Below are 101591 nucleotides of genomic sequence, written 5' to 3' on the forward strand. Positions count from 1 at the left end.
AGCGGGCGTTATGCGTCACTTTAAATCGCTGTCTTTAAAACGGTTTTTACTTAAAGTCTTTCCTTAAAGGTCAGTTTTTAGGTACGGTGACGTAATCAAAATTTAAGTTGGTCTTGGCTTTTCGTTTTTCAATTTAAGCTGTGACCAGAAAGGTCATTCACCAGTAGAGCGCTTCTTTGCAATTTTTGGTTCGGTGAGTGTTTTTATAAATAAAAGTTTAGCTCGTTGGTGCAGGCGCAAGCGCTTTGAAAGTGGTGTGTCAACGCATAACAAGCAATTAAACAGGGATAAAAAACTTGCGGGCTATTCGCTTCGCTCAATTTTAGCCCACAATTTTTTACCCGTTAATCGGGCTACATGGACACCCCTTTGTCAAGCAATAGGTGTCTTCGACAACAAGAAGATCTGACAGCAGCTCTACATTCGGCGTTTATTAGCTTTGCTACGCTATCGCCCTGATGATTTGCGCTTGAGCAATGACCTCATTCGTTAGACAGTATTTGCTACTTCCCGGCTAAACAGGTTTTATCGCTCTCGGTCTGACCGTGTTATCGTCAATTTCTATTGCTGAGACTCGGTGGGGTTAACCGTTTTGGTGAACCGCGCTTAGCTAATTAAATCACACATAATCAACCTGATATTCTTTGCCTGATTGTAATAGCGCCCAGATTAAACGGGCATTTTTTGCAGCCAACGCTACAACAGCACGTTTAAAACCCCGACGTTCAATCAAGCCTTGCACCCATAAACTGGTTTTGTCTGTTTTCGTTTTGCAGTTGGCAATCACAGCGCGAGCCCCATGGATGAGTGATGTTCGTATGTGCTTTTCACCGCGTTTACTAATGAGACCTAAATGAACGTTGCCACCCGTTGTGTATTGTCGTGGTACTAAGCCAACCCATGCTGCGAACTGGCGGCTAGAACTAAAGTGTTTCGCACCATTAACTGTCGCAACAACAGCGGTTGCAGTGACTTCACCAATGCCAGGTATGCTCACTAGTAATCGTGCAGCAGGCATTTGTTTAGAAAGCGCATAGAGTTGTCGGTCATATTTTAATATTTCTTGATTAAGCCCTTGTATGCTGAGCCACACATCGGTTAAGAGTTCACGAGCAAGCAGGGGTAAACCATTTTCAGCGTCTTCTAAAATACTGGAAATGGTATTTTGTGCTGGATAACGACCTTGGGGCATCACGATACCAAACTCAGCAAGTAAACCGCGTAAGCGATTTATACTGGCGGTGCGGTCTTTTATTAAGCCTTGGCGAATACGATGTAGACACAGCACCGCTTGTTGCTCTTCACTTTTTATGGAGACAAACCGTGTTTTAGGACGAGCAACCGCTTCACAAATAGCTTCAGCATCATTGGCGTCATTCTTTTCTTTTTGGCGATAAGGAATGACAAACTTAGATGCCATAATACGAACAGTATGACCGAGTTTAGTAAACGCTCTTGCCCGATAATGCGCACTTGAGCATGCTTCCATGCCAATTAAGCAAGGTGGCAATTTAGTAATTTCAGCTAAGAGATTGTTTCGTTTAATAGTTTTACGCAATTTGCACTTGCCATGCTCATCCACCCCATGGATACTAAAAACATATTTGGCTAAATCGATGCCAACAACTTTAATTAAAGACATATGGACTCTCCTCGTTTTGGTTCAATTACCACTATGGCACATTGTGGTTAAGTGGTTGGGGAGTCCATATCATTCGTTATACGCAAAGGGTAAATTTGTGCACTATTTAAAAAATCTCATACTGATTTCCATTAGTATTTTTTCAATTTTTTCTTTTGCAGACGAAAAAGTTAATGTTGGTATAAAAGCTAAAAAAATTGTTGATAAGCACAGGGTTGCTTGGGATGGCATACGAAAACGTCCTATCTTGACCCATATCTTTTATCCTACATTAGATAAACAGGTTGAGGCACTGAAACTGGGTGGAGGTGATATTGGCTTGTTTAACGCGGGGAATGTGGTCTGGAATGCAAAGCCTGTCATTTCGAAACCTAAACCATTAATTATTATGTCTCATGGAACTGGAGGCTCATCTCTTCAAATGTTATGGATTGCCAGTAAATTGGTTAAAAATGGTTACATAGTTGCCGGTGTTAACCATCACGGTAACACTGCTGTTGAATCGAAAAAATATGCGGAGGGCTTCAAATTATGGTGGGAGCGAACTCAGGATCTAAAAGTAGTATTAACTAAATTAGAAAACGATATGTACTGGCGTCGACATATAGCGTTTGATCAAGTTGGTGTGGTGGGGTTTTCTCTAGGTGGTTATACAGCTTTATCAGCTTTAGGTGGGATTACAGATAAAGCTCTATTTTCTAAATTTTGCAAAAGTAAAGAGCGTGATTTTACTTGTGAGCCGCAAATTGAGTTTGCAGAAATTAATAAAGAATACGAAAAAGTGAAAAACTCCCCAATTGTAAAAAAATCAATATCGAAACAACATGACTCATTTAAGATTAGCCAAATAAAGGCTGGCCTTCTTATAGCGCCTGCAGTAGTGCGTTCTATTAGAGAAGATAGCATTAAAACCATTAATGTTCCGGTTAAAGTGGTAGTTGGAACAGAAGATAAAATTGCGCCTTCAAAAAACAATGCTAAAAGAGTCGCTTCGTTAGTGGCAGACAGCAAATATATGGAAATCAACAATGCAGGACACTACACATTTTTGTCTAAATGCACCAAATATGGAAAAAACGTATTGCCTATTCTTTGTAATGATAATGGTGAGATAAATAGAAGCCAAGTACATGAAGATGTCAGCAATTCGGCTGTCAAGTTTTTCGACCAGGCGTTTGCGTATAACAAGCCTAGTCAGTCGGATTCTTAACATTGCCGGATTTTTTGCTTAACCGCTCTGCGGGCAAAAAAACGCCTATGTTACTCACCGCTGCTTGGGGCGTTAGGAGTGGAACTTGATCCGATAATGCACACATCTCCAAACGAGAAATGGGTGACAGATATCACGTATATTTAGTTAACTTTTAAGTGTCGTGAAAGCTGATGAGATCAGTTGTTTTTTTTGACTAATTGCACATCATAAATGAATAAGCTCTAGCACAGAAGAAAGAGCAACAGACGTGTTGCTCTTTTCAAGTCAGTATGACCTCATTATTCTTGATTCATTTGCGTTAATTTATCGCCAATGGGGCCTGAAAAATTATAGCCGTCATACTTATCCCAGTTAATTGACCACGTCATTACACCGCCAAAGTTTTTATATTGTTGATTGGGTACAATTGTTCCGCATCTAGTACCTTTTGTAATGCAGTCTAACGCATCGTAAATGTTTTGCGTAGGTGCTTGCCCTGAATTGGCTGAGCGAGGGCCAGAGGGTAAACCAATCGCGACTTGGTCGTCTCTTAAAGGTTGAAAGCGCGTTCCATTAGCTAGATCAAACCCTTCGATCAGCATTTTCGCATGAGCAACCATCATATTCACAGTTCCCTCATTGGCTGAGCCTGGCTCATATGGATTGGGTAAGCCACCATTGTTGTACAATTGAACATGCAATAAATCTAAGGTATCACGCAATTCGTCTATTAGTGGTATATATGCTCCCCAAATACCCGAATAAGCAATCATGCCACCATGCACATATGGATGTTCTGGCGCCATAGTTAAATACATATCACCACCAATATTTTGCTCTATTTGCTTTAATGCTCGCGGTAATCGAGTTTGTATTTGTGAGCCGTGAACAAGGTTAGAGCCACTTTCATAATCAACGTCTAGTCCATCGAAGCCCCATTCTTGAATTATGGCTGTTAAACTAGAAATAAAGTTCGCTTCATCCGCATCGGTGTTGAGGGTAATGGTCCCTTCTGCGCCCCCTAAACTCAGCACAATGATTTTCCCTTGCGCTTGAAGGTCTCTCATGTCTCGTTTAAATTGCACGGGATCAATCGGTGGGCAATCTGAACGAATGTCTTCTTGAAAGAGGTTAAACTCAACGGTGCCATCAGAATCTCGTTTATTATCAGCAAAAGCAATGTCTATAACATCCCAAGCGTTAGATATTTCATTGAGTGGGATAGGGCAACCTGCAGGGTTAACAAAGTTATGCCAATAACCAATTAACTTATGTTTTTTGCCAACTGGTGCATCGACTACCGAGACGCTTACTGCGTTACTGGTTGCTGTGTTGTTATTACTGTCAGTTGCAATGGCTGCAATGCTGTATGAGCCACTCGCTCCCGGCGTGTAAGTAGCTTTATATGGTGCGCTTGTATCTGTTGCAACAATTTGTCCATTAACACTAAAACTCACTGATGATACTGAACCATCTAAAGCTGTGGCGTTTGCAGAAAGCGTGAGTGCTGAGCCGAGCGTAATTCTATCACCAGAAACTGGACTGGTTAATGAGGTAACTAAAGATTGATCTGTTACATTAATCAACACACTTACTTCGGATGTATTGCCTTCATTATCGACTGCAATGGCCTGTAATTGTTTCTCACCTATTGTGTCAGGTGTCCATTGTGTTGCATAAGGGGGAGTCGATATCACAGCAACTTGTTGTTGGTCTACCAACAATGTAACCGAGGTAACACGGCCATCTTGATCATTTGCTGAAACACTAATATCGAGAGGATTTGCAAGCAGAACGGTTGCATTGTCACTGGGAGAAGTAAAGACGACTTCAGGTGCAATGGCACAAACACTATTATCAACCCATGCATCTTCCCAATAGAGGCCAACTCCTGGTTCGTATGCCCAAGTTGAATTAGACGAACACCAGCCAGCAATTTTACAAGTGAACTTATGGTTTACGTTTTCAACAACATCACCCGCTTGGTATGTTGCACCAGGGTTAAATGATGGCACACCTGCACAGCCACCAGAGCTATTATTTTCAACATTTAGCTCAACACTCTGAGAAAATGAGGTTGCTTGCTCATTGTCTATGGCTTTAGCTTGAAAACGATGTACGCCTTCAGTTGCTTGCCAAGTCACGTTATAAGGCGCTTCTGTAACATTGCCTATTTCTACATTATCAACATAAAAACTAACCGATGAAATACTTCCGTCTATATCTGAAGCATCAGCACTCACGGTAACAAGGTCATCAACTTTCAACTGTGAATTTGATGAAGGGCTAGTGAGCGTGACAATCGGTGAGGCATTTTGATCCGGGTCAATGACATTAATAACATGAGCCATCGACACTGTTTCACTGCCTTCATTGTCAATTGCTTTTGCTGTAACCGTATATTCACCTAATCCAGCTGTCCAATTGACTTGATATGGTGCAATGTTATCTATTGCCAAGCTTTGGCCATTCAAAAAGAATTCAACTTGAACGATCGTGCCATCAGTATCGTTCGCTTCTGCGCTGATGATAGCGCTGTCATTTTTGCTCAAGGTTGCCCCATTTAATGGTGAGATTAATGAGACTAACGGTGATTGATTGCCATTAGAGCAAATACCTAAAGATGACCACTCTTGCCATGGTCCTGAATTATCGGCTGGGTTTTGATTTTGTGTCCACCAATTGGCTTTGTAAGCATTCTGTTGATAGACAACTTGTTGTCCTGATGTATAGGCAACACTTGGTTGCCAAGACGATAAGGAAGAACAATCAAATGCAAAACTTGTGATTGGGAGCAAAACCGAGCTTATAATCGCTGCGGTTAGTACTTTTCCTTTGTTAATTAACATGTAAAAACCCCTTTGTTGTTTTTTTGTGCAAAATCTAACTTAGCAGTTAATACTTGTTAATCAATTGTTATTTTGTTTTTGTTTATATCAGGGTGGTATAAAGAGTAAGACTCTGTGTTAAGCCCTATCAAAGAGTTTGATGTGTTTGACGACTAGCTTAGTGCATTAATTGTTATATTTATTAGAGTGTTACAGTAATGTTGATAGAGGAGAGTTAGATAATAAGATTACATAAAATCAATTGAAATAACATAAGTGAAATTTATTCACTTTTATATTTTTTGGTTAAATAACGGCGCTTTCCAAATCTAACAATGCGATTTTTGCTTTGTTACAGAAGGTAAAGAGAGTGGCTGTATTAATCAATGCCCACGTCTTAATGCCATTAAAGCTAAATCAGATATTACAATTTTACCTAAACATATGGCGCTTATATTTAGGTAATAGTTTCAAGTTTTAAGCTTTCCAACACTAAATCATAAAATAATTTTGGAGAAATCCCCAATACTGGATTTCAAATAGAAATTCAATTTTCATTTGATATGTTAAAGATTAAATATTAATAAGCTGACGCTGATATCATAAAAATGTAATAATTAACTTAGTTTTAATTAAATATTATCAACTTCACCCCTCATGATTTTTAATTGAATGCTCATTACTTTATTTTTAAATATTTATTGAATCTATGATTATAAATATTTTATTTTCAATGAAATAATTATAACATGCTCTGGCAGCTCATGATGCTCTAAAAATTAATTTAAAGTATCTGGTTGCGATAAAATATAATTATAACTTAATCATTAAAGGAGATTATAATGATCAAGCATACACTATGGCTTTCAATGTTTGCATGTTCAAGTGCGATTGCGGTTAACGAGTACTCTGAAATTTCTGCAAATGATGCTTGGAATACGGTAAGTCATACAAATGGAAATCAATTATTTACCAGTGTACCCACCGACAAAGAGGCTGATGCTGGTGTAATTTCGTTAAAGCTAATTGATGGTAACTCAGAAATAAAATTCCAAGAATGGCCGTATCTTGATGGTGCTCATGGAAGCGAGGCGTTGGCGATTCTTTCTCTACCCTCTGGTCGACAAACACTATCCGATGGCACAATTATAGAGGTTGGCACTTTTGAACTAGGAAAAGGCGAACAAAGAATTAGTTTCTTGGAGAAGTTTGAACACACACCTCACATTTTTCTATCCGGTCAGTCAAATAATAACCAACAAGCTTATGTCACCAGAGTACAAGGCGTATCTCAACATGGTTTTGTCGCCTTCAAACAAGGTGAAGAAAAATCGTCAAAGTTAAATGAAAAAGAGAAAGTTGCGTATATCGCAATATATGCATCTAATAATACTGGTAATTTCGATGGTCAGAACTTTATTCTTGACCAAGTGAAGATTGATCACTCGAAGCCAACTGAGCAAACATATGGCCTTTTTCTTCAAGAGGAAAAGTCTAAAGATAATGAGTTGTCTCATATTGTTGAGCACGTCAATATCATGAAATTTAACCAGTATATCTTTGCCCAAGATGTAACCTCATATGGAAGGGATACAGTGGCTCCAAGATTAGCTGACGATTTTGCTCAAACTCCAACAGGAAGTTCTTGTTCTGAGATTAAAGAGCAAAACCCTTTAGCCAATAGCGGCTACTACACCATCACTCCTGCTAATTCGGCTGCTATTGATGTTTATTGTAATATGGATAAAGAATCGGGTGGCTGGACTTTATTTGCAAGACATAACATTTCATTAAGCTCTGTTAAGGCTGTAGATGCAGTAAAACATGATGATTGGGGTGTAATGAATGATACGGATTGGCAAGCTGTTAGAGATAACATGCAATATGGCCTTATGTTTGTTGATAGTAGCGGAAAAGTTGGCATTGTTGAGAAAAGTGCTTTATTGAACGCATCATGTATTTCACTACCTGAAACAGATTCATTGGCAAATAACCCTGCACCTTATGGTCGAATTTGGCACACTGAAACATCAGGGTGTAGTGGCACAGGTGGCGATTACAGTGAAGCAATCATAAATGTTGGTTGGTCACATGTTTATAACTTCACAGGTGTATTTACGAAGTGGCAGTTTAGTGGTGGTTACACATCAAGCATTGTTGAATACTATATTAAGTAACTTTTGGTAGAGTAATTAAAGTTCTGCATAATGAAAAGTCAAGTCAAAATGTGTCTTGGCTTTTTTATCTTAATATATAAACAATATATTTTAACCTCCTAATTAATTAAATAAAAATCTAAAAAATTACAAATATGTCAAATTCTAAGGATTTCAATTTTATTATTTTGTCTACAATATCGTTAAATATTAAATGCTGTTTAGTAGCTTTATAAAATTTACCATGACATAAATAACTTTAATTAGACCCACTCAAAGCATCATATTGTAAAACTCAGTAAATAAACTTATCGCGTTCAATGTATTCGTTTATCTATTTATAAACCAAAAGAGAAAATTTTAAACGATCTAAACGATTTTCAGTATTTTTGCACTTATGGTAATTTAATCACTGAGTAAATCAGAACGAGTACTGAGAATGGGGCTTTTAGATTGAGACGATAGGTTTGGAATATGAAAATGCCAAAAATACATCCATAAAACGAAGTGAAGAGTTGCACTGGAGTATTTAGATTTCGAACTGACGAATGAGCTTTTTAATAGCGGTTTTAGCAGAAGATATACGGCCAAAGTGAATGGGTTGTGCCCCTCGATTGTCTTCAATGTAGGCTACTTCCACAAACTCTTTATGAGTAGTTAAGCCAATGAAAAGTATGTTATGTTAAGTCATGCTAGCCTCTGCTATTTAGTTATTTGACAAACTAATTATGGCTCTGGCTCTGGCTCTGGCTTTGAGCTGACCCACGGAAATGCGGAGGATAGCACAGTGTGGGAGTAATTATGTCTATGTTTAAATCAACTATGTTAACAAAGTTCACTATTAGCTACTTTCCAATATTGATATTGATATTGATATTGATATTGATATTGATATTGATAAATATATTTAAGCTGTTTCAATGCTTTACTGATGACGCTTTTGTTTCTACTGGAAATATTATCTTTGGCATATTTTTCATTTCTTTAATAGTTATATTCTCTCTTGCTGGATATTCGATAGCGACCAATAAAACATGGAGGAATAAATATGTGACTTATTGTCTAGCTTTCATTTCGCTTACCTTTTTCCTTGCTGTTTTATCGAATATTTATATACTTCACGGAGTTGGTCTTGTTCCAACATTCACTAACTTCGTTGGGTTATCTTTGTTTAACCTTGAATTTTGGGGTTTAGTATTCGATTTTTCATTTATAGTACAACTAAGCATTTTTCTCATAACGTTAACAATATTATTTAATTGGCGTGAAGTTTAAACATAACAAGCGTATTAAGCATGGGATTGCTAACAGTTTGCTCGGTTCCTCTCCGCTTCACATTTTAGCAAACTATTATCAGCCCCTTATGCGGGCTACATGGACTCCCCCGATTGTCAACGAAATCATCTTTGATAATTAGATATAAGACTGCACCTCTACATTCGGCCTATTGACTGAGTGTTAAACTCGGACCTAGATGAGTATTCGCTAGGAAGAGTGCCTTATTCGTTAGACGAGCTTTTTAAGCTCACCCGCAATAAACAGGCTATGGCTTCCTCGGTCTGACCTAATTGTCATCGATGCCTTCGCAGGACTCGGGTAAAGCAGATAAACCTTCTAAACTAAATAAATCGTGTTACTTCATAATGGTTGCTTTAATAAATGGCGCATAGTCATTTAGACTAATTAATGACCTTGTAATCTTCTTGTTTAACCATCAGCGTCCAAATAAGTCTGGCGTTTCTTGCTGCTAATGCGACAGCGGCTTTTAGATATCCACGACGAGCGATGAGCTCACGTATCCAACAACTGACTTTGTCTTCTTTTTCTCTTAGGTTTGCCATTACAGCTCTTGCCCCATGAACGAGGCACATTCGTAGATATTTATCACCGCGCTTAGTAATTCTTCCGAGTCGTATTTTGCCACTTGTGGTGAACTGGCGAGGTACTAACCCTAACCACGCGCAGAACTGGCGGCTATTTTTGAACAATCGAGGGTCAGGCACATTTGCTGTAACAGCAGTTGCAACTTGCTCACCGACACCAGGAATGGTCATTAAGCGCTTGGCGACAGAGTCTTCTCTAACTTGTTTTGATTGATGCTCAACCTTATATCCAGTTAGACATTCAGCTCACTCAGTACCGTGACTAATTCTTTAGGAATCGGGTATTCATAGAATACAGTCTCTTTTTTAAGCATGTTTCACTATGATGCAACAGTAAGACGGTGACTTCAGAGAAAGCCCATTTGAGATGAGCACTACTAATTTTGTTACCTAGTGGGCCATAGATTTTTTAGGTGGCCAAAAAAGTGTTTTATTCAAATGTTGCTTATGAGGTATTTTGTGACGATTTCCATTTTATTGTCATTATTAAGTGTTTTAATTGTCATAAAGAATATATGAAAAGCTTAAAATGAAGAGATTTCTAGGATTAATTTTAATACTTCTTTCGGGTTGTAGTACAACTCAACATTCCCTATCTAGTCAGGAAGTTCAAGTCGGTGTAAGACCGTATTATTTACTTGAGCAATTACCAGATTCTAAACTAAAAAGTCAGCTAAGTTTATGTCAATCCTCAACTTTCAAAAAGACTGATTTTTCAATAGGTCATCGCGGTGCCCCTATGCAATTTCCTGAGCATACTAAAGAGTCATACATGGCTGCGGCTAAAATGGGGGCTGGCATTTTGGAATGTGATGTGGCGTTTACCAAAGATAAAGCTTTGGTGTGTCGACATTCTCAATGTGATTTGCATACGACAACGAATATATTGGCAGTGCCTGAACTTGCAAAGAAGTGTCGTATTCCCTTTGTTGGTGGCAGTAAAACGGCAAATAAAAAAGCGCAAGTTCAATGCTGTACATCAGATATCACTTTAGCTGAGTTTTTGCTGCTCGAAGGGAAAATGGATGGTGCTAATGAATATGCTGCAACAGCTAAGGAATATATGCTGGGTACTCCTAATTGGAGAACTGATTGGTATGCCTCTTCTGGGACTTTAATGACCCATAAACAAAGTATTGAGTTATTCAAACAGCTTGGTGTTAAAATGACACCGGAGCTTAAAACCCCACAAGTAAAAATGCCATTTGAAGGTTTTACTCAACAAGCCTACGCAGACAAGCTCATCTCAGAGTATAAACAAGCTGGGGTCTCGCCATCAGAACTTTTTCCACAGTCTTTTTTACTCTCAGACATACAATACTGGATAGCAAAACACCCAGAGTATGCTGAACAAGCTGTTTATTTAGACGATAGTTACGAATTGCCCGGGTTTAATCATGAACAGCCAAGTACTTGGCAGCATTCAATGCCTGAACTCAAAGCCATGGGAGTGAATATCATTGCGCCACCACTATGGATGTTGGTGACATTAGATGCACAAAATAATTTGACTCAGTCGGCATATGCCATAGAGGCGAAAAAAGCGGGTCTTAAAATAATAACATGGTCATTGGAACGCTCTGGACCACTCAAAAGTAGCGGTGGATTTTATTATCAGTCAGTTAAAAATATCGTAAATAATGATGGGTTTACTTTGACATTGCTTGATTTTCTCGCACGCGAAGTTGGCGTCATCGGCGTATTTAGCGACTGGCCGGCAACAACCACTTTTTATGATAATTGCCGCGAACAGGTGTTGTAGTAACTAAGATTTAGTAATAAAAAAGCCCCAAGAAATCTTGGGGCTTTGCACAACTAATTTCAGGGATTAGAAGTTATATTTAAACTTAGCATACATTTGACGACCTAAAGCACTGTGTGTTTTATTGTCTATACCAGACCACTCTGAAGGTGCTTGTGGTGCTTCTTCATTCATCAGGTTTGCAGCGCCAGCGGTTAAGACTAAATTATCAAAGCCCATATAGCTGACAGATGCGTCAAGTGTTGTCCAAGCATCAATTTTGAATTTATTACCATTTGCATCAGCCAGATCGTTATACTCGTCAATGTGACTGAAGCTTAGGGTCGTCAGTACGTCCTCTAGTTCCCAATCTATGCTGGCAGTCCATCTGAATTGCGGATGTTGATATTCGCCATTTAGATCTTCAGCAACAATGCTGGTATTACCCTCTTTGTCACTTTCGAAAGATTGTTCTTCAAAGTTCAATGCATAGCTTAACTTGTAATCAAACTTGAATAGACCCATGTCTCTGGTATCAAGTTTATAAGCGAGATTTAAGTCAAAACCATCCGTTTCACGACCACCAATATTAACGAATGTATCGTAAATAGTTTGAATACGGCCTGGTGTACTGCCTTCATTCGGACCACGCACAACTAATTTAGGATCGGTACCACAACAATCAACTAGCTTTTGCGCACCAATTTTCTTGATTAAGTCTTCTTGGTCATAGTTCCAGTAATCAACACCAATTGAGAAGTCTTCAGTCGCTTGCCAAACTACACCTAAGTTATAGTTGGTAGAGGTTTCTGGCTGTAGGTTTTTGTTACCAGCCACAACTGCTGTGTATTCATAAGGTTCACAATCAAGTTCTGACTTAGTGATTTGACAGCGCTCTTTATCGATGACACTTGGCGATTCATCAGTACGGCCTAAGTGTAACTGAACCAAAGAAGGTGCTCTGAACGCCGTGCCCCAAGAACCACGAACAACTAAGTCTTCATTTGGTGACCAACGGAATGCGATTTTAGGATCTGTTGTGTTACCAAAGTCACTGTAGTTTTCATAACGTAAAGCAAGTTGTAACTCTAAATTTTCTAGTACAGGCACGTTGAATTCAGCAAAAACCGCAGTGTTATCACGATCACCATTTGCTTGTGTTGCCTCAGTACCAAAAATTTCACCTCTTAGGTATTGGCTATCTGGATTGTCTTCAATTTTTTCGTAGCGGTGCTCAACACCGAATGCAGCAGCAACGGCACCTTCAGACATTTCAAACAACTCACCTGAGATAGTTGCATCAAATGATTGCATGCTAGAGCTACCATAGCGGGTTGTTGTGGTTTCAATGAAAGCTAACCCTTCAGCGGTATTTGTGCTTGGTTCAAATGGATTCCAGCGACCTGTGTTAATTGCTTCTTGAGCACGCAATTTGTTAGGGAAACCATCAAAGCCTTTTTCTACAGCGCTTGAACGAATGGCAGAGTAAGCTGTTTCCCAGTCCCATTCATTGTAGGTGCCGCGTGCACCAATTACAGCACGGTAGTATTCAGAATCAACGTCTTTTTTACGGTTACCAATATCATAAGTACGACGACGCATTGAAATGTCCATGCCGTGTAAGAAATGATCAGCGTCGTTTGCTAAAGGGTGATTCGGGTTATCACCGCTCATAAACAATTCAGTAAAGCTCGGGCTACCCGCACCTTGAATAAAGGTTGACGCATGTTGAGCTGAAAACTCCATAAAGCCTTCAACGCCGTCAGTGATTTCTTGAACGCCGTTGTAGTTAAAGCTTATGCGCTCAGTTGATGGCACTAGACTCATATGCGGCGCATAATCGTAACGACAAATATCGCCAATGATTAAATCGGGGTCACATTTATCATTGCCCCAAACATCTGCAAAAATGGTTTGTTTTACTGGTGTACCATCATCGGCAATGCTCTTGGTTGGTAAACCATTCCACTGTGCATCAGTCACTGTGTAGGTGTTGCCTAGTGAATCAGTGCGCGTGCCTTTAAAAGCTTCGATACTGCCAGGAATACCAGACGAGCTTAAAGAGTTGTTACCGCCACGAAAACGTTGATCTGCGGTCGATGCATAATCGCGGTCGGCATAAAAAACGTCACCGCGCTTGAAGTAATCTAAAGAGAAATTGTGATAGCCTTTATCACTTGAAGAGCCCCAAAGTAAGGTAAAGTTTTGCTCTTCACCGCCACCATCTGCGGTATCTGAAATTTTGCCAGCGACTTCAAAGCCATCAATGTCGTCACGCATAATGATATTGATTACACCAGCAACCGCGTCAGAACCATAAGTCGCAGATGCACCATCTTTTAGGATGTCGATGCGTTTTACTGCAGAAACTGGAATGGTATTTAAGTCAACGAAAGAGGTTTCGATGTCTTTGGCAAATGGGCTAACGGCGACTCGGCGACCATTAATTAAGACCAAGGTAGATGACGCGCCTAGACCACGAAGTGCCACACTCGAACCGCCATTGGCAGTATCGTCACTTGAGTTACCTTGCGTACTGAATGTGCCAGCACCTGATACAGGTAACTTTTGTAATGCACCGATTAAGTCAGTTGAACCAGTTGCTGCTAAGTCCGCTGCTGAAAGAGATTGAATTGGAGAAGGGCCTTCCATATCTGTACGTTTAATATGTGAGCCGGTGACTTCAATGCGTTCTACTTTATTTTCATCAGTGTTTGCAAGCGCTGAATGTGAGTTAGCAACAATGACAGCCATTGTTACTGCAGATAGTTTATTGATTACTTTCATATTTTCCCTGTTAATCTTTGTTGTCGTTATGTTGGACTACATTTTTTTAACACACTAACAACATGAATGGAATAGAATTTTTAATTGCAAATGCATCATTATGTTTCTATTGAAAAACTTTTCTAACCTAAACTTGTTGAAGTTACTGCAATGTCCTTGAATTTTTATTATTTGCGAATGCGAATTAATTCCTTACAAATTAAAACATTTTTTAGAATGCACATCTGGACGAATCTCGATATGTTTCTGATTGAGGAAAACATTTATAAGGAATCCGATCGTGCGCCCAACTTTAGCGTTATTGACCCTACTTACTTTATCTGCATGTGGTTCTGGTGGTGGTAAAAATGAGCCAACAAACACCCAAACACAAAATCAATCTCCTGTAGTAACGATTTCAGGTGAGGAACAAACTCTTTCATTGAATACGCTTCGATTGACCACCAACATTACTGAGCCAGAAGGTGAATCTGTAATCGTAGAGTGGAGTAGTGACCATGCTGGCGTAAGTTTCAAAGATGCATCAGAGAACGGTGTATTGGTGCAAATGCCAACGGTAAGTGAAGATCAAGAGATTTCAGTCACAGTTAAGGTCACTGATAGCGCGAATAATACCGTGTCTAAATCATTTACAATTTTAGTTAAGGCGCTTCCTGATAGTTCGCAAATAGATTTGCGGTCAAGTTATGAATTTTTGGCAGGTGAACTTGTCACTGTCACTGCAAAATATTCGATTGACGAAAACATTGATGACCTTAATTGGCAGCTTAGCGACCTGACAGTGAATGATATGGATGTGTCGACTTTTAGTCGCAATGGTGTTGCCCAATCTACAGTGCAATTTACGGCACCAGATGTGACTGACGAGCAAGCATACACACTTTCATTAATACTCGACGCTGCTTCAGGGCAAATCTCGCGTTCGACTCAGTTAACTATATTGCCAAAAACGGCTGATGAATTAGTGGTTAATTTAGATGCAGTGTATGAAGGCAATGAAAATGACCAAATGCTGATTAAACCTATCATTCAAACTTCAGATAGAGTTATTTCTTATCAATGGCGATGGTTAGACAAGCCGTTAGGTGAACTGGTCGGTGAAACAAGTAAAGATGTCGTTATTAACACTCAAGCTGTCGAAGAAGATGAGATTGCAAGCTTGGCGTTAGACGTCGAAACCCAGAGTGGCGTAAAGAAATCAATTGAAACACAGATCAAAGTAAAAAATGTGGTGCAGACCGGAGGGCTTTCACTGGCCGTGAACCGTGTTTATGCAGCACCCGGACAAACAGTGACAGTTCAGGTTAGCGCAGATAATACCAATGATATTGAAAGCTATGAGTGGCGTGTTGATGAAGAGGTGTTTACTCAAAAAACAGAGTCGGCAACAGAGCTTTCACTTGTTATGCCTAACCAAGATATTTCGATGCTCAGTACGTTAGTGAATTATAAAGCCACTTTTAAAAATGGGTTTGAAGTTGAAAAACAAGCAATCTTTGCGCTGATGAGTGAATCAGCAATTAAAGCCACATTAGATATAGAGCAATCGACAGATTTACCTCAACTTTATAAAAACGAAACACTGACTTTTAATGCGTTAGCGATTGATAAAGCTGGCGTGTTAGATAGTGTTGCGCTTGACGTATCGAATGTGAATTACGCAGATCTAGATACAGCAACACTGACACAAGATGGTTTAAATTTATCTTTTACCTTGAAAGCTTCAGATATTTTGCTCGATAGAGAGTTGATGCTCAGAGTTGTAATGAATGCCGGTACGGTTTCAACGACAGAGTATGTATCGGTCAATCTTAATAAAAGTAACTTGAAGTTATTTGCAGGTTCAGAAAAAACCTATATTTCAGGTAGTGATTTTTATGTATTTGGTTATGGACAAGAACGTTTAAATAATCCTATCAACGCAATGAGCTGGTCAACGAATTATGATGACCTAGCAATTGAAACTCTAAATTCGACCGATGCGAAAATCACTAATGAGACAACGAGCAGCTTTCCTACAGTGACACTCAGTGCTCGAGATAGTGAAGACCAATTGATACAAGCCGATGTAAGAACCAATATGACGTCTCGTATTTATGATAAAGGTGAACGCTATACTTGTTATTTCAGAACCGATGAAGTGCTTTGTCGAGATAATTCAAATACATTGCTTAATGTAGGGGAGCTTGCTGCACCAGTTAAAGCGGGCGTAACCAAAGGGGAGTTTGTTTGCTTACTCAATAATGATGACCAATTGAGTTGTCATGGTGCGGGGCCATTATCTGTGCTTGAAGTACCAGAAAGAGCGGGGGTGGCTAACATTGTTGCCGCGAGTAATTCAGACATGTGCGCGCAATATAGTTCAGGTAATTGGCACTGTTGGGGCGAACAGGCAGATTATTTCAATAACTTGTTTGTAGGCAAAAGTCATATTGATAATCTAATTGGTACGCAACAGGGCGTGTGTTTAGTTAACTCAGGTTACCTTGAGTGTTATAACGATAAAAGTGAACTGATTTATCAAGATAAACGCAGTTTTGTAAAGTCGCTAGAGTTCGTAAACATATTAAACAAGGTGTGTTACACCACCGAGCGTTCAACATTAAGAACATGCCCTGATGAGATTAACTAACGTTCAATGAATCAAAAAAGAGCCTAAATGGCTCTTTTTTGATTTGATTAAGCACAAACGTCTTGGAAAAGCTGTTTAGCTAACTTTTTCAATGTGTCAGGTTCTGGGTGGGTATTGGCAAATGTGCGCAAGCCATAAATACCCATTACAAAATACCTTCCTCTACACTCTGCTGAGCGTTCATCAGAGATATCACCCTCATCTTGTGCACGAGCAAACTTATTGGTAATTGCTGCTTGCCATGCTTCTAGCTGCTGGCTTATCAAAGTTTGTACTTCGTCATCTTGTTCGGCCAGTTCATTGAGTGCCTTAGTGAGTAAACAGGCTTTACTGGTATCGCAGCTTAAACACTCTTCAACGATATGCTCTAAGTAGGTTTCAAGACCTTGTTTACTTGAGTCGCTATTGATGAAAAAAGCACAAAATTCATCGCTTCTGTCTTGGTTATATTGCGAAATTGCAGCCAGTAGTAAGCCTCGCTTATTCTCAAAAGCACAATAAATAGACCCAGGGTGAAGACCGGTTGCTTGTTTTAGATCTTGCATACTGGTTTTAGTGTAGCCCTTATTTAAAAAGGCCTGCATGGCAGCTCGAAGCACTGCAACTTTGTCAAATTCGGCACTACGCATTGTATTTGTCTTGAAGGGTTAATGAGGCAAGTTTAAAACAATTTGAATGTTTGTTCAAAAAAGTTCTTGAACGATCATTCAAATAGGGCTATCTTGAATAATCGTTCAAGAATGTTACTTAAAGAGAAACTCCATGACTGACAACCTATTTCAACCATTTGCATTAAACAGCACCATAGAACTAAAGAATCGCATCTTAATGGCACCGCTTACGCGTTGTATGGCCGATGATAATTTGGTACCGACTCAAGCGATGGCTGATTATTATGCCCGTCGAGCAGGAGCAGGCCTTATAATCACAGAAGCAACACAAATTCGCGCTGACGGCCAAGGTTACCCAAATACACCGGGTTTATTTACGCCTGAACAAATCAATGGTTGGCGCGTTGTCACAGACGCAGTTCACAAAAATGGTGGAAAAATTTTTGCACAAATTTGGCATACAGGGCGAGTATCACACCCGTATTTTTACGAAGGCGATGAGGTACTTGCGCCAAGTGCGGTGAAGGTTGAAGGCACTGTGCCGAGAATGCGTGACCTTGAATACCAAACGCCAACCCCTATGACGCAAGTGCAGATCCAACAAATGGTAGAAGATTTTGCACAAGCGGCATCGAATGCCATCGACGCAGGTTTTGATGGCGTGGAGATCCACGGCGCTAATGGCTATCTTGTTGACCAGTTTTTGCATTACTCAAGTAATACCCGTGAAGATGAATTTGGTCAGACACCAGAGAATATGTCACGTTTTCCACTACAAGTAGTAGATGCCATCAGTGCAAGAATTGGCGCAGACAGAACCGCGTTACGTGTTTCTCCTGGGGCATATTTTAATATGGAAGCAGACGGCAGAGACAAAACCGTATTTGACTATTTATTAGATCAACTGTCTGAACGTCAATTAGCGTATCTGCATGTAGGTATTTTCGATGATGCCATGGAGTTTGACTATTTAGGCGGTACGGTAAGTCATTATATTCGACAGAATTACCCACATACGCTGGTGGGGGTCGGTGGTTTCTCTGCAGAGATAGGAAGCCATGCAATAGCTGATAATAAATTCGATTTACTGGCGATTGGTCGACCTTTCATTGCCAACCCTGATTATGTTGAGCGTGTTCAATCAGGCGAAGCAGTGGTTGAATACTCCGAAGAAATGCTAACACAATTAGTTTAAACGCTGAGGTTTTAGCAAACTAAACAAAAGTTTCCCGATTAAAATTCACTTAGACCAAAGTGCTTACTCTCTAGTAAGCACTTTTTTGTGTTTTTTTACTTAATTTCTTTATTTTATTTTTTGTAATTCAAACTGACCAGCCACGGTCAATCCCGTCACTTTTTTGCCTTCAAATTTAAAGACAAACTCATTGCCAGAAACTGCACTGATAAACTTGGCGGTGTTTTCTGGTACGAGTCGAGACGGTACTGGATCACCCGGGTTCTGAATTGTCACTTTGCCATCATTCACACTAATTTTAGAGATAAAATCGCCGTTATAACCAATGTCAGTGAGTAGCAGATACTCGCCTTTATAGGCGTCTAATTGCTGGGTGTTAAGTGTGATAGATTGAATGACAGTTTGCTCTAAAAATGCGACATCATAATGCTTAGATAATGTCGTCATAATTTCATTGTTCAGCGTATTAGCGTTGTCACCATTCGACATCACAACAAAAGCATCCCCTTGATTTACCATGGCTTTAAAATCATTTGTGAAGCCAAGATTCTTTCCTCCATGGCCGAATGCCAATTGCCCTTTTATATCCATTAACTCAGGGCCCAGTCCCCAATTATTTTTATGCTTGGTGAACATGGCAGTGACGGTTTCTTTTTGCAAAATGCCGTCTTTTTTGCCTTGCATGATGGCTTGCATATGAGAGGCATACCTTAAGATGTCGGTCGGGGTTGTCCAAAGCCCAGCTGCAGGTTTTTCAGGGTAATCATTGAATACAGCTGAATACATTTTGCCTTCAGCATTAAATGCCGCACTGGCTCGTTGCTTGAGATTATTTGGTAATTTATGCGCAAAGGTGCTGTTCAGCATGCCCATAGGTTTAAGAATGTTTTTATCGGTGAAGTCAGCAAATGTCTGTCCGCTAATTTGCTCAACCAGTAACTGCATAACCGTGTAGCCACCTCCAGAATAACGCCATTCAGAACCAGGCGTTAACACAACTTCAACTTTAGCAGTATTGCCTTGGCCGTTTAGTACATCGATAGTTGAGGGAATTTTATTACCTGTTGCATAGCCAGGAAACCCGTGCACTGATAGCCCTGCGGTATGAGTGAGTAGCTGTCTAAGAGTGACAGGCGTTTCTTTAGATAGCTTAGCACCTGTTAATTGATTATTTGTTTACATCTTCGTCTAAAGACAGCTTACCTTGTTCAACTAATTTTAAAGCAGCTAATGCACCGATGGGCTTACTAATTGATCCCGCCTGAAATAGGGTATGTTCATTTACAGGTAGTTTGGTCTTACTGTTCGCAATGCCAAAACCTTTAGCCCACACAATCTCACCATTTTTTAATACCGCGATGCTCAAGCCCGGTACATTCTCGGCAGCCATTCTCTGAATTAAGGTCGTCTTAGGTTGAGCTTCTCCTGCAATAACAATGCTTTTTTGAATATGTTGTTCGATTGTGTCAGCAGCATGGGTTGGTTGGCTAAGCGTGCCTGCGACCAGTATCAAACTACTCGTAATGGCAATATTAATGGCTTTCCTTATAAACATAGTGATTCCTCAATTATTCGATTTAGGTGGAGTCCATTATTTAAGCTATCAGAGTTGTTGATTGGTGACTACTGAATTGAAATGCTTGTTTACAAATAAAAAAACGGCGAGTGCTAGCTCGCCGTTGAACATCTTATTTATTTAAAACGTAAGCCAAGCAAGTTTTAATCTATCGAAAAAACTATTCGTATGTATGAGTTGCTTTATTCCCTCTAAAAACGATTGATGTATAAAATCGTTAGAAGCTAGGCCTTTTACTTTTTTATAGCTCTTTTTGAGTCGCTTTAAGTCATTTTGAACATCTCCAATATAAGGAGTTCCAGCGAATTGATATAAAGAAGACATGAGCTCTAAGCATTTAAGAATGTGAAGCTCAGATTCTATAAGCTCATTTTTATCAATAAAGTTAAATTCTTCCGGGTAAATTTTCTTTGTATTTATCCATTCCATTGCGTGCTGCCAAACAAGTAGATTGTGAAGTGTATGATCAGGAGTTGTATCTTTGGCTTCTTCTAATATGATCGTGGCATCTGCATGTTTGCCAAGCATTAACAAACAAATAGCATATTGATATAAACAGGACATTGGGACGATACTGCGATCGGATAAGTCATTCATAAGTGCAGCAACATTATAATAGTGTTGGCGCTGCATATATAAATCTATAATACGACCAATTAATGTACCGTCTTGATGTATTCTATGTTTGTGCAGTTCGATAAGTTTGATGTCTGGCACAGTGTTTTTGTCTTGCCAATAATCAACTAAACCACAAAATGCGCCAGACCAAATCTTATCAGAGCTGATTTTTTGCATTTTTTCTAAAAGTGTATCCACTACTTTAGAAGGGTAAGACTCGATAAATTTGTCAGCCCAGAAATAAGCTTGCATTTGAGAGCATTGGGTCAATGATGATTCTAATACATCGATGAGCTGAAGTTTATCAGTATGTTTACTCAAAGCATTAAAGGCGTGTTGGATAGTGCCATACATCTCACAGTCAGTATTGGTTAATTGTTCGAATGTTTTTCTCGCATATTCAATTTGACCTAGTTGACAAAGGACATTTACTTTTCTTGCCAGAGCAAAGCTGACAATTGAGAACTGTTCGTAGTTTTCAAGGCAATGTAATGCGACTTCAAATTCTGATAAATCAATTAATCTATCAATATAAGTAAGCACAATGTATTCATCGCTTGGAGCTAATTTATAAGCTCTTTCTAATAGGGTTGTGGCCTTGCTTGCATCACCAAACTCTAATATTTGCTCGGCAGCAACACATAAATGCTCAGGCGAGTGAGGGTTTAATTCTATTTGTCTATTAGCTGCTTTGATTATTTTGTGCTCATAGCTTTTATCTAAAGTTAAAAAACTACGATACAGTTCATAAATCCTTTGCCAAGTTTTGTTATGATCAGCTTGGTTTTTTATTGCGTTCCAAAGTGTCTGTGCAGCAAGCTCTTGTTTTCCTGTTTGAGCTAAAAAGTCAGCTTTAGATTCAGCTAAAGTGAGAGGTAATTGCTCTCCCCAAGGGGTACTTTCAAGTAACTTGATTGCGTCGTTGAATCGTCCATTGTTTGTTAATAAGTCCGCTAGCTGCTTAAGACTTTCTTCATTCATTGGATCATGTTCTAAACCTTGCTTCAAATAATTTTCTTTTTCAGAGATTTGATTAGTAGCATAAGCTGCAAAACGCCAACTTGCAGCAATATGAGGCTGAGATTGGATCAATTCTGATGCGAGCTCAGCCAAACGATCATGATACCCAAGCTCTACAGATGTTTTCTTGAGCATTCCCCATGCCCAAGTATAGTTAGTATGAAGTCTGATAGCCGTAATTAGGTGACTGTGCGCATCTTCTGTAAAGCCTAGTTTGTAAGCGTAGTCAGCATAGAAACCATGGAGGATCCCATCTTGTCCATTATGCTTAAGACCATTTTTTATTACTTCAAAGGCGAGTTCAATTTTGCCTTGTTTTTCATATAAATCTGCTAAATTTTTTGACACCCTATCCCAAGCTGGGTTGATTGAAAGCGCTTTAATGTTACTCTCGATTGCAGCGTCAATATTTCCTTCAGCTAATTCTAAATCAGCTTGTTCAGTGTAAAGTCGAGGAACAAGAGGTAGCTTTAATTGACCAAGATTTAAAACTTCAAATGCTTTGTCTGCATCATTGAATTTACTATAGAACTGGCTAGCAATACAGTAGGTAGACCAGTCGTTCGAATAGTCATTAAGTAAAGTATTAATAAAGTCTTCTAAATCACATTTGGCTGCGATATTTTGGGCTTCATTCCAATAGTGCCAGATACCCGTTTCCATAGAGTGTTGATTTGAAAGCTCACTTTTAACAAAGTCTAGATGTTCTTCTTTTAATTCGATACTGGTTGCTGTGACATCTAATATCCAAAGTGCTGTTTCATTGTCTACATCTTTCGTAAGCACCTTTTTTGCAAGCTGGATAGCACTAGGAAAGTCTTCATTAAAGAAATAACATCTAGCAAGCTGCGCTTCTTGATAAGAGCCGTTTAACATATCATTTGCTGTTTTTGCTTGCTCAAGGGCTTCTTTATAGTCATTTAACTCAACAAGAGTATTAATTAAAGTCTTTCTTAAATGCCAGTTTTCTGGTCTCTTTAATAAAATTCGTTCCAATTGAAGTTTCAGATAGGATGGACTTGAGTGCCAATCAGTTAAGTAAAAGTAAACATCAGGAACCTCTGAATATTTTGATATGAGTAACTCTAGCTCAGAGTTTAACTTTTCTTGTCTTCCTAGTTTATTTAAGCTTCTGAAATAGTTATTGGCGGCAGAAAACAATAATGGTGTATCAATAAAGATTTCTTTAAAGCAAGAAGATGCTTTTTCTAATAGCCCTTGCATTTCATAAAGTCGTGCTTTTAAATTTAGGTATACGGTTTTTGAAAGAAATTCTTTTTTGTTATTAAGCAATTTTCTTAGAGATTCTAAATCACCTATATCTGCCAAGGCGTTAGCTAAAGTACTTATAAGCTGGGTGTCACTGGGGTGTAGTATCAAAGATGATTTTAGTACTTTAATACCTTCTTGTTCTCTATTTAATGTACACATGGATCTATATAGAGAGATTGATGGCAAAGGGGATTGTGACTGATACTTATTGACTCTTTTTTGCAGCCACTCAATGGCTAGTTGCGATTTTCCTAAAATATTGGCTGTTTTGAAATAGCTTTCAACATATTCAGTATCGGTATCATCCATATTATGGCTAATAAAAAAGCAATCATTGGCTTTTTGGAATGCCTGCTTTTGCCAATAATATTGGCCAAGCGTGTTAAATACTGAAGGGCTTTTATAACCATATCGTTTAAGTATTTTGAGTTGTTCTGCTAACAGGATTGGCTGTTCATTTGTTTTGCTGAGTTCATTAAATAAAACTTCACTTAAAGTCAGATTAAACTGATCTTTTAAATTGCTACTAAGCCAATTAATGGCCTCCTGACGACTTTGTAAGTCACGGATATAGTAATATTTTGAGTTAAGTAGAACTGTCTCATGAGGTGCAATCTCTAATAATTGCTCTGTTGTTTTCTGGATTTCCAAAAGATCGTTATAAAAACAAGCAAGGCTTCTTTTGGCAACTAAAGTGAGTCGATGATCGTTAGATAAAGCACTCATTTCATCAACAGCACTCAGCATCTCATCTGTATTGTTTGCAATTTTGGCTAGTTCATACTTGTCATAGATTGGAAATAAGTGACTACATGTAGTTTGAATGAAGCTAAGAGAATCTTTCTTTTCATTTGGAACAAATGCTATGCACCTTGCGCCATTAAATACTTCTTTTTCTATGGTTTCTTGTATGAGCATCTCTTGCATTGCGGTACTACTAGGATCCATGATAAACATAGTACCGTGTCGTAAGTTATAACCCATTACGACTTGCATGTGAGCATTAAAGCCATCTGTAGTGACGAGTGCAAACGGAATATTACAATCTATTAAGTTTACTAAAATAGATTTTTCTAATTCAAACTCGACAAAATCAAAGCCATTGTTTCTTAACCATTGCCTTTCTTTAGTGCTATGCGTTCCATCAAAACAGATTTCATCTGCTATAGCTTGAGAGTCAATCGGTATACCATAAAAGTGGCATATAGCAGACATTGATGTGGGTGCACAAGTGAGGTGTTTTTGCTTGATAAATGGAACGTCAAGTTTTTTAATTGCTGAGTTTATTTTTGAGGTGATATCATCAAAACTATCAATGTTCTCACATACTTTTTGCCAATAAAAAAGTTTACTCTTTTCAAGAAGTGCCTTCCCCTCAGCTAGTTTTCCTTGATTTAAGAGGCATTGCCCCTTCAATACATTGAACGTTTTTCGCGATTGTTTGTCATCATCAAACTTCAAAGATTCATATTGTGATAAAGCATAGTTACAGTTTTCCCAATCCAACAAATCCGCCAAGGAGCTTGCACACTCAAGCCAAAGACTCGCAGATTCGTACTTAGGTAATTCATTTAATAGAAAAGAGGTAGCTTGCCTTAGCCCTTTCACCTGTTGTTTAGCATTGAAATAAGCACGTAGAGTACTGATCCTAGGAGAGGACTCATATAGCTCCGAAGCTAAGTCAAATGCAGCCTCAAAGTTATCTTGTGAAATAAGATTTCGGATTCTGATGGTCTCAAACCAAATTTTATTGTCTGATTGTGTTTGAGCATTGGAAAGAAGCTCTTCTGCTCGGTCAAAATCATTAAACTGGGCCTTTAAAATTGCTTCAAAAGCAATTACGTCTTCGGTGTATTCTGTATTAATGATTAAAGCTTTAGTTTTATCAAATAACTCTTGGGCTAATATGCTGCCAAAGTTGTTAAGCTTATAATACCAATAGTCGAACAATACTTTAGGTGAAGACTTATGACTACGATAGAGCCTTAGGGTAATAGCATCTGAGTTACGATCTCCGCCTAAATGAGCATATATTGTGCTAGATATTCTTAGTTGCTCTTCTTTTATCCATGAATTAATAGGTCCCCAATTACTTTCGCAAAATAGTTTTGCCTGTTTATAACAACCTTTTTTCAGGAGTGATTTTGCTTGCTCGATAGTATTTTGTTGTTGTTCTTGTAACACTAAATCCACTTATGATCCTTGCGTATGGTATAGCTGGTTTCTGTAAGCTTGAAAATAAAGCTAATACTTTAAATTTAATTTACCTATATATTAAACAGGAATTAGCAAGAAGGCATCAATAATAAAAACGGCGAGTACTAGCTCGCCGTTTTGTTTGGGGGATCTTCTTCAAATAAAAGTTTATTGAAAGTACTGAGTCAATGCTTGTTTTAAGTGTTCAGCCATTGCGTCACGGTGATATTTTCTGACACCATAGCTTTGCTCTAGGTGAATAAAGCGTTTTGCAGAAGCATCTGCGCTTTTATGGCAACTATCAACAGAGCCATTTGAATGGCGACCTTGCACATTCCACGTACCACCCAGGCTTTTAGTATCGTTACCATAAACACAGGCTTTAATTTTGCCACCCGCTTCGACGTTTTTTCTGAGCAGTTGCATAATACTGTGTTCATCGTCATTGGTTGCATAACGCACACCCTCACTTAAATTAAGCATGAGATCGTTATCGGTACCACATTGAGATTGTAATTTGGCACGAGTGGTAGAGCCAAAACCGTGATATTGAATAAATAGGGTCGTGTCATCGTAGTTGCTAGCTTGTTTGTGGGCGACTTGAAAATATGACTCGGTTTGGTGCGCAACGTCGCTTGCAGAGTAATTTGTGCCTGTGCATTCGCTGATATCATGACTGCTGTCACGGCGTGTCCCTGCAAGCATTAGTAACTTGCTCTGTGTGTGTAAGAAAGCGTCAATTGATTGCGTACCTGTGAAAGAGTCGCGCTTTGGGTGAGGTGCTTGAAGTACCGCATTTAAGCCATTTGGGTTAAGCACATAAGTACCACCACCTTTAAAATAGGCACTTGGCAATTGGTTTTTCTCTTGCAATAAGTAGTAAGTATTACCCGTAACTACATCTGAAAATTGAATAACTAGGTAATCAATTTGTTGGGCATATTCTTCTGCAAGCGGCCAGTTTTGTTGATAAAAGGCATCAAACATTTGCTCGAACGTGTGTTGTTCTTGAGCTGATGGCATCACCCAGCGGTCATCGGCTTTGCTGCCATAGTTATATGACTTCAAATGCTTATCTAACTAACCAGACATCAAGGTGATTGCTTTTGAAGGAAAGCTAAAAAAAGTAATGAGAAAAAGAACGCATGTGATGATGACGTAAAATACCAGAGGACGAGCACCATTTGATGTATTGGTTGTATCAGGTTCGAATAAATGCATATTGCACCCCAAAGTTTTGGAAAACTGACCCAGTTACATCCTTGGGAATACTTAAAAAGTATTAGTCTGTTTTTTTAAATTACTAAAGTAGTAGTATTAATATCAGGGTTTGCAAAAAAGTACTAGTATAGTCATTTAAAATGAGCAAATAGTATTAGTTAGAGGCTAGAGGCTAGAGGCAACCGAAGTAACATGTGTGATCAATTCGGTTGCGTTGTTAGAATGGGGAAAAGTTAAAGTTGTGCGTGCGGGCCGAATACCTCGTAGTGAATTCGACTACTGCAAACACCTAGGTTTTCTAATTCGGTTTTAGCAAATTTCATAAATCCAATCGGCCCACAGAGATAAAAGTGACCTGTTTGCTTTGGCAGTTCGATTTGCGAAAAATCAATCAAGCCAGTTGATTGATTTTCCAGTAATTGAGACTGTTTCGTTTCTCTTAACCAAGTATGGTGCGACCATTGGTTTTGCTCACATAAAGTTGCAGTTTGCAGTGCAAACGAATGTTGTTCTTGGTTTTCACAGGCATGTAAGAATGTCACAGGATGCGGGTATTTAATATCGGACTTAAATTCAAGCATAGATTGCATTGGTGTGATGCCAACTCCAGCAGAAATAAGCACAACCGGAGATTGTTTATCTGTAAAATAGAAATCTCCAACGGGGGCATGTAAGTCAACAACATCACCAACATTTAAATGATCGTGCAGGAAGTTTGAAACAATACCATTATGCTCACCCAACTCTCGCTTTACCGAGATGCGATAGCTGCGTCCATTAGGTTTATCTGATAACGAGTATTGACGTATTTCAGTATGTTCAAATTGTTCATTGCTGATTTCAATACCTAAGTATTGGCCGGGTTTAAAGTCTGCAACCGCTTGTTCATCGACAGGAATAAACACAAAACTGGTAACCAATTTTGATTCAGGCGTTTTACTGGCGAGTCTAAATGCACGTTTGCCTTGCCAACCTCCAAGTTTATTGGCGTTTTCAGCATAAATTGAGTTTTCTTTATTGATAAAGATACCAGCGAGTACGCCATAAGCAGTGGTCCAAGCGTCTTCTATTTCTGTTGTAAAGTCTGCGCCTAATAATTCCCTAAATGTCTCAATTAAATGCAGACCAACAATGTCATAGTGATGCGCTTGAATGTGAAAGCTAGTGTGTTTGTTTGCAATGCGCTCTACCGCACTTTTTAATGCACTCAAGTTATCTATGTTTTTTGCATAGGCCAGTATAGCTTCAAATAACGCGACCTTTTGACGACCTGTATGCTGGTTACTCATGTTGAAAATGTGTTTAAGTTCAGGGTTCTCTCTAAACATACGATTATAGAAATGCTCTGTGATGGCACTGCCACCTTGTTCAATAATGACAGACGTACTTTTAACTATATCTATGTGCTGTTTGGTTAACATGACTTTCCTCAAGATTAAAAACTAGTGTGACCTAAGTGATAAGCGCCGATACAGCGAACCACATAAGCTATTTTGAATAACGCGCTAAAAATGATTGTTGCGATATGGCTAGCAACCTGAACTGGTAAAGAGAAGTGTTCAGCGATTGAAAAGCTAATAATGAGCGAGCTGACCGTCAGCAATAACAAAATCACCATGGCACGACTGCCGAATTTTAAGCAGTATTGATAAAGGGGTTGCTCTGATAGGACTTTAGATTGCATAAAGCTTACTCTTAATTAAACGCGACGAGTTATATAAATCAACATTGATGCCAACTTTTATCTTGTTGATATTAATGGTTTTAACTTTTATTTTTATAAGATTGGAGTCATTTTGACTTTGCTTGGTGTGAGTCTATATGACTCATTCGTGTGCGGTTGAATTAGACTGTAGTTGAATTAGACTTTAGTTGGAATCGTTTCGCATTACGCACTAGACTTTCTTCTAGTTGTTAATCAAGTGTTTAATCTAGTGTATGATAATTTTTGTTTTTGTGTTTTTTGCACTTTTTAGTGTGGCAGCTATCGGCTCTGTTAACGTTGAATTTGATGAATTTAAAGTGCAAGCAGAAAGCTTGAAGTCATCTGAAGAGCGACAGGTTTTGCTCAAAAAAGCGGATGATTTGCTTAAAACTAGACAGTTGACACAAATGCAAACCGCATATGTGCTTCATAGAGCAGGGCTTGTGTGCATCCGAGAAGGGTGTTTTGAACAAACAGTCACTTATTTAGCGAGATTAGAAACCTTACTTGAGTCATTTGAAAGCTTAGAGTACTCAGGTAAGTTGAACCTCTCTCGCGGTAATATGGCGATCACCCGGGGTAATCACTTCGAGGCAATACCTTACTTAATTGCTGCTTCGAACTTCTTTGAACAAGCTGAATTACATACTTTATCATCTCATTCTAATCGGTTTTTGGCTCATGCTTATCAACAGTTAAATAAATACTCCGATGCTGTGATCGCGTTAGATGCTTCATTTGAGGCGGCTGTTAAAGCGGAAAATGTGCAACTTGAAATGGCGGTTGCACGGCAGAAAAGTGCTATTTACACCAGTTTAGACTTAATTGAAAAGTCACTAGAGATCCAGTTACAGCAACTGCAGAAAATTCCATATTTGCCGCAAAAGTCTCAAGAGTTTTGGATGAACGACACGTTTTGGGGGCTAGCTGAAAGTTATGCTGCGCTTGGGGAACATGCAAAAAGTTACGATTATTTCAATAAAGTCCAGGACATAGATAAACGACTTAATGGTAAACAAGATCAAGCTGTCACGCTAAGAAGGATGGGCGAGCAGAAAGTCGCGCTAAAACAATTTGGACGAGCTGCTGAACATTTTAAGCTGTCTTTAGCTATTTTGGCTGAGCTAGATATCCCTCTTGCTGTTTTAGATACGCAAACTTATATCAGTGAAATGTATCTACGCGAAGGTAAACTTCAAATAGCCCAAGACACACTTGAAACAATTATTACGCAGTTGGATATAACTAAAAATGTAAATGCTTACGCAAGAGCAAGTTATCTATTGATTGATACCTATTTGCAGAATGCATTGTATGAGCAGGCACACCGACAGCTTTTAATAACTGAGCCACTCAAAAATAAAGACATAGCGAAACATTACAGTTTTCTAGCGCAAGCATTACAAGGGAAAGGTGATTTAGAAGGCGCATTTGAAGCACAAAACCAAATGCACTTGGCCTACAAAAATAAGATGAAAGAGCAGGGAAGTCTGAAAACCCTCGTTTTAGCATCTGAATCAGAATATGTAACTGGCCAGCTCGAGTTAAAGCAAGCAAGAGCAGAGCAGGCCTTATTGAAAGCGGAGCAAACACTTACGCGGTATATTGGCTTCTCTATTGTTGCTGTGTTGTTGTTTATCATTTTGTTTGTTTTGGTTTTTACCCGTCAGCGCCGGGCTAGGCTAGAGCAAGAAGCTAAGCATTTAAATCAAGCCTTAGAGCTTAAAAAGCAACTGCTTGCTGATGTGTCTCACGAATTACGAACGCCGCTTGCAGTTTTAAAGCTTCATTTGGAGGCGCTGGAGCATAACCTAGTATCAGACCCTCAAGCCACTTACAAAATACTAAATCAAAGACTTGATAATTTAAACTTACTTATTTCAGATATTTATGAGCTTGCTCAGGCTGATACAGGTACATTTAACTTAAATTTAGAAACGCATGATGCGAGTGAGTTATTCGATGACTTAGCAGGGCAAATCGAAGATGTGCTTTGCGACCATGATTTACATCTTGAAGTGAAAAAGTCACCTATCGATAAGGTATTACTTGAAATAGACTCGGCAAGGTTACATCAAGTGGTTGCCAATCTGAGTCGAAATTCTATCCACTATACAGATAAGCCTGGCGAGGTTTGTTTTGCACTTTCAGAAACAGAAGAGGCTGTGATCCTATCATTCTCAGATTCAAGCCCGGGTGTATCTGACCAAGATTTACCCCATTTATTTGAACGCTTATTCCGCTGTGACAAGTCCCGAAGTCGTGATTTAGGCGGGTCTGGACTCGGGTTATCTATTTGTGAAAAAGTGGTTGAAGCGCACGGCGGTGAAATTAACGCCTCTCATAGTGAATTAGGTGGTTTAAAAATAGAGATTAAATTACTAAAAGCCTGATAGAGCGCAACTGCACATTCAATTCTGGATAGTTTTTAAGGTGTTTGATATTTATTCAATCTAATTGTCTTCTGTTGCTTTTTGCATCTGAATGTTAACTTAATGTTTCATCTACTATCTAAGGAGAAGAACGATGAAACTTTCACTTAAAAAGAAAAACCTTAAAACACTTCAACAACCTTTAGCAGATAAACAGCTTGGTCTAGCAGCCACTCCTTAAGTAGCTGGTGGCGTCACTACCTCCCGTGGATGGTGTGTGACAACAGGTCTTTGCACTGATTCACAACTTTGCTAAACGAGATTTAAATTTTCAGCAAGCGTTATAAAAGAGGCACAGCCTCTTTTTATCTATGTTTTCCAACTAATTAAAAGCCTATCGAGATAAATTAAAAAACCACATATATTGTAAATATATTGTTCTTATAAGTATAAATTGCATACAATATATTGCATTCTTGTTAATGTGCTGCTTTAATGTTTGGCGTTTGAGCGATTTGTTCAAATAAAAAACAACAAGTAAGGAAGAGAAATGAAAATAAAAAAACTTGCAGTACTGGTAGCTGGCTCATTTTATGGCATAACTGCATTTGCAATGACAGCACCGCAAATGCAGCAAACAAATACCATCAGCACTGAACACCATCATAATCACCACCATCATCACCATGGTGTAGAAAATGAAACACCTGTTGAAAATGCGCCTACGGCAGAATCTCACTATGCTGAACAACCAGTCATGATACAAATGAGTGCATTCTCAATGGCGAATGTACAGGCAGCGGCAGTGTGTAATGTTAATGCATTGGCAACCACTAATAGTACGACTTTAATCAATGAAATTAAGTCTCAAGGTGTGCAATGTGTAAACGAATTATTCTCAGCATCGAGTAATATTCAAGCAGCTGCATTTGACTCGAACAATATGTATGCAGTGGCAAATCACGTAAAAACTCTAAGCCAAAACTATCAAGGTGGTGGTGATGCAAATATTGAAGCCATGTTCTTGTTCTTGCGAGCGGGTTATTTTGCAGAGTTTTATAACGATCAAGTCACATTCGCGACTTGGGTCACGCCAGCAGTAAAAGGCGCGATTGATGCCTTTGCAAATAACAGCCACTTCTACGACGACAATGATGCGCATGGTCAGACCTTATCTGAAGTCATCATTACAATGGACAGCTCAGAACAGCAAGACGTATATTTACCAATCATTACACAGTGGCTTAATCGTTGGAACGAGAGTTATGCAACAAAGTGGAATATGCGAAATGCAGTAAATAATGTATTTACTCTACTTTTCCGTGGTCAATGGAACAACGAATTTAAAGCAAAAATTGGTACTCAAACCGACCTTGTTGCAGCGCTAAGAAAATTTTCAACCAGCAATTATATGATTGATTCAAGCGCTGAGTTTATGTTGGCTAATGCAGCACGAGAATTAGGCCGCCTTAAAAAATATTCAGATACAGCCATTCAGAGTTCAGTTGATGCAGGGCTTAAAGACATTTTCAGTCGTTATGAAATGGTCGGCTTTGGTGATGTAGCTTGGTTAGGTGCAGCTGATACGGCCAGTTATTACGGTAATTGTAATGACTATGGCATTTGTAATTACGGCGAACAGTTAGAAAACCAAGTTCTTTCGCAAACTTATATTTGTAGTAGCACAATTAAAATTCGCTCACAGAATATGACAACGGCTCAGCATCAAGCCGCGTGTAGCAAAATGGGTTATGAAGAAGGCTATTTTCATACCAAGCTAGATACTAATAATATCCCTGTAGCTGATGACAATAATGCTCAATTGCAAGTCAATATTTTTGATTCAAGCACTGACTACGGCAAATATGGGGGACCAATTTTCGGCATCAACACTAATAATGGCGGCATGTATTTAGAGGGCGATCCTTCGAAACCAGGTAATGTGCCAAACTTTATTGCGTACGAAGCCAGTTATGCGAACCCTGATCACTATGTGTGGAACTTAGAGCATGAATATGTACATTACCTTGATGGACGATTCGATTTGTATGGTGACTTTAATGCACCAACAGAGGCCATTGTATGGTGGAGTGAAGGCGTTGCTGAATATATTGCCAATGAAGATAACAACCAAGCAGCAATTGATACCATTAAAGATGGCTCAACTTACACGTTAGGTACAATCTTTAACACCACCTATGATGGCTTTGATCAAGACCGTATTTATCGTTGGGGCTATTTGGCTGTTCGCTTTATGTTTGAGCGTCATTTAGATGAAGTAAAGTTGATGCTTAACTCAACACGCACAGGTGATTGGGCGGCGTATAAAGCACGTTTGAACAATTGGGCAGTTGATTACGATGCTGAATTTACCCAATGGACACAGCAACTAGCCAATGGCGGCGGTACAGTGAATGAGGCGCCAGTCGTGGCGATTAACGGCCCTTATACGGCGAACAAAGCTGAGCTAATTAACTTCTCTAGCCAAGGCTCATTTGATAAAGAAAGCAGCATTGCAAGTTATACATGGAACTTTGGTGATGGCACATCAAGCTCTGAAGCGAACCCTGCACATAGCTATGCGCAGGCAGGTGAATATACAGTGACACTCACTGCTACTGATACAGAAGGTGCGAGCAGAACTGAGTCAACAACAGCAACTATTTTAGGTGATACGACGCCGACCAACCAATTGAAAAATGGTGAATCAAAGGCCATTTCTGGCGCGCAAGACAGCGTATTGAAATTCACGTTTGTGGTACCTGCAGGTGCAAGTAATCTAAACTTTGCTTTAAACGGTGGTACTGGAGATGCCGATCTGTACGTGAAGTTTGGTGCAGAGCCAACCATGTCTGATTATGACTGTCGTCCTTATATTGGTGGCAATGATGAAATATGTGAAATCAGTAATGTTCAAGCTGGGACCTATCATGTGATGGTTTATGGTTACAACAGCTTTAATACGTCGATTATGGCGAGCTTCAACGCGGGTTCAGGCTTCAATGTACCAGATGCGTGTGCGACAAGTGGTCCTGTAACAGGTGGTCGTTTATATGACGGTCAAGTGAGATGTTTGGCTGAGCAAGACACAATCTGGTTAAGCTTAGAAGATGTAAGCGCCCAAAACAGTATCGCAATCACAACCGCCAATGGCTCGGGCGATTTAAGCCTTGAATATAGCAACCAAGGCTGGCCTACCAGCACAAATGTAGATGCTTCTTCTACCAATAGCGGCAATGGTGAGTGTATTTATATCAACAACCAAAGCCAATATTGGGGCTACCTGAAAGTATCGGGTAACGCCAAAGGAGCTTCAATTGTGGTTGATTACAACACACCAGGTTGTCGATAAAAAAACTTTAACTTTGTGAACTAACCCCCCAGAAGCAAGGCCCAGTATGTCATGAACATACTGGGCCTTTTTTATTTCAGACTTAACGTTAGCGTTATCCCCTTACTCACGCTAAGCGCATGGTACTTATTCAGTTTATTAATCCAGATTATTAAATATATCTGGTCTAGTTATAATTTGTTTTTTGGTTGAATACCATAGGGCCAGACTTGGGTAAGCTTGTTAACACGTCAATTTGGAGTCGAGCTATGTACATACCTAAAAATCAACAAATGCCCAGTCATCTTGCTATTGAGTTTATAGAAGCATTTGGTTTTGCTTGTGTAATTTCTCCCTGTCTGAATGCCTCACACTTACCTTTTATTGTGGATCAAAACTCAAAAGGGGAGTTTAAACTATTTACGCATTTAGCCAGAGCCAATAAGCATTGGAAAACCCTTGATGAGCAAGAAGTGATGATTATCTTCTCAGGTCCTCATGCTTATATCTCACCGACCTGGTATAAGCAAGGCCCAGCTGTGCCGACTTGGAATTACGCAGCGGTGCACGTAAAAGGCAGAGTAAAACTTTTAGACGAATATGAGACATTGAATGTTGTGAATAAAACAGTTGAAAAATACGAAGCCGGCTTATTTAACCAAACCGAGATATACAATCATGAATTTAACACACGTTTGTCTCGAGCGATTTTAGGTATAGAAGTCGAGGTATTAAGCATTGAGGGTAAGCTAAAACTCGGGCAGCAAAGAAGTGCAAACGACCAAAAAGGTGTTTTTGATGTTTTATGTACAAAAGGCCCAGAATCAAAAATACTCGCGGATTACATGCAAAAAATAAATGTGGGTACCGGCTGAATATAAAAGATTAAAAAAGGGCGCCTTAGCGCCTTTTTTAGTCTTTTTTGTGCAGTAGCTTAATGATTGCTTTAAAGTTACGTTTAGATTTTTCAGTTTTTAAAGCCATTCTAAGCGTTTGTTTAATGCCTTTTTGATTTTCTTGCTTTGCCAATGCATTGATTGCTGCGTACCTAACATTGTCATCGTCATCATTTACAGCAATGTTTAGCACCGAATCACTGGTTTTAGGCTGCATTTGGTAATTACCGAGTGCTGTGACAAGGGCTTTGGTATTGCGGCCTGAATGTTTGCTAAAATGCTTTTCGAGGTTGCTGTATGCTTCTTCGCTTTGCATCATGCCCAATGCTCTGATAGACGCTTTCTCAATTCGAGGGCTTACATCAGTTAGATGCTCCTCGATAAGCGCAACATGCTGCTCATCTCTGCTATTACCTAAAGCGGTAATCAAATCAGCAGTTTTAGCTTCATTTTCACCTAAAGTGATTTGCTCAGTAATCGCTTGGGCTAATTGCTGGGCAGCCGGCGAGTCAGCACGGTTATTAAGTAAAATACCCAGCGTCATATAAAAGCTTGATTGCACTTCACTATCAAGACTTAAAAAGCCATCGTTGAGCAACAATAACAAAGTATCGGTCGCTTGTTGTGTCAGTGCAGTTTCACCCTGAGTTAGAGCTCGTAGTGCTCTAAATTGCGTTACAGGTAGCTTTTCGGTATCAACCAATAAATTGCTTAACAGTAGTTGGCTCGCTTCGGTATCGAGCTGGCCTAATGCATTAAATAAACGCATTTGCGCATTGTCGCTCAATAATTGCGTAACAAACACATCTCGTAACGTGCCTAAAACTGCGTCGTATTTTTTTAGTAATAACGACAATGTATATGCGTCGATTTGAGTAATATCTTGCTGCGTTAAAAATGCTTTCAGTTCGGCAGCTAAGCGTGCTTTTTCATCTTCAGTCAGCTCAATAGCTTGTGTCTGCCATTGCTCTAAGTCGACATGCATATTAAATAAATCAGTCGCTACAGGCGTTTTTAACTGGGTAATTAAATAACGCTGCTTTGAATGAAACGTTAAATCTTGACCGACTAAATCTAGCTCTTCGCTACCTTCTCGTAGAGTCATAAAGCAGCTTGATGGCTCAACGGTGTGCTCTGAATGTAAGATGTCTACTTGATTGAAAGAATTAAGTGCCACATCTTTATCTAATTCGTATCGCGTTTTAGTAAAACTGATTTTGCTATCAGTTAGCTTATAATCAGCTTTGTAAGTTCCCAGCGTATCTTGCTCTGGTTTTATATCAGCTAATCTAGTCTGATATTGTAAGTAATATGCTAAACCTTTTAGCTTTTGCTGAGTTTGGTCATCTAGCCTATCAGTGAAATGAAAGTCGCTGATCAGACCATGCTCGTTAAGTTTAAAGGCAAAAGCTGTTTGATAACTAGGCGCAGGGACTTGAGTAATACCCTGAACAATTTTTACTTGGTCGGCTTTAACTGCCCACCAATTTTTGTCTTCTCCTTTAACTGCAGGCTTAACAGATAGCACACCTTGCAAGTCTACTTGTGTAGTTTGCGCAGCACTGTTGAGTTTACTGTAGTCAAAAGACGTATAAGTTTTAATGTCGAAATTAAACTGTGTCTGACATTGGGCATAAGCTTGTGCGCTTGCCAGCGCCAAAACTGGCGTGGCAAGCAAAGATTTACGAAACGAACTTATCATAATTCGATTTCGTCCTCTTTTGAGTAAAGTGTCCAAGATTTATTGTAAACACTCTTAGTTTGGTATAACCATAGGTCATATTTGGTTTCTTTCTTACCACACGGGTAAGGAATACCCCATTTCTTACACCATTTAACACCGACAGTTTTAGCGTATAAGCCAAACTTACCAGAGATAACGTCTAAGTCATTTTTAAGCTCAATACCATAATAGATATGTGGGTTCTTATTACCTGAGCTTACTAACGCAAAGCCAGCATTAGACTCTAGAGCGAAAGTATTGTCGATTAGAGTTAGTATTGCTTGAACACCCGCAGAAACCAGAGCTAAGTCAATACCGCCACGACCAAATGCACCAAAGTCAACATGGAATAAGTCACCTTCAGCATATAGTTCAGCGTTATAGCCAACCGTTAATTCGAAGCCAAGGCTACCATTCACACCCGCTTCAACACTCATAGGAACAGGGCCAATAGTAAAGCGTGCTTGTGCTAATACTTTATTCTCTTCCCACTTTTTCTCCCACGACTTTTCATATTTAGCCGTGTACTTCTCATCTTCAAATACAACGTTGTTAAAGATTATCATCTCTGACGCGTAACCTGTGTTAAACCCACTTACATAAGCACTGCCGTCATAAGAGATGCTAAATAGCGTATTTTTCGCGTTAAAGAAGTAAGCTTCAACAGTACCTTCACCTGTTACTCGGCCACCAATATCGCCAGTTGGGACAATGAATAATTGGCCATTTAGGTCAACGCCTACGCTGAACTTAGACTTGTTACCGTAAGATTTATCAAATGACTTTTCTAATTTGATGTTAGCTAAACCAACGGAATATTGTGGACCACCACGTTGTGCAACGCCTTCCTCTTGACTTACATCTTCGTCACCACTGAAGAAATAAAGCGGGATTTCAGCTTCAATTACGTTATTGTCAGTGATTGTTTCGGCATTAGTGCCTGTATCAGTTAAAGTGAAACGCACTTGTAGGTTTTGTTCTTGTGCAGCGTCATAACCATCATGAATGGTCTTTAATAGCTCATCATCTAACGCGATATCAAAGCCAATGTGTTCATCGTGAAGACCCGCTGTGAAAGTATGTAAGATTTGATCTTCATAACCTTGCGTTTCAGCATTCCAAAAATGCGTTGGTACCCAGTTACCGTTTACCATGACTTCAGCAGTGATAACCGAGTCACCTAAATCAACGCCTTCATAGTCAGCTTCAATAAAACCGACTAAATCTGAGTGGTGGTGGCTTGTTCCATCTTGGGTATCAGGTACGTCTAAGATTAATGCTTCTTGACCAAACTCAGCACCAAGTAATTTGTAATCGTGGTTTTCAAGTACACGTACTTGAATATCAGCGAACGGAAAGTCGCCTTCAGAGAATGGTTCGTGATCAACAGAAGGGTGGTTATCATCTTCTAAATCTTCGGCATGATCATCGTGTGGGTCAATTTGCGCAACTACATGGTAGTGACCACCAATTAAGTCGTTAGGTACAGTAATGTCGATATCAAAGGTGTGATCACCTTCACGAACGCTAACCAGTTCTAATGCACCAACTTTGTGTACTTCGTCGATTTCAACTTCAGTTTCACCAGACTCATCTAGTTCAGCGGCATGCACTAAATAAAAGTGCACATCAACGTCAATGTCGTCGAAGCCTTTTACATGCACATCGTAGTAAGTTCTAAATGTACTGTTTGGTTCTAGTACATCTAATGGGCCGGTTGAAATTTCTGTAATGGCAATGTTTGACTGAGGTTCTTCAGTGCCAACATCTCCTTCACTTACTTCTTCTTTAGGTGGGGTAAAATCGATTTCATGGTCATCATTGTCACCAAATCCACAGCCAGACAACGCTGTAAGTAAGGCACCTGCAACCAATGTATGTACGTAACGACGCATTGTTGAATCCTTTATGATTTAAGCCAGACTTCATTGTAAAGTTGAATTATGGACAAAGAATGAATTTACGTAAAATTAACACTAAGGGAATGTAAGTGCTGCCATCAATATCAATGCTAAACTAAAAATATTAGAACAGAGGCCACTAAAAAATAAAGATTAAGTGCACTCATATAGAGTAAATTTAATCATTTTTTGATGTTGACTCCCCGAAATAGAGTTTTACAGTGATATCTTCCTCAATTACGACTTTTACATCTAACCAATACTTATTAAAGTTACTGTATTTTAGTTCTTCGATTAAATTAGGAAGGAGATCCAATTTATCCGGGCAATAACTTTTAATTATTTCACTCACTAATTTAGTGTATTCATCTATCTCTACTAATTTCATTGAAAGGTAAATTCCCAGCTTTTCAAGCAGAAAATTCTCCCTTACTGAAATATCAAAGTGTGCTTTTGAAATAGTTGATACTGCACTTAAATGAGAAATAACCTTTAGGAGTTTTGAATGTTCTCCAGGCCATTCATATTGTTTTAATCTGTCTTCTAAGGAATCAAGCTCTAATAAAACATGGTATTTAAGTGTTGCTTTTCCATCTCGGTGCAAACATGAAATATGTTCAATACTTTCATTTTTTGAACGGTTTTTATAAAAGCTTTCAACAAATTTGCTCGGAGTAGTTGTGTTACTCAACAAAGATTCATATTTTATGGCTGTTCGATATTCGATATTCTTATCAAGTTTGAAAAAAGGTGAGCGAGCGTTCAAGCTTGCGTGCAATCCCAGTTTTTCAAATGAAAACTTGTCGATTTCAACCCAAAGAAAAGCGGGCCTTATTGTTATAGGTAGATTAAGTAAGTCCCTATATCTCGATGTGAGTTGCTCTGGAACTATCGCAATATTTTTTTCTAAATCAACACAATTAAATGCCAGACTTATGTCTGGCATTGTGTGTGCATTTAGATTTACTTCTAAATATCGTATGTCGCACTTAGGGAAGCGATTCTCAAGTGATTGATAATTTTCCCAATTGAAATCATCAGCAACTAAAGATCTTAGCGTATTACTAAAAGCACTAAAATACATAAATTACCAAGTAAAGTTTTTGGTTAGATATTCTACGTAAGCAGCTTCGTTGTCATCGATAAGCTTTTGCCAAGATAGTGCTAACTTTTCTTCTGGTAATTCAGTTCCGCTTTCTTTGCTTTTGTAAATTATATTATAAATCTCTTCTAAATCAGCACGTTGCTCATCGTTTAAACCAGCAAGTTTTAAAAACTGATCAGGGGCTTGGTTAAACTTGTCTTTGAACTCTTCGTCATTAAGTACACGAGATAAAAACCAAAAAAGGTTGTTAGCATCACTAGGAGTATTGGTATTAGACATATTTTTATCCTTATTTAGTTGAAATGATTTTGTTTTTGAATTCCTTGATTGAAAAAATAGAGTCAACGGGCCCTTTACCGTCTGATTCTTCATACGAATTGTGACAAGACATACAACCAATCAGTGTTGTATTTAAGTTATTTGCACATTGATAAAAAACTTTTTGCTTCTCTACTATTTTTTCAATTTGTGTCGTTTTTGCTATTTTGCACGCTGGATCTGTCAACTGGTTAGTAATATAAGCCTCGAGTATTAAATTTCTCAGATCTTTATTTATTAATTTGCTGTAGTTGGGTTTGTTGACATACTTACTAGCGTGTTTTTCTAACTCATAATACTGTGTTCCTACAAGCTGGTAGTTTGCAAAGATAGAGCGTTTTTTAGACAGTTGTTGCTGCATGAAAGTATTGATCTTTTTAGTTGCAGCATTTATTTCGTTTAATCGCGTTAGTTTTGGTGAAATAACATGACTAAAATCGACTTTCTCAATATTATTGGTTGTGATCCCATAACTATTTTCTAGCATTCCAGCTGGGGCGTCTTTAGTCGAATAAAATAGCGAGTCTTCATTATTAGAATCAGATTCGTTGATTAAGCTATTATGCTCAAACGTTGCCCAGCGCCATGTCGTAAAACCATTTTCTTTTGTTGTAATATGCATTGCAACCAACCCAAGATCTACGGGCTGAGTTTTGTTGGGAACTGTAACACCTTTCATTACAAAAAAATCTGATTGAATGTCAGTTGCTTGCATCGTTTTCCATGCGTATTTAATGACAATGGAAGGAAAAACGTTCTTTTGTGGTTCTTCTGTGTTGCAGGAGCCCTGTGGAAAGAAAAACTTAGATTTGAAGCCTGGGGACTCTTCATCTGACATTATTTGGGTGGCATAACTTTGCATAATTATAGGGTTATAGCGAACTTCATAATATATTTCACTATTGTTCTTATCAATAATAAAGCTGCCATCAATCGAGTCATTTAAAAATGAATGCTTTAGATTTAATTTAGAATCAATACAATCTTCACTACACTGCCAGTTGTCATTACTTGAAGGCTTTTGTTGTTTAATTAAATCAGGCCACAGCATTTCAACTTTACTTGTGATACCCGCTACGTACATGCCAATAGAATCATATGAATCATTAAACAAGGCTTTTTCACCATCAGCGGTATACGAAAAACTATCACAAAAATTAGTAGGCAAGTTTATGCCATTATATTCTTTAAATGGTTGTTTACCATTAAAGTTATCTTTGAATTTATTGATTACATCAGTTAATTCAATACCACAATATGGTTTTTTGGCTTGATACATTTTGAGTGCATTTACACTAAAGTCTATATCATCAGCTTGTACTTTATCTTTATTAAAACCCGAGATCCAAGTTCCCCACCTTGGTGTGTAGTTATTATTAGTTTGCAATGCTTTGGGGTTGTTTACATCTGCATTAACACCTAGGAATAGTCTCCATGCATTAAAATTTGATGCACTTTCAAGTTGGTCTTTTTCACTCAACCTGCCAATCAGATCAACAGTTAAGTCAGGTGAATTTAGTTTAACCTTCGGGATAAAAGGATTTTGATTATCACAGACAATATTGGTAGGAATATTGTAAAACTGTTCCGGAAACGTAAGGTCAACCGCTTGATTTGCATAGGTAACTACTGGTAAAGCAAGTATCAAAGACGTTAAATATTTCAAGTTACGCATGAATTTCCTTTATTATTCTTGTAATGTCAGATGAGAAAAACTGTTCATCGTATTGCTCAAAACTTAATAGACATTTTTGAGCAAACTCCTTTGCTTTAATGTGGTTGCCAATTACTTTGTATGCTTCAGCGATAAGGGCTAAAAACCAAGCGTTATGGGAATTTGCTCCTGTAACCTTCCAGTTCTCGAATGCACTCAGTAAATGTTCAAATTTATTTTCATATTTGTTTATGACTATTTCATACCAACTAACCAAGAACTCTGATAGAGCAAGCCAATTCACAATGTTTTTTTCTTTTGCCAGCTCAGATGACTCTAGAGCAATTTGGTGCATAGCATCATAGTCTTTCAAAAAGTAGTAACTCTGGGCAGCCATTGCTTTGTAATGAACTAGGGTATTAAAGTCATTCTTATCATGACATGCGATTAATGCTGTATGCCTATAATGTTCAAATTCCTCGATATCGCCTTCTATAGCAGATATTTGAGATCTGTAACTGTTTATTCCCGAAAGTAGATTGTAAGGAATATATTGTGCGTAATATTCAAGAAAATCATCATTGTAAGCATTTAATGCTCTGTCATATTCAGCTTTTGAAGACTCAAAGTTATGCACACCTTGATAAGCTAATGCGTTTACAAAATGATAAATCGCTTGGAATTGCTCTGGGCAAATTAAATTACTTTTGTTTATTCTGTTTATAGAATTTAAAGCAGCGTCATAATCTGCTAAGACTATATTTACAAGAACTACAGAAAAGTAAGTGCTTTCGTCAATGAAAGTCTTATCAGTTTTCTCATTCAGTTTTTCTAGTAACTTTATGTTTTCTCTTAATTTTGGCGAGGCAAAGCCTGAGATAGCCATAAGATTCATATTTAATCTTAGAATGAGCGCTATTAACTCTTCTTTATTTATTAGTGGCTGATTATCTCTATAAAAATTCGTCGTAAACTCTAATAATGAGAGGGATATAGGAAATCTACCAGCTGACCAATGAATATTTGAGAGTTCTAAAGTAGTTTTTTGAGCTTTATTGTATTGATCAGAACGAAGTAAGTGATTAACGAATTCAATAGGCCTTGAACTGATTAGATCTGCTCTCTCAGTGGTATATAGCCTTGCAATTGTTGAATGATTTAGTTTCTGAGAATTAACCGACATGCTCTCATAAGCAGCATCTCTTACCAATGCGTGCTTAAAGATATAGCTGTCATTATTCACGTGTCGTTGCTGAACAATTAAATCATTGGCAATCAGTTCGTTTAAATCATTCTGAATTTGGTTTTCACTTAAAGACGATGCAGCGACTAATAGCTCATATTCAAATTCTCGACCTATGGTTGCGGCAAGTTGCGCAGTTTCTTTGGCGTGTACTAAACCGTCGAGTTTTTGTTGTAACGACTCTCGTAAACTACTCGGTACTTGCTCGAGTTTGTCTGGGCTGGCAAAGTTAATTTCGCCATCAATTACACCGACTAATGCTTTTTGTTTAAGCATGCCGACGAGTTCTTCGATAAATAGCGGTATACCATCAGTACGGTTTATGAGTACGTCGAGTACATTACGAGATACGGCTTGTTCATCAAATAACTTAACAATAAAGTCTTCAGTGGCTTGCTCAGTAAGCTTCTTAAGATTAACTTCGAGCAGAGTTAGGTCTTGTAGTTGGGTCGGTACTTTTTGGCGCGATGTGCTGATGAGTACGTCACCTGTTCTTATAGCTGCACCAAAGTGTTGAATAAATTCTAAAGTTGTAGAGTCTGCCCAGTGAATGTCTTCAACAATATAAAGTTTATACTCACTTATGCTGAACTTTTGGCTCATTAATAGTGCTGTCAGGCTGCTAAATAACAAGGCTTTTTGTGCATCAGGTGCCAGTGTTGAAGCTGTTAGCTCTTCATTTAACTCGATATTGAGCCAAATTAATAAGATTGGCAGTGCTTGCTCTAAGTCAATGTTTTCGTCATGTTGAGTCAACACTTCAGAAAACAAAGTGATGGCTTTTTCGCTACTTAAATGAGTGGTGTTATATAAATATCTAACTAGATTTAGAATAGGATAAAGCGCATTATTTTGGTGCTCTGGTAAGCACTGAGCGACAAGATGCTGATATTGCGCCGCGTTGGCTCTTATCTCTTGCAGTAAACGTGATTTACCAATACCCGCTTCACCATGTATATGGGTTAAACGGCTGTCAGTATTTTCTTTTTTGATGACAGAAAGGGTGGTTTCAAGCTCTTGATTTCGACCAATCAACTCATGGTTATTTCGCGTACCACGCATAAAGCCAAATGCTTCAACACGGCGTTCGCCGTTAAGATTAAACACTTGCTCTTTATTAAAAGTTGAACCTAACTGTAGCTCGCCAAAATGTTCAAATTCAGAGTATGGTTCTAAAATTGCGCGCGCTTCAGCACTACATAAAACTTGTCGTTCACCAGCTTCGCGGGCGAGCGACATGGCTGCATTGGCGATGTGCCCCTCGGGCATTGAGTTGGCATAAGTGGTAAAGATACCAGTGTGAATACCTGCATGAATATTAATTTGTACACAGTGCGACTCTTGAACAAGCGCATTACGCTTAGCTAAGTCACTGATGGCGTCAAGAATGGTTCGGGCACATAAGCGCGTGTCGTTATCTGAAGTGAGAGGGTAACCAAAATAAAATAAAATAGAGTCAGCAAGGTTACCAACATGGGTTGCGCCATATCGAGTTGCGATATCAATACAGTGGTTGCGTTGTGATTTAAATAGGGTATCAACAACGTCTAAGTCTAGGTCGTTATTATTTATTATTTTACTGGTTAGACGAATGGCCAGTACCGTGATCTGTTTGCGTTCAATATGCGCGGTATAGTTTTGCATTGACGAGCCCGTTGGACCGTCGCCACGCATAACCATAGTATCATCGTCAGCTTGTTGTACTTTGTAATCAGCAAGTACACCAACCAAGTTTGACATATTTACTTGGTTTACTTCTTGGTAAAGGGCGTCACCTGTGATCACGCGCTCGGTGGCATTTTTTACAAGTATCCGGCGTAATAAGTCTGCAATTGGGTGGCCAAGTAGTGAGCTAGGTATTGATACTTGCATATCGCTAAGTTGTTTGTGGTATACAGCAGCAACACTTGAACCTGAAATAGCAGGTAAGCCTGTTAGGCACTCTAAGAAAACTAACCCCCAAACGTATAAATCGGTTTTGGTTGTTGCTGGCTCTCCACGTAGTTGCTCTGGTGCACTGTATGACGGTGTGCCAAGTGTTTCTTGTGTCATGGTGAGCGTGTTGAAGTCTGGCAGGCGGCTGTCTTGTGTTAATGTGCCAATACCAAAGTCGAGGATCTTGGCATGGGTTTTAGCACCTGTTTTGCTCAGCATGATATTAGCTGGCTTGATATCTCTGTGAATAATTCCATTTTGATGAGCATGTATTAGGGCATCTAACACTTGCAACATGACTTCTTTGGCATCAACTGCGTTTAAGGCACCTTCTTGAGTTAAATGTTCTCTCAGTGACAGCCCTTCAACAAATTCAAACACACCATAAAGTAAGTTATCGTTTACTTGACCTTTGTCTAACAGTCTAACAATGTTGGGGTGTTGTAATTGGCTGCTCAGTGAAGTTTCACGCTTGAATCGCTCAATGTAACGTTGTTTTTGTTGTTCTTCGCAATGTGGTTCGATTGCTAAGAATTTAATTGCAACAGTTTGACCTGTATTTATTTGGGTTGCTTTGAATACTTTACCAAAGCCACCTTCACCAATTTTATGTAAAAGTTGATATTGAGTAGAATTAAATTGCTCGTGAATTAGCTGATCTGAGAATTGCGATAAAGACATTTTATAACTCAATTTATAATAATATTTAGTAACGACTTATTATTGCAAAAAGCTGATTAATATATTTAAAACAGTTGCTTATGCACAAAACTAGCATAACAATGATATGTGACAATGCAAGTTATCGGCCTAAATTTGAGTTACTTTAGTAGAGGTTGGTTATGCTTGAAATGGAAATAAATTATAAGATTATATTGGGCAGTTTAAGATATTTTAAAATTTTAATGAGGCACAAAAGAGTGCCTCAAATTTTAGTTTTATTTGAAGTTTGCAATACTATATTTTGTGTCGTTTACAGTTTTCCAACCATAAGACTGACCAACAACGCCATAAGGTACACCACCTAAAGACCAGTTTGGATTTGCAAAATAGTCATACTGAGTTGCAGAACCAAACACATGAGGGTAAGCCATGATACTTGCAAAATTGTTTTGTACACCATGCCCCATGCCGTCAACATAGACTCCACCAGATGTATCGCCTTGTTTACGTGAGTGTGCTAAACCTTGGTTATGGCCTAGTTCATGGACAAAAGTAGTCGCACCACAGTCAATTGCTGTAATACTGAACATACGATCGCTCATAGAGCTATATAAGTTACCGTTGTTGCCTTGACCTACCCATGCTAAACCACAAGAGATTAGACCGTTTCCTGCGCTCTCTCCTGTGCCTAACACTGCAACCATGTCTGCACGCCAAGAGTTACGTAAGTTAGTAACATAATTACTATTTGTTACTGCATTCAACCAAGATGATTCAGGGGTAATGGCATAATTCCCTAAATTTTGACTTCCTGCCAAACGTAATTGAATATCAACGCCATTTTGTTGATAAACTTGATTTGAGAAGGCAATTAATTGATTGATTTTTGTTGTGATGTTTGCTGTTTTTGCAGCTGCTTGGTCGGTGTATAAAACACCTATATCAATAGTCACAGCCGAAGCTAAACTAGAGAATGCAATTGCAGATGTTGCGATCAGTGTTTTAAGTGATGTTTTCATCTGATTTCCTTACTTGTCATTTTTATTTAATTTAGGAGCAAAAATGTCAGTATTTTGTTGCTCCGCGTGTTGTGCATCTGAGTGGTGTGAATGCTCAGAGTGCTCGAACTCAACATGTTTTCTGTATAAGTCACGTTTTGCGGCAATCCATCCATACTGATCTTTTGATTCGAAAACATAGTTACCACTAGGAGCGGTAAATTGACCATATATTGCATTTTTCCCAACAGTAAGAACTGTTGTATGAAAACGACCATCAGCACCTGTGACATTTCCAAAAATACTCTTGTCACCATTGCTTGCGGTATCAACAAAAGTAACTTCTGCAATAAATGTTTCTGAAGTTTGAGGGATCATTAATTCGAAATTATCACCGTATTCTAGTTTTCTTAAAGCTGGTAAATCGAATTCAATATATGCTTCATTATTAAGATCTCCCGGTAATACACCTGCTTCCGTAAGTACTGATTTGGCCTCATCTGATAGTCTGTTTACTGCGTAGAAAGGAGTTGGAAGATCAGTTGTGCTTGGATTATTTTCAGGCTTGGCTTTGATTGTTTCAGTTATGGGCACCAGGTCTTGTTGAAAGTCATTTGGTTGGCTTTTTACTAGAACTGATTGCTTTGGTTGCTTTGAGTTAGAATTGTCATAAAGAAGATAAACTGCAATGACGGCGAGAGAAAGAAATGACAGTGTTAGAATACGTTTCATGTTATTGCCTCTATTAAACAAGCATTAATTTACATAAAACTGCGTACCCAATACAAATATTAATGTAAAAAAAATGTGTTGGTTTCAGTGTTATTAATGTTTTTTATACATTTTATTCATTTTAAACAAATAGTTGTAATGTTTACATTCTTTAACTTTTGTTACTGGGCTCTTTCGGATTTGTAGTGCTGCATTCAAGGTAGAAGTAAAAATAGACGATATAAAATATCAAAAATATTAATTCTTTATTTAGGGAAAAGCAGAATTCTTATATGTAAAGGTGCTAACTTAGGATTTTATGTTCCAATGAAAAATCAACGAATAATTACTGTTTTACCTTATAACCCTGAGTGGCCACATTTATTTCAGAATGAAAAAAACCTTTTGAAAAATGTGCTGGGTGAGCAAGCTATTACTATTGAACACATAGGCAGTACTTCGGTAGTTGGCTTAAGTGCTAAACCGATTATTGATATATTAATTGAAGTAAAAAGTTTGCATGCAGTAGATGCATTAAATGAGGCTTTAGCACTTGTTGGCTACAAAGCGAAGGGTGAAAATGGCATTGAGGGCAGACGTTATTTTCAAAAAGGTGGGTTAGAGCGCACACATCATTTACATATATTTGAGCCTGAACATGAGCATGCATACCATCATCGAATTTTTAGAGATTTGTTACGCAGTGACCCAAACATAGCTGAACAATATAGTGAAATTAAGCTAAATGCGGTAAAACAATGCGATAACAATATGCAAACTTATATGGCATTAAAAAATGACTTCATTGAAACTCAATTAGTTCGAGCTAAACATGAATTGAAAAAAAGTTAATTGCTTTAAGATTCAATATTTTAGTCTATGAATATCTAATGATTAATTACATTTAGGGCAAACGTGCGTTTTTTATTGGCTATTACTTTATGCTTCTGCATTTTCTACCAGACTGGCGCTTGTGCGGAGCAATCAGGTGAAAGTTTGCGCATTCCTGAAAAGTTTTTATTTATATTTATCATTTAAAGCCCTTATATTGAGCAACTCGAACTAGAAACCGGGCTTTACTTTGAGCTAGTTGAATTATTAAATTTACACCAAAGCCAGTTTCAGTTTATTCCGAAATTTGTGCCACGAAAGCGTGTAGATTGTGAAATCGAAAATAACACTTTAGATGGCATGATTTTGGGTGTTCATCCCGTTTGGTTTAAAGATAAGAAGCAAGAAAAGTTTCTGTGGACTCAGCCGATATAATTTGATCAAGATGAGTTTGTATCACCGAAATCAAATCCATTTGAGTACACAAGTAAAGATTCTTTAACTAATAAAAATATCAGTGGTGTGAGAGGATATCACTATTTTAGGGTTGCCCCAGTAATAAAAGAAGGTAAAGCAAAGTTAACGCCGACCAGCTCTGAGTTACAATTACTCGAAATGTTAATTAAGCAGCGACTTGACCTTGCCGTGATAAGCCAAGCGACTTTGAATTATTATTTCAAAATACACCCTGACTGGAAAAGTCAGCTCCATTATTCTAAAACACCGCATGAGCAATATTATCGGGCATTGCTCAGTCCAAAAGAGTAAGAAGCGTCATTTAACATAATTTCGAGCTTACTAGTAGATGAAAGGTTTAATCATGCTCTAGATATTATGAAAGCGAAATACAGCTTCAAGTAGCATATAAAAATATCACAATATGTGAAGCCTCTCAGTACTCATTATTTCAATCTGAATTTATGGCATACTCAAATATCTTACTACTGGTTCGGTCACTCTTTAATACAAAATATTCTTCTTGATTCGCTGTAAAATTAATTTGCAGTGCACCTTTTATTTCATTTTCAGTCAGTAACTCACCGGTATTGCTTTGAATCACTTTTATTACATCGCCTTCTTTTATATAAATTTTATCTTCAATGAGTTGCCAATTTTTCCATGATGTTAATTTAAAGCCAGCATAAAGAAGCTTTTCATTACCATCTTCAGACAAGGCAAACAGTCCGTCTTCGTTGAATTTACTGAATACCAGTGTTTGAGCATCATTGGATGATTGAGAAGAGTAGCCCCCTAATTTTGTAATTTGCTTGAGCGATTTATCTTTTAATTGAAGAGAGTAAATTTGCCAATCTGAGTCTAGGTTAGCTGAGAAGGTTATCTTATCGCTACTAAATTGTCCGATATGATGCACTTTTAAGTTTGGCTCTGTCAGTTGTTTCCATTCATTCTGCTGAAAATCATACAGCTTAAGCGTATTGTCAATGACTGCAGCGAGCGTTGTATTTGAACTGTTGAGCTTTAAGCTAGAGATAGAAAGCAAAGGTGCATCAGGAGTAATATTAACCGCTTTTGAATTGGCTATTTCCACCCACAGTTTTGAATTGGCATGTCGTCCAGTTTTATAAACAAGAAGCTCACCTTGCTGGCTTAAAACAAAATCAGTGATATCTCTTTCAGATAAAGTCAGCTTTTTGAGTGTATTGTTAGAAGACTTATAAATATTTCTTACAGCTCCAAAGTTGTGTGTTAGCAACTTGTCTCTTGTTTTATTAACATCTATTTTAGTTGCTTTGATATCAAGTTCTTGCAAAATAGACTTTGAATTAATATCAACCAACAAAGTTTTGTTTTTTTGGCTAACCAACACTAAAGAATCAGAATACCATGCAACATCAATTGCACTCGAAAATTTTAAAATATTAGTCTGTTTTGCTGTGTCTAAATCTACTTGCTTAAGTTGAAAACTTCCTGAGTGTAAGTACTCTAAGATAATTAATTGGTTTGATTGTTTATCATAGTCAAAAGCAAAATCACCAATTGCATTACCAACATTGAGCGCATGGCTATGTTGCTTTAGCCTTTTGCTATTTAACTCAAAAGAGTAAACAGAGTAGGGGGAATTTACTGCTAAACGATGATTGAAGAATAAGCGCTTTCTTTTGTCATCATAATCTAACTGAATAAGACCTCTCGCAGCACAGGGGAGTAGTGGCTGAATATTTTTGTGGTTGGGATCTATTATGACAATTTCACATTTTCGCTCATTTAAATTGTTGTATCTACTCGCAATGATTTTTTGCTTTTCAATACTGACAAAGTCTAGATAATAGAATTCGTCATTTGTGATTCGTAAATCTGATGAAGCTGAATACTGCCATATTTGTGAATTAGAATTGGCAACTCTTGAAAGATAATATTTATTTTTATCAGATAAGGAATATTTTCCTCGATATGATAAATCTTTTTGAGTATCAAGTGGGTCAAGTATCTTTACTTTAACCTCATAGGAAGCATGACTTTTTTGTAGATACAAGAATGTTGATACAGTTATAAAAGTTAAAAATAAAATGAAGAGAAAACTTTTTGTAAAATTGAATATAGCGTGAATATTATAATTTCTATATTTTTCCACTTTTACTTCGTGTTTGAATCGGTATCCAACTTTGGGAATGGTTTCAATACTATCAGCAGGTAATACTTTTCTTAATTCACTTATTGCTCTGTTGATTGCTGCATCACTCACAACCCGATTATCCCACACATTACTTATTAGCATTTCACGAGATACCGCTTTTCCAGCGTTTAAACAGAAGAAACACAATAAAGAAAAAACCTTAGGCTCAAGAAGTACATTTTTGCTATTTAATTTAAGGGTAAAGTTTTTTCTATCTAAAGTGAAATTAGAAAATTTGTAAATCATTGTTTTATATTGTAATTATAATTTCATCACTTTTAAATTAGCACATGTTTATTGTTTTTTAATAGCTTTATTTTAAGTATCTCCAAAGTTATTTAACGGAGATAAAAAATGAAACTCAATAATAAAAGTATCTTTCTAGCATTGTCATTGGTTCCTTTTTTAAGTGCTTGTGGTGGGGGAGGTGGCAGTAGCAGTAGCAGTAGTAATGACTCTGACAGTACAAAAATTTCAACTGGAAATTCGCAGACAAGTGAAACTAAAACTTGCTTGGGTTTTTCAGTGATAGAGGGCTCTGAATGCATAGAAACAGAAGGCAGAAAAGCATTTTTATCAAATGTGGGTTCTCCTAAAGGTTTAGCAATATTACTGCATGGTTCTCCAGGAAGCCCAGAAAAAGTCAGCAATATTTTTGGCATGCAAACATTAAACTCTGATTATAATTTTTCAACGCTTGTCTTGAAGGGCAGCGATCCTTTTTGGGGGTGGAATAGCGAGGTGACTGAAGAAAACCAAGATAATGAAGAAGTGTCTTATATCACAGAGTTAATAGACTCTATAGTGAATGATAAGAATATTCCTTCTAATCAAGTGGTAGTTATGGGGTATTCAGCTGGCGGGTTCATGGCTTATAAATTGGCTTGTCAAATCCCTGATAAGTTAGCAGGAATAGTTAGTATTGCAGGGCAATTAAGAGGGAGTATTAGCTATTGTACTAACTCAACTCCCTTGACTATTCATCACATGCATAATCCTCAAGATGCTGAGGTACCAGTTGAAGGTGGACGGGGGATTTCATCTTTAGATAGCACGTTAGCACATTTTATGAATGTAAATGGCTGTTCTGGTCAAGTAAGTGAGGCAAGTGTTGAAGGAGTTACAATTTCTGATAATAAAGCAACTGAGATTTCTTATTTAGATTGCCAGAAAACAATTAAATACACTAAATTGCATAACACACCACATGAAAGCAGTTACAAAGGTGAAAAAGTCCTTCAGCAACTGCAATACATGATTGGGCAAGAGTAATAGCTTGATTTAATGTTTATAACAAGTATTCACTACCATCTTTAGCTGTGTAGGTTTTTGACTGTCCGTCTCTCACAATAGAATACTCAATGCCCGTTAAGAAGCTGATCCAAAGACGTTTAAGTTGGGTCGCTTCTTTATTGCTTTCTACCGCGCTTAATTGCGTTTCCATTTGAATGTCATCAATGTGCGCAATGTCAATTTGTCCTGTGTCACCACGGCGATTGAAAGACAATTCAATATGCAGCTCATCTTTTTTCTTAAGTAAAATAGCTGTGGGATCATCGCGGTGACCACATAAAGCGACAAATTGTTTTGGCTGTTTGAGGCCACAATGGCTGCCATCAGCAAAAAATGCCATTAGGTGATTATAGTAAACTAGGTAATGCGTAACTTGGGTATGTGAGCCTTGATCAAGTGGACAATGCTCATCAAGGTATTGCTTTGCAAGCGTCATTTTTTGGCATGTTTGATCAGTTAATTCGCCGTGAGTTAGTGCTGTCATAATCGTAACCTCATTCATCATTTAATTTTTGTTGGCTGTTGAAATGAGTGTATGTGAATATTTTTTATAATTTCACAAAAAGAATTTCACAGTGTAAATTTTACAAAACCTGCTATTTTTACTCTATGAATAAATTATAAGCAGGGGCATATAGTGAAAAAATCATCAACTTTAATGCGAAAATCTCACTTTTTAGGGACCAAAATACGTAATTTAAGAAAACGGAATCATTTAACGTTAGAAGATTTATCGAGTCGATGTGTCAGAGTTGATGCCTATTCTGCGCCCTCTGTTTCTTACTTATCTATGATCGAGCGGGGCAAGCGCACGCCGAGCCAAGAAATGCTTGAAAACTTAGCGCAAGTCTTTCAAAAGCCCGTTGAGTGGTTTTTAGACAGTGAACCTGAAAAAGACACCATTACCCCAGATAAAGGCCGAAGTGGCGGGATCACAGGTATGGCGCTCGAGCCTAACTTTCTGTTCAGTAATGACATTTTACAAATCGCTATTCCCGAAATGCTGTCTCAAACGGGAATAAGTGGCCGTCAATTTGCGCACTTATTAATTCGTGCTCATCAAGAGCACCATCAAAACCATTTTCCTGATTTAGAGCGTGCAGCGGAAGAGGTCGGTAATAAAAACCTTTATTTGTCTTCGAGCGATTTAATTCGTATAGCGCAAGAAAAAGGCTTAGAAATTAGATGGTTTAGTGAAAAAGATAAGCACAACGAAGTAAAACAAGTTAATCAGTCTAGGTTAGTGAGTTCTTTTTTAAGAGCACCGAATATTGTGTTTTTAAATGAAAAATTGAAGAGTAAAGAAAGCCGTTTGAAATACGACTTGGCTGTACATATTGGTCATGCGGTTTTACACAACCAAGACGGGGTGAAATGCGTTTTATCAATAGGTGGTGCTGAGCAAAAAGAAACCGAGTTACATACCACACCTAATGCGCAAGATATTCTTCAAGCCTGGCAAGATTTTGAAGCCAGTTTTTTTGCTGGCGCATTACTGTGTCCTAAAGCGCCGTTTAGGCAATTACTCGACAGCTACGGCTACGATATTTCGGTTCATAAACAACTCGATATTTCGGTGTCTGTGGCAATGCGTCGCATGACAGTGGTGTCACCTTATCCGCATTGGCATTATTTTGATGCGTATAAACCGGGCAAGTTAAAAGCGGTATATCGAGGCAATGGTATTCCTCTGCCTTGGGGGAATATGCGTCAGGTTGAAGATCCTTGTCAGCATTGGGCTGTGTTTAGAAAGTTTGATGAAATGTCGAGTCAGAGCAGTGCGCAATTGTCGATTTTAAGCGTTGATGGCAAAACTCGCTTATATTGCTGTGAGTCAGTGTTAGTTGAAGACTTAGCAGGTGAAAAACATGTGCTGTGTATGGGCATAGACTTAAACCCTGCCATTGATGCACAAGGCACCGATGCACAAGCTTTAGTTGAGAGTTTACAGGGGTTATGTATTAAACATGGCGGTTCAACCGTTGTACCGCATAATATTCGCCAGCAATTATTAAGTGTGGCACGTATTCTCAATATCAATTGGATAGAGCGGGGCTTAAACTCGGAACTCAGAGTTATTTGTATTCGCGGAAATAGCTGTCCTCGAAAGCCGGGTTGTTATGGCAAATGTAAAAATGGCAAAATGACACAAAGTATTGAATATATAACTAAACCACCTCAAGATACGAGGTTCAGCGAGAATTGATTGGCTGTCAGACAAGGCATCGATTTGAAGGTCTAGTGGTTCTAAATCGAAAATTGATAACGCAGTATGAAAGCCAATCAAACTCGCCCAAGGGAGCGTGCTTTCAGTCCTATTTCATTGTCAAAGAACTTGGAAAGGACGCGTCATTACGCTGCGTCCTTTTCCTTGAACTAGAACTGAAGGCAGCGCTCTGAATCATGCATCTTTAGGAAGTTTGGGTATATTAGGTGAACTAGCGTGAAAACAGTCTTTATTACAGGTGCAAATCGTGGCATTGGATTAGCACTTAGCAAGGTGTTTTTAAAAGATAATTGGCAAGTCATTGCGACTTGCAGAGACATTAAATGTGCAGATGAACTTAATCAATTAAAAGCTGACTATAAGCTGCTTCACGTTTATGAATTAGACATTACTGATTATCAACAAATGGCAGTGTTGAGCTCGACATTGTATGACCTAAAAATTGATGTGCTGTTAAATAATGCCGGGCTATATGGCCCTAAAGGTTATGGCTTTGGTAATTGCGATGTAGATGCTTGGCGTGACGTATTTGAAGCCAATGTGATTGCGCCAACCAAACTGGCAGAAGCTTTTGTCTCGCAAGTCTTAAATAGTGAACTCAAAATAATCGCCGCACTGTCATCACGAGTGGGTAGCCATACTGAGAATACCAAAGGTGGAGGATACATTTACCGCAGTTCAAAAGCGGCTTTAAACTCAGTAGTTAAAAGCCTTTCAAATGATTTATTGCCACAAGGCATTAAAACGGTAGCGCTGCATCCGGGTTGGGTTCAAACAGAAATGGGTGGGCCGAATGCCCTAATAAGCGCGCAAGAATCTGCTATTGGCTTAAAACAAGTCATTGAGTCTTTAAGCGAAGAGCAAAGTGGTGGGTTTTACAGTTATAAAGGGGAGCAAATCCCTTGGTAAACAAACTTTAAAGGCCGAAATGTTTTTGAAAGGATAACACTAACATTGCGCGATTTAACTATCGCGCAATTGATATGTGCATGGCTTAAAACAATAAAGCCATTTCCGCAGCTTGGCACTGGCAACTGTTTTCACATACAGTACAAACATACCCTTGCGTATCACACAGTTCAGTCCAGCGGTTATCGTGCAGTTTGACTAATTCACCACCGGCTTTGGTAAAATACTTCACTGCGCCATTACCTGGGCTTTGTTTCCATAAATGGGCAACACCAGCTAAAGCACCTTGTTGTCTTAAAGCAACAATAGAAGCATGAAGTAATTTGGGGCCGATCCCTTGGCCTTGGGCTTTTTCTGACACTGCAATGCATTTGAAATAAGCCATCTGCGAAGGAAGAACAGGCCAAAGTTTAGGACTACACCATTTGTCTATGTCCCATTGTTCAGCAGCATAGCTGAGTCTAAAACCGACGAGTTCATTTTGTTTATTAATTGCCACAAAGCTGGCATTTATCTCATGCTTAATACCTTGTTGATGCATTTTTGAGAGACTCGCTTCGTCCATATAATTATCACCATGAACAAGGTTCGCCAAAGTGATCACGTCTTGAAAGTGGTCAGTTGTGAGAGGAAGGTACTGCACTGAAGTCACCGATTTATTTTTCTTTTTTCTATTATTAAAGATAATGAAATAATTTTGACACTACAAGTTATTACTGGGCTAAAACACCGTTTATTCGAAATAAAAAAAGGGAGTACCTGAAGTACTCCCAATTGCAGCTTTAACTGTGAACAATTAATTTAAAATGGTTTTAATGGTACTTTTGCCATCATCATCTTTAAAGTGAAGAACAAAGTCATGTTTGCCGTCATTGTTTATATCTACAAGTTTGATATCGTTACCGTCTTCTGGCAGTTTTTGCTTAATTTTACTGCGCCTTTTATTTAAAACTGTCTCGGCATGACCATAGTAAACACTGAGTGTCTTACTGCCAGTTTTAAAAACCGCATCTTGTTTACCATCACCGTTAATATCACCAGTATAGTAGGTCAATGCCATATCACCACTGCCCATTCCGATTTCCATTTCAACTTCTTTTTCTGAATCTGGTTCATCAGAGAAAGATCCATCAGTTTTTTGTGCGTAAAAACTGATTTCTACATCAACATCGGTGCTACCACCGCCTAATGCCATTGATGCGATGGTGCCAAGGCCAAAATCGACATGGAATTTTTGCAATTCATTTTTGCCATCGCCATTAAAGTCATTTTCAAATTCAAAGCGGCTGGTGCCTGATGCTTTTGGTAGCGTAAGCGGGGTAGTTGCAAATATACCATTATCTTTGCCGTAGAAGATTTGAAAGGTTAGCTCTACATCTAATGAGTCCATACCTTCAACTATAGGCGCATAACGGGTTACTAGGTCGAGTTTACCGTCATTATTAATGTCGAGCAGTTTTGATATTCTACGGTTGGCTTCGACGCCATCAAGTTTTCCGGTTTCTACAGGGAGTTTTAAAGTTTGCAATGAGTTTTGGTAACCTGAGCTAGTTGCATAAAGCACATCTATTTTTTCTTTGTCATGAAATACTAAGTCGTTTAGTCCGTCTTGGTTGATATCAAACACTTTAGGTACCATGGTTAAATCGATATCTAAACGTAATTTGCCACTGCTAAAATTTCCTGAATATTTAGGTTGAGTATTGAAGCTGTGTTTAGTGAATGTTTTATCTGAGTTCTGTAAATAAATTTCAGAATGAGTCAGGTCTGGCAGAATAATATCGCTTAGTCCGTCGTTATTGATATCGCTGATAAAGTTAATTTTTTCAAACTCTTCAAATTCTAGCTTTGATAGCAAGGCGTTAGTAGCAAGTATTCTTTTTGCGCCATTTTTATCAACTGAGAAAATGCCTTCTTTATTCATGACAAAAGCGCTGATTTTGTCAGCTCCAGCAAGCTTACCGTAATCAAAACCGAACGCATTTTTAGGCAGTTCGAGTTGATTAAACTCCATAGTTTCGAGATCTAGTTCGGCTAAACTTGCGTCTTCATCATGGTACGCAAACATGATAGGGCTTTTAGTCTCAATCAAGGTACGATTTGTTTTTATGGGTATATCTTTAGCGGCCATCGCTGAATAAGAAGCGCCTAGAGCTACCATAAATAGAAGCGTATGTTTCATTTTAAATTCCTTTCCTCGAACTGGGTGTGGTTCTATCTTAGGTTTAATTGCAGAGCAAACAAGTTCGAATTTGTAATGAACTGTTGCAAATGTAATGGGTGTCTTACATGTTTTATATGGATTGTGCTCGTCGCTTATCTCAAAATCAGCTACAATCCGCGTCGTTATTGAATTTAGGAGTTAGGCGAGTGTTAAACGATAGCCAATGTGTTGAAGCAATTATTAGCTGTATTAAACAAGTTTTTGAAACAGAGCAATACGCTGATAAAGCAATTGAAGCAGGCCTTGCTAACCAAGCTTTTTGGAATCAAGCAACCAAAGCTTATTATGTGCAGCATTGCTATGAGCTGATCCGTTATCACCGCCAGCTTAATACGGCACTTGATATCGATACCTCAGATGAGAATTGGCCGTGGCTACACTTTGAAGCTTATCAGCTGTTAAATGGCGTAGAGTTACCAAATTGGTCAGAATTTGCTGGTTTAGAACTTGATGCATTAAAAGCAAACCTTGATGAAGCCTCGCCTGCAGAGCAACAAAGTTACCCTGATTGGCTTTGGCAACGCGCTGAACAAGAGCTAGGTGATGATTGGGTTAATATCGCACAGGCACTGAACGTACCTGCGAAACCTTACCTTCGTGTAAATACCTTGAAGACTGACGCTGCAACGTTACAAACGTCTTTGAAAAAAAGCCAATCAATCACCAAAGTACTTGAGCAAGAAAACTGCTTAGAAGTTGAAGAATACGGCTATTTATTTAAATCAGATGCATTCAGCAAAGGCTGGTTTGAAATGCAAGATGCGGGCTCCCAGCAGATCGCACCATTACTCGATGTAAAACCAGGCCAGCGTGTTGTTGATGCGTGTGCTGGCGCGGGTGGTAAGAGCTTACATCTTGCTAATCTAATGCAAAATAAAGGCTACATCTTATCGATGGACATTCATCAGCATAAGCTAGATGCACTAAAAAAACGTGCAAAGCGTGCGGGTGTACATATGCTTGAAACGCGTTTTATCAAAAACAGTAAAACGATTAAGCGCCTAAAAGAAAAGTTTGATCGCGTGTTGTTAGATGTGCCGTGCTCAGGTACTGGGGTATTACGTCGTAACCCAGATGCTAAGTGGCATTTACAACCTGAAAATATTGATACACTGATCAGCTTGCAAGCTGAAATTCTGCAACGTTACAGCCAGATGTGTAAAGTTGGCGGAAAGCTTGTGTATGCGACTTGCTCTATTTTCCCGAGTGAAAACCAGCAGCAAGTGCAGACATTCTTAGAAAACAACCCAAATTTTGAATTACTTGAAGAGTTAAACCTACAACCGGGAGTTAACTCTGAGTACGATGGTTTTTATGCCGCCGTATTAACCAAGAAAGAAGTTTAAAAACCTATCTAACCTGAGCCGCTGCAAAGCGGCTTTTTAATGTGCTTAAGGAAAATTATTATGTCAGAACTTGTTCGGGTGGGTGTCGCAGTTGTCATTATTCGTGATGGTAAAATTCTACTCGGTGAACGTATCGGCTCTCATGGTGCAAATACTTGGGCAACACCAGGTGGGCACTTGGAGATGGGGGAAGAAATTGAAGCTTGTGCTATTAGAGAAACATTAGAGGAGACTGGCTTAGAGGTCTCTGAAGTAAGTCCGTTAGGCTTTTCTAATGATGTATTTAATCCGTTAAATAAACATTATGTGACCTTGTACTTGGTGGCAAGTGGTGTTGAAGGCGAGCCCGAAATCATGGAACCAAATAAGTGCCTAGCTTGGCAATGGTTTGGGTTAGATGAGCTGCCTGAACCGCTGTTTTTATCTTTAGAGAACTTTTTAAAACAAGACAAACTGCAGACGTTAATTGATAAGAGATAGGCTAAGGGAGATAGCAGAGGAGCGGGGGCATATTTTTCATTAAAAACTTTCTATTGAAACTTGTCATTGAAACAATAGCTTGTTCCAGAAACGATAAAAGGGCCATAAAGGCCCTTTGGTGAAGTATCGTTCAAGTTAGTGTGATTACTTTAACCCCTTAAAGCAACCAACCAATTGTTTTGCAAATTTTAGGGAAATCTCGTTAAGTTTCTAAGCTAGCGAGAGGAAAAACCCTGCAATTGCGGCGCTCATTAGGTTAGCCATTGACCCTGCTAAAACCGCCCTGAGCCCTAAGCGTGCGATATCCTTTCTTCGACTCGGCGCCATACCGCCAAGTCCGCCTAGTAAGATTGCAATCGATGAAAGGTTAGCAAATCCACATAACGCAAATGTGACAATTGCTTGTGTATGTGCACTTAACCCTTCTCGATAATTCATAAAGTCTAGATAAGCAACGAATTCGTTAACTACTAGCTTTTGTCCGATAAAACTACCGGCCGTTACAGCTTCGCTCCAAGGTACACCAAGTAACCATGCAACTGGTGCGAATAAGTAACCTAAAATCTCTTGTAATGTTAGAGTTGGATGGTCAAACCAAGCACCAACTCCACCTAACAAACCATTTAATAATGCAATCAACGCTACGAAAGCAAGTAACATAGCACCGACATTAAGTGCTAAGTGCATACCGCTTGATGCACCTGATGCTGCTGCATCGATCACATTTACTGGTTTTTCTTCATCAGACATGACATCTGATAAATTCTGTTTTGGTGTTTCTGTCTCTGGCACGATCATTTTTGCCATTAAGAAACCACCTGGTGCAGCCATAAAGCTGGCAGCAATTAAATATTTAAGCTCTACACCAATTGCAACGTAACCTGCCATAACAGAACCAGCTACGGTTGCGAGGCCACCTACCATCACAGCAAATAACTCTGATTTCGTCATGCTTGGGATAAACGGTTTTACAATTAAAGGTGCTTCCGTTTGTCCAACAAAGATATTAGCTGTTGCTGAAAGCGACTCCGGACGAGACGTTTTAAGCAATTTTTGCAAGCCACCACCTAAAATTTTAATGACCCAAGTCATTATACCTAGGTGATAAAGTACTGCGACTAACGCAGAGAAAAATACGATGACCGGTAATACTTGGATCGCAAAAATAAAACCAATATTACTGTCACTTTTTGCAAGAGAGCCGAATAAAAACTCGATACCGTCTCCTGCATAACCAATTACTGCTGATACTTTGCTTGATAATTGGTCAAGTATGTTTCTGCCAGCCTCTACAAATAGTACGAAACCACCTATAAAAAGCTGTAGTGCAAACGCCACCCCAACAGTACGCAAATTGATAGCTTTGCGATTCGTTGACGCTGCAAATGCAATACCCAGCAGGGCCATCATGCCCACTAGGCTCATTATTGTTGTCATGGTAAATTCCCGTTTTTATTCTTGTAGCAAATATTTTATCTTGCTTTTGATTATATCAATCGCCACGCGATTCATACCTCCGCGTGTAACCACTAAATCAGCTGAATGTTTAGATGGTTCTATAAATTGATAGAACATGGGTCTTACCGTTGCTTGATACTGCTCCACAACAGATTGTAGTGTTCGGCCTCGCTGCTCGATGTCTCGCTGCGTACGACGCAGTAAACAAATATCAAGAGGCGTATCAATAAATACTTTTATATCAAACTCTTTACATAACTCAGGGTCGCTGAGTAATAAAATGCCTTCAACAATTAATATTTTCGCAGGGTTAACCTGACGAGTTTCTTTACTACGAGTATGCTGTGCATAGTCGTAGCTAGGTACTTCTACAGACTGACCAGATCTTAATTGCTCTAAATGCGATTTAAGAAGCTCATGTTCAAATGCATCCGGATGGTCATAGTTTGTTTGTGTTCTATGCTCAAACGGTAAATGCGATTGATCTTTGTAATAGGCATCTTCTTCGATGATGGCAATAGAACCATCTTCTAGCTCATTTACAAGCTCGTTATAAATAGTTTGCGTAAAAAGAGATTTGCCAGATGCAGATGCACCAGCAATAGCTATAATTGTTCGTGTCACTAAAGTTCACACCCAACTGTTGATTCACTCGGAAGATCACAATAGCAAAAAAGACACGAATAATCTCTTTTGCTTCGCTTAGGGAGCAAATTTAGCGATTTTGATATTTCTGTGACAGGACTTATGTCCGCTTACTAAAAACAGCTCTTTTATGACATTTTCGTGACAATTAGCGTCTAGTTTTAAAAGCGGACTTATGTCCTGTACGCTGTTGTTAACCAACTATTAAAGTATTCAACACTGATTCGGAGGCAACTATCTATTCTCCAGATTGGCATAAGTTAAGAGGTAAATTATGGCAAGAGCAATTATCCTGATGGCAGACAGCTTAGGCGTAGGTGCCGCTCCAGATGCAGAACAATTTGGAGACTTAGGAGCAAATACCCTTGCGCACCTTTTAGCTGCATATAAAGAAGATAAAGGAGAAGCACTCCCTTTACCTAACTTAACTAAACTTGGTTTAGTTGACGCTTGCGAAGCAGCGGGTAAAGAAGCGTGTGAAGTGGCAGAACGCTCAGCGCCAAAGGCAGCTTGGGGTTATGCAAAAGAGCTTTCAAGTGGTAAAGATACGCCATCTGGCCATTGGGAAATGGCGGGTGTACCTGTGTTATTTGATTGGGGGTATTTCCCTAATACACAACCATGCTTCCCTGAAGAATTTGTTGCTGAACTGTGCAAACGCGCTGAAATTCCAGGAATTTTAGGTAACTGCTACGGTTCAGGTACCGTTATTTTAGATCAGCTGGGTGAAGAGCATGTAAAAACGGGCATGCCAATTTGTTATACCTCAGTTGATAGTGTGTTCCAAATAGCCGCACACGAGCAATCATTCGGCCTTGACAAGCTTTATCAAGTATGTGAAATCGCACGGGCACTGCTTGATGATATGAATATAGGGCGAGTGATTGCGCGGCCATTTATAGGCACGTCGAGTGCCGACTTTATGCGAACAGGTAATCGTAGAGATTACTCTGTGCTACCTCCTGCACCAACGTTGCTAGATAAGTTGGCGCAAGATGGTGGTGAAGTGATCAGCATTGGCAAGATTTCTGATATTTATGCGCATCAGGGCATAACTCAGAAACATAAAGCGCCAGGCTTGATGAATCTACTAGAGAAAACCTCTGAGATCATCGATAGTGCCCCTGATCACAGTTTGATTTTCACAAACCTTGTGGATTTTGACGAAAAATTTGGTCACAGACGTAATGCAGTAGGTTATGCCGAAGCGTTAAAGCAATTCGATGATTTCCTACCAACCATACTTAATAAATTACAAAAAGATGATTTATTAATTATTACGGCAGATCACGGCTGCGATCCAACAGCACCAGGTACAGATCATACACGTGAATATGTACCGGTACTGGCTTATACACCGGGGATTGACAATATCGCACTCGGCGAACGACAAAGTTTTGCTGACATAGGTCAAACCCTTGCCCAGTGGTTTAATTTATCAACACTTGACTACGGCGACAGCTTTGCTGACGACATAATCAAGGCGTAAGAAGGAAAAGAGAATGAGTACTCCTCATATCAATGCGAACAATGGTGATTTTGCTGAAACGGTATTAATGCCCGGTGACCCTTTACGCGCAAAATATATTGCAGAAAACTTCCTTGAAGACGCTCGCCAAGTTACAGGTGTTCGTAACATGTTTGGTTTTACAGGCACATACAATGGTAAACCTGTAAGCATCATGGGCTCTGGTATGGGTATTCCGTCAATGTCTATCTATGCGCGTGAGTTAGTTGTTAGCTATGGTGTTAAAAACTTAATTCGCATTGGTACATGTGGTGGTATCAGTCAAGACATTAAAATCCGTGATGTTATTTTTGCACAGGGTGCAAGTACAGATTCAAATGTAAACCGTGCACGTGTTCGTGGTTATGACTATGCGGCGATTGCTGATTTCGGTCTACTAGAAAACGGTGTTAATGCGGCACGTAAACTAGGCATCGAAGCGAAAGTTGGTAACGTATTTACTACTGATACATTCTACCAAGCTGATGGTTCTTTCTATGAAGAATTAGACAAGCTAGGTGTATTAGCGGTTGATATGGAAACAGCGGGCATGTACGGCGTTGCGGCTGAGTATGGTGCAAAAGCAATGGCATTATTTACAGTTAGTGACCACGTGATCACAGGTGAAGCGACACCTGCAGAAGAAAGACAAAGTACATTTAACGAAATGGTTAAGATTGCTTTAGAGTCAATCTAAGCCATTAGAAAAGAGTTTTAAGTTGTTATTTGCTCGTTATGAGCAAAAAAGTTCCTTGGTAACGTAATCGCTGATTTTTGGAGACACGCCCAAAATGAAAGCGAATCACACCCCAAAAGGCCGCACTGAATAGTGTGGCTTTTTTTTGTCTGAAATTTGCTAAAAGCCTCCAATACTTGTTCACTCCATATTTAAAATATCAATTCAGTCAGGTGATTTGTTTTTATTAGCTTGTTTTGCTTTAAAGGTTTACGGGCTGTAACTTTTGACTTCTGGTTACGATCTGCCACATTTATAGTGTGTGAAATCAAAAGAGCTATCATATGTCTCAATGGGTTAGTGGAAAAATCACGGAAGTAAATTGGTGGACACCAACACTTTTTACTATCAAGGTTGCTGCCGATGTTGCCCCTTTTCAAGCAGGCCAATTTACCAAGTTAGCAATGACTATAGGTGATAAACGGATTGCCCGTGCTTACTCCTATGTCAATGCGCCAAAAGATCCTGTGCTTGAATTTTATCTGACTGAAGTAGAAGGGGGAAAGTTGACATCGGGCCTCGCTGAACTTGAAGTAGGTAGCAGCATCGATGTTGAATCGAAAGCAAATGGCTTTTTAACCATTGAAGAAGCCCCGCAGCGACAAGCATTATATATGATTTCATCAGGCACAGGTGTGGGTCCATTTCTTTCAATATTAGCCGATGGAAAGGTTTGGGAGAAATTTGAGAAAGTAACCTTAATCCATAGCGTACGCTATAACACAGATTTGACCTATCAAGACTTTATTCATGCCTATGAGAAGCTCTTTAAACAATTTACTTATTTACCGCTAGTAACACGTGAAGCGCCTCTTAAAGGCCTTAAGGGAAGGGTTACAGAGTTAATTTCCAACAATAAAATTGCTGAACATTTAGGTATGTCAGAATTACATAAAGATAGCCACTTTATGATCTGCGGTAACCCAGATATGGTGAAAGAGACGTCAGTATTGTTACAAACTCTAGGCTACAACAAACATCGTAGAACAGAGCCTGGTCATATATCAGTCGAACAATATTGGTAAACTATGAAATCAGTTCCGGATTTGTTAAGGTTGCGGTCGATATTTGTTTTTTTATTGGGTACTTATGAGAATCCTTAGTTTTCTGACATTGTTTATTTTTTGTTTCACTTTGCAGGCTAATCCTGCCTTTGAAGACAAAGCTTCAGCTTTGAGCAGTACTAAAACCGAAGAAGAAAAAGCCGCTGAAAAAGTCATCGATCAATTAATTGTTGCCTATAATGAGCAAGATATTAAGGCATTCTTAGCATTGTATGCAGATGATGTTGAGTTCTATATGTATCCGCAACAGTTGATGTTTACAGGCAAAGAAGATTTAATAAAAAGATATGGTTTAATGTTTAAGAAAATGAAATGCTTAAATTCAAAGTCTCTTAAACGTATAACTCATGGCAGTATTGTAATTGATCATGAAAGTTCTGAAATATGTACAAAAGATGTGGGCGTAATTGATAAACGCTCTGAGTTTGTGACTAGCTACCAAATTGAAAAAGGTAAAATCAAAAAGGTGGTATTTTTTAGGTAAACATAATGAATAAAGACATGAGGATCCAACTTTTGTATCGCGTTGAGCCCGGGTGTTTGGGTCCTGATGGTATTGACCAGATAGAAGCATTTTGTCAATTTGCCGCGAAAAAAATCCCACCTCCGAATTATGCAATTTTTTCTTTTACCCCCCGCTATGACAAGCAACTCGATGAAAAAGAATATTCTTTAATGAATCGAAAGTTATCAGATGCGCAGATCAACAGTTATTTCGAAAAAATAGACAAACCCTTGGATGAATTCGAATCGCAAGTAGACGAATTAATCGCATTTGCAGTTGATGCTTTTTTTGACAGGTAAGTTATGGTTTATATGGTAGGATAGATTTTTTAAATTATGCCTTGAGGAATAGATGAGATTTGTACTGAGCATTTTATTACTTCTGCACTTTAAGGTATTCGCGATTACATCTATCCAGGTTGTAACTGAAGAATGGTTACCCTATAACTATACTAATTCAGACGGTCAGTTAGTTGGTCGCTCCACCGATAAGGTAAGGGCTGTGCTAGATGATGTTGGTGTAAGCTATACCATCCGCAGCTATCCTTGGTTACGCTCAATGCGGCTTGCGAAAACGCAACCCAACACCATGATCTATTCAATTTACCGCACCCCAGAGCGAGAAAAGCAATTTCAATGGGTTTGCCCTTTAATGGCACCCGTAAAAGAGTATTTATTTGCTTTGAAAACGCGAGATGATATTCAATTAACAACCCTAGATGATGCTAAAAAATATCTCACTTCAATTGTCAGGGGAAGTGTGAGTGAAGGGTATTTAACAGATGCAGGCTTTGAACCGGGCGTAAATTTAGATTTAACATCAGATCCAAAATCAACACCTAGAAAGTTGCTTGCTGGTAGAGTAGACCTTATTTTACATACTGAGTATACGGCTTCAGAAAGAATGAAAGAATTAGGCTATAGTTATTCTATGCTAAGAAAAGTGCTTGAAGTGAAAGAAATTGATAATCGCAGAGCATGTATGGCATTTAGTTTAAAAACAGACAAAGCACTTGTTGAACGTGTGCAACGTGCACTTGATAAGTATAATAAATTACACGGTGAGAGTTGAAATTTAACACTTAGCCCAAATCTACTAAGTTATTGACCATTCAGAGTATCTAAGATGAACCCAATTATCGCGATTTTAAAAGAACATAATATTGCTGATGAGCAGATCAAAAGCCTTTTTGAAACGTTAACTGAAAACCCGCTTATGGCGATGGGCGTTGTACAGCAACTTGGTATTCCACAAGATAAACTGCAACAGCTTATGGGGTTAGTTATGCAAAACCCTGGTTTGATAAAAGAAGCCGTAGAAGAATTAGGCTTGGATTTTGCTAAAGTCGAGGCTGCTAAAGAGAAGCTTTCAAATCAGCAATAAAGCTGTAAGAGCGGGTTTAACCCGCTCAATTTAAATATCTACCTTATATAAGTGCAATTCAGCATCTGATTTAATCAATTTTTCAATATTTTCTTTATCTTGCTCTTCAGCTTCAATGTACATTGCCAAAGTATCTTCTTTATCTTTTAAAAGTTCTTGGCATGAAACATAGTGCGCAACCTGTTCAATGCCGACTAGTCCACACACCCAAAGACTAAATAGTAATACAACTAGGCTACCAATTATGAATAAGCTGATTGAAATTTGCGTCATTGAAGCTGCAATCAATGCAGATACGATAACTAAAATTGCAAATAAAGATTCAACTTTGATTAATTTAGCTACTTTGCTTGTGAGCCAAATATGCCATGGATGAGGCTCGTGGCTACAAAGGTGTGTGATGTCTTCAACGTAGGCAATTCCTTTTACTCTGTCTTCAACTGATTTAAAGGTTTTATAATTCTGACTGGTGATCAAATAGTACAGCATAGTGTTTGCCTCGCTTGATGAGTAAATATCATTACGCTGGCAAACAGAAAAGGATCAGCTTTGCTGAATTGTATTACTTTTAACTTTATTAGTAGCAATATCTAAACTCTAAAGTATTTGTATTAATTTATGTACAAAAATGACAGCAATGCATGCTGCCGTTCTGTTACTAACAAAATTGCTGAATGAGCTTGGTTTGCTTTCTTAAAAGCTCAGAGACTTGTTGCCCGCTTTGAGGGGGCGCATTCAGGTTCTCTATAGTGGATTCATCATTAACTCGGCCAACTACAACTCGGACTTTTGCTTGCTGCATGTTTATCGCCAAGGATAGAGAGCCAACAGCATTGTTATTGCCTAAATATGAAAATGACATAAGTGGGTTATGGTAGGCTGCTTTGGCCCAAGTTCATGTTTTATCTTGGTGACAAATGCGTATACCCAATAAAAGCGGCCATCTTTACTTTGGTTTTCTACTGGGCCCATCCATGATTTACCAGACTCTATGGTCACCCATAAGTTAGCAAATGCTAATTTAGGCACATCATTTTGGCGAACTAGGTTATGTGGCTTGCCATAAATTTCTTCTTTGTTGTATCCCGATACCTCACAAAAGGCATCATTTTCGTAAGTAATTCTACTTTTTTAGGAGCAGTAGTCGCAGAAATACGACTACAAACTTTGACTGGGATTGAGTTAAGTCAATTAATTTGTCGCTTTTTTATGCGAATAGAGCAAGTTAGCCTCTACTTAGCTGAGCGATGAGACTTTCTTTAATACTAGGCCATTGTTCATCAACAATGCTAAAAGTAGCAGTGTTACGGAATGTACCGTCAGGCAATTTGCGTTGTTTATAAGCAATTCCCTCAAAGCGCGCACCTAAACGTGCAATAGCATTACGTGAGATTGAGTTATTTTCGTGCGTACAGAATGTCACCCTAGTGAGATTGAGCTGCTCGAAAGCATGGTTTAGTAATAAATATTTTGCATGGGTATTTACATGCGTTTTCTGCGCAGATTTGGCAATAAAAGTATGACCAATCTCCGCGCTTTGATGGACTGGATCTAATCGAAACAGTCTCGTGGTGCCAACAAGGGTATTCGATGTTTTATCAATAATGGCCATAACTAATTGGGACTGGCTGTTAAACTGTGCTGTTTCTTCAAACCATTTCGTTATAACTGGTTTATTTTCACAATAATTAAAAAACACCCACTGCCAAATATCAGGATGACTTCCTGCTTTTAACAATGATTCTAAATGTACTTGTTTTAATGGGGTTAACATGACCTTGTCAGTTTCTAGGGAGATAGCTTCAAACATGTTTTTACTCCTAACTAATATTCTTAAACATATGAAGCAAATCTACTTGAAATTAGGTCTAGTCAATACAACCAGTTTTATATACATAATTAGACCAGTTATAGTCCTTTATTATTATTGAGCTATTGTAAAAATTACGATTTAATAACGGTGGGTTGAAAAAGTTATGGAATGATATGATCCGTCTAGTTTTAGTGTGCTATGGTCTTCTCCTTTTCTCTGTATGCCGTGCAGAGATGGATAATTCTTCAGTAACAATTGCAATTCAAGATGATATAAAAACACAATACTTTGAGTTTATTGCTGGTAGAAATATCCTCGATGTTGATGACTACACAGGTCTTCATGCATCACGTGATGTCGTTGAACATGCGTTGTTAATTAAAGCCATTCGTTTAGGCGGTTTTACACTTCCGGTAAAATACATTCAAGTCGACCACCCTCCAAGACGTATTAAATTGATGCAGCAGGGGTTAATTCACCTTAGTGCAACACCTATGTGGCTCAATGAAATTAAACGCTATGAGCATAAGTTGCATATTAGTAAAACAGTTTTAGCAGCAGGTCGAGCTGAAGCGGGTCTATACACACATAGTGCAAACACCGACGTGCTAGCGGTTAATAAACCTGCCGAGCTGATGAAGTTAGTCGCAGTATCTAATCAAAATTGGCAACATGATTGGAAGATTTTAAAGCAGCTTAATTTCAACGGTCTATATCACACCGGTAAATATACGACTATGCTTGATATGCTTTATAAAAAGCGCGCAGATGTTATGTTGGGACCATTTTATAACTCTAATGATCTTAGTTTTACCCACAATGGTGAAACTTACTTACCCATCAGTAACTTCAAAGTCATCATGCCTGATAGTCGTCATTTTCCAGTATCTCGCCATACAGCCCATAGCCAGCCATTAATCGAAGCATTAGATAAAGGCCTCGTAATTTTACAAGCGCGCGGTGAAATAGAAAAAGCCTATCGTCAATCTGGTTATGTTAATGACAAAGTGGCACAGTGGCAGGTAATAAATCAACCTGCAAAGATGTAGTATGCAACCCCTAGAGATAACGTTTTCTGAACACAAAGCCAAGTATGAACAGTTAATAGAGGTGTATCGTAGCGCCATTAAATCAGCGGAATTACTGCCCGGCACTCAGCTTCCATCAGCTCGTTATTTGGCTGATTTTTATGGTGTAAACCGCCATACAGTGATGATGGCAATGCAAAGTTTAGCGTCAGAAGGCTGGCTAAATACGCAACTAAGAAAGGCCTATGTCGTCAGTGATGATCTGCCGATAGAGTCAAGTGCCACATATGGCCGTCAAGAGAGCAAAGCGCCTTTCTCATTTCAATTTTCAACGTCAAATTACGAATTCAATGAAGTAGATTTATCTCAATACCAATACATTTTTGCAGGTGGCTTACCTGATTTAAGTGCTTTTCCAAAACAAGCTTTTAAACAATCAATGAATATGGCAGCAAGGCAATTTAATGCGCAAGACATGCACTACGCTAACAGTGCAGGTGTTGATGCGTTAAAGCTGCAAATTATGCGTTACCTCAGCCAAGCAAGAGCATTAGATCTTGATGATTTATTAATTTGTAATGGTTCTCAAGAAGCACTGTATCTCGTTGCTAAAGCATTTATTAACAAAGGCGATTGTGTTGCCATAGAAACATTGGGCTACCCGCCTGCTAGAATGGCGTTTGAAAGTTGTGGTGCTGATCTAGTCGATATTAAGCAGGATGAGCAAGGCATATGTGTGATAGATTTAGAAGCGCAGCTGAAATCTCGAAAAATTAAGCTGCTATATTTAACGCCGCTTCATCAATATCCCACAACGGTGACGTTACCGGTTTCTAGGCGTTTGCAAATCTATCAACTCTGCTACCAATATGGTGTCGTGATCATTGAAGATGACTACGACCATGAGTTTCATTATCAGTGCAGGCCGTTACAACCTATGGCTGCTGATGACCCTGCAGGGATCGTTATTTATATTTCTACTTTTTCAAAAATTATGTGTGCTGGTGCTCGTATTGGTTACTTACATGCAGCCCCCATTGTTATGCAAAGGCTGAAAGCATTGAAGAAGTTAATTAATCATAAGAATGATGTATTTATGCAATTGGCGGTTGCGCACTGGATGCTAAGCGGTGAGTTCGAACGTCATTTAAAGCGGATGACTAAGCTTTACAAACAGCGTTGGCAAGCGATGTCAGATCAACTCATTGAATTACAACGTCAGGGTGTACCTATATCTTTTACCAAACCTGATGGGGGAATGGCCATTTGGCTACATTGTGACTTTGATGTACAAACATTGAAGTCCTCAGCCCAAAAAAAAGGGGTATATTTTCAATCAGAAGATGAGTTTTATCATCTCAACTCGCTCCGCTCTTTACGCCCATCCACAGAAGCAATGCGCCATATTCGCCTTGGATTTGCTGCACAAACTCCTGAGCAGGCAAAATTAGGCATACAGAAAATATTTAGTGATTACTCAGCTTAAAAACCCCTTAGCAATTCTGGATGCTATTTATTGATGTGACTGATAGCCAGCACAGCCTGTTTGATGTCTGTTAAATCAGCTTGAATGGTTTTTCTTAATTGTTGGTTCATTACTTTAGCCATCAAAACATTCATCAACTTTGCAAACCATGAGTTAGCGACACCTTCAAAGCTCATAATTAACTGGCACTGGCTGCTACGAGAAATTATCCGCATTTCGGAGAAATAATCATAGCCGTGGCTTTGTGCTTGGGTGGTGTAAAATTCGTTGGTTTTTGCTTCAGTTATCCACATGACTTCAGTGGCATCTTTACCAAACATTGAGCGTGTTTCTTGCCATTTCAGACCCTTTAAGCCTTCTTTTGGCTGTTCGATGATAACTAGTCTTTTAATTGCCGAAATATGTTCATGAGCATGGCGTATATCACTAATGACACGCCAAATCTGCTCTTTAGTTGCTGGAATAGTGATGGCTTCTTGGACCTTCATAAGCGCAGATCTATTTATCTATTAATAGTATCTAAGCATAGAATTAAACAGCAAAATTTCACTGTTTAATTCACAATTTAAAGTCGATATAGCGATTCAAACTATAGCGCTAATGCTGAGGTATTATGTCGAATAAGTTCATATCGACCATTGTGCAAGCGTAATTCAAATAACTTGTTGTATTCATCTTCTTCAATATTAACTCTGTAACCAGACAAGTGCTTTATCAGTTGCGGGGTTGTATTGCTATGACCGACCACCACAGCGTTGCCTTTGAGTTGTTTTAACTGTGAAGCGAACTGTATCAGGTCTTTGGGGTTATAGATTGTAACTTCCAACGCCAACTCTTTAGCCAATGGCGCAATGGTTTGCTGAGTGCGTTTATAATCGGTACTGAATAATTGTAACGGGTTTGCAATAGCAAGCTGTTGAGCGATATTTTTAGCTCTTTGCTGTCCTTGTTCAGTTAGAGCGGGATCATTGCCCGTACTTTTCTCACTGTGTCGAAGTAAAAAAATTTGCTCGGGTTGAGCTAATAGAGGACTTGAAAACAGTACAGCAAGGATTGCGATTAAAGCAAACTTCATTTTAATACTCCTTAGTAATCAAAATAATTATTTTGCTACATTACCAGCCTATTTTTGCAATTCAATGACTTAGCAAGATAAATCAAAAACCATAAAAAGTGTCCGAAGCGGACAGTTTTTATGTCCGCGGACAAGCGTACATTCGAAGGTTTAAAGTCAAGCTATTGATATTTATTAGTTATTTTTGTTGGCACGCTCTTGGTATCTATTTAAGTAACCAACGCTTAGGAGTAACACAATGATATTAACGTCCGCTTTTTTTATTTCACCAGTATTGATGCTGTTGATGTCATTGTTGATCAGTTACACCGAACAAAAGCTGAACTAAAAGGATTCGATGATGATAAAAGATACCAGTGGTCAAGACCAAATTGTTAAGCAAAAGCCAAAATTATTGAAGCCTGCGTTATTGCTGGTGGGCGTGTTAAGTGCGGTAACCTGGACTGGGTTTGCAATGATCAATGCTGATCCTGCTTATATGTCTGTGGAAAAAGCGCAATTACAAATTGCACAAGTAAAACAAGGTGACTTGGTACGAGATATTGCTGCAACGGGCAAAATTGTCGCAGCGAATGCACCTAAGGCTTATAGCCCAGAGCAAGGGTTTGTCACCTTGAAAGTGAAGGCGGGCGATACCGTTGAGTTAGGTCAAGTAATTGCCGAAGTTGATAGCCCTGAACTTAACAACAGTTTGAAACAACAAGAATCAGAACTTGCTAGATTACAAGGTGAGCTGGCCAGAAATGAGCTTGAAGCAAGACGTCAGACTTTAACGCTTAATAAAACTTTAGATTTGGCACAAGTTGAACTGAGTGCAGCAGAGCGAGAAAATCGTAGAGCAAAACTTTCAATAGAAAAAAGCCTTATTAGTCAGATAGATTTAGAAAAAGCAGTCGATGATTTAGCCAAAGCAAAGTTAACTTTTAAACATGCTCAACAAGAAGTCGAGCTAGCAAAAGATACTTTAGCTTTTGAACTTCAATCTTCAAAAAGCCAATTTGCTAGACAACAGCTAGTCGTGGATGAATTACAACGCAAAGTAAACAACTTACATGTACGAGCTTCAGTGTCGGGTATTATCGGTAATCTTTTAATTCAACCTAAAGCCATGGTATCGAAAAACCAAGCATTACTGACTTTAGTAGACCTTTCAGCTTTTGAAGCTGAGTTACAAGTGCCAGAAAGTTATGCCAATGACCTAGGAATAGGAATGCAAGTTGAGCTCAAAATAGGCACTGAATTGGTGGTGGGTTCATTGTCAGCAATTTCGCCAGAAGTGAACAATCGTGAAGTAACAGCGCGAGTTAGATTTGAGCAAAGCAGTATGAGCAATATTCGTCAAAATCAACGCCTATCAGGACGCATCTTATTAGAAAACCGCAGTGATGTTTTGATGGTTAAACGTGGAGCATTTCTAAATCAAGGGGGCTTCGTCGCTTATAAAGTGAACGGAGAACGGGCTGAACGCATTGAGATAACAACCGGTGTTATCAGTATCAACCATGTGGAAGTGCTGGCAGGACTTTCTCAAGGTGACCAAATTATTATTTCGAACTACGACACATTTAAAAATGCAGATGCTGTGTTACTGAGATAAAAACAACGCATTTACAGCATCATCAACAGAATAAAAAGGAAAATACTATGTTAAAAATGAACAATATCAGCAAGATGTATCAAACTGAAATGGTACAAACACATGCCCTTCGCGATTTTAATTTACACGTTGAAGAGGGAGAGTTTATTGCTGTAACAGGCCCATCTGGCTCAGGTAAAACGACCTTTCTGAATATTGCGGGTATGTTAGAGCCATTCACTGGCGGGGATTATTTATTAGATGGTATTGATGTTGGCAAGCTCAATGACAATCAACGTGCAGATTTACGTAACCAAAAGATTGGTTTTATCTTCCAAGGCTTTAATTTAATTCCAGATTTAAACTTATACGAAAATGTTGAAGTGCCACTACGTTATCGAGGGATCAAAGCGGCTGAGCGCAAGCGCAGGATTGAGCAGTGTTTAGAGCAAGTCGGCTTGGCAAGTCGCGCTAAACATTTACCACAGCAGCTATCTGGTGGTCAGCAACAACGTGTTGCTATCGCGCGTGCTTTAGCTGGTGATCCACGCTTTTTATTAGCGGATGAACCAACAGGTAACCTAGATAGCTTAATGGCGCGTCAAGTGATGGAACTCTTAGAGCAAATTAACCGTGATGGCGCGACCATTATTATGGTCACGCATGATGCAGAGCTCGCGCGTCGCGCACCGCGTAATATTCAAGTTGTAGATGGTCAACTTGCCGACTTCACACTATATCAAGGCAACCCTAACGTGGCTGTAGGAGCGTAATTATGTTTAGCCATTATATTGATTTAGGTTGGCGGAGTTTTAAACGCACACCTTTGGTTAGTTTGCTAATGGTACTGGCAATCGCTGTGGGTATAGGTATTACCATGACCAGTTTGTCTGTGTATCACATGATGTCAATGGACCCCATTCCAGATAAGAGTGACAAGCTATTTGCGGTACAATTACAAACCATAGATGAGGGACAGACTTGGTGGTCGCCAGATAATTTACCTTATCAGTTAACATATAAAGATACTGAAAGCTTATTAAAATCAGATTTGCCTTATAAGCGAGCAGCACTTATGGCAACTGGGTTTTCAGTTCATCTAAATTCAGACAAAGTTAAGCCTTTCCTTGAAGAAACGCGGGTTACTTCAAGAGACGCATTTAGCATGTTCAACTTGCCTTTCATTCATGGAGATGTATGGAGCCAGGAGCAAGAAGATAGTGCAGCTCCTGTGACCGTGATTTCTTCAAGTTTAAGCAAAAAACTATTCGGTTCTGAAAATGGTGTAGGTCAAACTCTCTACCTTGATGACTTAAGCGTTCAAGTTGTGGGGGTTATTAAAGACTGGCAGCTTCACGTGAAATATTATGATTTAAACAATGGCTCATTTAACGAACCTGAGCAGATTTTTATTCCTTTTTCGTTAATTAAAGCGCATGAAATAAATACTTGGGGTAACACCAATGGGTGGAAGCATGAACCGGTCAAAGTGTTTAACGATAAGCTACAATCTGAAAAGTTTTGGTTACAGTTTTGGGTTGAGTTGAACAATGAAACAGAAAAGCGTGCCTTTGAAGGTTACTTGGCAAACTACATTGCAGAGGAAAAGAAAACTGGCCGTTTCACCCGTGAACAAGCTGAATACAAATTAAGAGACGTTAATGAATGGATCAGCTACTGGGAAGTTGTAAATGAAGACAACAAAATCATGGTTGCATTGAGCTTTATGTTCTTAGCGGTTTGTTTGGCGAATATTCTTGGTTTGTTGTTAGCTAAATTCTTGCGCCGAGCACCTGAAGTCGGTGTAAGACGTGCTTTAGGAGCAAGTAAGAGACAGGTGTTTTTTCAGCATATTGTAGAAGTGGGCATGTTAGGTCTATTCGGCGGCGTAATAGGGATCATAGTGGCGCAGCTTGGCCTATTTGGTATTCGCCAAAGTCTGAGTTACTACGATTCATTGGCAAACATGGATATCAGTATGTTAATGACAGCGCCTATTATCGCAATTTTAGCATGTATTATTGCCGGACTTTATCCTGCTTGGGTTGTGTGTAACACCACGCCTGCCACTTACTTGAAAACACAATAGGAGCATAACATGTTAGAAATTAAACCTATTTTTAATGCTTTATTACGCTCTAAAGTGGGCGCGGTATTGTTGCTAATACAAATAGCCATTACGACCGCTATCGTCAGTAATGCGGCGTTTATCATTAAAGACCGATTAGATTACTTAAATCAACCTACGGGCTATGAAGAAGAAAACATTTTTAAGTTCAATGTAATGACTTTTGGCACCGATTTAGATCTCATTCAACAGGTTGAATTAGATGAAGCAAGCATTAGAGCACTACCTGGTGTGGTAGATGCGGTACAGATCAGTGCAATTCCATTATCAGGTGGTGGCTCCTCGACAGGATTTCGCTTAAAGCCAGTACCAGAAAAATCAAAATCAATTAACGCGAGTTATTTTGAAACGGATGAACATGGCTTAAACACATTAGGGGTAGAGTTAATCGCTGGGCGTAACTTTAACCAAGATGAAGTGATTTTAAACCGTGATTATAGTCAGTTCCCAAAAGTAGCATTGGCAACAAAGGCCTTACTGGATGAACTATTTCCTGACGAAGAAGGTTTGGGCAAAGTGATTTACATGGGCGATCAGCCTCTGAAAATAGTCGGCGTGATAGGCATGATGAAAGGTCCTTGGCTTAAACTTGAAGAGCGAAAAGATAGATCGGTTATTTTACCTATGGTCGACCCAGGCAAGTTACATCAATTTTTAGTTCGCACTGAGCCTGGTCAAAGAGCACATGTGATGAAACAAATTGAAGCACTGATGCATGATAATTACGCAAAACGAGTCATTCAGGATCTCACGGGACTTGACGAGAAAAAAGCTGATTATGTCGCTGAAGACAGGCTAATGATGCGTATGCTGGTAGTTTTAATCAGTGTATTAGTCTTAGTAACTGCTTTGGGAATATTCGGTTTAACCTTATTCAACATCAATAAGCGTACAAAACAAATTGGCACAAGAAGAGCACTTGGCGCGCGCAAGTCGACTATTATTCAATATTTTGTGGTAGAAAATGGCATTATTTGTATTGCCGGTTTAATACTGGGCGTGTGTGGCGCAGTATTACTTGGTCAACAACTGATGACCCATTATTCTGTGCCATTGTTATCAAATTGGTATATTGCGACAACTGCATTATTGGTCTTTGCTATGAGCATACTTGCGGTGATTGGGCCTGCTAGAAGAGCAGCTAATATTGCGCCAAGTATTGCAACTAGAACCATTTAAGTATCTTAAATAACTTCGTGCTACACTGGCACTCATACTGGTGTAGCACGAATAATAAAAAGAATATACATGGACAAAATACTCATCATTGACGATAACCAAGCAGTGCTCGATGCGTTGTCGTTATTGCTAGAAATACATGGCTATGATGTTGTTACAGCACACACTCCTTTTGAAGCAGAGCAAGTTGTGCGTTACCAACGGATTGCTTTAGCCATTCAAGATATGAATTTCACCGCTGACACTACTTCAGGCGAAGAAGGTAAACACCTTTTTTATTCTCTCAGATCACTTAATGCTCACCTGCCAATTATTTTAATTACCGCATGGACAGAACTTGAGACCGCTATTGAGCTCGTCAAAGCCGGTGCCGCAGATTATTTAGCTAAACCTTGGGACGATAACAAGCTAGTGACTTGTGTTGCTAACCTCATTGAACTAGGTAAGGCTAAGCAAGACAATGCTGTTTATAGCCGCCAACAAACTGAACGTCAATCAAGTCATGAAGAAGCTAATTTAGCAGGACTCATTTATGCTAGCACAGCGATGGAGCGTGTGGTTGATATGGCATTGCAGCTCGCCAAATCAGATGTGTCAGTGTTGATCACTGGACCTAACGGCAGTGGCAAAGAACGTATTGCAGAAATAGTCCAGTTAAACTCGGCACTAGTAGAGCAGCCATTTGTGAAAGTCAATGCAGGGGCATTACCCAGTGAGCTTATTGAAGCTGAATTATTTGGTGCAGAAGCTGGTGCCTATACAGGGGCAAATAAACAACGTATTGGCCGTTTTGAAGCAGCTGATGGTGGTACTTTGTTTTTGGATGAAATAGGTAACCTTCCTCCATCTGGGCAAATGAAATTATTACGAGTGCTGCAAACTGGTGAGTTTGAGCGCTTGGGCTCTGTACAAACACAGAAAGTAAATGTGCGTGTTATTTCAGCGACTAATGCGGACTTATTACAAGACATTAAAGCTGGGCGATTTAGAGAAGATTTATATTATCGGCTAAATGTAATTGAGCTGCGATTACCGCCTCTGAATGAACGCCAAGACGACATTATTCCTTTAATTAATTATTTTTTACCTAATCGAGAGTTTGGTATTGCAACTGAACAAGCACTAGTCAATTACCCTTGGCCTGGTAATGTGAGAGAGCTCGAAAATGCCTGTAAACGTGCTGGGGTATTAAAACCACAAGGTCAGTTAAACTTTACGGATTTTGGATTAGAAGATTCGGTTTCATCAAGCAAAAAGCAAGTAAATAAAGAGCCCGATAAGGCCGAGATAGAAGCTGCAATGCGAGAATATCATGGCGTAGTTGCAAAGGTTGCCAGGCATTTTGGTTTATCACGTCAAGCGCTTTATCGCCGCTTACAAAAGTTTGAAATAGATTATTAATAGTATAAATATGAATCTTTCAATTGACCGTTTAAGCACTAGGCATAAATTACAATTAGCTGTAATTACAAGCATTGTACTTGTTCTAACTCCCATTCTATTGCTACTTGGCGCGACTAGTATACAAAGCCTGATTAGCTTGGGCTTTGCAATATGTATAGGCTGGTTTGTCAGTGCGGTTTTAACTCAGTCGGTTAATTCAGGTATCCAAGCTTTAGAAACGGGCTTACTTAACTTTAAAGATGGTGAGTTCTCAAGTTTACTTGCTTACAGTGCCAATGATGAACTTGGTCGATTGTGTGATGTTTATAACCAAACTGCCGAGCAACTGAGACAAGAAAAACAATGGATCTATCAAAGAGAATTAATGCTCGATAAAGTACTGCAGTCGTCTCCACAGGCATTAGTTTTAATCGACAGTACAGATCATGTGGTCTTTAGCAACTATAGTGCAAAATTACTGTTTAATAGTGACTCTAAATTAGAAGGGTTGATGCGACACGCACTTTATCAATGTGCAGAAGAACAAGTTCGCCAAGCAATGGAGATGGGCCGAGATGGCTTGTTTCATTTAAAACAGGAGCAAGACGAAACACAGACCTGGCACCTTTCAACTGGCGAGTTCTTATTAAATAATCAACAGCATAAATTGTACATCTTTAAGCAACTCACGAGAGAGTTAAGTCGTCAAGAGGTGGCGGTTTGGAAGAAAGTGATACGTATAATTAGCCATGAATTAAATAACTCATTGGGACCAATGTCATCGATGTTACACAGTGGTCAATTACTTTCTAAAAACCTCGATGAGCCAAGGCTGGGGCGGGTCTTTTCAACAATGCAAGAACGCATAAGTCACCTCAATGAATTTGTTCAAGGTTATGGCAAGTTTGCCAAATTACCGAAACCTAAATTAGAGGTGATTGAATGGCAGGGCTTATTAGATAGTGTGCAGCAACAATGGCACTTCACATTGGGGGGATGTTTACCTCTCAAGTCATGTTATGCCGACAAAGTTCAGATTGAACAATTGTTGATTAATTTATTAAAAAATGCCCATGAATCTGGCTCAGCACAATCAGCTATCTGCGTTAAAGTCGAGCAAAAAGAAGCGGGTACATTGTTAAGTGTTGAAGATGCAGGAAAGGGCATGAATGAAGCTGTGATGGCGAATGCACTTATTCCTTTTTATTCTACAAAAGCCAGTGGAAGCGGTTTGGGGCTCGCGCTTTGTCGAGAAATCGCAGAAGCCCATCATGGTCAGTTGAGTTTGCATAACCGCGGGGATGGGCAAACGGGCTTGGTTGTTCAGGTGTTTATTCCTTGAAACGGGTTAAGGCTTACCTTTCTATGTCACTGAGCTCTGAGTCAGAGTCGATGTTCTTTTTTGTGGGCACTCTTTTGTTCAAATAAATACGCTTTTCAGTGGGTTTTTCAGTAATTACAATCCCTTTTTTTGCACATGCTTCCTTAAATTCTTTATAATATTTTTGCTGCTGTGTGTTTTCATCTAGTGTCGCAAGTGCACCAATTGTGGAGTAAATAAATGCGCCTGATATAATGCGTTCAGCTGAATTTAAGCGTCTAAAATCTGGATTTATTTTTTCTTTAATGACTTGTTTGTACACATAATCGCATTCTTCAACATAAACCTCTTGGTACTTTTGACCACTCATACAGGCAGTGAGAAAAAGTGGAGTAATGACAGTCACTGTAAATCTGCTTGGTTTCATGAATTGTCTCCTTGATTATGATCTTTGCAGTCAGAGGGTTTTTCAAGCCAATACACTGTATTAGAAATAACCACGATACTACCTGACACCACAAAGCTGGCCGCAGTCACTAAACCATAGCTGGCCATTAACAGTGCACACGCCTCGTTTGAGCAGTTTGCCATCGGGACGGCTTTTTCGAGGGCTAAGACCTTCTTTTTACGCATGACATTGCATTTGGTATCATATTGGTGTGCATTTTCTGGCACATAGACACAGCCGGTTAATAAAATGAGTAAAGCGACGGTAAAAAATGCTTTCATTTTCATCCATGTAATCAGTATTTATAAAGGGGTTAGATTAAACCCAAGAGCAAAGAAATACTGTAAGAAAATGTTTGTGATCTGATCTATTTCCTGAAACAAGGATATAATCAAAAATATACTTAAAGATTAGAGATGCCACTTTGTTTAAAAAACTCAAAGCTTTATTAACTGAATTTAGTAATGAATTAACTCAAACTAATCAACTTGAAAGTGTTATAGATTTTAATACAGGGCTGGCCGCATTACTGGTTGAGGTGATGCGTGCTGATAGCAAGATTGAGCTGACTGAGCTTGAAAAGATCGCAGAAATCTTAAAAGCACAATGTGAACTTGATCAAAGCCAAGTTGATGCCTTAATTGAAAAAGTGCGCCCTATGGTAGAAGAAGCGCTAGATCTGCACCAATTTGTAAAAGAAGTGAATGCAAAAACGACTTATGAAGAGCGAATTGAAGTCATCGAGTTACTTTGGCATGTTGCCTTTGCAGACGGCCACCTTGATGATTATGAAGACCATATCATTCGTAAAATATCGAGCTTGATGTATGTTGCGCATGTTGATTTTGTTGGTGCCAAAATACGTGTAAAAGAAAGTATAGAGTTATAAATAACTACATTAGTACGAATATAAAGTGGGCCTGTTTGTTCAGTTGTTCGGTCAGTAAAAAATAAAAAAGCGCCATTTTCATTATCGCGCTTTTTTGTTGTGTTGAATTCTGACTCAACTTACCTTGGCGGGTCAATTTGACCATTTACACTGTTATTGACCCTAAACCAACCAGCAATTGAAAAGCGTACAGCCTTAGCAGGCAATACCTCATGAGGAAATTCGTCACTGAGAAAAGTCACAAGGGTGCCAAAATTTGGCGTAACACGGGTAAGCTCTTTATCGTGATCTTCACCGTCATAAATGACCAACTCTCCGCCATTTTCGGCTTGCCAGTCAGGGTTTAAATACAACACAGTAGAAAGTAACCGGTTGGTTTGGCCCTTGAATGCATCAAGGTGTTTTTTGTAAAAAGCACCAGGCTGGTAGTGCGCAAAATGACATTCGTAGCTAAATAGTCCCATGAATAAACGCTTATTCATGTAGGCTTTTAACTCATCCATATAGTCTAGAAAGCAACCTTCAAGTGCGTTGCTGTTATCTAACCAATGAATTTTGTCACTGCGAATGGTTTCATTCTTTTGATGATCATCTTTGCGACCGATGCCTGCTTCATCAAACGTGTCAAAGTCAAACTCAGCAAGACGAGATTTTAGCGCTTGAAGCGCAGGTGTTTCTTGGTCTAGCGTTTGAATGCTGTAGCCTGTAAATTGCAAGTCTTGGGCAATGTTGGCAAAGAGTTCAGTATTATTGGTCACAAATTTGCTCATCTAAAAACAGTTTGGCTGCGTTGTACCACAGAAATATACCTTAGACGAGCATGAAATTTGATTTTATTGCGCTGGCTTAAGTTTTAACGCTATTTTTGTGTTTCTTTAATCGTTGCTAATAGTTTGTCTGAGGCATTTTCAATCAAATCTAACACCAGTTCAAAGCCATCGCCTGCACCGTAATAAGGATCGGGCACTTCATCGTATTGGCTATTAGCGAAACTTAAAAATAGCTTAAGTTTGTGTTGATGTTCATTAGGGCAACTTTCTTGAAGATCAGCTAAGTTTTGCTTGTCAGCCGCTAATATCAAATCGAACTCTGTAAAATCACTTTGCTTAACCTTGCGAGAATATTGGCCCTTAAAGCTGTATCCTCTTTTTTCACCCGCTTTCATTGAACGGCTATCGGGTTTCTCTCCACTGTGATAACCAATGGTGCCTGCAGAATCTATGGTTAGATCTAAGCCTAGTGCTTTAGCTTTGTGCTTTAGTACAGCTTCACCGGTTGGCGAGCGACAAATGTTACCCATGCAAACAACTAGAATTTTTGAAATATCTGTGTTCATTGAAGCTTCTCCCTAATCAAGTTATTTATTCTAAAGCCATTGTTTTACAAATAAAAGTAACTGGTTGCTCTATCATCTCAAGGTTTAGTTCATCTCGGTTGGGGTTGCACTCTATAGCAAGGGCAAAGCCATGCAAATAATCAACGAGCAAATGCAGTGCTGTTTGTTGTGTGTCTGTATTTAAATCTAGTGACTCAGTAATACGCTCGAAACGTGCTGCGAAGACCTCGGCTGGGCCAATCATTTTACTGCTGAGTAAGGTTTGTAAAAGCCCGCGATACTTATCAAGTATCGCTAAATAGCTTTTGCTTAATTCGAAAATTTCTTGTTGCCAATGCAGTGATTGTGGGTCATGAATTTCGTTGATCAATGACACAGTGACAGCTTCGAGCAATGCATCTTTGTTTTTAAAGTAATGGTAAATGGCCATGGCATCGACATTTAATGCAGCTGCCAAAGATCGAATGCTTGGTGGCTTGCCTTTTTCAAGCATGAGTTGCTTTGCTTTGTCGATGATAATGTCTTGGCTTAACTGTTTTTGTAGAGGGCGGCCTCTTTTTGTTTGCTTGACACTCATCAAAATATCCCCAAACATACAAGTAATTCTACGTTGTAGAATTTTAATCAGATTTTAAGTTTTTTACAAGTTAAAGGGTGAGTGATGACAAACACAGTATATATAGCAACCAGTCTCGATGGTTTTATTGCAGACAAAAACAACCAAGTAGATTGGTTACATCAAGTGCCAAACCCAACTGGCGATGATTGTGGTTTTTCTGAATTTATACAGGGCATAGACGCGTTAGTGATGGGCCGAAATACATTGGAAATGGTATTGAGTTTTGACTGTGATTGGCCGTATTCAAAGCCCGTGTTTGTATTAAGCAATACGCTACAGCAAGTACCAGAAAAGTTGAACGATAAGGTGTTTCTAGTCGAAGGTGAGTTAAAAGATGTCGTCGATAGTTTGAATAAGCAAGGGTTCACAAACCTTTATATTGATGGCGGTAAAACCATTCAAGGGTTTCTTCAACAAGATTTAATTGATGAGTTAATCATAACGACTATTCCTGTCCTACTCGGAGGCGGTATTCCACTTTTTGGAGAACTCAAAGCACCACTCAAGTTTAAGCATGTGAAAGCCAATCGGTATTTGGATTGCTTAGTTCAAAATCATTTCATCCGCGCGGACTATTAATATTTAAAGTTAGAATCTTAGGTATATGAAATCCCATATATCTATTTGGGTTTGATTGGCTTAGAATATATGAAAATTCATATGTTCTTGTTTGGCACTGTTTGACACAAGAATGAGCCAGTTAAAAGTGAGAAAAGTATGGGGCTATTTGAGCGTTATTTATCTGTTTGGGTTGGGCTAAGTATCTTAGTTGGCGTGATTGCTGGCAACTTTATGCCTGACGCCTTTGCAGTCGTTGCAGGTTTAGAGTTTTTTCACGTCAATTTAGTCGTTGCTTTGCTCATTTGGGTGATGATCTTTCCTATGATGGTGCAAGTCGACTTTGCAGCCATTAAAGATGTCGGCAAAAAACCAAAAGGGATCATCCTTACCTTGGTACTTAATTGGCTGATCAAACCTTTCACAATGGCTTTACTAGGCTGGCTGTTTTTTAAAGTCTTTTTTGCGTCTATGGTTGACCCCCAAAGTGCAAACGAGTACATCGCAGGCATGATTTTATTGGGTGTTGCGCCCTGTACTGCGATGGTGTTTGTATGGAGCCAACTTACCAAAGGGGATGCAAACTATACGCTTGTGCAGGTGTCGGTGAACGACATTATCATGGCATTTGCGTTTGCGCCGATCACCGCGCTTTTGTTAGGGGTGAGCGACATTACAGTCCCTTGGGAAACGTTGATTATCTCAGTCATGCTGTATGTTTTGATCCCCTTGGCTGTAGGTTTTGCTTTTAGACGCTTTTTACTGAAACAGCAGGGTGAAGCGCAGTTAAACCGCTTTCTTGCTGGTATTAAGCCATTCTCTGTTATTGGTTTGTTAGGCACAGTGGTACTGCTATTTGGCTTTCAAGCACAAACGATTATTGAACAGCCTCAAGTCATTGGCTTAATTGCTATTCCGCTACTTATTCAAACTTATGGTATTTTTGCTTTGGCGTATTGGCTAGCTAAAAAGCTAAAGTTACCTCATAACATTGCCGCCCCCGCATGTATGATCAGTACTTCTAACTTTTTTGAACTGGCAGTTGCAGTAGCTATTTCAATGTTCGGCCTGCATTCGGGCGCTGCGCTTGCAACTGTGGTGGGCGTATTGGTCGAAGTACCCGTGATGTTAAGTCTGGTTTGGTTTGCAAATAAAACGCGCCATTGGTTTTAAAAGTTTTAGAGCACTAGGAAGTCGATTTCAGGTGTTCAGAGTCTATACTGCTTGAATAATCCACATTCTCTTTTTGCTAAATTAGCTGCGATCCGGTACCCTGCATCGCCTTACAAATTTGAGTAAATATATGCAATTTTCTGATCTCGCTTTATCCCAAAATATTCTTCAAGCTTTAACCGATAAAGGTTATACCCAACCAACTCCTATTCAAGCACAAGCTATTCCTGCCGTTTTAGAGGGCAGAGATGTGATGGCTGCCGCACAAACGGGCACAGGAAAAACGGCGGGCTTTACATTGCCTATGCTTGAACTACTTAGTAAAGGGGATAAAGCCAGAGCGAATCAAGTACGTGCATTGGTATTAACACCGACACGCGAGCTTGCTGATCAGGTTTGGCAGAATGTTGAAACTTACTCTCAGCATTTAAATCTGTCGACACAGGTTGTGTATGGTGGGGTGAAAATTAATCCGCAAATGATGAAGTTGCGTCGTGGTGCAGATATCTTGGTCGCAACGCCAGGCCGATTACTGGATTTATTCCAGCAAAATGCTATTAAATTCGACAGATTAGAGCTATTTGTATTAGACGAAGCCGATCGCATGTTAGACATGGGCTTTATCCACGACATTAAGCGCGTTATTAAACTGCTTCCTAAAAGTCGTCAAAACTTAATGTTTTCTGCGACTTTCTCTGATGAAATTCGTGAACTGGCAAAAGGCCTTATCAACGATCCGGTTGAGATTTCAGTGGCGCCAGCGAACAGCACAGTGAAAAGCATTGAACAAAGCGTTTATGAGGTTGATAGAAGTAAACGTACTGGGTTACTTAAGCATTTAGTGAAAACTCATAACTGGCAACAAGTACTTGTATTTACTCGTACTAAGCACGGTGCCAACCGTTTGGTTCGCGATTTAGAAAAAGCAAAAATTGCGGCAGCAGCTATTCATGGTAACAAGAGTCAAAACGCGCGTATGAAAGCCCTTTCGGGTTTTAAAGAGGGTGAAGTTAGAGTGCTGGTGGCAACTGACATTGTTGCACGCGGTTTAGACATTCAAGAGCTACCTAATGTAGTGAATTTCGATTTACCAAACGTATATGAAGATTATGTGCATCGAATTGGCCGTACTGGTCGTGCAGGCGCAACCGGTGAGGCTGTATCGTTTGTAACACATGAAGATGCCAATGATTTATTTGGCATTGAACGGCTCATTCAAGAGCTTATTCCGCGTAAAATTGAGCCGGGTTTTGAGCCGCAAAACTCAGTGCCAGAGTCTAAGCTAGATACACGTCCGCTGAAAAAGAAAAAGCCTAAGAAGCCGAAAAAACCTAAACAAATGGATGGTGAGCAGGAGAAAGCTTCTGCTGACAATCAGCAGAATAAAGCTAATTCAACTTCTAGTAACAAACCTAGATCAAAGCCTAAGTCACGAGGCAATCGCGCTGAAGGTGATAAATCGAACGCAAATAAATCGCGTAGAAATAAGCCTAACTCGGGAAATCGCAAACCACAAAATGGCAATAACAAGCCGAGTGGTCAAGGGCAACGCAGTGAACAAGGGAAGGCAAATAACTCGAATCGCTCAAATAATAGTAATCGCCCAAGCAGTGGTGGTCGTTCGAGAAATGGCAGCAATGATAGTGCGAACAAACCGAAAAGAAGCAGTTACAGAAATACACGTGGTTGATGTAAATTCACACTAAAGCATTTTGTTAGTTATTTGAATCAAGGCCTATACTTTTAGTATGGGCTTTGTTTTGAGGGTGCTATACGACGAATGCGCTAGCAAAACAAATAGACAACATTCCTATGTTGCCTAGTGTGATCACTCAACTCTTATCTTTATCTGTGAATGATCCAGACTATTTCAATAAAGTGATTCATCTTGCAGAGTCAGATCCCACATTTGCACTACGTACAATAAAGTTAAGCAATAGCGCTTTATTTGGTTCACATCAACCCATAGCCAATATTCATGATGCAGTTATCCGGATAGGCATCGATCAGATCCAAAACCTACTAGCTTCCATAGCAGTGACGAAGGTATTTGTACCAGTCACAGAATCTGAAAAAAGGCTCTGGCAGCACTCCTTAGAAGTGGCTTGTTTAGCTAGGTTAATTGCCAGTCATTTGAATGAGTGCAATATTAAGCCTGAACAAGCGTATTTGGCGGGCTTACTTCATGATTTGGGTTTGTTTCTTCGCTTTCAAGAAAGCCAAGAACAATTTAACCATATTGATGACTATGTTTGGTCAACACCAGCGCAGCATGTTGAGGCTGAAAAGCACTTATTTAAAGAATCGCACGCTAATTTATCTGAGTTAATTTGCCTTCAATGGGGGGGTCCTACACTTATTTCGAATGTAGTTGCAGATCATCATCATTATGAATTGGCTGAACAGAAGAAAAGCACGAAAGAAACGTTACATCTTATTAGGGTGATTCAATTGGCCGACCTGTATAGTAAAATGGTGTACAATATGCAATGTGTGACAAAGAAAACTGTCATACAAGAAATAAAAGAAATACCGGCTTTAGCCAATTGGGCCAGAGCGCACCTTAATTCAATAAAAGCTCTGGATGATGGAAAGGCTGCGCTTGAGCAAGCGCATGAGTTATATAATCAGCTTTTAAACTAACTTTTGGTTTTGCTTTGCATAAATTCTCTTTATGATAACTTGCGTTAAGTTTTAGCGATTTTTTAAAGAGAGGTAAAGATGTATCAAGGAAGCTGCTTATGTGGGACGGTTAAAATTGAAGTAGGGCAGATCAGCTCGATCATTCATTGTCATTGCTCTCTATGTCGAAAATCAAGCGGTACTGCATTTGCTACCAATGGATTTGTTAATGCGAGTGAATTTATAATTACCTCTGGTGCTGAAAACTTAAGTTTTTATGAGATGAAACCTGGTCGTAAAAGGCATTTTTGTAAAACTTGTGCATCCCCTATTTATAGTTCAAATGAAGCTGATCTGAGCCGTTACCGATTAAGGCTAGGTATTTTAGATTCAGACATAACAGAGCGGCCAATCTCACATAACTTCGTTACATCTAAAGCCTGTTGGGATAGCTTAAATGAAAAGCTGCCACATTATGAGGCGCATGAGCCAAATAGAAAGTAGGATCTTAAAAGTAAAACCAGAAGCGCAATGCTTCTGCTTTCATAAAATGTTAAAAAGCCACTTTTACTTCAAATCGCGCGGTACGCTCATCACCGATAGTGACATTATTCAAGCCACCGCCAGCTAGATAATCTTCATTCAAGATGTTTTCTATATTGAATCTAAAGTCAACGTTTTGGTTTGCAAGTTGAGTACTATAAGTTGCTCCAACATCGACACGATAGTAAGCGTCTTTAGTCACAGAGTTGTCAGCGTCAGCGCATCGCTCACCTTGATAAATTAAGCCAGCATTAAATGCAAATGCGTTGTTTAATTCATAACGCGACCATAAAGAAGCCGACCATTTAGGTGCATCAACAGGTGTTTTACCTTGATACTTTTCATCACGTTCATAACTTGCATCAAGGTACATGGTTGATGCCATTAAGAATAGCGTATCGCTTAAAGCCCCTTGCGCAGATAACTCAACCCCTTTGTGGCGTTGTAAGCCAGCCTGAGTTGTGATCGTGTCAAAGTCAGGATTATCTGAAAGGACTTCAGTAACTAGCACGCCACTTTTTTCAATATCAAATAGGGCACTTTCTACTAATAACCTTTCTGTTACCTGCCACTTAAAGCCAAGTTCTAATTGCGTTGAGCTGATTGCATCTAGCGCCATACCATGGTTCATATCAGTTTCGTCGTTAAGCGTTTCGCTCGATTGAGGCTGAAAACCTTCAGAGTAATTGGCATAAACTGTGGCGTTCGAATTAGGGTGAAATAACACCCCAAATTTTGGTACGAACGATTCACTGTTGGCATTTTCTTTATTTTGTTTATCGAAGCGACCACCAAGTGCAACCTGCCATTGCTCATTAAAGGTCATTAGATCTTGGAAATAGATGCCGTAGAAATCATATTCACTGGTGTAAAGTGAATCGTCGGTAGTGTAACTAATGTCTGGGCGCATAGGCTCTGCTTCGCCTGGCGTATAAACAATTGTTTCACCTTTGGTGCGGAGTTGGCCATAATAATAATCAAGGCTATTAGCACCAATTAGTAGACTATGTTGTACAGAGCCTGTTTGAACTTCACCTTTAATATCAAAGTAAGCTGTTTTAAATTGCCAATCATCATATCTGTCATAAGGGTTTGATTCATAACTGTTACCAGCACTGTAGTCGCTCGGTTTTTTAGGTGCTGATTCAAATCGTTGACGGCTAAAATCTTGTTCGTTATAGCCTAATGTAACTAGCCAGTTATCAGTAACTTGGTAATCAATTTTAGTTCCAATATTGTTTACTTCAATATCAGTAAATGCCCAAGAAAAATCATAAATGTCTTGTTTGTCACCAATGACTTTGCCTGAGCTGTCGAGCCAAGCGCCCGTATCTAACCCAGCTTTGTCATTGGTTTGGTCATAGTAAGCACTAACAACTAAGTTGTCAGAAATTTCGTAATCTACAGCTAAGTAGCCTAAGAAGCGATCGCGCTCTCTATTTTCGCCATTGACATATTGACGGTCAAAAATAACATCTTGTTTTACTAGTACACCGCGGTAGGCCAGTTTATCAGTTAAACGGTTGCTTGCATCAAGAGTAAAGCGAGTAGAGCCATGCTGATCTGTATCAGCACTGACATTGAATAGTGGGCTATAAGTTGGCTTTTTAGTCACCATATTGACTAAACCGCCTGGTGCAGATTGTCCATAAAGCACACTTGAAGGGCCTTTAATTACCTCAACTTGCTGTAAAGTCTCAATGGGTTGCTGGTAATGTGACCAGTGTTGGTGACCATCACGTAGGTAGCTGTTTGATGAACTGAGTTCAAAGCCTCGGGCATTAAACACTTCTCGATTTCGTTGTTTTGAGCCAGGTGATAAGCTTGCATCGTTGCTTAATACTTCACCTAACGTTGTTGCTAATTGTTCACCAATGATATTGTCGGGGATCACTTTCACAGATTGAGGTGTTTCAAGCAATGATGCATTGGTGCGCATCGCGCCGGATGCATCATCTACTTTATAGTTATTAAAATAACTGCCAGTGACTTCTATTACTTCAAGTTTTTTCTCTTCTGCAGCCTGGGCTGTGGATACAAAAGTAACTAATGCGGCGCAAATTGCTTGGCTTACTGGACTGATTTTCATTGATACCTCAAGGACGTCTTCAAAATAGCGCACATTATTATGCAAGTAATTCTCATTTGAAATTGCAAATGACATTTATTTACAATTGTTTGCAATAATTGCGATATTTTATTGGGTGAGAATAAATGTTTGATTGAAATTTATTCAGAAATGGTAGGATATTGATGGAATTGATTGTTTCACATAATTTTCAACAGTTGAGCGTTCAAGTTGGAGCCTTAAAAAATATTAAGATAGAGAAGTGATTTTGTCTCAGTGTTTAGATTGAACCAAGGCGTTAACTCAGATAGTGTTTGAACCATTAAAGTCGATTTTGCAATAAATAACCCAGTGGTTGCTCAGCAAGCGCTTTGTTGTTTGTATTTAATGAATGAATTATTAATATGGAATTTAATTGTAAAAATTGCCAAACAACTTTGGTTGAAGGTAGTAAGTTTTGCCCACACTGTGGACAAAGTATCAAATCAATAAGGCAACCACTTATTCCTTTTATAAGAGAATCTGTGCATGAATTGTTAGACATTGATGGCAGGTTGTCTCGAACGCTCAAAACCCTTTTCACTAAACCTGGTTTAGCTTCATACGAGTATGATCAGGGAATGCGTGCCAAATATACGCCACCTCTTAGGTTGTACTTGGTTGTTAGTGTGATCTTTTTCTTATTATTTTCGACATTTCAGCAGTTTTTTATTGTCGCAGAAGATTACTCGGCTTCTTCTTTAGATTTGTATTCTAAAGCGATGTTTATCTTGTTCCCACTATTTGCATTTTACGTAAAGGCACTTTACCCAAGCAGTTACATGGTGGGTAATATCGTGTTTTCTTTACATATTCATACCATGAGTTATTTCGTCTTAATTTTAATGGGACCACTCGAGGTATTAGAGCAAAAGCATACTGCTTTCCTCATTCTGCAAGCGCCTATTCTGGTATATGCACTGTGGTATTTTATAAAAGCATTTAAGACCATGTATCAGGCTTCATGGTGGGTGACAATCTTAAAATCAGGCGTTATTTATTTGGTATATATGGCAAGTATGGGGGTGATGTTCGATGTAGTGTTAGTTAAGTAAAACTTGTTGAACAGATAAATTTTACGATTGCTTTGTATTATCATAAAAAAGCAGCTAGTTTCCTAGCTGCATAATAGATTAAAGGTTTGTAGAAGATTTAGCGTTTGCTAACTGAACAAATTGAGGGTTAGAAACTAAGTCTTTAATTAGATTCTGAACAGCTGGCACAAATGCTTGTGCAACTTGCTGGCAAGCCTTATCTGCTACCCAATTTGTCGAGAACTCATAAACAGATTTTAAGTTGACAGTTTGATTTTCGTTTGACGAAACTTTAGCCTCAAAAACCCATTTTCCGCTACCAATTTGTGAATTGAAATCAATCTTTTCGAAGTAGCCATCAATTACTATCGGTGCATTTTCTGAATATAACCCTGAAAGCTTAAGCTCTGAAACTAAAGCATCCTTTATATAAGATTCAAAAGTTGTACCGTCTGAAACTGCAACTGGGCCAGCTCCGCGACACTGGATTTTTGATAAACCTGGCTTTGAGGCTGTAAAGTCATTTACTGATACTTGCACGCCATCGAACTTTTTAAGCTGTTCGACATTACTAGCTGAAATTCCATAGTTATTCACAGAATATGTTGAACAACCTGCTAGGTAAACAGATGCAAGCGCTACTGAAAGTAGCTTTAGAGACTTTTTCATTAATTGTCCTTGTTATTTTTATAAATTATACATTTTGCAGCTAAAGTTTAGATGCAATATGTATAGTAACACTGTTTCTTTATTGTTAACAGTTTGGGTTTGTCTAAACTTAATTTTATCTTTTTGGTTGCATTCTTAACTTCTTATAAATCAATTTATAAAGCGCAGGTAACACCACTAAAGTCAGCAGTGTTGAGGTAACAATACCGCCGACTACGACTGTTGCCAACGGTCTTTGTACTTCGGCACCTGTGCCGACATTCAGCGCCATGGGTAAAAAGCCGAGACTGGCGACTAGGGCGGTCATCATGACTGGGCGTAGCCTTTGCAAGGCCCCTTGCTCGATAGCTTGGTATAAATTTAAACCTTGCCCCCTGAGCTGCTTGATAAACGACAGCATGACTACGCCGTTAAGTACTGCCACACCAGAGAGGGCGATAAAGCCCACTGCGGCAGAAATTGAGAATGGCATGTCTCTGAGCATTAAAGCCAGTACCCCACCTGTTAACGCCAATGGTACACCACTGAAAATCACCAATGCATCTTTGATTGAATTAAATGCGCTGTAAAGCAAGCCAAGTATTAATAATAAAGTCACAGGCACAACAATACTGAGTCGCTGGCTGGCTGATTCGAGTTGCTCAAAAGTGCCCCCGTAATCAAGCCAATAACCTGCAGGAAGGTTGAGTTCGCCATGCATAAGGGCTTTTGTTTCACTGATAAAGCTAGCTAAATCCCGGCCATCAACGTTGGCGGTGACAATCACATTGCGTTTGCCGCTTTCACGGTTAATTTGATTCGGCCCTGTAGTTAACTCGATATTTGCCACTTCGCCCAAAGGCACAAACGCCAGATCTGGGTTCTGACTTGCGGGCAAAGCCACAGGCAATGATTTTAAGGCCTCTAATTCTTGCGCCCATTGTTTATCAAGCCTGACTAAGAGTTTAAAGCGTTTGTCACCTTCATAAATTAGGCCTGTTTCAACACCACCGACTGCAGCGGTGAGGGTGTCTTGAATATCACTGACCGTTAAGCCGAGTAATGCTAAATGATCACGCTGTGGTTCAACCGACAAAGTCGGTAAACCTGCAATTTGCTCTAAACGCACATCGGTGGCACCTTTGACGTTTTTCAATAGTGCAGTGGCCTTTTCACCATATTGTTTAAGTACACTTAAGTCATCGCCATAAATACGCAGTGCCACATCGGCGCGCACACCGGCGATTAATTCGTTAAAGCGCATTTCAATGGGCTGAGTAAACTCGTAGTTATTACCCGGCATGTCTGCAACTTTAGCTCTAAGTCGAGCAAGAACATCAGCTTTACTCTCATCAGGATTGGGCCATTCAGATTTAGGCTTTAAGATCATAAAGGTATCTGCCACATTAGGCGGCATAGGATCGGTGGCAACATCAGGTGTGCCAATCTTTGAGAACACATGCGCCACTTCCGGCAGGGTTTTAATGGTGCTTTCAAGCGTTAACTGCATCTGAACCGATTGCTCTAACCCAGTGCCTGTGATCCGAAGCGCATGCATGGCAATATCACCTTCGTCGAGTTTAGGTAGAAATTCAGCCCCAAGTTTTTGTGCTTGCCAAGCGACAATTCCTACAAAAGTGAATGCCACGGCGACTAGCGCAACTGAGTGTTTTAAAGAGAAAGCGAGTAACGGCTGGTAAATGGCTTTTGCTGAGCGCATGACTCGGTTTTCTTTTTCTTCAATTTTACCTTTAACGAAAATGGCAATGGCTGCTGGTACAAAAGTAATAGAGAAGATCAGCGCGCCAATTAACGCGGCGATTACGGTAAACGCCATTGGCTGAAACATTTTACCTTCGACGCCTTCTAGAGCAAATAAGGGTAAATACACCAACATGATGATCAGCATGCCAAATGCGGCGGGATTAAAGACCTCTTTGGTACTGTGATACACAACGTCTAAGCGTTCTTGTAAGGTCAGCAAGCGGCCGTGTTGGTGTTGGGCTAATCCCAAACGGCGCAGAGCATTCTCAACGACTATGACCGCGCCGTCGACTATTAAACCAAAATCTATGGCGCCTAAGCTCATTAAGTTGCCCGATACGCGATTGCTTACCATGCCTGTCATTGCAAACAACATACTCAGTGGAATAACCAATGTGGTGATGAGCGCACCTGTGATGTTGCCAAGTAACAAAAATAAAATAACGATGACCAACACCGCGCCTTCAAATAGGTTTTTCTCTATGGTGGCAATGGTTTTATCAACTAATGTTGTGCGGTCGTATACGGCTTCGACGATAACGCCTTCAGGTAAACTGGGTTGAATTGCTTGTAGTTTGTCGGCCACAGCTTTGGCAACTACACGACTGTTTTCGCCCATCAACATCATGGCTGTGCCTAGAACTGCTTCTTCACCGCCATAGCTGGCAGCGCCGGTTCGTAGCTCTTTTCCATACAAGACTTTACCTATGTCTTTAATACGCACAGGCGCATCGTCACGTTTAGCGACTACAAGTTGTTCAATGTCCGTCAGGGTTTTCAATTGCCCAGGGGATCGAACCAAATATTGCATGCCATTTCGCTCAATATAACCTGCGCCGCGATTGGCATTATTTTGCTCTAGCGCATTAACTACATCCGCGATGGTGAGTTTATACGCAAGTAGTTTGCTCGGCTCAGGGGCAACTTGATATTGCTTTTCAAACCCACCAATGCTGTTTATCTCTGTGATCCCTTTAACTTTCATGAGTTGCGGTTTGATAACCCAGTCTTGCAAAGTGCGCAGATCTTCTGCGCTATAAGCCGAGCCATCGGGCTTTTTGGCATTGTCTTGTGCTCTGACAATATAGGTAAATATTTCACCTAAGCCACTGGCAATAGGGCCCATACTGGGCTCTATGTTATTGGGCAATTCGCTGCGAACACTCTGCAGTCGCTCGCCAATTTGCTGTCTAGCCCAGTAAATATCGGTGCCTTCTTCAAAAATAACCGTTACTTGAGATAATCCATAACGCGATAGCGAACGTGTTGTGTCGAGGTTTGGTAATCCTGCCATGGCGTTTTCTATTAAATAGGTGATCCGTTGCTCTGTTTCTAACGGGGTGAAACCGGTGGCTTTGGTATTGATCTGCACCTGTACGTTGGTGATATCGGGGACCGCATCTATCGATAAGCGTGTCATGTTATACACACCAAATGCGGCAACCAGCAAAGTGGCAGCCATGACTAGCCATCGACGCTTTACGGCAAAAGATACTATAAAATCAATCATATCTGCTCCTTAGTGCGCGTGGCTTGCGCCGTTTTTTAGAATATCGGCTTTCAAGATGTAACTGTTTTCAGTGACATACTCTTCGCCCGGATTTAAGCCTTCAATGACCGATACCCATTCGCGGTTGGCTTCACCAATTTTCACACGGCGCGCCTCAAAGCGGTTTGCGGTTTTAACAAACACAACGTTTTCGTCTTCTAAGCTTTGAATGGCGGTTTGTTTCACTTTTAATTGGCTTGTAAGCTCTGCCGTTTTTACATCGGCTTTCACATGCATGCCCGGTCGCCAGTGCCCGTCGTGATTGTTGATCACCACTCTTGCCCGGGCGATATGTCCGCCTGTCATCATCGGGGCGATATACGAGACCTTGCCAGAGGTGTTTAAGTGTTGGTGTAAATCGTAAATATCAGCGCTTTGACCGATTTGGAGCTTTTCGATGTTTTCAGGAAATGCCGACAGCTCAACCCACACTTGCTCAAGGTTAATGATGGTTAATAAGGTTTGATCTAAGGCGAGTTGCCCCTGTGCAGTTAAACATTCCGTGACCTCACCATCTGCAGGACTTTTGATAATATAGCTTTGTAATGTTTGACGGTTTTGTACTTTGAGTAACGGCTGGTTTTTTGTCACTCGATCACCAATTTCAACAAATACTTTTTCAACAATGCCCTGATAAGGCGCCATGATGGTGAAAGTGTTGTCTATGGTTGGCGCAACCACACCAAACAAGGTGTCGTGTTGGCTTATTGTGCCAGTGCTCGCACGTTCGGTTTTTATGGCATTGGCTAGAATGGCTTGCTCGGTGAGCACCACGATATTTTCTTCTTCATCATGATGTGGTTGTTTCTGTGTATAAGGTGGCTTTTCGTCGTGATCATGCCCTTCGCCAGCAAAAACCATAGGGCTATGAGTCATACCGAGCATTGAGAAAGCGAATATTAAGGCGATAGTCGATAGTTTTAATGAGTTCATAATGTGTTGCTCCATGGCGAAGACGGTGCTGAGTGTTTAGAGAGTGTTGACCTTGAGTGAGCGTTATTCAGAGCTGATAGTGAGGTGTTGCCTATCAAGCGCTGTAACAAAAGGTGTGAATTGAGCAGCGCAATCTGAGTATCTATGATTGCTTGCTCTGTGTTGAAACGCTCTTTTTGCGCATCTAACAGTTGCAGTACTGAGATCTGACCAAGACGATAACTGTCTAAACTTTGCGAGATTAAAGTTTTTGCCAAAGGAAGCAATTGGCTTTGCAACTGCAACAGCCTGCGCTGTTGGTTTTGAGCTTGATTGTAGGTTTGGCTGATCTGTTGTTTGAGAGATTGACGAATTAATTGCTGCTGCTCACTCAATAAGTCGATTTGCGCACGTGCCGCTTTAATATTGCCTTGTTGCGGATTGCTGAGTTGCAGAGGCATTGCTGCTTCAAACAGCAGAGAAGCACTATTACTGGCATTATCAAATCTGACTCCTGTACCAAGGGTGAGATCTGCTATCGAATTAGCTGAAGCCAATTGCATAGTTGCTTGTTCGGCTAGCACTTGTTGTGAGATAAGTTGAATTTCAGGTGCCATATCAATGGCGTTATGCAATTCAGCTAAATTAGGCAAGATCAGTTCTGTTTTCAGATTGCTGTTAGCATAGCCTTTAGCATCGCTGTATGTTGGCAGTAGTTTTTGAACAGTATTGAAATCAGTTTCACCTAACCAAAATTTGGCGAGACGCAGTTTTGCTGCTGTAAATTCACTTTCAAGCTGTTGCTGTTCGAGCTGTAGCGTCCCGTATTCAAACTGCATCCGAGCCACATCGGCATTCGATACCGCACCTGCCGCTGCGCGTTGTTTAATGGTATTAAGCGCGTCCGATACCGTGTTTCGCTGCGTTTGTCTTAATGCGAGTAAGCTTTGTAAGCGCATCACCCGATAATATTGCGCGGTGGCATCAGCAAATACATCGAGTTGCGAGAGTTGATATTCGGTCTGAAATTGCGCCAGTTTGCTATCTTGCATGGCAATGCGACGCTGCTTTTTATCGCCGCGTTCAAATAGTTGGCTAATTAGCAAAGTGCCTTCTATACCACTGACACCTTTTGCCTCGTTACTGCCGAATACATTTTCGAGCGAGAAGCTTAATTCAGGGTTTGGCGATAAACCCGCTTGTAAGCGGTTCGCTTCGATAACTGCTGCTTTTTCTTTGTAAAGTTGCAAACTAGGGTGGTTTGCTTGTGTGCGTTGTAGCACAGTTTTTAGGCTAAGCGGCGTTTGCTCGGCCCACACAGGTTGGTGCATACAAATAGCCAAACCCATGATCAAAAAAGAGATCTTTTTCATGTTCATTACTCAATTTATTAAAATTCTGGATGAAAATTAACAGTCGAGCGCACACTGGATGATGGCTAGAAGCTAGAAGCTAGAAGCTAGAAGCTAGAAGCTAGAAGCTAGAAGCTAGAAGCTAGAAGCTAGAAGCTAAAGCCTATAGCTATGAGTCATCAGTTAAAAAATGGTGAAATGTGTGCGCTAGGCGATATTGAGTAAGCTCGGAGGCGGTACTAAAGGCGGGTAACTTTTGCTTTGATAAGCTGGGTTGTAACTGCATATTTGCTCGCTATAAGCCAGCACACTTTGCACTTTAACGCTATTGCCGCTGTGACAAGTGTGATGGTTATGAATATCAGCGTGGAAAACCTGAGAGCCGTCATCGGCTTGATCAAAATGGGGGGCTTTCACTAACTCATGTACATGGACAGGTTCATCATGACTATTATCGGCATGAAAAGGCGCGCGGTCACAGTTTAATAAACTGTGCAGCAGGACCAATACAAAAATGTATACGATACGCGATTTCAACATGACTAATCTATAAACCAATAATTTAAATGAGTTTAACTATTTCACACGAATAAAAAGTGCGTTAGTGTAAAGCCACTATAAAGCTTCCAGTAACAGGAAGGTCAACATGAAAATTGCCGAACTTTCAAAATTAACTCAGGTGACCAGTAAAACCATTCGCTATTACGAAGAGATTGGATTATTACCAGAGCCCGCACGTGCTGCCAATGGTTATCGCGTTTATCAGCAAGAAGATGTTGAGCGTTTGTCATTTATTCGCCGTTGTAGAGATTTACAAATTCCCCTTGAAGAGATTAAAAAAGTGCTTGGATGCGATCATGGCAATGCCTGCGAAGGGCACAATAATCATGTTGATGACTTAATTGCTGCGCAATTAGAGCGAGTCAAAAAAGCCAAAATTGAACTTGAAGCTCTAGAGCAAACCCTAACGGGCTTGCTTGACGGATGTGATGACAAAAATTCGAGTCAGTGCAATATCTTGCATAACTTACGAGCTCACTAAGTATGCACCAAGCACATTTTCATGGTTTCACCATAAACTGGCAATCAGGCGAATTAAGCAAACAAGGCACTGTGACGCAACTAGAACCTAAGCTGGTGTCGGTGCTTAAAGTGCTATTTGATGCCCAAGGTGAGCTTGTCAGTTATGAGCAATTGCAACAACAAGTTTGGCAAGATGTGATTGTTGCGCCTAATGCGTTGCAACGCGTTATCGCACAACTTAGAAAATCACTGGGTGATACAGCCAAACAGCAGGCCATTATTAAAACGCATCCTAAACGTGGTTATAGTTTGGTTTTTGTTAATGAAGGCCTTGAAGGTAAAGATCGTGAAAATGAGAAACTTGAAGTTGAGGCACTTGAAAAGCAAAACGTCACAGCCGCCCATCAAATAAAACAAAGCCTCTTTAGTCAACCAATTGCTTTGTTAGGTGTTGTTTCATTATTTATAGTCATATTAACGTCTATTCATTGGATTTATAAACCGACGAAAAAATCAGAAGCTGCTCAAGCAAATTTAATCAGTTTAGACACACAAACTGAGCAATTTGCTCAAGTAATACCGCTGTCTAAAACTGAATTTATCTTTATAGATAAACAAGCTGGCAACCAGTTAGTGCTTCACAATACACAAAACAACCAGCGAGAAGTGCTGTTAGATAAAGCGAATGTTTATGGTCGAATGGTTTTAGCTGAAGATAAACCACAACTGCGTTTTGGCCAAATCATTGAGCAAAATGGCGTTAAATGCGCCGAGTTAGTGGTGTTAGATATCAAGGTTAAAGCGCTTACTCGTGTATTGCCTTGCCAAAATAACTTCAATCACACACCGTTTTTCATAAATGATGAAACATTTTTGTTTATTAAAACCGACAAACAATGGCAGTCAGAGCTGATTTCGTTAAATATTCAAACACAGCAGCAAACTAGTTTGCTTGCAGGTCAGATTGATAATGCTTTCATATCACCTGATAAAGTTCGACTTGCTATAAAGTTTAATAATCAATTACAGATGTTTGATCTAGAAGAGAGCAAATTTGAAGCCATTAACTTAGGTTTCAGTTTCGACCAAACGTTAAGTTCTAGCAACTTGGCCATGACATTTTCAGACAGTGGCAATTTATGGGTAGCTCTGGATAAATCACTTGTAGAATATAGTCCTCAAGGAATGGTTATCAGCAACATAAACCTGGCTAGCAGCATGGAGGTGACGGAGTTAACTTTTATTGAAGAGCAGTTGTTTGCTTTACTCGGTCGAGATAACCATCAGGTTCGAATAAGTTCTGTAACAAACCTTAACAATGTAGTTGATATTGCACTTTCGAAATTTACTGATACGCAGGGGAAATTCCGACCTGAAACAGATGAAATCAGTGTGCTCAGTAATCGAAGTGGCTCAACTCAGATATGGCTGCAACAAGGTGAGCAACTTTTTCAACTGACACAAGCAGGTGAGGTTACAGATCACATTTGGTTAGATAAAAATCGAGTGGCTTATCTCATTGAAAATCATGTTTGGCTTTTAAGTCTTGCTAATGAAACTCTTAAGCCAATAAAGCTCGAGTTGAATGTACCAGTAAAACAATTGCTGCAAGCAACAAGCAATACTTTGTACGTGCAATCTGAAACAGAGTTAAACACTTCTCTAATTGCCATAGACTTAAAGACTAATAACCTTAGCACTCTATTTGAAGGGCCTTTTCATTGGGCACAGGTGTTAGACGACAACACCTTGATATTAAATCACAGCAGCCAACTTAAAAAAGTTATTGGCGGTCAAGTGTCCGAAACTACAGCACTCCCAGCTCTAACACTTCAGGGCCGCTATTACGTGAAAGGCAATGAGGTTTATTTGCAAGATAAACAGCAAAATGTTTGGCTTTATAACCCAGTATTAGAGCAAGCGGAAGTTATTGGTCGTTTTAATGAAAACAATTTGTTTATGAGTGATTTTTCACAATATTCATTAAAAATGCTGGGGGATAACTTTGTGAAAACCAATAATGAATTGGTCATGATTGAATTTAAGTAAGTCAAAAATAGATGGGTCACAGATGTCAGAAAAAATAGAACAAAGTATAGGCTGTATTGCCCTAGTAGTTGAAAACTACGATGATGCCATTGAGTTTTACACGAATAAGCTTAGATTTACCTTAGTTGAAGATACAGACTTAGGAGGCGGAAAACGCTGGGTTCAAGTGTCGCCGCCAAACTCGAATGGCACGAATCTATTATTCGCGCAGGCGAGTTCTGATGAGCAGAAAAACGCAGTGGGTAATCAAACGGGTGGTCGAGTATTTTTGTTTCTTCGTACTAATGACTTTTGGCGCGATTATGAGTTTATGAGAAGTAAAGGCGTGGTGTTTCATGAAGAGCCACGAGAAGAGGAATATGGCACAGTAGTGGTATTTCAAGACCTTTACGGAAACAAATGGGATTTACTACAACTTAACAAAAATAAAGGAAAATAAGATGCTAAATGCAAGTTGTCATTGTGGGAATATTCAATTAATTATGCCGAAGCCTGAGTCACTTACCAGTTGTAATTGCTCTATCTGCCATCGTTTAGGGGCCCTGTGGGGCAACTACCCTCCGCAAGAAGTTTCACTCAATATCCACCAAGGTGGTACAGAAATTTATAGCCATGGTGATGAGTACATACACTTTCATCGTTGTGGAAAATGTGGATGCACGACCCATTACACCTTGACTGAAAAAACCGGTAGAGAGAAAACCGCTGTGAATTTTCGTATGGTGACCCCCTTAGCTGCGCAAGGTATTAAGGTGAGACGCTTTGACGGTGCAGATACTTGGGCGTTTATAGATGAGTAAGCTTTGATAATGTTCTATTTTGCTAGGAGAAGAGCTTGAATTTAAAAGGCACTCATCATGCGGCAATTATTTGTTCTGATCATGAAAGGTCTAAAGCTTTTACATACAAGTTTTAGGGTTAAAAGTCATTGCAGAAAATTACCGAGCAGCGAGATTCTTTCAAGCTAGATTTGGCTTTGTCTGATGGCGGCCAAATTGAATTGTTTTCGTTTACAAATTCGCCAAGAAGAGTGAGGTGCCCCGAAGCTCAGGGGTTAAGGCACTTGGCCTTTTGTGTTGAATGTATCGACACTGAAGTCATGGCATTAGAAAGTCATAGCATTGCTGTTGAGGCCATTCGTGTGGACGAATATACCAAAAAGCGATTTACTTTTTTCTAAGACCTAGATGGTTTGCCTGAAGAGTTGTATGAAGTTTAAAGAAACCGAGATGTCTGATGCGATTTGCCCAAAGTGTCATGAGAAAATCGAGCCTTTTGCGATGTCTCTCGCTTTTTTCCATTCTACTTTAAGTGCAATCAGTGTAATGTGAGATTAAAGCTAAAATCTTTGAAATTTTTTTCAGTACTTATTACCTATTTGCTGGCTGTGGTGGTGATGATTGGGTTTTTACATGCCTACAGAGGCTATGCGGTATTAATGAGTGTGTTTGTCTGGTTGGTGCTTTATAGTTTCATTGCGCATAAAATGCTAAGTAAAGACAATCTGCAGGTTGTTGAGTGAGTTATACCAATCCTAAAAATAGATCACTTATTCAAGAGAGTTGGTATTAACCTCGGCACTTTCCTATTTAACCTCAGATCTGTATA

General features: G+C 39.3%; 84 protein-coding genes and 4 pseudogenes. 45 read left to right on the forward strand and 43 right to left on the reverse strand.

What is annotated here, in order from left to right; translation table 11 throughout:
• Positions 1-619: 619 nt before the first annotated feature.
• Positions 620-1642, reverse strand: a complete 1023-nt coding sequence (locus tag CWB72_RS14670; RefSeq protein WP_138632841.1) for an IS110 family transposase — start codon at positions 1640-1642, stop codon at positions 620-622.
• Positions 1643-1739: 97 nt separating this feature from the next.
• Between CWB72_RS14670 and CWB72_RS14675 the strand changes: the two genes are divergently transcribed.
• Positions 1740-2852 carry an alpha/beta hydrolase family protein gene (locus tag CWB72_RS14675; protein WP_171037319.1) on the forward strand — a complete coding sequence of 371 codons (1113 nt, stop codon included), beginning with the start codon at positions 1740-1742 and terminating at the stop codon, positions 2850-2852.
• A 281-nt stretch (positions 2853-3133) separates the two neighbouring features.
• On the opposite strand, the gene CWB72_RS14680 is transcribed toward CWB72_RS14675, so the two are convergent.
• Entirely contained in the window at positions 3134-5683 is a 2550-nt protein-coding gene (locus CWB72_RS14680; protein WP_138632846.1) for an Ig-like domain-containing protein, read from the reverse strand.
• 821 nt (positions 5684-6504) lie between these two features.
• On the opposite strand from CWB72_RS14680, the gene CWB72_RS14685 reads away from it, so the two are divergent.
• Positions 6505-7839, forward strand: coding sequence for a fibrinogen-like YCDxxxxGGGW domain-containing protein (locus tag CWB72_RS14685; protein WP_138632849.1), 1335 nt, complete (start codon positions 6505-6507; stop codon positions 7837-7839).
• Positions 7840-8319: 480 nt separating this feature from the next.
• Here the strand turns inward: CWB72_RS14685 and CWB72_RS14690 are convergent.
• Positions 8320-8494 (reverse strand): annotated as a pseudogene (locus CWB72_RS14690) (IS110 family transposase); the annotation flags it as partial.
• A gap of 1003 nt (positions 8495-9497) precedes the next feature.
• A complete protein-coding gene (locus CWB72_RS14695; protein ID WP_138632852.1) occupies positions 9498-9872 on the reverse strand; it encodes a transposase in 375 nt (124 codons plus the stop codon).
• Positions 9873-10230: 358 nt separating this feature from the next.
• On the opposite strand from CWB72_RS14695, the gene CWB72_RS14700 reads away from it, so the two are divergent.
• Positions 10231-11463, forward strand: a complete 1233-nt coding sequence (locus tag CWB72_RS14700; RefSeq protein ID WP_138632854.1) for a glycerophosphodiester phosphodiesterase family protein — start codon at positions 10231-10233, stop codon at positions 11461-11463.
• A 66-nt stretch (positions 11464-11529) separates the two neighbouring features.
• On the opposite strand, the gene CWB72_RS14705 is transcribed toward CWB72_RS14700, so the two are convergent.
• Positions 11530-14196 carry a TonB-dependent receptor plug domain-containing protein gene (locus CWB72_RS14705; protein ID WP_436409859.1) on the reverse strand — a complete coding sequence of 889 codons (2667 nt, stop codon included), beginning with the start codon at positions 14194-14196 and terminating at the stop codon, positions 11530-11532.
• Positions 14197-14509: 313 nt separating this feature from the next.
• Here CWB72_RS14705 and CWB72_RS14710 point away from each other — a divergent pair, with 313 nt between their 5' ends.
• Positions 14510-16861, forward strand: a complete 2352-nt coding sequence (locus CWB72_RS14710; RefSeq protein ID WP_138632860.1) for a hypothetical protein — start codon at positions 14510-14512, stop codon at positions 16859-16861.
• Between the two features lie 47 nt (positions 16862-16908).
• Here CWB72_RS14710 and CWB72_RS14715 read toward each other — a convergent pair whose 3' ends face one another.
• Complete coding sequence (locus tag CWB72_RS14715; RefSeq protein WP_138632863.1) at positions 16909-17490, reverse strand: TetR/AcrR family transcriptional regulator; 582 nt, start codon at positions 17488-17490, stop codon at positions 16909-16911.
• Positions 17491-17623: 133 nt separating this feature from the next.
• Between CWB72_RS14715 and CWB72_RS14720 the strand changes: the two genes are divergently transcribed.
• Positions 17624-18667, forward strand: coding sequence for an alkene reductase (locus tag CWB72_RS14720; RefSeq protein WP_138632866.1), 1044 nt, complete (start codon positions 17624-17626; stop codon positions 18665-18667).
• 108 nt (positions 18668-18775) lie between these two features.
• Here the strand turns inward: CWB72_RS14720 and CWB72_RS14725 are convergent.
• The 6 genes and pseudogenes from CWB72_RS14725 to CWB72_RS14750 all read right to left on the reverse strand — a co-directional run.
• Positions 18776-19795: pseudogene (locus tag CWB72_RS14725) on the reverse strand (serine hydrolase domain-containing protein); the annotation flags it as partial.
• A gap of 40 nt (positions 19796-19835) precedes the next feature.
• The gene (locus CWB72_RS14730) at positions 19836-20222 is read right to left on the reverse strand and encodes a serine hydrolase domain-containing protein (RefSeq protein ID WP_138632872.1); all 387 of its coding nucleotides are present in this window, start codon (positions 20220-20222) and stop codon (positions 19836-19838) included.
• A gap of 141 nt (positions 20223-20363) precedes the next feature.
• Positions 20364-25346, reverse strand: a complete 4983-nt coding sequence (locus CWB72_RS14735; protein WP_138632875.1) for a C39 family peptidase — start codon at positions 25344-25346, stop codon at positions 20364-20366.
• Positions 25347-25517: 171 nt separating this feature from the next.
• Positions 25518-26417 carry a hypothetical protein gene (locus CWB72_RS14740; RefSeq protein ID WP_138632878.1) on the reverse strand — a complete coding sequence of 300 codons (900 nt, stop codon included), beginning with the start codon at positions 26415-26417 and terminating at the stop codon, positions 25518-25520.
• A 386-nt stretch (positions 26418-26803) separates the two neighbouring features.
• Entirely contained in the window at positions 26804-27991 is a 1188-nt protein-coding gene (hmpA, locus tag CWB72_RS14745; protein ID WP_138632881.1) for an NO-inducible flavohemoprotein, read from the reverse strand.
• A 14-nt stretch (positions 27992-28005) separates the two neighbouring features.
• The gene (locus CWB72_RS14750) at positions 28006-28254 is read right to left on the reverse strand and encodes a hypothetical protein (protein ID WP_252371571.1); all 249 of its coding nucleotides are present in this window, start codon (positions 28252-28254) and stop codon (positions 28006-28008) included.
• Between the two features lie 254 nt (positions 28255-28508).
• Here CWB72_RS14750 and CWB72_RS14755 point away from each other — a divergent pair, with 254 nt between their 5' ends.
• The 3 genes from CWB72_RS14755 to CWB72_RS14765 all read left to right on the forward strand — a co-directional run bounded on the left by CWB72_RS14755 (position 28509) and on the right by CWB72_RS14765 (position 34853).
• Complete coding sequence (locus tag CWB72_RS14755) at positions 28509-30668, forward strand: sensor histidine kinase (RefSeq protein WP_138632884.1); 2160 nt, start codon at positions 28509-28511, stop codon at positions 30666-30668.
• Between the two features lie 529 nt (positions 30669-31197).
• The gene (locus tag CWB72_RS14760; RefSeq protein WP_138632887.1) at positions 31198-33999 is read left to right on the forward strand and encodes a collagenase; all 2802 of its coding nucleotides are present in this window, start codon (positions 31198-31200) and stop codon (positions 33997-33999) included.
• Between the two features lie 248 nt (positions 34000-34247).
• Positions 34248-34853, forward strand: coding sequence for an FMN-binding negative transcriptional regulator (locus CWB72_RS14765; protein ID WP_138632890.1), 606 nt, complete (start codon positions 34248-34250; stop codon positions 34851-34853).
• 37 nt (positions 34854-34890) lie between these two features.
• Here CWB72_RS14765 and CWB72_RS14770 read toward each other — a convergent pair whose 3' ends face one another.
• The 8 genes from CWB72_RS14770 to CWB72_RS14805 all read right to left on the reverse strand — a co-directional run bounded on the left by CWB72_RS14770 (position 34891) and on the right by CWB72_RS14805 (position 47146).
• Entirely contained in the window at positions 34891-36576 is a 1686-nt protein-coding gene (locus CWB72_RS14770) for a HEAT repeat domain-containing protein (RefSeq protein WP_138632893.1), read from the reverse strand.
• Complete coding sequence (locus CWB72_RS14775; RefSeq protein ID WP_138632895.1) at positions 36573-38492, reverse strand: hypothetical protein; 1920 nt, start codon at positions 38490-38492, stop codon at positions 36573-36575. The genes CWB72_RS14770 and CWB72_RS14775 overlap by 4 nt, the downstream gene beginning before the upstream one ends.
• A 184-nt stretch (positions 38493-38676) precedes the next feature.
• The gene (locus tag CWB72_RS14780; RefSeq protein WP_138632898.1) at positions 38677-39582 is read right to left on the reverse strand and encodes a hypothetical protein; all 906 of its coding nucleotides are present in this window, start codon (positions 39580-39582) and stop codon (positions 38677-38679) included.
• A gap of 3 nt (positions 39583-39585) precedes the next feature.
• Positions 39586-39882, reverse strand: coding sequence for a hypothetical protein (locus CWB72_RS14785; protein WP_138632901.1), 297 nt, complete (start codon positions 39880-39882; stop codon positions 39586-39588).
• A 10-nt stretch (positions 39883-39892) separates the two neighbouring features.
• Positions 39893-41596 carry a hypothetical protein gene (locus CWB72_RS14790; protein ID WP_138632904.1) on the reverse strand — a complete coding sequence of 568 codons (1704 nt, stop codon included), beginning with the start codon at positions 41594-41596 and terminating at the stop codon, positions 39893-39895.
• The gene (locus tag CWB72_RS14795; RefSeq protein WP_138632907.1) at positions 41589-45434 is read right to left on the reverse strand and encodes a TOMM system kinase/cyclase fusion protein; all 3846 of its coding nucleotides are present in this window, start codon (positions 45432-45434) and stop codon (positions 41589-41591) included. The genes CWB72_RS14790 and CWB72_RS14795 overlap by 8 nt, the downstream gene beginning before the upstream one ends.
• A gap of 257 nt (positions 45435-45691) precedes the next feature.
• Positions 45692-46435, reverse strand: a complete 744-nt coding sequence (locus tag CWB72_RS14800; RefSeq protein ID WP_138632910.1) for a zinc-dependent metalloprotease family protein — start codon at positions 46433-46435, stop codon at positions 45692-45694.
• A gap of 9 nt (positions 46436-46444) precedes the next feature.
• Positions 46445-47146: a hypothetical protein gene (locus CWB72_RS14805; protein WP_130253726.1), complete on the reverse strand. Its 702-nt coding sequence runs from the start codon at positions 47144-47146 to the stop codon at positions 46445-46447.
• A 306-nt stretch (positions 47147-47452) separates the two neighbouring features.
• On the opposite strand from CWB72_RS14805, the gene CWB72_RS14810 reads away from it, so the two are divergent.
• A complete protein-coding gene (locus CWB72_RS14810) occupies positions 47453-47977 on the forward strand; it encodes a GrpB family protein (protein ID WP_138567462.1) in 525 nt (174 codons plus the stop codon).
• Positions 47978-48478: 501 nt separating this feature from the next.
• Positions 48479-48724, forward strand: coding sequence for a hypothetical protein (locus CWB72_RS14815; protein WP_138632912.1), 246 nt, complete (start codon positions 48479-48481; stop codon positions 48722-48724).
• 139 nt (positions 48725-48863) lie between these two features.
• Here the strand turns inward: CWB72_RS14815 and CWB72_RS14820 are convergent, their stop codons facing one another.
• Positions 48864-50837, reverse strand: coding sequence for a winged helix-turn-helix domain-containing protein (locus CWB72_RS14820; RefSeq protein WP_138632915.1), 1974 nt, complete (start codon positions 50835-50837; stop codon positions 48864-48866).
• 108 nt (positions 50838-50945) lie between these two features.
• On the opposite strand from CWB72_RS14820, the gene CWB72_RS14825 reads away from it, so the two are divergent.
• On the forward strand, positions 50946-51863 hold the full coding sequence (locus CWB72_RS14825; RefSeq protein WP_138632918.1) for an alpha/beta hydrolase family esterase: 918 nt from the start codon (positions 50946-50948) through the stop codon (positions 51861-51863).
• A 16-nt stretch (positions 51864-51879) separates the two neighbouring features.
• Here CWB72_RS14825 and CWB72_RS14830 read toward each other — a convergent pair whose 3' ends face one another.
• Entirely contained in the window at positions 51880-52368 is a 489-nt protein-coding gene (locus CWB72_RS14830; RefSeq protein WP_138632921.1) for a malate synthase, read from the reverse strand.
• A gap of 153 nt (positions 52369-52521) precedes the next feature.
• Between CWB72_RS14830 and CWB72_RS14835 the strand changes: the two genes are divergently transcribed.
• The gene (locus tag CWB72_RS14835; protein ID WP_138632924.1) at positions 52522-54090 is read left to right on the forward strand and encodes a DUF3612 domain-containing protein; all 1569 of its coding nucleotides are present in this window, start codon (positions 52522-52524) and stop codon (positions 54088-54090) included.
• Positions 54091-54327: 237 nt separating this feature from the next.
• Entirely contained in the window at positions 54328-55020 is a 693-nt protein-coding gene (locus tag CWB72_RS14840) for an SDR family oxidoreductase (protein ID WP_138632927.1), read from the forward strand.
• Between the two features lie 85 nt (positions 55021-55105).
• Here CWB72_RS14840 and CWB72_RS14845 read toward each other — a convergent pair whose 3' ends face one another.
• Together CWB72_RS14845 and CWB72_RS14850 are read right to left on the reverse strand one after the other, a co-directional pair.
• Positions 55106-55663, reverse strand: coding sequence for a GNAT family N-acetyltransferase (locus CWB72_RS14845; protein ID WP_138632930.1), 558 nt, complete (start codon positions 55661-55663; stop codon positions 55106-55108).
• A 153-nt stretch (positions 55664-55816) separates the two neighbouring features.
• Positions 55817-57202, reverse strand: a complete 1386-nt coding sequence (locus CWB72_RS14850) for an FG-GAP repeat domain-containing protein (protein WP_138632933.1) — start codon at positions 57200-57202, stop codon at positions 55817-55819.
• 107 nt (positions 57203-57309) lie between these two features.
• Between CWB72_RS14850 and CWB72_RS14855 the strand changes: the two genes are divergently transcribed.
• Together CWB72_RS14855 and CWB72_RS14860 are read left to right on the forward strand one after the other, a co-directional pair.
• Positions 57310-58590: an RsmB/NOP family class I SAM-dependent RNA methyltransferase gene (locus CWB72_RS14855; protein WP_252371572.1), complete on the forward strand. Its 1281-nt coding sequence runs from the start codon at positions 57310-57312 to the stop codon at positions 58588-58590.
• 60 nt (positions 58591-58650) lie between these two features.
• The gene (locus tag CWB72_RS14860) at positions 58651-59070 is read left to right on the forward strand and encodes a nucleotide triphosphate diphosphatase NUDT15 (protein WP_130253717.1); all 420 of its coding nucleotides are present in this window, start codon (positions 58651-58653) and stop codon (positions 59068-59070) included.
• A gap of 210 nt (positions 59071-59280) precedes the next feature.
• Here CWB72_RS14860 and CWB72_RS14865 read toward each other — a convergent pair whose 3' ends face one another.
• Together CWB72_RS14865 and udk are read right to left on the reverse strand one after the other, a co-directional pair.
• Positions 59281-60507, reverse strand: coding sequence for a NupC/NupG family nucleoside CNT transporter (locus CWB72_RS14865; RefSeq protein WP_138632936.1), 1227 nt, complete (start codon positions 60505-60507; stop codon positions 59281-59283).
• 15 nt (positions 60508-60522) lie between these two features.
• Complete coding sequence (gene udk / locus CWB72_RS14870) at positions 60523-61152, reverse strand: uridine kinase (protein WP_058032252.1); 630 nt, start codon at positions 61150-61152, stop codon at positions 60523-60525.
• Between the two features lie 295 nt (positions 61153-61447).
• Here udk and CWB72_RS14875 point away from each other — a divergent pair, with 295 nt between their 5' ends.
• The 7 genes from CWB72_RS14875 to CWB72_RS14905 all read left to right on the forward strand — a co-directional run bounded on the left by CWB72_RS14875 (position 61448) and on the right by CWB72_RS14905 (position 66368).
• Positions 61448-62662: a phosphopentomutase gene (locus CWB72_RS14875; protein WP_138632939.1), complete on the forward strand. Its 1215-nt coding sequence runs from the start codon at positions 61448-61450 to the stop codon at positions 62660-62662.
• A 13-nt stretch (positions 62663-62675) separates the two neighbouring features.
• The gene (gene deoD, locus CWB72_RS14880; protein WP_138632942.1) at positions 62676-63377 is read left to right on the forward strand and encodes a purine-nucleoside phosphorylase; all 702 of its coding nucleotides are present in this window, start codon (positions 62676-62678) and stop codon (positions 63375-63377) included.
• 323 nt (positions 63378-63700) lie between these two features.
• Positions 63701-64441 carry a ferredoxin--NADP reductase gene (locus CWB72_RS14885; RefSeq protein WP_138632945.1) on the forward strand — a complete coding sequence of 247 codons (741 nt, stop codon included), beginning with the start codon at positions 63701-63703 and terminating at the stop codon, positions 64439-64441.
• Between the two features lie 64 nt (positions 64442-64505).
• A complete protein-coding gene (locus CWB72_RS14890) occupies positions 64506-64964 on the forward strand; it encodes a nuclear transport factor 2 family protein (protein WP_138632948.1) in 459 nt (152 codons plus the stop codon).
• A 5-nt stretch (positions 64965-64969) separates the two neighbouring features.
• Positions 64970-65284 carry a hypothetical protein gene (locus CWB72_RS14895; RefSeq protein ID WP_138567475.1) on the forward strand — a complete coding sequence of 105 codons (315 nt, stop codon included), beginning with the start codon at positions 64970-64972 and terminating at the stop codon, positions 65282-65284.
• 52 nt (positions 65285-65336) lie between these two features.
• On the forward strand, positions 65337-66056 hold the full coding sequence (locus tag CWB72_RS14900; protein WP_130253709.1) for a substrate-binding periplasmic protein: 720 nt from the start codon (positions 65337-65339) through the stop codon (positions 66054-66056).
• Between the two features lie 54 nt (positions 66057-66110).
• A complete protein-coding gene (locus CWB72_RS14905) occupies positions 66111-66368 on the forward strand; it encodes a DUF2999 family protein (protein ID WP_130253708.1) in 258 nt (85 codons plus the stop codon).
• A 30-nt stretch (positions 66369-66398) separates the two neighbouring features.
• Here CWB72_RS14905 and CWB72_RS14910 read toward each other — a convergent pair whose 3' ends face one another.
• From CWB72_RS14910 to CWB72_RS14920, 4 genes are all read right to left on the reverse strand, one after another.
• Positions 66399-66857, reverse strand: a complete 459-nt coding sequence (locus CWB72_RS14910; RefSeq protein WP_138567476.1) for a hypothetical protein — start codon at positions 66855-66857, stop codon at positions 66399-66401.
• A 169-nt stretch (positions 66858-67026) separates the two neighbouring features.
• Positions 67027-67170, reverse strand: coding sequence for a hypothetical protein (locus CWB72_RS20610; protein WP_171037320.1), 144 nt, complete (start codon positions 67168-67170; stop codon positions 67027-67029).
• Positions 67171-67211: 41 nt separating this feature from the next.
• Positions 67212-67490 (reverse strand): PAS domain-containing protein, encoded by a 279-nt coding sequence (locus tag CWB72_RS14915; protein ID WP_138632951.1) that lies wholly within the window; start codon positions 67488-67490, stop codon positions 67212-67214.
• Between the two features lie 103 nt (positions 67491-67593).
• The gene (locus CWB72_RS14920) at positions 67594-68178 is read right to left on the reverse strand and encodes a GNAT family N-acetyltransferase (protein ID WP_138632954.1); all 585 of its coding nucleotides are present in this window, start codon (positions 68176-68178) and stop codon (positions 67594-67596) included.
• 176 nt (positions 68179-68354) lie between these two features.
• On the opposite strand from CWB72_RS14920, the gene CWB72_RS14925 reads away from it, so the two are divergent.
• Positions 68355-69230, forward strand: coding sequence for an amino acid ABC transporter substrate-binding protein (locus tag CWB72_RS14925; protein ID WP_138632957.1), 876 nt, complete (start codon positions 68355-68357; stop codon positions 69228-69230).
• Position 69231: 1 nt separating this feature from the next.
• Positions 69232-70695, forward strand: a complete 1464-nt coding sequence (locus tag CWB72_RS14930; RefSeq protein WP_138632960.1) for a PLP-dependent aminotransferase family protein — start codon at positions 69232-69234, stop codon at positions 70693-70695.
• A 23-nt stretch (positions 70696-70718) separates the two neighbouring features.
• On the opposite strand, the gene CWB72_RS14935 is transcribed toward CWB72_RS14930, so the two are convergent.
• Both CWB72_RS14935 and CWB72_RS14940 read right to left on the reverse strand, forming a co-directional pair.
• Entirely contained in the window at positions 70719-71183 is a 465-nt protein-coding gene (locus CWB72_RS14935) for an SRPBCC family protein (protein ID WP_138632963.1), read from the reverse strand.
• 101 nt (positions 71184-71284) lie between these two features.
• Positions 71285-71770 (reverse strand): SixA phosphatase family protein, encoded by a 486-nt coding sequence (locus CWB72_RS14940; protein ID WP_130253702.1) that lies wholly within the window; start codon positions 71768-71770, stop codon positions 71285-71287.
• A 340-nt stretch (positions 71771-72110) separates the two neighbouring features.
• Between CWB72_RS14940 and CWB72_RS14945 the strand changes: the two genes are divergently transcribed.
• From CWB72_RS14945 to CWB72_RS14970, 6 genes are all read left to right on the forward strand, one after another.
• The gene (locus CWB72_RS14945) at positions 72111-73367 is read left to right on the forward strand and encodes an efflux RND transporter periplasmic adaptor subunit (protein WP_138632966.1); all 1257 of its coding nucleotides are present in this window, start codon (positions 72111-72113) and stop codon (positions 73365-73367) included.
• Positions 73368-73414: 47 nt separating this feature from the next.
• Entirely contained in the window at positions 73415-74119 is a 705-nt protein-coding gene (locus tag CWB72_RS14950) for an ABC transporter ATP-binding protein (protein ID WP_138632969.1), read from the forward strand.
• Positions 74120-74121: 2 nt separating this feature from the next.
• The gene (locus tag CWB72_RS14955) at positions 74122-75435 is read left to right on the forward strand and encodes an ABC transporter permease (RefSeq protein ID WP_138632972.1); all 1314 of its coding nucleotides are present in this window, start codon (positions 74122-74124) and stop codon (positions 75433-75435) included.
• A gap of 9 nt (positions 75436-75444) precedes the next feature.
• The gene (locus CWB72_RS14960; protein WP_138632975.1) at positions 75445-76653 is read left to right on the forward strand and encodes an ABC transporter permease; all 1209 of its coding nucleotides are present in this window, start codon (positions 75445-75447) and stop codon (positions 76651-76653) included.
• Positions 76654-76722: 69 nt separating this feature from the next.
• The gene (locus tag CWB72_RS14965) at positions 76723-78054 is read left to right on the forward strand and encodes a sigma-54-dependent transcriptional regulator (RefSeq protein WP_138632978.1); all 1332 of its coding nucleotides are present in this window, start codon (positions 76723-76725) and stop codon (positions 78052-78054) included.
• Positions 78055-78064: 10 nt separating this feature from the next.
• Positions 78065-79378, forward strand: a complete 1314-nt coding sequence (locus CWB72_RS14970) for a sensor histidine kinase (protein WP_138632981.1) — start codon at positions 78065-78067, stop codon at positions 79376-79378.
• A 13-nt stretch (positions 79379-79391) separates the two neighbouring features.
• Here CWB72_RS14970 and CWB72_RS14975 read toward each other — a convergent pair whose 3' ends face one another.
• Together CWB72_RS14975 and CWB72_RS14980 are read right to left on the reverse strand one after the other, a co-directional pair.
• A complete protein-coding gene (locus tag CWB72_RS14975) occupies positions 79392-79784 on the reverse strand; it encodes a hypothetical protein (RefSeq protein WP_138567488.1) in 393 nt (130 codons plus the stop codon).
• Positions 79781-80086 (reverse strand): hypothetical protein, encoded by a 306-nt coding sequence (locus tag CWB72_RS14980; protein WP_138632984.1) that lies wholly within the window; start codon positions 80084-80086, stop codon positions 79781-79783. The genes CWB72_RS14975 and CWB72_RS14980 overlap by 4 nt, the downstream gene beginning before the upstream one ends.
• A 143-nt stretch (positions 80087-80229) precedes the next feature.
• Here CWB72_RS14980 and CWB72_RS14985 point away from each other — a divergent pair, with 143 nt between their 5' ends.
• A complete protein-coding gene (locus CWB72_RS14985; RefSeq protein ID WP_138632987.1) occupies positions 80230-80694 on the forward strand; it encodes a TerB family tellurite resistance protein in 465 nt (154 codons plus the stop codon).
• 119 nt (positions 80695-80813) lie between these two features.
• On the opposite strand, the gene CWB72_RS14990 is transcribed toward CWB72_RS14985, so the two are convergent.
• The 3 genes from CWB72_RS14990 to CWB72_RS15000 all read right to left on the reverse strand — a co-directional run bounded on the left by CWB72_RS14990 (position 80814) and on the right by CWB72_RS15000 (position 82607).
• A complete protein-coding gene (locus tag CWB72_RS14990) occupies positions 80814-81452 on the reverse strand; it encodes a 2OG-Fe(II) oxygenase (RefSeq protein ID WP_240700887.1) in 639 nt (212 codons plus the stop codon).
• Between the two features lie 101 nt (positions 81453-81553).
• On the reverse strand, positions 81554-82018 hold the full coding sequence (locus CWB72_RS14995; RefSeq protein WP_171037325.1) for a low molecular weight protein-tyrosine-phosphatase: 465 nt from the start codon (positions 82016-82018) through the stop codon (positions 81554-81556).
• A gap of 37 nt (positions 82019-82055) precedes the next feature.
• The gene (locus CWB72_RS15000; RefSeq protein ID WP_138632993.1) at positions 82056-82607 is read right to left on the reverse strand and encodes a TetR/AcrR family transcriptional regulator; all 552 of its coding nucleotides are present in this window, start codon (positions 82605-82607) and stop codon (positions 82056-82058) included.
• Positions 82608-82691: 84 nt separating this feature from the next.
• Between CWB72_RS15000 and CWB72_RS15005 the strand changes: the two genes are divergently transcribed.
• The 5 genes from CWB72_RS15005 to CWB72_RS15025 all read left to right on the forward strand — a co-directional run bounded on the left by CWB72_RS15005 (position 82692) and on the right by CWB72_RS15025 (position 87506).
• Positions 82692-83228 (forward strand): dihydrofolate reductase family protein, encoded by a 537-nt coding sequence (locus CWB72_RS15005; RefSeq protein WP_138632996.1) that lies wholly within the window; start codon positions 82692-82694, stop codon positions 83226-83228.
• Positions 83229-83366: 138 nt separating this feature from the next.
• Positions 83367-84380, forward strand: coding sequence for an ACR3 family arsenite efflux transporter (arsB, locus tag CWB72_RS15010; protein WP_138632999.1), 1014 nt, complete (start codon positions 83367-83369; stop codon positions 84378-84380).
• A 130-nt stretch (positions 84381-84510) separates the two neighbouring features.
• Positions 84511-86070, forward strand: coding sequence for a DEAD/DEAH box helicase (locus CWB72_RS15015; protein WP_138633003.1), 1560 nt, complete (start codon positions 84511-84513; stop codon positions 86068-86070).
• A 122-nt stretch (positions 86071-86192) separates the two neighbouring features.
• Positions 86193-87023, forward strand: a complete 831-nt coding sequence (locus tag CWB72_RS15020) for an HDOD domain-containing protein (RefSeq protein WP_138633006.1) — start codon at positions 86193-86195, stop codon at positions 87021-87023.
• A 78-nt stretch (positions 87024-87101) separates the two neighbouring features.
• The gene (locus tag CWB72_RS15025; protein ID WP_138633009.1) at positions 87102-87506 is read left to right on the forward strand and encodes a GFA family protein; all 405 of its coding nucleotides are present in this window, start codon (positions 87102-87104) and stop codon (positions 87504-87506) included.
• A gap of 49 nt (positions 87507-87555) precedes the next feature.
• On the opposite strand, the gene CWB72_RS15030 is transcribed toward CWB72_RS15025, so the two are convergent.
• Complete coding sequence (locus CWB72_RS15030; RefSeq protein ID WP_138633012.1) at positions 87556-89634, reverse strand: TonB-dependent receptor; 2079 nt, start codon at positions 89632-89634, stop codon at positions 87556-87558.
• Positions 89635-90017: 383 nt separating this feature from the next.
• Between CWB72_RS15030 and CWB72_RS21155 the strand changes: the two are divergent.
• Both CWB72_RS21155 and CWB72_RS15035 read left to right on the forward strand, forming a co-directional pair.
• Positions 90018-90086: pseudogene (locus CWB72_RS21155) on the forward strand (zinc-ribbon domain-containing protein); the annotation flags it as partial.
• Between the two features lie 51 nt (positions 90087-90137).
• A complete protein-coding gene (locus tag CWB72_RS15035) occupies positions 90138-90707 on the forward strand; it encodes a DUF3667 domain-containing protein (protein ID WP_252371573.1) in 570 nt (189 codons plus the stop codon).
• 78 nt (positions 90708-90785) lie between these two features.
• Here the strand turns inward: CWB72_RS15035 and CWB72_RS15040 are convergent, their stop codons facing one another.
• The 5 genes from CWB72_RS15040 to CWB72_RS15060 all read right to left on the reverse strand — a co-directional run bounded on the left by CWB72_RS15040 (position 90786) and on the right by CWB72_RS15060 (position 97451).
• Positions 90786-91355, reverse strand: coding sequence for a hypothetical protein (locus tag CWB72_RS15040; protein ID WP_138633015.1), 570 nt, complete (start codon positions 91353-91355; stop codon positions 90786-90788).
• 115 nt (positions 91356-91470) lie between these two features.
• On the reverse strand, positions 91471-94608 hold the full coding sequence (locus CWB72_RS15045; RefSeq protein WP_138633018.1) for an efflux RND transporter permease subunit: 3138 nt from the start codon (positions 94606-94608) through the stop codon (positions 91471-91473).
• 9 nt (positions 94609-94617) lie between these two features.
• Positions 94618-95580: an efflux RND transporter periplasmic adaptor subunit gene (locus CWB72_RS15050; RefSeq protein WP_171037322.1), complete on the reverse strand. Its 963-nt coding sequence runs from the start codon at positions 95578-95580 to the stop codon at positions 94618-94620.
• Complete coding sequence (locus CWB72_RS15055; protein ID WP_171037323.1) at positions 95577-96932, reverse strand: TolC family protein; 1356 nt, start codon at positions 96930-96932, stop codon at positions 95577-95579. The genes CWB72_RS15050 and CWB72_RS15055 overlap by 4 nt, the downstream gene beginning before the upstream one ends.
• Before the next feature lie 186 nt (positions 96933-97118).
• Positions 97119-97451 carry a hypothetical protein gene (locus CWB72_RS15060; RefSeq protein WP_138633027.1) on the reverse strand — a complete coding sequence of 111 codons (333 nt, stop codon included), beginning with the start codon at positions 97449-97451 and terminating at the stop codon, positions 97119-97121.
• 106 nt (positions 97452-97557) lie between these two features.
• Between CWB72_RS15060 and CWB72_RS15065 the strand changes: the two genes are divergently transcribed.
• From CWB72_RS15065 to CWB72_RS20615, 7 genes and pseudogenes are all read left to right on the forward strand, one after another.
• Entirely contained in the window at positions 97558-97953 is a 396-nt protein-coding gene (locus tag CWB72_RS15065) for a MerR family transcriptional regulator (RefSeq protein ID WP_138633030.1), read from the forward strand.
• Positions 97954-97955: 2 nt separating this feature from the next.
• Positions 97956-99983 carry a winged helix-turn-helix domain-containing protein gene (locus tag CWB72_RS15070; RefSeq protein WP_138633033.1) on the forward strand — a complete coding sequence of 676 codons (2028 nt, stop codon included), beginning with the start codon at positions 97956-97958 and terminating at the stop codon, positions 99981-99983.
• Positions 99984-100005: 22 nt separating this feature from the next.
• Positions 100006-100422 carry a VOC family protein gene (locus tag CWB72_RS15075; RefSeq protein WP_138633036.1) on the forward strand — a complete coding sequence of 139 codons (417 nt, stop codon included), beginning with the start codon at positions 100006-100008 and terminating at the stop codon, positions 100420-100422.
• Between the two features lies 1 nt (position 100423).
• Positions 100424-100783: a GFA family protein gene (locus CWB72_RS15080; protein ID WP_138633039.1), complete on the forward strand. Its 360-nt coding sequence runs from the start codon at positions 100424-100426 to the stop codon at positions 100781-100783.
• A 35-nt stretch (positions 100784-100818) separates the two neighbouring features.
• Positions 100819-101163 (forward strand): annotated as a pseudogene (gloA2, locus tag CWB72_RS15085) (SMU1112c/YaeR family gloxylase I-like metalloprotein).
• 28 nt (positions 101164-101191) lie between these two features.
• Positions 101192-101314 (forward strand): hypothetical protein, encoded by a 123-nt coding sequence (locus CWB72_RS21050; protein ID WP_289508452.1) that lies wholly within the window; start codon positions 101192-101194, stop codon positions 101312-101314.
• A 17-nt stretch (positions 101315-101331) separates the two neighbouring features.
• On the forward strand, positions 101332-101505 hold the full coding sequence (locus CWB72_RS20615; protein ID WP_171037324.1) for a hypothetical protein: 174 nt from the start codon (positions 101332-101334) through the stop codon (positions 101503-101505).
• Positions 101506-101591: the final 86 nt, after the last annotated feature.

The organism is Pseudoalteromonas phenolica (genome assembly GCF_005886345.1).
Lineage (GTDB): Bacteria > Pseudomonadota > Gammaproteobacteria > Enterobacterales > Alteromonadaceae > Pseudoalteromonas > Pseudoalteromonas phenolica_A.

Coding starts and splice junctions, on each gene's coding strand:
- CWB72_RS14670 (WP_138632841.1), bottom strand. CDS start 1,642: ATGTCTTTAATTAAAGTTGTTGGCATCGATTTAGCCAAATATGTTTTT.
- CWB72_RS14680 (WP_138632846.1), bottom strand. CDS start 5,683: ATGTTAATTAACAAAGGAAAAGTACTAACCGCAGCGATTATAAGCTCG.
- CWB72_RS14685 (WP_138632849.1), top strand. CDS start 6,505: ATGATCAAGCATACACTATGGCTTTCAATGTTTGCATGTTCAAGTGCG.
- CWB72_RS14695 (WP_138632852.1), bottom strand. CDS start 9,872: ATGACCATTCCTGGTGTCGGTGAGCAAGTTGCAACTGCTGTTACAGCA.
- CWB72_RS14700 (WP_138632854.1), top strand. CDS start 10,231: ATGAAGAGATTTCTAGGATTAATTTTAATACTTCTTTCGGGTTGTAGT.
- CWB72_RS14705 (WP_436409859.1), bottom strand. CDS start 14,196: ATGGCTGTCATTGTTGCTAACTCACATTCAGCGCTTGCAAACACTGAT.
- CWB72_RS14715 (WP_138632863.1), bottom strand. CDS start 17,490: ATGCGTAGTGCCGAATTTGACAAAGTTGCAGTGCTTCGAGCTGCCATG.
- CWB72_RS14720 (WP_138632866.1), top strand. CDS start 17,624: ATGACTGACAACCTATTTCAACCATTTGCATTAAACAGCACCATAGAA.
- CWB72_RS14730 (WP_138632872.1), bottom strand. CDS start 20,222: ATGTTTATAAGGAAAGCCATTAATATTGCCATTACGAGTAGTTTGATA.
- hmpA (WP_138632881.1), bottom strand. CDS start 27,991: ATGTTAACCAAACAGCACATAGATATAGTTAAAAGTACGTCTGTCATT.
- CWB72_RS14750 (WP_252371571.1), bottom strand. CDS start 28,254: ATGCAATCTAAAGTCCTATCAGAGCAACCCCTTTATCAATACTGCTTA.
- CWB72_RS14755 (WP_138632884.1), top strand. CDS start 28,509: ATGATAATTTTTGTTTTTGTGTTTTTTGCACTTTTTAGTGTGGCAGCT.
- CWB72_RS14760 (WP_138632887.1), top strand. CDS start 31,198: ATGAAAATAAAAAAACTTGCAGTACTGGTAGCTGGCTCATTTTATGGC.
- CWB72_RS14765 (WP_138632890.1), top strand. CDS start 34,248: ATGTACATACCTAAAAATCAACAAATGCCCAGTCATCTTGCTATTGAG.
- CWB72_RS14770 (WP_138632893.1), bottom strand. CDS start 36,576: ATGATAAGTTCGTTTCGTAAATCTTTGCTTGCCACGCCAGTTTTGGCG.
- CWB72_RS14775 (WP_138632895.1), bottom strand. CDS start 38,492: ATGCGTCGTTACGTACATACATTGGTTGCAGGTGCCTTACTTACAGCG.
- CWB72_RS14780 (WP_138632898.1), bottom strand. CDS start 39,582: ATGTATTTTAGTGCTTTTAGTAATACGCTAAGATCTTTAGTTGCTGAT.
- CWB72_RS14785 (WP_138632901.1), bottom strand. CDS start 39,882: ATGTCTAATACCAATACTCCTAGTGATGCTAACAACCTTTTTTGGTTT.
- CWB72_RS14790 (WP_138632904.1), bottom strand. CDS start 41,596: ATGCGTAACTTGAAATATTTAACGTCTTTGATACTTGCTTTACCAGTA.
- CWB72_RS14795 (WP_138632907.1), bottom strand. CDS start 45,434: ATGTCTTTATCGCAATTCTCAGATCAGCTAATTCACGAGCAATTTAAT.
- CWB72_RS14800 (WP_138632910.1), bottom strand. CDS start 46,435: ATGAAAACATCACTTAAAACACTGATCGCAACATCTGCAATTGCATTC.
- CWB72_RS14805 (WP_130253726.1), bottom strand. CDS start 47,146: ATGAAACGTATTCTAACACTGTCATTTCTTTCTCTCGCCGTCATTGCA.
- CWB72_RS14810 (WP_138567462.1), top strand. CDS start 47,453: ATGAAAAATCAACGAATAATTACTGTTTTACCTTATAACCCTGAGTGG.
- CWB72_RS14820 (WP_138632915.1), bottom strand. CDS start 50,837: ATGATTTACAAATTTTCTAATTTCACTTTAGATAGAAAAAACTTTACC.
- CWB72_RS14825 (WP_138632918.1), top strand. CDS start 50,946: ATGAAACTCAATAATAAAAGTATCTTTCTAGCATTGTCATTGGTTCCT.
- CWB72_RS14830 (WP_138632921.1), bottom strand. CDS start 52,368: ATGACAGCACTAACTCACGGCGAATTAACTGATCAAACATGCCAAAAA.
- CWB72_RS14850 (WP_138632933.1), bottom strand. CDS start 57,202: ATGAAACATACGCTTCTATTTATGGTAGCTCTAGGCGCTTCTTATTCA.
- CWB72_RS14855 (WP_252371572.1), top strand. CDS start 57,310: ATGTTTTATATGGATTGTGCTCGTCGCTTATCTCAAAATCAGCTACAA.
- CWB72_RS14860 (WP_130253717.1), top strand. CDS start 58,651: ATGTCAGAACTTGTTCGGGTGGGTGTCGCAGTTGTCATTATTCGTGAT.
- CWB72_RS14865 (WP_138632936.1), bottom strand. CDS start 60,507: ATGACAACAATAATGAGCCTAGTGGGCATGATGGCCCTGCTGGGTATT.
- CWB72_RS14875 (WP_138632939.1), top strand. CDS start 61,448: ATGGCAAGAGCAATTATCCTGATGGCAGACAGCTTAGGCGTAGGTGCC.
- deoD (WP_138632942.1), top strand. CDS start 62,676: ATGAGTACTCCTCATATCAATGCGAACAATGGTGATTTTGCTGAAACG.
- CWB72_RS14885 (WP_138632945.1), top strand. CDS start 63,701: ATGTCTCAATGGGTTAGTGGAAAAATCACGGAAGTAAATTGGTGGACA.
- CWB72_RS14890 (WP_138632948.1), top strand. CDS start 64,506: ATGAGAATCCTTAGTTTTCTGACATTGTTTATTTTTTGTTTCACTTTG.
- CWB72_RS14895 (WP_138567475.1), top strand. CDS start 64,970: ATGAATAAAGACATGAGGATCCAACTTTTGTATCGCGTTGAGCCCGGG.
- CWB72_RS14900 (WP_130253709.1), top strand. CDS start 65,337: ATGAGATTTGTACTGAGCATTTTATTACTTCTGCACTTTAAGGTATTC.
- CWB72_RS14905 (WP_130253708.1), top strand. CDS start 66,111: ATGAACCCAATTATCGCGATTTTAAAAGAACATAATATTGCTGATGAG.
- CWB72_RS14910 (WP_138567476.1), bottom strand. CDS start 66,857: ATGCTGTACTATTTGATCACCAGTCAGAATTATAAAACCTTTAAATCA.
- CWB72_RS20610 (WP_171037320.1), bottom strand. CDS start 67,170: ATGCAGCAAGCAAAAGTCCGAGTTGTAGTTGGCCGAGTTAATGATGAA.
- CWB72_RS14920 (WP_138632954.1), bottom strand. CDS start 68,178: ATGTTTGAAGCTATCTCCCTAGAAACTGACAAGGTCATGTTAACCCCA.
- CWB72_RS14925 (WP_138632957.1), top strand. CDS start 68,355: ATGATCCGTCTAGTTTTAGTGTGCTATGGTCTTCTCCTTTTCTCTGTA.
- CWB72_RS14930 (WP_138632960.1), top strand. CDS start 69,232: ATGCAACCCCTAGAGATAACGTTTTCTGAACACAAAGCCAAGTATGAA.
- CWB72_RS14935 (WP_138632963.1), bottom strand. CDS start 71,183: ATGAAGGTCCAAGAAGCCATCACTATTCCAGCAACTAAAGAGCAGATT.
- CWB72_RS14940 (WP_130253702.1), bottom strand. CDS start 71,770: ATGAAGTTTGCTTTAATCGCAATCCTTGCTGTACTGTTTTCAAGTCCT.
- CWB72_RS14945 (WP_138632966.1), top strand. CDS start 72,111: ATGATAAAAGATACCAGTGGTCAAGACCAAATTGTTAAGCAAAAGCCA.
- CWB72_RS14950 (WP_138632969.1), top strand. CDS start 73,415: ATGTTAAAAATGAACAATATCAGCAAGATGTATCAAACTGAAATGGTA.
- CWB72_RS14955 (WP_138632972.1), top strand. CDS start 74,122: ATGTTTAGCCATTATATTGATTTAGGTTGGCGGAGTTTTAAACGCACA.
- CWB72_RS14960 (WP_138632975.1), top strand. CDS start 75,445: ATGTTAGAAATTAAACCTATTTTTAATGCTTTATTACGCTCTAAAGTG.
- CWB72_RS14965 (WP_138632978.1), top strand. CDS start 76,723: ATGGACAAAATACTCATCATTGACGATAACCAAGCAGTGCTCGATGCG.
- CWB72_RS14970 (WP_138632981.1), top strand. CDS start 78,065: ATGAATCTTTCAATTGACCGTTTAAGCACTAGGCATAAATTACAATTA.
- CWB72_RS14975 (WP_138567488.1), bottom strand. CDS start 79,784: ATGAAACCAAGCAGATTTACAGTGACTGTCATTACTCCACTTTTTCTC.
- CWB72_RS14980 (WP_138632984.1), bottom strand. CDS start 80,086: ATGAAAGCATTTTTTACCGTCGCTTTACTCATTTTATTAACCGGCTGT.
- CWB72_RS15000 (WP_138632993.1), bottom strand. CDS start 82,607: ATGAGTGTCAAGCAAACAAAAAGAGGCCGCCCTCTACAAAAACAGTTA.
- CWB72_RS15005 (WP_138632996.1), top strand. CDS start 82,692: ATGACAAACACAGTATATATAGCAACCAGTCTCGATGGTTTTATTGCA.
- arsB (WP_138632999.1), top strand. CDS start 83,367: ATGGGGCTATTTGAGCGTTATTTATCTGTTTGGGTTGGGCTAAGTATC.
- CWB72_RS15015 (WP_138633003.1), top strand. CDS start 84,511: ATGCAATTTTCTGATCTCGCTTTATCCCAAAATATTCTTCAAGCTTTA.
- CWB72_RS15020 (WP_138633006.1), top strand. CDS start 86,193: ATGTTGCCTAGTGTGATCACTCAACTCTTATCTTTATCTGTGAATGAT.
- CWB72_RS15025 (WP_138633009.1), top strand. CDS start 87,102: ATGTATCAAGGAAGCTGCTTATGTGGGACGGTTAAAATTGAAGTAGGG.
- CWB72_RS15030 (WP_138633012.1), bottom strand. CDS start 89,634: ATGAAAATCAGTCCAGTAAGCCAAGCAATTTGCGCCGCATTAGTTACT.
- CWB72_RS15040 (WP_138633015.1), bottom strand. CDS start 91,355: ATGAAAAAGTCTCTAAAGCTACTTTCAGTAGCGCTTGCATCTGTTTAC.
- CWB72_RS15045 (WP_138633018.1), bottom strand. CDS start 94,608: ATGATTGATTTTATAGTATCTTTTGCCGTAAAGCGTCGATGGCTAGTC.
- CWB72_RS15050 (WP_171037322.1), bottom strand. CDS start 95,580: ATGAACTCATTAAAACTATCGACTATCGCCTTAATATTCGCTTTCTCA.
- CWB72_RS15055 (WP_171037323.1), bottom strand. CDS start 96,932: ATGAAAAAGATCTCTTTTTTGATCATGGGTTTGGCTATTTGTATGCAC.
- CWB72_RS15060 (WP_138633027.1), bottom strand. CDS start 97,451: ATGTTGAAATCGCGTATCGTATACATTTTTGTATTGGTCCTGCTGCAC.
- CWB72_RS15065 (WP_138633030.1), top strand. CDS start 97,558: ATGAAAATTGCCGAACTTTCAAAATTAACTCAGGTGACCAGTAAAACC.
- CWB72_RS15070 (WP_138633033.1), top strand. CDS start 97,956: ATGCACCAAGCACATTTTCATGGTTTCACCATAAACTGGCAATCAGGC.
- CWB72_RS15075 (WP_138633036.1), top strand. CDS start 100,006: ATGTCAGAAAAAATAGAACAAAGTATAGGCTGTATTGCCCTAGTAGTT.
- CWB72_RS15080 (WP_138633039.1), top strand. CDS start 100,424: ATGCTAAATGCAAGTTGTCATTGTGGGAATATTCAATTAATTATGCCG.
- CWB72_RS21050 (WP_289508452.1), top strand. CDS start 101,192: ATGAAGTTTAAAGAAACCGAGATGTCTGATGCGATTTGCCCAAAGTGT.